Raw genomic sequence first — 115,343 nt, forward strand, 5'->3', positions numbered from 1 at the left:
GGGCGCCACCTTCGATCCGGACACGGTGCGGCGCATGGCCGCCGCCATCGGCCGCGACATGCGTGCCGTCGGCGTCCACCAGGGACTCGCGCCCGTCCTGGATGTGGTGCGCGACGCCCGCTGGGGCCGGGTCGAGGAGACCATCGGCGAGGACCCGTACCTCGTCGGCACCATCGGGACTGCATACGTGCAGGGCCTTGAGTCCGCCGGGATCGTCGCCACCCTCAAGCACTTCGCCGGCTACTCGGCCTCTCGCGCCGGCCGTAACCTCGCTCCCTCCTCCGTGGGCCCGCGTGAACGCGCCGACGTTCTGCTGCCTCCCTTCGAGATGGCGATCCGTGAAGGCGGCGCCCGGTCGGTGATGAACGCCTACACCGACACCGACGGCATGCCCTCCGCGGCCGACGAGAATCTGCTCACCGGGCTGCTGCGCGACACGTGGGGCTTCGACGGCACTGTCGTCGCCGACTACTTCGCCATCGCCTTCCTGAAGACGCTGCACGGCATCGCGGCCGACTGGGCCGGCGCCGCCGGCACGGCGCTGCGCGCGGGCATCGACGTCGAACTGCCCAATGTCAAGACATACGGCGCGCCCTTGGCCGAGGCCGTCGCCGACGGCCGCATACCGGAGGCGTTGGTCGATCGCGCCCTGCGCCGGACACTCACCCAGAAGGCGATGCTCGGCCTGCTCGACCCGGATTGGAGCCCCGTGCCGGCCGCGCTCGACGGGGTGGACCTGGACGACCCGGGCGCCCTGCGCGGCCGAATCGACCTGGACGGTCCGGAGAATCGCGCGCTGGCCCGCACTATCGCCGAGGAAGCGGTCGTGCTGCTGAGCAACGACGGCACCCTGCCGCTCGAGAGGCCGCGCCGCATCGCCCTGCTCGGTCCCAACGCCGACGAGCCCATCGCCGTACTGGGCTGCTACTCCTTCCCCCAGCACATCGGCGTCCGCCACCCCGGTACCCCACTCGGCATCGAGCTGCCCACGCTGCGCGACACTCTCGCCGCCGAGTTCCCCGACGCCGAGATCACGGTTGCCCGCGGCACCGGAATCGACGACGGAGATCTCTCCGGCATCCGCGAGGCCGCCCGGGTGGCACGCGAGGCCGACATCGCCCTGGTCGTGCTCGGCGACCGCGCCGGGCTCTTCGGGCGGGGCACCACCGGCGAGGGATGTGACGTCGACTCGCTGGTGCTGCCCGGCGCGCAGCAGCAACTGCTCGACGCCCTGCTCGACCTGGAGACACCCGTGGTCACCGTCCTGCTCGCGGGACGACCGTACGCCCTCGGCCGCGCCGTGGAGGAGTCCGCTGCGATCGTGCAGTCCTTTTTCCCGGGTGAGGAGGGCACTCACGCGATCGCCGGGGTGCTCAGTGGCCGTACCAATCCCTCCGGACGTCTCCCGGTCAGCGTGCCGCGCGGGCCGGGCTCCCAGCCGGCCACGTACCTCGGGGCGCGGCTCGCTCACGTCAGCGAGGTGTCCACCATCGACCCGACCCCCGCGTTCGCCTTCGGTCACGGTCTGTCCTACACGCGGTTCGACTGGACAGACCTGACCGTGGACGTCCAGGAGGCTCCGACGGACAGCGAGTTCACCCTCACCTTCACCGTCCGCAACACAGGCGAGCGGTCCGGAACCGAGGTCGTCCAGCTCTATCTGCACGACCCGGTCGCCTCCGTCGTCCAGCCGGTGCAGCGCCTCGTCGGCTACACCCGGGTCGAACTGAAGCCGGGCGAGGCCCGGCGCCTCCGTGTCACGGTCCCGGCCGACCTCGCCTCCTTCACCGGACGCGACGGTCGGCGCGTCGTCGAACCGGGCGAGCTGGAAGTGCGGTTGGCCGCCTCCAGCGCGGATCCGCGCCTGACGGCCAGGGTCACGTTGACCGGAACCGAGCGCCATGTGGATCACACGCGGCGCCTGCACGCCACGGTCGGGCAGGAGCCGGTTGCCCGGGCATGAACCAGGCGTGCGCAGCGCACGTCGCGGCAGCGGCAGCGCTGCGCACACGGGACCGCAGGGCCAGGCATGTGGTGGTCCGGGCCCGGTGCTTCCGGGGTGCCCTGTGACCACGCGGCCTGGTGCACATGCACAGGGAGGAAGGTGCAGAGCAGGCACCCGCGCCTGGAGGAGGAAGTTCCCTCCGCCGTCGCCGTGCTCAGCACCGGCATGACGACTGCGGCGCCGGCCCGGTTCGAAGGCCGCCCCGGCGGTCGGCTGTGGCTGTGCGGCGCCGGGGGGCGTGCGGGTGAACTGCCGGGTCATGGGCCCCTGCACGCCGCCCGCCATGGAGAACAGGCAGGTGTTCTTCGCAGCGAACCACATCGGTATCGCCCGAGCGAACGAGCACATGACCAACACCACGCGCTGCCACCGCTCGGGCCCACTGACCAGGTCAGCACTCCATGACAACGTGCCGCCCCCGACGTCGGCGCCCCACCCCGAACCCAGTGGTGGCCGTATGAGTCTTCGTCGTCTCACAGCACGCCGCGCTGGGCGAGGTTGCGCATCAGCGCTCGTACGCCGAACGTCCACGGCGCGGCCTGCTCGCTGGGGACGACGGTGTTGACCAGAGCGCCGAGTCGCGGGCTGGAGATCCGCACGATGTCGCCGTACTCGTGGGTGAAGCCCGCACCGGGTGCCTGTCGGTCCTCGGTGGGGGCGAACAGCGTTCCGGTGAACAACACGAAGCCGTCCGGGTATTGATGGTGCGGACCGTGCGTGGCGGCCACCAAGTCCAGTACGTCGCGGCTGATCTCGCGCATGGAACTGCTGCCACGCAGTACGTAGCCGTCCGTGCCGTCGATCCGGAGGTCGATGTCGATCCCGCGTACGGTGTCGAGGTCGAAGTCCTCGTCGAGCAGGCGGACGAACGGGCCGATCGCGCATGAGGCGTTGTTGTCCTTCGCACGGGACAGCAGCAGGGCGCTGCGTCCCTCGATGTCGCGGAGGTTGACGTCGTTACCGAGCGTCGCGCCGCGTACCCGGCCGCGCGAGTCCACGACGAGGACGGCCTCAGGCTCAGGGTTGTTCCACACCGAGGCGCCGAGCACGCCGATGTCGGCGCCGGTGCCGACCGCGGACAGTACCGGGGCCTTGGTGAACACTTCCGGGTCCGGCCCGATCCCGACCTCCAGGTACTGCGACCACAGTCCTTCGGAGACGAGCAGTTCCTTGGCCTTGTCCGCTTCCGGCGATCCGGGACGGATGCCGTCGAGCGTGCCACCCACCACCTGCCCGACGCGGGCCCGTACCCGCGCGGCCTGCGCCGGATCGCCGCCCGTGCGCTCTTCGATGACGCGTTCCAGCAGACTCCGGGCGAAGGTGACGCCCGCTGCCTTGATCACGTGCAGGTCGACGGGGGCGAGCAGATGCGGAACGTCACGGCGGCCGGCCGGTGCGTCAAGCAGTTCGTCCAGGCGCCAGACGTGTCCGCCGTCGGCCTCGCGGACGACTGCCGCCGCGTCGTCGCGTTCCATGAGGTCGGAGACGGTGGGTGCGATGGCCGTCAGGTCGACGACCTGCTCGCCGCGGACCGCGGCCACACACGGTCCGTCGCATTCCGGGTTGTGGACGCGCGCGACGAGGGCGGCTCGGTCGGCGTCCGCCGGCAGGATGGAGCCGGCTGTGAGGACCGGACGAGGGCGCGCTGCTGCCGATTCCACGATCGATGCTCTCCTGGTTTCGAGGGGGTGCGGTCACCTGGGACTCAGTGGGAGTCGCGGGGGACCTCGTGTCCGCGGCCTCCGCGCAGGAAACCGAAGTCGGCACCCTGGTCGGCCTGTTCCACGTGCTGGGTGTAAAGCCAGGCGTAACCGCTGGTGTGCCGCTCAGCGGGTGCCTTCCATGCCTGCCGGCGTCGTGTGAGCTCGGCGTCGTCCACGTCCAGGCGCAGGGAGCGGTTCGGGACGTCGAGGACGACCGGGTCGCCGTCGTGCACCAGGGCGAGAGGTCCGCCGACGGCGGCCTCGGGCGCTACGTGCAGGACCACTGTCCCGTACCCGGTGCCGCTCATCCGGCCGTCGCAGACGCGCACCATGTCCTTGACGCCGGCCTTCAGCAGCTTGGCGGGCAGCGGGACGTTGGCGACCTCGGGCATGCCGGGGTAGCCCTTGGGGCCGGCGTTGCGGATGACGATGACGGTGTTCTCGTCGATGTCGAGTTCCGGGTCGTCGGCCACCTCGTGATAGGCCTCGGGGGAATCGAAGACACGCGCGGGGCCGCGGTGGGTGAGCAGGTGCGGTGACGCGGCGGACTGCTTGATCACAGCGCCGTCGGGACACAGGTTGCCGCGGAGGACGGCGATACCGGTGCCGGCCGGCTGGAAGGGGACGTCGAGGCCGGTGATGACGTCGGAGTCGACGCGTTCGGCATTCTCGGTGTTCTCGGCGATGGTGCGTCCGGTGACCGTGATCTGTTCGCCGTGCAGCATCTCGCCGCCGAGCAGCTCGGCCAGGACGGCGGGCAGGCCGCCCGCGTAGCAGAAGTCCTCCATGAGGTATTTGCCGCTCGGCATCAGGTTGACCAGGGTCGGCACCGCGCGGACCAGGTCGTCGAAGTCCTTCAGGCTCAGCTCGACGCCGACGCGTCCGGCGATGGCGGTGAGATGGATGAGGGCGTTCGTGGAGCCGCCGATGGCCACGTTGACCCGGATGGCGTTCTCGAACGCCTCTCGGGTCAGGATCTGCGAGGGGCGCAGCTCCTCCTCCACCATCCGTACGATGCGCTGCCCCGCCGACTGCGCGATCTCCATCCGCCGGGAGTCGACCGCGGGCCAGGCCGCCGAGCCCGGCAGCTGCATGCCGAGCGCCTCGGCCATGCAGGCCATCGTCGAGGCGGTTCCCATGGTCATGCAGTGCCCGTTGGAACGGGCCATGCACCCCTCGGCGAAGAAGCACTCCTCCTCGGTCATCCGGCCGGTCTTGAGGTCTTCCTCGAACTTCCACACGTGGGTGCCGGAACCCACGTCCTGGCCCCGGTACTTGCCGTTGAGCATCGGCCCGCCGGTGACCATGACGGCGGGCAGGTCGACGCTGGCGGCGCCCATGAGCATGGCGGGGGTCGTCTTGTCGCAGCCGGACAGCAGCACGACACCGTCGAGCGGATTGGCCCGGATCAGCTCCTCGACCTCCATGGCCATGAGGTTGCGGTACAGCATGGCGGTGGGGCGCATCAGGGTCTCGCCGGTGGCCATGGTGGGGAACTGGAGTGGCAGGCCGCCCGCCTGCCACACGCCGCGCTTGACGGCCTCGGCGACGCGTGTCAGATGGGCGTTGCACGGGGCGAGTTCGGAGGCACTGGTCGCGATGCCGATGACGGGACGCCCGTCGAACACCTCGTGCCCGAATCCCTGGTTGCGCATCCAAGAGCGGTACACCATCCCGCTGCGGCCCCGTGCGCCGAACCATGCCTGGCTGCGGCGGCTCGTCTTCTGACCGTCGGTCATGTAGGCACTCCCGTGGCTCTGGCGTCGTCCGCTTCGCGATGGGGCGTTGTCGGGTGAGGACCCGCAGGCCGTACCCTGTAACACAATCATTAAATGATTCGATGAATGACGTCCAGGGGGTGAGCAGAGATCGTGGTGCACTTCCTGACCACGCATCAGCGCGTGGTCGACGGGCTCGGGCGGCGCATCGTGGGTGGCGCGTGGGAGCCGGGGGATCCGTTGCCGGTCGAGGACGCGCTCGCGGCCGAGATCGGCGTCAGCCGAGGGGTGGTGCGGGAAGCGGTCAAGGCACTGGTGGCCAAGGGGATGCTGCACGTACGCCCGCGCACCGGCACGCGCGTGCTGCCCCCGGAGCACTGGAACCACCTGGACCGTGACGTGCTGCGCTGGAAACAGGCCGGGGACGCCACGACTCTGCTGCGCGACACGGGTGAACTGCGCCGGATCGTCGAACCCGAGGCGGCCCGGCTCGCTGCCGACCGGGCCGGCCCCGACGAAGTACGAGTCCTGTACGACTCCCTGGCGGCCATGGAGGCCGCAGCGGCGGAACCCGGCCGCAGCGGCTACGTCGAGGCCGACATCGCCTTCCACCGGGCCCTGCTCGACGCCAGCGGCAACCGTCTCCTCGGCTCACTGGGCCGCGCTGTCGACATCGCGCTGGAACACAGCTTCCTCGTCAGCACCCAGACCCCCGGCGCGGTGGAAGCCTCGCTGCCGGGTCACCGCGCCATCGTGCAAGCCGTCGAGGCCCGCGATCCCGCGGCCGCGGCGGCCGCCGTACTGGCCATCATCGAAGCCGCCGAACATGAGATCGCCCAGTCACCCGGAATGCCCAGCGATGCCGTATGACCTGTCACGACTGCGACAAGGCAGTGCCACGGGCAAGGGCACGGAAGCGGTCGACGCCGACGAGGTCTTCGTCCGGCCCACCGGGCAAGCCGACCGCAGTCCGCGCCGCGGGGCTGCCGGCCGAGCAGGAGCCGGCCGAGCGGGGCGCGGCCGACGATCTTCGGCCGGCGTACCGCTCGTCGAGCATCGCCGCCGCCCTCGGCATCGACACGGAAATCACCGCCCCCACTCCTGGGGCCAGGTCATTCCTCCCGATCCCGAAGCCGTACTGGGGCGGGATCCTCCCGCACAGCGGACGACCGGGCCGCGCCTACCGCGAACTCGCCCGACTGGGCGCCGAGTTCGAGCGGGCCGGGGACCTGGTTGCCGGGATCGCACCGGACGCGGACATCGCGATGGTGTACTCGGCGCCGAGCAAGTGGCTGATGCGCAAGCACCCGCCGCTCGCCGGCCCCGACGGCGGCCCGGACGCGTATGCGTACGAGGGCATCTTCGAACCGTTCTACCGGGGCGCGTTCGAGGCGGGGCGCCAGGTACGGATCCTGCACGCCCGCCAGCTGCACGACCCGAACGGTGAACGCCCAGGTATCGCACCGGAGTTGGCCGCCGAACGGCACCCCGCCCTCATCGCTCCGGGGCTGTACGTGGCGGACGACGGGATGCTCGACTGGCTCGGCGCCTACGCGGATGCGGGCGGCCATCTCGTGCTCGGGCCGCGTACCGGCTACGGCGACCATGAGGCGCGGGCACGCCACGAGGTGACGCCGGCGCGACTGGTCCGGGCCGCGGGCGTCCGGTACGACGAGTTCAGCAACCTGCACGCCGACCTGCCGCTGCGCACCGCACCGGACAGCCCGCTCCAACTGCCCGCCGACGCGGTGGCCACCCGTTGGGTGGAGGGCCTGACCGTCGAGGACGCCGACGTCCTGGCCGAGTACGACCACCCGTACTTCGGGCGCTGGCCCGCCGTCACCGCAAGCCCCCGAGAAGCCGCCGCCAGAAGATCGTGGAGCTGGTCTTCCGCGAGCTGGAGAGCATGTGGGGCGTGGAGATCCTGCGCGGCGTGGAAGAGGTGGCCAGCAGGAACCGGATCGGCGTGATGGTCTCCAAGTTCGGCCTGCACGACTCGAAGGCCGCGATGGACGAGACCGCGGGGCGGCACCCACAGTGCGTCCTGTCGGTGTCCTGGCTCTCCGAGGCGGAGCGCGACCGCCTCGCGGCGGACAGCATCCCGTACGTCGTCTTCGACCCGATCGACGACGTCGCCGACGGTGTCCCGTACGTCTCCGCCACTCACTTCAGGGGCGGCCAGTCCGCGGCACGCCACCTGATCGGCCTCGGCCACCGGCGCATCGCCATGATCAGCGGCCCCGATCACGCGTTCTGCCTGGCGCGGATGGCCGGCTACCGCTCGGCGCTGGAGGCGGCCGGGCTTCCTGTGGACCCGAAGCTGATCGTCCGCATGCAGCTCACCCGGGAGGACGGGCACGCCGCGGCGGCCGAACTGCTCACCCGTCCCGACCGGCCGACCGCGATCTTCACCGCCAACGACCTCCAGGCGCTCGGCGTCTACCAGGCGGCACGCGAGGCCGGCCTGCGTATCCCGGAGGACCTGAGCGTGGTCGGCTACGACGACGTGCCGGTCACGGCCTGGGTGGACCCGCCGCTGACGACCGTGCACCAGCCACTGACCGAAATGGCTGCGGCCGCAACGGAGTTGGCCCTGACCCTCGGCCGCGGCGAGAAGATCCCGCAGCTCGGCCTCGAGATCGCCACCCACCTCGTGGTCCGCGAGAGCACGGCCCCGCCACCGCAGGACTGAGCGTCCAGGTAGGCGGCTCGTCGCTGTCGTTGGCCGGCCCCGTGCCACAGCCCGTGGTGCAGAAACACACGGTGCCCGCCGGGCAGACGAGGCGGTCCTGGCCGCGCAGGTTCTGGTAGTGGCCGGTGTCGGACTCGTTGATCCGCCGCAGATGGCTGCCGGGAACGCTGAACGTGCCGCCCATCTCCAGGGTCACCTCCTGCGGGTAGTACCTCGGCGACAGGCCCGCCCGTCACTTCCGCGCTGTCGTCCCTAAGGGGAGGGGTTCGCCGGAGCGCAGGTGTTCCCTCAACCACTGCTCGGTGTTGCTCACGTGGAGCAGTGCGGCGGCCTGGCTGAGGGCGGCGTCACGGGTGGACAGGGCGTTGAAGATCGCCTCGTGCTCGGCGAGGGTGCGGCCCGCGGCTTTGTCGTCGACCAGACCGCGCCAGATACGGGCGCGCAGGGTGCGGCCGGAGATGCCCTCCAGGAGGGTGAGGAGGGTCTCGTTGCCCGTGGCCGAGATGACGGCGCGGTGGAACGCGGCGTCGTGGGCGTTGAGCTGTTCGACGTCGTCGCGGGCCTCGCGCATGGCATCCAAGTGCCGCTTCACTTCGGCCAGTTGGGCGTCGGAGATTCGGGTGGCGGCAAGGGCCGTGGCGAGCGGTTCGAGGAGCCGCCGTACCTCCATGAGGTCCTGCAGGGCGACCGAGTCGCCCTGCATCAGCTCCACCGCACCGCCGAGCCCCTCCAGCAGCAGGCTCGGCTGCAGGCTGGTCACATACGTACCGTCGCCCCGCCGGACCTCCAGGACCCGCGCGACGGCCAGCGCCTTGACCGCTTCCCGGGCGAGGTTGCGGGACAGGCCCAGCTGTGCGGCCAGGTCCGGCTCCGGTGGCAGTTTCGAACCCGGCGGCAGGGCACCGGTCCGGATCAGCTCACGGATCTGCTCGATGGCCTTGTCCGTCAAAGACACCACGCATCACTCCCCCCACCGTGCCCCGCCAGCACGGCCGACCTGATCAGCTGCTGAGTGCCGAGATCGTCCCAGAGGCCGTCCGGGACTTGCTGATCATGGAGTTCCACGTTTCGTCCGACCTGTTCCGCAGTCCGCTTGCCGAGGGGGAGGTTGATGATACTGGGATGCGTGTGCGGGAAGGCGATCGCGGCGGCGGGCAGGACGTCGTCCAGCACCGACTGGTCCAGCAGCGTGTAGCGCCCGGCCGGCATCACCAGGTAGGCGGCACCGGGGCGAAGCCCATGGATCTGCGCTGAGGCTCCGACGGGCTCGCCCGTCGGAGCCTCAGCGCCGTCAGGCCAGGCCGAACCGCTCGGCGTGCACCTGCAGGTGGGGAACCTTCAGACTGCGCAGGGCGCTGAGCACGGTCGAGGTCATCGCGGGCGGGCCACAGACGTACACGTCGCGTTCGGTGATGTCGGGTACCAGGGCACGGAGACTCTCCGGTTCGAACGGCGGGCTCGTCTCCCCCGTGCGGCCGGTGAGCAGGTGCAGCCGCCCGCCGCGGTCCGCGACCAGAGTTCGTATCTCGTCGACCAGCACGGCGTCGTCCTCGCTGCGCACCCGGTAGAGCACGACGACGTCACCGGCCGGTTCCTCCTCCAACAGGGCTCGAACCGGCGTGATCCCCACTCCTCCGGCAATCAGCAGCGCGCCGGGCCGCGTTCGATGCAACGAGGTGAACGCCCCGTACGGCCCCTCGACGAACGCGCGGCTCCCGACCGGGACATGGCGCAGGCCGGCGCTGGCGCTGCCGACCGCCTTGGCTGTCAGACGCAAGGTGCGGCCGTCGGGTGCCGCCGACAGCGAGAACGGATTGGCCAGCCACCAGTGGTTGTGTCCGGGGAACCGCCAGATGCAGAACTGGCCCGCCCTGGCCGGCAGCCTGTCGAGGTGGCGGCCGGTGACGTGCACCGACACCACGTCGTCCGACTCCGGCACCACCGCCGTGACCTCGAACCGGTGATAGGCGTTGCGCCACAGAGGCATCACGATCCGCCCCGTGACCAGGGCACCGAACGCGAACAGCCACAGGGCCCACCAGTAGATCATCGCGGGCGCGGAGGAGCTGAAGGTCGTGGTCTCCTGCAACTGGTGGACGAATGCCAGCCCCAACGCCAGGTACAGCAGCAGGTGCACGCCGTGCCAGGTCTCGTACCGCAGCCGCCGCCTCACCTGTCGGGCGGAGACCGCGGCGACCACGACGACGATCGCCGCGGCCCCCATCCCGAGCAGGGAAGCCGGCACTCCGGCCAGCGCGAAGAACGTCTTCGTCATCGACGCGTCATCGAGCGTCGCGTAGCCCAACACCACCAGCACGGCGTGGGTGAGGAGGGTCCACAGCAGGGTGAAGCCGACCCACCGGTGCCACACCGTCAACCGGTCCATGCCGATACGGCGGTCGAGCCACGGCAGCCGGGCCACCAGCAGCAGCTGGAACAGCATCAGCACGGCGGCGTGCAGGCCGAAGAACTTGGCGACCGTGAGCACCCCGTTCTTGCCGGTCCCGGCGGTGAGGAACAAGACCTCGACGATCACCAAGTTGACGATGACAAACGTCCACAGCGCCCACCGCGCCGCGACGACCGGAGGTATGGTCCCCTGTCGCACCTGTGTACTTGTCGCCTCCACCGTTTCCCCTCTTGTCCATGTGACGCACTGGCGCCCGGTACCCGCGAGGTCGCGGGGACCTGAGCATCCCGATCTGATACGGCCCCTGGGCCGGGCAAGACTACGGAACATGGCGAGAAGTTGGCCCTGTTTGGCCTCAACTGTTCTTGTTCCGCGATCGGCACGCTGGTCGAAGACGGCCGTCCAGGCCGCCGTCGCCGGGTACGTTGAGTGATTAAGGCGTTAACCACAAGCCATCGTGGGGCTGTTGGGGTGCATGGGGTATACACATGACGAGTTCGCGTGTCTGGCGGCGTCCCACGCTCGGCGCCGTTGCTGCACGGGCGGGGGTGTCCACGGCCACGGTGTCGAACGCGCTCAACGGCACCGGACGGCTGTCCGAGGCGACCAGGCAGCGTGTGCTCGCCGCGGCACGCGAACTCGGTCATGCCCCGGCCAGCACGGCCCGGGCCCTGGCCCGCGGGAGCACCGGAGTGCTCGGCCTGACCATGACGACGTACGGCGACCTTCCCGTCTCGTACATGGAGATCCCCTATTACGCACAGCTGACGCTGGGCGCGATGGCGGCGGCGCACGAGCGCGGCTACATGCTCATGGTCATGCCGAGTTCCCTGTCACCGTGGATGTGGCTCAACACGCCGATGGACGGCGTCATCCACGTCGAGCCGCGCGCCGATGACCCGGTGCGTTCCATCCTGCGGGAGCGGGGCATCCCGATGGTCACCGCCGGCCGGCCGCCCCAGCCGCACTGGCTCGACGCGTGGGTGGACACCGACTACGAAGCGGGCCTGCGCATCCTGCTCGACCACCTCACGGAGGCCGGCGCCCGGCGGATCGCACTCTCCCAGCCGCTGCACGACGACGAGTACCCGCACCTGATCGGACGCGCCTACGCCGCCTGGTGCGCCGAGCACGACATGCCCGCCCTCGTCGAGGAGTACGCCTCGCTGCCCGACTACTTCACGGCTGAACGGGATGCGGTCGGCCGGCTGCTCGACCGCGATCCACGACCGGACGCCGTCATCGGCATCTACTCCGACTCCGGTCACAACATCCTCGCCGCCGCCCGGCACCGCGGGCTTCGAGTGCCGCAGGATCTGCTGGTGGCGTGCATCAGTGAGGATCCGGATTACGCGACGACGACCCCGCCCGTCACCACGCTCAGCCTCCGTCCGGAGCGGGTGAGCGACGAAGCGGTCGATCTGCTGATCGCTCTCATCAACGCCCGCAGCGGTGTGGACCGGCATCGGCTCGTACAGCCGGTCCTGACCCCTCGCCGGTCCGCACGAGGCCCGGTACGGCGAGGGAACGTCACACCCTGAGCGCGGGCCCGGACCGCATCGGCGGGGCATTGCCTCGCCGATGCGGTTTCGTTGTCGGCGTCGGGTCAGCTCGTCACGCGGAAGGTGGCGTCGCCGCGCCCCGTCGCGTTGGTGATCGGGTCGAGGCGGAGTTGGTACGCGTAGTGGCGGATGTACCGGTCGGGGTGGTTGTACGACTGGAACGACGACCAGCTTGCGTCGGCGAGCCCGGCGACCTGGCGGAAGGTGGCGTCCGCGGCGAACTGGGTGGTGCCGTCGTTGTAGGCCAGCTGGAAGTCGTATCCGGCGTGCCGCAGGAAGTAGCCGGGGAAGTTCACCGACTCGAAGGAGACGGTGCCGGAGCCCGCCAGACCGGTCCTCAGCCGGAACTGGGAGTCGCCGGCGGGGCTGACGTTGGGGTCGATGCGCACGTCCATGTTGGCGTGCCGCACGTACCGGTCCTGGAAGTTGAACGACTGGAGCCGCTTGATCGCGGTGTTGGGCCAGCGGGCCTGTACGCGGCTCTCCTCGGCGGCCGTCAGGTTCAGGATCGAACCGTGGCGCTTCTTGGTGCCGCCCAGGTTGTAGCTGCCCGACGCCGGGAGCTTGTAGGTGCCGGAGGCGGACGGGTTGGTCGTCGTGACCGGCATGTAGCCGCGGCTCGTGGCGTACTGGTCGAGGTAGAGGGTCCACTCGTTGCGGTCTCTGAACTTCATCCACATCGGACCCTCGACCTGGGAGCCGGTCAGGCCGATGCCGGAGAGGTTGCCGAGGTTGGTCCAGGTGCCGAGGATCGAGTTGCTGCCTTCGAGGGTGATCTGGCCGTCACCGGAGGCCCGTACGTAGCGGTAGTTGCCGACGCCGCTCGGCATCTCGACGATCTGGGTGTCGATGATTTCCTGGGTGCCGGGGCGCTCGATGTAGACCTGCGGGGTGGTGATGGAGCGGAAGTCGCTGGTGCGGGCGTAGTAAATGCGGTGCTTCGTTGCGCCGTTGAGGGGCTTGTTCGTCGCCCAGTACAGGACGTAGGCGTTGCTGGCCGGGTCCCAGATCGCCTCCGGCGCCCACGCGTTGCGCCCGTCGGGAATCGCTCCGGCGACGTTGAGCAACCACGGCTGCGACCAGGTGACCAGGTCCGTCGACTCCCACACCACAAGATTGCGGCTGCCGTCGTTGATGGACTGACTCCACGTCTGCCCGCAGTCGATGCACAGGTCGGTCGCGATGATCCAGTACTTGTCGCCGTTGGGGGAACGCACCAGTGCGGGGTCACGCACCCCACGCGTACCGACCGTGGAACGCAGGGCCATCCCTCCGCCGTTGAGGTCACTCCAGTTCAGGCCGTCCGTACTGTGCGAGAAGTAGATCTGCTGACCGGTCGACCCCTCCCCGATGAAGTGCGTCATGAGATAGCCCGGATCGGCGGCGGCAGCCCGCTGCGGTGTGGTCAGGGCTTGGCCTGTGAAGAGCAGGCACACGGCGAGCAATATCGCCGACAGCCGGGCGCGAAGCGCGGACATGTCCATCTCCTGTCGTTCTGCGAATGTTCACCATCGGGCGAAAAGGAGCGAAGCAGGGTCAACCAGGGGGCTCAGTCTCGGTGTTGGCGGGACAGGGCCGACTACCGCACAACGTGGAAGGGGTGGTCGGCTCCGGCAACGGCATGTCCCCTGCGTGCGCTGCATTTCGCCGTGGTGACGGCGGGGCTGGGCAAACGATGCCCGTGCGTCGGTGGTGTGACGGCTTGCGGGTGAAGTACCGGTTGTCGCCCGAGTGGGGCGGTTCTCTCTTGACCAGGCCAAGCGGCCTTCGGCGTAGGGCGATATCAAAACGGCGGCCGACCGATTCTCCTGGCCGGCTTCCCGTCCGGCCGACATGAGTTGTGCGGGATATCGAACAGCGTTCGCGATGTCGGGCAGACGTTAAGTGTGAGCAGCGGGATGCGTCAATACCTTCGGCATCCGTAGTCCGTGGGACCTGAAAAGACTGGTCACGGTCGGCGAATGTGCCGGTTGCGTCCAGAGAAGAGGTGGAAACACACCACCGGGGTGAACTCCCCTGTCACACACGGACGTTGGACCCGGGAGCGACACAAGGGGAACGACCCTGGCAAGCCGTCCGGATACGCCCGCCGCGGAACTCTCGTACGCGCCAGTGAGAAATCGAAGGCAACCTTTCCGCTCTCTGCGGCCACTGAGCAGTGCACCATCGGCTCGATCTTCCGAACGGACAGGTATGAAGACAGCGAGGCAGGCCGCGCGTCAGCGCAGGCAAAGACGCAGGCTTGTGCTGGGCACCACCTTGGCGGTGACCGCCGCGGGGGTTCTCGCCTACCTGGTCATGGGGTCGCCCTCCGACCGCGAGGCGGCGGCAGGGCAGGCCACGGCCACACCCGCCACCACCCAGGTGAGAGCCACCAGCACGACGGAGACGGGCACCCCGAGCGCGTCGGCGACGCCGACCGCGACCGGTACCCCGACGCCGACGGCTGCTGCGACGTCCGGTGCAGCACGCCCTTCGGCCAAAGCCACCCCGCGGCCCCCGCGAACGGCGTCCACCACGCCATCGTCGGCAGGGCGGATTCGGCCCAACACCTCCTACACCGGGGTCGCCACCGCCTACGAGGCCGCCGACGGAAACGGCGCCTGCCTGTTCGGCCCGAGTCCCGACCTCATGATCGCGGCCATGAACACCACGGACTACGAGACGTCCAGGGCGTGCGGCGCGTACGTGCTCGTCCGCGCGGCCAACGGCAAGTCGATCACTGTACGGATCACCAACGAATGCCCCCTGCCTTGCGCACCCGGGCAAATCGACCTCAGCCAACAGGCCTTCGCCAAACTCGCCGATCTCAAGGTCGGCCGGATACCGATCACCTGGCAGCTGCTGAGTCCCAGCACGTCCGACACGATCTCCATCAGGTACAAGACCGGGTCCAGCCCCTATTGGTGCGGCATCCAGGCGATCGGCCACCGCAACCCGGTCGCGCGCCTGGAGGTCCAGGCCGGCGGCGGCTGGCGGCAGTTGCCCCGCACCGAATACAACTACTTCATCTCCGACAGCGGCAGCGGGTGCGGCAGCTCGATCAGAGTCACGGACATCTACGGAGAACGACTGACCATCACCGGGATCGCGGTGCGGCCGAACGTCGTGCAACCGACCGGGGTTCAGTTCGCCCGGCACTGACGTCATCGGAACTGGGTACCTGGGCGTTGCCGAACTGGCCCGTGAGGCCGCGCAGCGAGTGCGCCGGGCGGTGGCCCCCGTGACGGCGAGGACCACACCCCCAAACGGCGCCCCGTACAGCCGTACCGTACGGGGCGCCGGCTCCGGATCCGGGCGCGGATTCCCCTCGCCGGATGCGCCGGGCGACCTGGGTCGCCCTGCCCATCAGCCATTCCAGCGGCCCCCGCTGGAAGAAGCGGGACCAGATGGTGGCGAGGACGGTGATGGACACGATGAAGCCGAGCAGGATGTACAAGGCCTGGCCGGTCAGGGTGAGTTCCTCGGTGTCCAGGAGCCAGATGGCGAGGATGTGGAAGACGTACGCCGTCAGCGACATCGAGCCGACCGCGATGACGGGCCCCGCCAGGCGGCGCAGCCGTGGGAAGGCGTCCATGGCGGCCAGGCAGACGGTGATCACCAGGATCGCCACACCGGTGTTGCCCACGATGGACAGGGTCGCCTCGCTGTGCGGGGAGGCGACCAGCATCCCGGCGGGGGTGTCGCCGAAGATGCCATCGCTGCCGGGTGATCCGGACGACATGGACGATGCGGACGACATGGACGGCATGGATGACATGCCCGATCCCCCCTCGGCTTCCCGGACGGCCTCGGCGGCACCGGGCACGAAGCGCAGCGCCAGCCAGGAGCCGCCGTAGCCGGTGACGGCGAGGGCGACGCCGGTGAGGGCGAGGCGTGTTCGGACAGCCGTGGCGGTCAGGTCGAGGCGGGCGACGGCCATGCCGGCGATGACGAACGGGACCCAGGTCAGGGCCGGATAGCCGCCGGTGAAGAGCAGCGAGACGAGGCCGTCGGCCTGGCCGACGGTGGGGAATGTGCGGTCGCCGACCATCGGCTTCAGCACGTACAGCAGCTGCGGGCCCACCAGGGCCCAGCCCGCCGCGATCAGCGCCAGCGGCTTGGCGCCCAGCCGATACAGCGGCAGCACGAGCAGGAAGAACAGTCCGTAGAAGGCGAGGATCGGCACGACCGGGGTGCCGGTCATGGTCAGGGCGGTGCCGAGGGCCAGCAGGATCACGGCCCGGATGACGACTTTGGCGACGGCCTGGCGGCCAGCCAGGCCGGTCTTCGGTGTGCGGCGCCCGGTGATGAGAGCGACCGCGAAGCCGGCCAGGACGGCGAACAGGGCGGAGGAGCGGCCTTGTGCCAGCTCCATCAGGAAGCCGATGACACCGTCCTGGCCCGGGGCGGGGCCCACATGGACCGCGTACATACCGAAGACGGCCAGGCCCCGGGCCAGGTCCAGCCCGACCAGCCGGGCTGTGGAGGGCTGCTCGACCTCCCGTGCTCCGGCCGTCGAAGGGGCGTCGGTGACTGCATCGCGTTTCATGCCCTCCAGACTGGAAACGCCACGGGTCGGCGGTGAATCCGCCAGAGGGCCCCACCACCCCCGCCGATCGGCGGCATTGGCCCCGCCCACCGGCTGGAACCGGGCCGGCGGCGCCGAGTTGGGCGATGGCGGCTCCGGCAGCAGGCTCGGAGCGCTGCGTCGGCGAGCCGCGGAGCGCTCCGAGCGAGCCGGTCACAACGGGCAGGTGTCCATCCAGCGCGTGACCAGGGATGTGTTGTTCTTGTCGGCGTCACGTACGGGACCGCACAGGAACGGGCTGAAACGGGTGTCGGCATGCAGCCAGAGGCTGAGGAACGACACGATCCACTTGCCCTGCTTGGCCTTGTTGCCGGAGCCCGTCATCGGGCACAGATGGTCGCCCGGAACCTCGATGTAGAGCTTCTCGGCCTGGGACATGGAGTTGTACCAGGGCACCGCGTAGTCGTTGCCGTGGGCGAGAGGGTCGCTTTGACAGGTCAGGAAGAACGTGGGCTCGGTGACTCCGGAGAAGTTCATGTTCGGGTAGTACGGGGCCGTGGGTACGCCCGCCCGGAAGCGCGAGTCGTCCCGGAGGGCCGCCATGACACCCCCGCCGCCCATCGAGTGGCCGACCGCGCCCAGCGTGCCGTTGACCTTCCCCGATATCGGGTTGCCGGTGGCGTTGCCGAGCGCGAGCAACTGGGTGCCGGCGGCGGTGATCTGGCGGCCTCGTGATGCGGGATCGTCGGTGAGTGTGTTGGTGCCGACGTTGATGACGACGAATCCCCAGGAAGCGAGGCGGGGTGCGAGCCACTGCAGGTTCTGTTGTGTGCCCTGATAGCCGGGCATCAGTACGACGCCCGGGTACGAGCCGCTGTTCGTGGGGTACGTGACCGTGCCGGAGCCGTACCCGCTCGGGCTGGAAACGGTGTAGGTGGCGGTGGTCAGCGGCCCGCTGCCGGCCTCCAGGGAGGCAGTCGTCGGGTCCGGGACGGCTGCGGCCGCCGGCGGGGCGGCGGCTGTCAGCAGAGTCAGCGCCAAGCCGAGGGTGGTCACCAGGGAGATCAGTGCCGTCATGGCACGGGGTCGGGTCCGTAACTGCACGGTCGTGTGAGTGGAACGACGGGATGGACGCATTGCTTTACCTCCGGATAGCGGTGAGAGCGCGGTAACCGGACAGCGGAGTGCGCGAAGGGGCGCCGTGTGCGGCGGCTACCGGGACTGTTCGAAGAGCCAGTCGATGACCACGTCGTTCTCATACGTCTGGGCCCATGAGAGGTGTGGGTTCACCGGTGTCGTTCCGGGCGTGTAGCTCGTGAACAGTACGTGGCTGCGCGTGGCCCGGGCCTGCCGTAGGAGTGCCCGGGACCGGGCCTCGAACTGTGTCTTCGGCAGATCGTTGGCCCACTCCCCGCGGGTGACCCGTGCACCGGCGGTCTCCAGCGCGTTCATCAGTGTCCAGGTGCCGGGCTTGCCGAACCGGCCCTCCCGGTAGGGGACGACCGGGTCGTCGACGGAGTGGTCGGCCCAGATCGGGATGTGCGTGATCTGGTCCATGGTGGCCGAGTCGCCCCAGCCGGCCGTGGGCAGGGCGGCCGCGAACACGTCGGGGCGCTTCGCCAGCAGGCTGTAGATACCGCGCCCACCCGAGGACAGGCCGACGAGATAGAGCCGGGCTGTGTCCACGTTGCGGGAGTGCTCGCTCACGAAGGTGTCGATGAGTTCGACCAGAGCGGCCTGGACCTTGGCGTCGGTCCAGTCCGTGCCGTCGGGTCCGTCCATGGGACGGGGCAGGGGGATCTGCGGAGAGAGGACGAACGCGGGGTCGCGGCGCTGTCGTTCCGGTTTGGCGAACGTGACCGCGATCCGGTTGGAGGTGAGCTGGGTCATGTTGTTGTCCGCGACTTCGCCACCGCCGTGCAGGGTGACGACGAGTGGGTACCGCTTGCGCGTCTGCGGGTTCCGTACGAATCCCTCGGGCTGGTACAGCCGGAAGTCCAGTTCGAAACCTGCGGAGTCGGTGAAGGAACCGGCGGCGAAGTCGTCGACCACGGGATTGATGACGTCGTCGTTCCGGCTCGCGAACGGACCAGCCCTGAGCACTGGTTCGCCTTCCGGGGTGTGCACGTCCGCCACTTGTCTGACGGAGTAGGCACGGTCGAGCGGAAGGGGGTCGGTGCCCGCGGCCCGCGCGTTGGAGTCGTTCGGGTCGAGTTCGATGATCAGGCGGTCCCCCGGCCGTCCGGGGTGAGATCGGTCGTCCACCTCGGCGGTGGTGCTGGAGTAGACCCGGGTCACCGTGCGAGCCGCTGTTTGCCCGCCCACAGTGGCCTTCACCTGGAAGGCCGAGGACGGGATCACCCCGCCGCGTAAGTCAATGGGATACGAGTACTGGATGGCGACGGCAGCCACCAGCCAGTTGTTCCTCGGCGTCACCCGCGTGACGAGGTCCGTTCGCAGGACCGGATTGCGCCCGGAGGTCGCTTGTCGTCCTTGAGATGTGGCTGTCGTTGTGCCGGCGGCCGAGGCGGTTGCCGTGCTCACGGCCGGCGCCGCGACCGCACCTGCTGTGACCGCGAGCGCCGTACGTCTGGTGATCCGTCTCATGCGTCCCCTCGTCTCGGTCTTGTGGGGGCACCCGGATCGGGTGCCTGGTGGGTGGAGGTGTTCACCTGCTCCGAACTCCCGGAAGCAGGCCGCACGTTGGAGGTCGGAACTGTCCAGCATCAGTGCAGCCATGGCGCGTATGGTCGGGCCACCCCAACGGACCATGCGGACGGCCCTCGGTGGCGGCGGGGCGGGATCTGGGCGGGGCAGGCCGAGGTGTTACGCGAGAGTTTCGGAGCACTACCGGATCCGCGTCCAGCATCAAACCGAGATCTGTCCATGCAATAAGCGCATCAATTCAAGCGGCCCGTCCTCGAAAAGCCGCTGTTCCCGACGTGCTGCGGCTTGCCCACCCACCCTTCACCGCATGGAAGGCACCGCTGCTACGCCGACTGCTGTGCCACCCCCGGGCCGGGTCGGCCGACGGCGGGCGGACCTGTGTATGTCCTGTGAAGGTCGGCAACCGCCCGCCTGCCGACGGCAACTGAGGGGAGATACCGGCTCGATCTTCCAGGACGGATGAGCAATGACAGCAGGCTGCCCGGCACCGCCGACGCAGGGTCGGATTGGTGGTGGGGATGCCGCTGGCGCTGGCAGCCGCGGGCGTTCTCGCCTACGGCGCGGTCTTCGGGACGTTCGGTGACGACGCCCGGCCCGAGGCGGCCGCGGCTCCGGTTCCCGGCGACGCGATGACCGCTGTGGCCGCGATGCAGCCGGGCTGGAACCTGGGCAACAGTCTGGACGCCATCCCGGACGAGACCGCGTGGGGCCAGCCCCGCACCACCAAGACCCTGCTGGACAAGGTCCGCTCCCAAGGCTTCAACAGCATCCGCGTCCCCGTGACCTGGACCGACCACCAGGGAGGAGCGCCGAACTACACCATCGATCCGGCGTACTTGAAGCGGGTCAGGCAAGTGGTCGACCAAGCGCTCGACAGCGGCTTCTACGTGATCATCGACATCCACCACGACTCCTGGCAGTGGGCCGACTCGATGTCCACCGACCACGACAAGGTGCTCGCGCGCTTCAACGCCACCTGGACCCAGATCGCCGCGACGTTCAGGAACGAGTCCGCCAAGCTGGTCTTCGAGAGCGTCAACGAGCCGCAGTTCGAGAGCGCCGACGACGCCCGTAAGGCCGAGCTCCTCAACGAGCTGAACAAGTCGTTCCACAGCATCGTGCGCAAGTCGGGCGGCAACCACGGCAAGCGGCTGCTCATGCTGCCCACCCAGGTCTGCACACCGGACCAGCGGCTGATGAACAACCTCGCCAGCACGATCAAGTCGCTGCGCGACCCGCGACTGATCGCCACCGTGCACTACTACGGCTACTTCCCGTTCAGCGTGAACGTCGCCGGCACGACCCGCTTCGACGCCACGGTTCAGAAAGACCTGAGCCAGACCTTCAAGCGGATCCATGACACCTTCGTCGCCAAGAACATCCCCGTCGTCATCGGCGAGTACGGTCTGCTCGGCTACGACCACGGCCCCGGCGCCGTGGAACGCGGCGAGATGCAGAAGTACTTCGAGGCGTTCGGCCACACCGCTCGCACCAACAAGGTCACCACCGTCCTGTGGGACAACGGCGCCTTCTTCGACCGCGACAAGCTGCGGTGGAAGGACGCCGGGATGTACCGCCAGATCAAGTCGAGCTGGACCACGCGCTCGGCAACCGCTTCCACGGACAACGTCTTCGTGCCGAAGTCCGGCCGCGTCAAGGACCGTACGCTCACCCTGAACCTGAACGGAGCCACCTTCAAGGCTCTCAAGCACGGCACGACCAAGCTGGTCAACGGCAAGGACTACACCCTTGCCGGCAACCGGCTGACCCTGAGGGCGGCCGCGCTCACCCGGCTCGTCGGGGACCGTACCCACGGGGTCAACGCGACGCTGCAGGCCGAGTTCTCCCGAGGCGTCCCCTGGCGGCTCCAGGTGAGCACCCATGAAACCCCGGTGCAGTCGAACACGACCGGGACGACGAACTCGTTCCGGATCCCCACGCAGCTCCGGGGCGATGAGCTGGCGACGATGGAGGCCACGTACGCGGACGGCGGCAACGCCGGCCCGACCAGCTGGACGCCCTACCAGCAGTTCAACACCGCTTTCGCACCGGACAAGGCCAAGAAGGCCATCCGCCTCACCCCCGCCTTCCTCGACGCGGTGAAGGGTGACACGCGTGTGAAGCTCACCTTCCACTTCTGGAGCGGCGCCACCACGACGTACTACGTGACCAAGTCGGGAAGCACGGTGACCGGCACGACGTCCTGAGCGAAGGGCCGGTGCCCGTCCGGGAGGCTCCCGGGCGGGCACCGCGCTCAGCCGGCCGGGGGGGCGTGCCGGGCGAGGGCTCGGCTCTCTCCCGTATCGAGGACTTCTCGTGCGGAGCATGCGGCGAAAGGCTGCGGCGTCCCTGCCGACCGGAGGGTGATACCCCGCCGGGTGGCTGGAGCTGTGACTCGCCGGGCCCCGGGGACTCTCCGGGGCTTTAGGGTCGTGGCGGTAAGAACCGGGCGGTAGGGACGAAGGTGAGGCGGAGCGCACGTGAACGGGGTGGTGCGGGTAGTGGTGGTGGACGACCAGGCTCTGGTGCGGTCGGGCTTCGGGCTCATCCTGGGCGCGTCCGACGACATCGAGGTCGTCGCGACCGCGAGCGGCGGCGACGCCGTGGAGACCGTCCGCCGGGAGCGGCCCGACGTGGTCCTGCTGGACATCCGGATGCCGGACGTCGACGGGCTCACCGTGCTGCGCGAGCTGCGGACGATGCCGGACGCTCCGGTCGTGGCGATGCTGACCACGTTCGACGCCGACGAGTACATCCTGACCGCGCTGCACTCCGGCGCCGCCGGTTTCCTGCTCAAGGACACCGAGCCGGAACAGCTGGCCCATCTGGTGCGCACCCTTGCCGCGGGCGGCGTGGTGCTGTCCCCCAAGGCGTCGCGGACCCTGCTGCACAGCCACCCCCGCGCCGAGGCGGCCGTCGACGAGGAGGCGGCCAGAGTGCGGTTGCTCACCGCGCGTGAGCGCGACGTCCTCGTCCTGGTGGCGGAGGGCTTGTCGAACGCCGACATCGGGGCGCGCATCCACCTGGGTGCCGGCACGGTGAAGGACCACGTCAGCGCGATCCTCACGAAGCTGCGGGTGACCAGCCGGGTGCAGGCCGCGCTGCTGGCGCAGCGGGCCGGACTGCTCGACGAGCGCCCACAGCCGGAGGCCAGACGATGAACCGCGCACGCGCCCTGTGGGAGCGTGTGCCCGCACCGGTCGTCGACATCCTCCTGGTGGCGGTGGCAGTCGTGGACCTGTGGCTGCCCCTGTGGGACGACACGCGCCCCGGCGTCGCGCTGGCCACACTCAGCTGCGGCGCGTTGGCCTTCCGGCGCAGGTTCCCGCTCGGCGTCTTCACGCTCACCCTGCCCATCGCGCTGACGCAGCCGGTCGCCGTCGCCCCGCTCGTGGCGCTGTTCACCCTGGCCCAACGCTCCCGCAACCGCCCTCTCCTCGCGGGGTGCGTCGCCCTGGCCGCCGTGGCGAGCAGCGTTCCGTGGCCCCTGGACAGTTTCTCCGAGGTCGGCCGGACCATGACGCTGATCGACTTCGTGTACAGCCTGGCCACCGCTGTCGCCCCGGTCCTCGTCGGGCAACTCCTCCAGGCGCACCGGGACTTGGCGCGGCGGCTGGCGGAGATCGAGGAGGCCAGGGAACACGAGCGGGCCCTGCACGCCCAGGCCGTACTCGCCCGCGAACGCGCCCAGCTGGCCCGCGAGATGCACGACGTGGTCTCCCACCAGGTCAGCCTGATCGCCGTCCAGGCCGGAGCCATGCAGGTCGCCGCCCAGGACCCGAACGCCAAAGAGGCCGCCCGCACGATCCGTTCCCTGAGCGTCACCACACTCGACGAACTGCGCACCATGGTCACGCTGCTGCGCGCCTCCGGCGGCCAAGCCACCGAGCTGACTCCTCAGCCCACCCTGGCCGACCTGCACAAACTCGTGGAGTCAAGCGGCACTCACGCACAGCTGAAGGGTGAACTCCCGCCCACCGTGGGCACACCGGCGCAACGGGCCCTCTACCGCACGGTCCAGGAGGCGCTGACCAATGTCCGCAAGCACGCCCCCGGCGCCACGGCCCGCGTCGAGCTGTGGCAGGACGGCGACCACGTCGGCGTGACCGTCGCCAACACCCCGCCCACGCGTCCCTCCCTGTCCCTCCCCGGATCGCAGCAGGACCTGGTCGGCCTGCGGGAACGGGCCGACATCCTGCACGGCACCCTGGAGGCGGGCCCGACCACGGAGGGCGGCTACCGGGTGCGGCTGCGGATTCCCCTCAGCGCGGACTGAGATCGCTCAGGAGATCGTGCTGCCTCGCACTCGGCCGGTCGGGCTGCTCTGCCCGTCCGGCGCGGTGACGCGGAACGAACGGTGCGCACCGCGCGGTGTGTCCCGACCACGCCCGGTGCGGGTCAGGTGCCCTTCCCGAGGCGGGACGCCATGAGGCACCGTTATGCCGCGCAGGCCCGGACGAACGCGTCGGCCAGTTCGGCGGGGCGGGTGAAGAGGGCCTCGTGGCTGCCGGGGGTATTGATCATCAGCGGGTTCTTCAGGCGCTGGGGGAAGCGCTCGGCCCAGTGCCACTCGCCGGGGAGGGAGAGGTCCTCCTCGGACAGGACGTACGCGGTCGGGATGTCCAGCGCGTAGAACGCGCTCGTGTCCGGCTTCTCCGTGAAAGTGCCGAGTGGCTGCGGCACGAGCACGGAGTGAACGATCCGCTGTGTCGCCTCGTCGGCGTCCTGCATGAACGCCTGCTGGAACACCTCGAAGGGGAATGTCACTCCGTTGTTGCCGGAAGCAGCCGCCACGGCGCGGAACATCTCGCCGTAGTGCGGCGGGCACGCGTCGATCAGCGACTCGCCGTCGTTCGGCACGAACGCGCTCCAGAAAACCAGCCGACGCAGCCGGGAGGCCAGCCGGGGCGCCGCGCCCACCAGCACGTAGCCGCCCCAGCTGTGGCCGACCAGAGTGATGTCCGTCAGACCGGCGCGTTCGACGTACTCCACGAGGCTGTTCACACAGTCGGTCAGGGTCACGTCGCGCGGGTCGTCGCCCTCGCCCAGTCCGGCCAGCGTGGGGGTGTACACCTCGTGCCCGGCCGCTCTCAGCTCGTTCGCGACCGGGCGCCAGGCCCAACCGCCGTGACAGGCGCCGGTCACCAGGACGAAGGTCTCACTCATGCCGATCTCCTTTGATCGTTGACAATCACTCGGTCATATCCAGCGAGGGAGCTTCGGCAGCTCGCCGCGCAGTTCTTCGGTGCCGCCCCGGCCGGTGAGCCAGGCGGCGAGGGCGTACGGCGGTCCGGAGACCGTGCCGCCGCTCGGGGAGGGCGTTCCGAGTACGACGGTGCCGTGGCCGTCCGCGGTCAACTCGGCCCCGGTGTCCGGCGCCAGGCGGGCCGACATCCATCCGGCGACGTCCCGTACGAGGGCCCAGGCGAGGTCGGGCGGCAGTACGTCCATGCCGATGCCCACCCGCAGGTCGACCAGGTGGATCCACACCTCGCGGGCCCGTAGCCACGGCACTTCGGACGCCGGGATCTCGCGGCCCTGTCCGCTGGTGACCGTGGCCGACCAGGCGTCGTCCGCCAGCGCCTCGGCCGCCTGGGCGAACCGGGCGGCGGATTCCCGTACGTCAGACCGCTGTTCGACGAGCGGACGCCCGGCGCCCGCTTCGATGTCCGTGGCGCGCTGGTCCGGCGAGGCGTACATGGGGGTCGGGATGCCCGTCCGGGCCCAGGTCAGCAGGTTGCCCAGGGCGTCGGCGTTGCGGGCGAGGTGGGTGAGGAGGTGGCCGCGGGTCCAGCCAGGCAGGGCGGACGGCTCGGCCACCGCGTCGGCTGGCAGCGCGTCGACGGCCTGCCGCAGCGCGAGCTGTCCCTCCTCCACCCAGGCCAGCGACCGAACGACGGGCACGGTCACGGCTTGTCCTCGACGATCGTGTTCACGCACTCCCCGATCCCCTCGACCACGGTCCGTACAACCTGGCCCGGCTTCAGGAACACCTTCGGGTCACGTGCCGCGCCGACCCCGCCGGGCGTACCGGTGAGGACGAGGTCGCCCGGCTCCAGCGTCGTGAACGTGCTGAGATACGCGGCGATGTGCGCCGGGGTGAAAAGCAGGTCGGAGGTGCGGGAGCGCTGCATGACCTCGCCGTCCACCTCGAGGCGGATCTCCAGGTCGGCCGCGTCGTCGATCTCGTCGCCGGTCACCAGCCAGGGCCCGGCCGGGGTGCTGGCCTCCCACGCCTTGCCCTGCAGCCACTGCGGGGTACGCCACTGCCAGTCCCGCATGGAGATGTCGTTGACGACGGTGTAGCCGGCGATCGCGGCCGCCGCCTCCTCCTCGGTGGCCCGGCGGCGCAGCCGGGAGCCGATGACGAAGCCGAGTTCGGCCTCCCAGTCCAGCTGCTCCGTCTCGCCCGGGTGGACGATGTCGTCGCGGGCGCCGAGCAGGACGTTGGCGAACTTGCCGAAGAGAGCGGGGTACGACGGCATCTCCCGGCCCATCTCGGCGATGTGGGTGCGGTAGTTGTGGCCCACGCAGAAGATCTTGGCCGGGGTCGTGACGACCGGGGCGAGGTCGAGTGCGGCCACCTCGTGCGCCGGGCCGTCGGCGGCGGCCGCGTACGCACGCCAGTCGGGGCCGCGCAGCAGGGCGGCGACGTCGGGAGCGCCGGTCTCCACGGCCCGGTCGCCGTCGAGGCGGACGGCCGCCGTGCCGTCGGCCGTGCGGATGGTGGCGAGCTTCATGAGGTGGTGCTCCCGGTGTTCTCGGCCGTTTCGGGCTCGGTCGTTTCGGTGCGGGCGAGGTTCAACGCCTCGTAGAGGGGCGCGTCGCTGAAGGTGAACAGGTCGAGCTGCGTGTGCGCGGCGATGGTCAGTGCGCACCAGGAGGGGACCGCGATCAGGTCGCCGGCGGTCACCTCGATCACTCGGTCGTCGAGGGTGACGGTGCCGCTGCCTCGGAACACCTGCCAGACCGAGGAACCCACCGTGCGGCGGGTGGCCGTGGCCGTGCGCGGGCGCAGCCGGTGCATCTCGGTGCGCAGGCTGGCGAGGGCGTCACGGCCGGTGGCGGGGTTGGTGAAGCGGATGCCGGCGTGGCCGGGCTCGATGACACCCGGGTGTCCCTCGTCCGCCAGCTCCAGCTGGGCGGTGAGAGCGTCGTCGGTGTCGGCCCATCGGTAGGCCATCAACGGGGAGTTGGGGCTGTCCGGGGCCCCGATCGGCCGTAGGCCCGGGTGACCCCACAGCCGCTCGTTCCGCGACCGGGACGGGGTCGACCGGTCCGACACGCCGTCCTCGCCGAACTCGAAGAACCCGGCGTCGAGGCGGTGCACGAGCGGGATGTCGAGGCCGTCAAGCCAGACCATCGGCTCGTCGCCGACGTGGTGGTGGCCGTGCCAGTGCATCGACGGGGTGAGCAGCAGGTCGCCGGGGCGCATCTCCACCGCGTCGCCGTTGACGACGGTCCACACGCCCTCGCCCTCCAGGATGAACCGGAACGCACCCTGCGAGTGGCGGTGCGCGGGCGCCACCTCGCGCGGGCCCAGGTACTGAACTGCCGCCCACAGATTGGGAGTTGCGTATGGGCGGCCGGGCAGACCGGGGTTGGCGAGTGCGATCGCGCGGCGCTCACCGCCGCGCCCCACCGGCACCAGGTCGCCGGCCCGGCGGGCGAGCGGGAGCAGGGTGTCCCACGGCCAGACGTGCGGCACGGCCTCGGGTTGCGGGGTCATCGGCATGAGGTTGCCGATCTCGGTCCACAAAGGGATGAGTCCGGCCGCCGCGAAGCCGTCGTACAGCTTCCGGAGTTCGGGGTCCGTCTCCTCCGGGGCTATGACGGACGCCATGCCATCGGTGTCACTGGTCATCGGGGGTTCCTTCGGCATCGAGACGCTGCGCGATGTCGGCGCGCAGGGCTTTCTTGTCGATCTTTCCGACCTTGGTGGCGGCGAGTTCGGGGACGGTCACCAGCCGGTCCGGGAACTTGAAGCGGGCGACACCGGCGTGCTCCATGACGTGGCAGACGTCGTCGAGGGCCACCGTGTGCCCCGGTTCCGGTACGACGTAGAGGCAGACCCGCTCGCCGAGCCGGGCGTCGGGCATCGCCACGGCGGCGGCACGGGCGACGCCCGGGGTCTGGTAGGCGAAGTTCTCGATCTCCTCCGCGGAGATGTTCTCCCCGCCCCGGATGATCATGTCCTTGTCGCGGCCCTCGACGACGAGGTTGCCGTCGGGCCGCAGCCGCACGATGTCCCCGGTGCGGTACCAGCCGTCCTCGGTGAACGCGCGGGCGTTCTGTTCCTCGGCGCGGTAGTAGCCGCGCGGGGTGTACGGGCCGCGGGTGAGCAGCACACCCGGGGTCCCAGCCGGGACCGGGTCGCCCAGCTCGTCCACGACGAGGAGTTCGTCGTCCTCGCACATGGGGCGCCCCTGCGTCGTACAGATGACGTCCTCGGGGTCGTCCAGACGCGTGTAGTTGAGCAGTCCCTCGGCCATGCCGAACACCTGCTGGAGTGTGCAGCCCAGTTCGGGGCGTACGCGGCGGGCGACGTGGTCGGCGAGCCGGGAGCCGCCGACCTGGAGGAGGCGCAGTGAGCTCAGGTCGGCTCCGGGGTGTTCGCGGTGGTGGTCGAGCCAGCGCTGGGCGATGGCCGGGACCAGGGCGCTCGCGGTGACGCCCTCCCGCTCGACGATCGGGAACGCCTTCTCCGGGTTGGGCGAGCCCAGCACCACCCGGCCGCCGCCCAGCAGCACGCCCAGCATGCCCGGACAGGCGAGCGGGAAGTTGTGGCCGAGGGGCAGGGCGGCGAAGTAGACCGTGTCGGGGCCGAATCCGCAGACCTCGGCACTGCGGCGGGCGTTGTAGGCGTAGTCGTCGTGCGTGCGGGCGATGAGCTTGGGCAGCCCGGTGGTGCCGCCGGAGAGCAGGAAGACGGCGATCGAGCAGCTGTCCGGCCGGTACGCGTCCACGGCGGCCCGGTCCTCGGGTGCGCCGGGCGCGGCACACAACTCCCGCAGGTCCACGGCGTCGTGGCCGACCTTGTCGCCAAGTACGAGGATGTGCTGAAGGGTTGGAGAGTCGTCGGCGACCTCGAAGGCCATCGACTGGTGGTCGTGGTCCTTGAGGAAATCCGGCACCGCGATGGCCACGGCCTCGCTGTGCTCGACCAGGTGACCGATCTCGTGTCTGCGGTGCCCGGGCAGTGCCATCACCGGGATGACGCCGAGGCGCAGACAGGCGTAGGTGAGGATCACGAACTCGGCGGTGTTGGGGAGTTGCACCACGAGCCGGTCGTCCGGGCGGAGCCCGAGCGCGGCCAGGCGCAGGGCCACGGCGTCCGCGCGCTCAGCGAGTTGACGGTACGTCAGTCGCCGGTCGCCGTCGATGAGCGCGACCGCGTCGGGAGTGGCGTCGGCGGCGGCGTGGAGCCCGTCGCCGATGGCATGGCCTTCCCAGTAACCCCTCGCGGTGTAGCGCTCGGCGTACTCCGCGGGCCAGGGGACAGCGCCGTTGCTGCTCGGCCTTGGCATGGTCGTTCTCCTCAGGTGCGGTCGGCCGTGTGCACGATCACGGCGTCCAGGGCGATCAGCCCGTCGGCGGTGAGCCGCAGGGGGTTGATCTCGATCTCTGCAGTGTCCGGGCTCGCGGCCAGGGCGGCCGCGAGCGCGGCGGTGACCCGCCCGAACTCGGCCCGGTCGAGCACCGGTCCGCCGCGCCAGCCGGCGAGCAGGGCGCGGGCGGCCAGGTCGTCGGGCATCCCGGCGGCCTCGGCCGCGGACAGCGGGGCGAGCCGGATCGCCACGTCCGCAAGGGCCTCGGCGGCCGTTCCGCCAAGACCGGCGAGGACGACCGGCCCGAAGACGGGGTCCCGTCGTACGCCGAGCACGAGGTCGACGCCGGCCGGGGCCATCGCCTCGACCAGGTAGCGGTGGCCGGGGCCGATGGCGTCCAGCGCCGTGTCGAGTTCGCCGGGGGTGCGGACACCCAGGTGGACTCCGCCGATCTCCGTCTTGTGGAGGATCGCGGCGTCGAGCACCTTGACCGCGATGGGCCCGCCCAGCAGGCGCAGGGCGTAGTGGGCGTCGGCGCGGGTGTCGCAGGCGACGCGGTCGGGGGTGCGGATCCCGATGGAAGCGAGGAACGATTTGGCGGCGTCCTCGTCCAGCGGGCCGGACGGCACGGAGACGGCGCGGCCTGGGCCGCGCCGGACGCCTCCCGCTTCTACTGGACCGAGGCCGTCCGGGACACGACCCGTCTCCTGCGGAGACCAGTCGGCACGCACGGTCCGCTGCCGGGCATGCGTCACCAGCGCCCGTACGGCATTGGCGGCCGATGCCGGTCCGGTCAGCGCCGGAATCCCCGCCTTGTGCAGCCGCGCCCGCTGTTCGGCGACGTCCTCGGGGAGGCCGCCGACGACCACCACGGCCGGGGAGTCCGCACCGAGGCCGGCGTCCTGCGCGGCCGAGGCGAGGTCGACGCTGTCGGGCTCGGTCAGGGCGTAGACGGCGAGCAGGTCCACCGCCGGATCGGCGGCCGTGGCGGCGAGGACGCGGGCGAAGGTCTCGGCGGGCCGGCCGGTGTCGACCGGGTTGCGCTGGTAGGTGAGCGGGGGCAGCAGTTCGCTCAGCGTGGCCTGCGTGGTCCCGGCCAGCTCCGGCATCCGTACGCCGTCGCTGCCGGCCCGGTCCGCCAGCAGCAGCCCCGGCCCCGCCTGGGCCGTCACTATCGCGAGCCCCGGGTCCGCATGCGGCCGCAGCCGGACGCGGGAGAGGGCGGTGAGTGCGTCCACCATCTCCCGTTCGTCGTCCACGACCACCGCCCCGGCCTGGCGCAGCGCGGCGCGCGTCGTACGCCAGGAGGTGGCGAGCGCTCCGGTGTGCGACCGGGCGAAGTCACCGACGTCGCTGCGGCCGACGACGAGCGCCACAACCGGCTTGACGGCGGCCACCAGGCGTACGGCCTCCACCAGCCGTGGCCCGTCCGGAACCGTCTCCAAGTGCAGTGCGACGGCTGTCGTACGGCCGTCTGCCGCGAGGTGTTCCAGGACGTCCGCGGCGGTGACGTCGAGACCTGCTCCGATGCCGACGCCGAGGCTGATGCCGTTCCCGGCGGCGACCAGGTCGAAGGAGAGCGCGTGGTTGACGCCGCCGCTGGCCGCGACGACCGCGATGTCCCCGGCCGGCAGCTGCCCGGCCGCGGGCACGAAGCTGGCCGTCAGTCCGAGATGAGGGGCGAAGAAGCCGGAGGTGTTGGGACCGAGCAGGCGGATCCCCGTCTCGCGGGCAACGCCGCGCAGTGCCTCCGCGTACTGCTCGCCCGCCGGGCCCGCCTCGCCGAAACCGCCCGCGCAGACCAGCGCCGCACGGCAGCCCGCGGCTGCCGCCTCGGCCAGTGCCTGGGCGCAGCCGGCCGCCGGTACGCAGAGCACGGCCAGGTCGAGCCGTCCGTGGGTGTGCGCGGCGGCTTCGGCGACCGAGGCGTACACGCCCTTGTCGGGTTCCGGGCGCCGCGCGTTGACCAGGGCGCGGGCGCCGGGGAAGGGGGCCAGCGAGCGGGCCATGGCGGCGCCCAGCTTGCCGCTCTGCCGTGAGGCGCCGATCACGACCACGCCCTCGGGCGCGAGCATCGGCGTCAGGTCGGTGCTCATGCCCGCTCCCCCGCCACCAGGTCGGCGCGCCCGGACAGCAGCAGCGTCTCGGCCCGGTCGTCGTCCATCGTGTCCTCCACGATCAGCACGGGCACGCCGTGCTCCAGCCGGGCCTGCTCGGCGAGAAGCGACCGGGTGAGCGGTGTTCCGCCGTGTACGGCGACCAGATCCGGGGGCGTTTCGTCGCCCAGGGACTCGGCCAACTCGCCGAAGGTCTCCGGTAGTTGAGCCTCGGTCTCGGGTGCGGTGAGCCACAGGCACCCCTCGGAGCGCAACGCCGCGAGCTCCGCCGCGGTCAGCCGCCTTCCGCCGAACTCCCTGAACGGCGTGTCCAGGGGGTCGAGCCCCTCGTGCGCCGCCCGCCAGTCCTGTACGACCCGCTCGACGAACTCCGGGTCGCGGCGCGCGATCCGTTCCTTTCCGATGCTGCGGGAGATGAAGTGGAAGGCGAACCGCGTCGGTTCGAACGCGTCGTGGTAGCGCCCGAAGTGCTCCCACCACGACAGGCTCGGCCGGGCGGCGCCCTGGATCTTCGCCACCGAGGGCTGCCGTGCCGCCTCGTACGCGTCCAGGGCGCTCGCGAGGTCGTCGCGGTGGGCGAGGAGGCTGTCGGCGAGGGCGACGGCGTCCTCCATGGCCATCTTGGTGCCGGAGCCGACGGAGAAGTGCGCGGTGTGCGCGGCGTCGCCGAGCAGGACGGCGTTGCCGCTGTGCCAGCGCCGGGTGCGCAGGGTGCGGAAGTTGCCCCAGCGCGAGTTGTTGACCAGCAGTTCATGGCCGTCGATCTGCTCGGCGAAGAGCTTCTCCAGGTACTGCTTGGTCTTCTCGTCGCTCGGGCCCGGCGGCTGGGCGGTGTCGAACGCGTCGAGCCCCGCCCGCCGCCAGGACGCCTCGTCGGTCTCGACGATGAAGGTGCTGACGCTGTCGCTGATCGGGTAGCCGTGCACGGCGAAGGTGCCGTGCGGGCCGTGCTCGTGCACGAAGGTCAGACCGTCGAAGAGATAGTCCGTGCCGAACCAGATGAACTTCGCGGTCGCGACCTCCACCTCCGGCACGAGCACGTCGGCGAGACGGTCACGGAACCGGGAGTTGGCCCCGTCGGCGGCCACGATCAGGTCGTAGTCGGCCAGCTGGGCCGGATCGGCGGGCACGTCGTGGCTGAACCTCAGGTCGACGCCGACCTCTTCGGCCCGCCGGTGCAGCAGCTGGAGCAGGGTCTTGCGGGTGATGGCCGCCATGCCGTTGCCGCCGCACCGGATCCGCTGCCCCTTCAGCCGCACCTCGATGTCGTCCCAGTGCCGGCCGTGCTCCGCGAGCCCGGTGCGCAGCACCGGATCCGCCGCGTGGATGGCGGCCAGCGTCGCGTCCGAGAACACCACGCCGAAGCCGAAGGTGTCCTGCGGACCGTTCCGCTCGAAGACCGTCACTTCGACCGACGGATCGGCCTGCTTGATGAGCGCCGCGAAGAACAGCCCACCGGGGCCGCCTCCCACGCAAGCGATCCGAGTCACCATGGCTCCTGCCTCCACGTCGAGTACAAGCCCAAGACTCAGGCTCGCGGGCATCTGTGTCAATGGATACACGGGCGTCAAAAATTTGTATCTCTATTTCGAGCGGGTCACCGGCGTGGAATCCCAGCAGTACGGGGGTTTCCTCGACCGGATCGCTCATCTTCACGACGGCCGTCCGTGTGACATAGTCGGTTTCGTGAAGCCTCGATCTATCGTCTTCGACCTGTTCGGCGACTACGTCCGCTACCGCGGAGGTGCGGCCCGGATGCGCACTCTCAGCGCGCTGATGGGCTGCTTCGGTGTCGGTGAGAGCACGGTGCGGGTAGTCCTCGCGCGGCTGCGCAAGGAGGGCTGGTTCGATGTCCGGCGCGAGGGCCGGGAGACGCTCTACGCGCTCAACAAGCGCAGCCTCCAGCTCCTCGACGAGGGCCGCTCACGCATCTTCGACCGGGCACCGTCCGACTGGGACCGCCACTGGTACATGGTCATCTACTCGGTCCCGGAGACCGAGCGGGGTGTACGCGACCGCATCCGCAAGGACCTGGCGTGGCTGGGCTTCGGCCCGCTGGCGCCGTCCACGTACGTCTCCCCGCACGACCGGCTCCAGCAGGTCCGGGAGAAGTTCGCCGACGAGCCCGCCGTACGACTCGACACACTGCGCTGCCAGTCCGGCGGGCTGCCCGTCGACCGCGAGATGGCGGCGCGCAGCTGGGACCTCGCCACCCTCAACGACGACTACCGCGAGCTGCTGCGCACCTACCGCAGCCGGATGCCGTCGTACCGGGCCGGGCATCTCAGCCCCGAGGAGGCGCTGGTCGAGCGCATGCGACTGACCTACGACTACCGCAAGTTCCCCTTCCGCGACCCGGACCTGCCGACCGAACTCCTCCCGGCGGGCTGGGTGGGCCACGAGGCGCACGAGATGTTCCTGGAGGCCCACGAGATTCTCGGCCCCGCGGCCGAGTCCTACTACGACGAGGTGGCCGGCCCGCGCCGCGCGCCGCAGCAGTAGCGGGCTAGGCGAGATGCCCCAGCTCGTGCGAGGCCGCGGACACCGTGCTGTGCAGCTCGTCGGTCACTTCGGCGAGATGGTCCGGCGTGCCGGCGCTTTCCGGGAGTACCACGGAGATGGCGAGCGGCAGCGGGTCGCCCGCCGCGAAGACGGGTGCAGCGACGGAGATGATGCCCGGGATGACACCACTGTGCGTCTCGGCGTGCCCCTGTTCGCGGACCTGCGCCCGGGTGGCCGCGAGGCGCTCGTCCGTCCAGTCGGTCTCCTTGCCGCGGAGCTCGCCGGCCAGTACCTCGCCGGTGAGACTCTCGGGCAGATGGGCCAGGAAGACCTGGCCCACGGAGGACGTGAGCAGGGGAAGAGTGGCGCCGACGCGCACCGTCAGGGGCAGCGGGCGCGTGCCGTAGGCCCAGCTCACCACGATCGGCCCGCGGTCACCCCAGACCGCGAGGTTCACGGAGTGGCCCGTGCGGTCGCGCAGCTGCGTCGCGTGGCCGCTCGCCACCGCCACCTCGTTGGTGCGGCGCAGCGACTCGGCGCCCAGGCGGCGCATCGCGGCCCCGAAGTCGTACAGGCCCGACGCGGGGTCCTGCGAGGTCAGCCCTATCCGGCCGAGGCTGACGAGGTAGCGGTGCACCTTGCTGGGCTGCATTCCGCTCGCCTGCGCGATCGCCGACAGGCTCAGCGCACCGCCGCCGCTCTCCAGCGCCAGCAGGACCCGCATCGCTGTCTCCACGGACTGGATGCCCTGACGCTCCCCGTTCTCCCTGGGGTCGGTCGTGGTCACAGTGCGGCTCTCTCCCCTGCAGGTGGTTGAAGGCGTTCAGCCTATCGGCGCGACGAGCGCCGACCTCGGATCGCAAACAGATCTTACATTCACTATTGCGGAACGCGTTACGTTCTGGTGAACTGCGACAGCGGTGGCACTCACCTCCCCCGACTGCCCCGTCACACCGGCGGCCCGTTTCGCAGCCGCCCGGAGCCGCTCGTCCTTCGGCGCACACACCCGCGCATCTCATCCGCCCCGGCCACTCACACCGAGCCGGGCGCCGCCGTACCCCGACCGCATATGGGACCTCGACCGCAGCACGAGGCCCGCGTACGACCCCGCGTACGAGATCCCCCGAGGAGAACTCCGCAATGAAGCTGATCGCCCTCGAAGAGCACTTCGTGACCCCGGACCTGGTGGGCCATGGCGCGTCGACCGCGTCCATCGCCCAACCCAGCGCCTGGGCCGAGGCCTCCCGGCGTCTCCTCGACCTCACCGAGGAACGCCTCGACGACATGGACGCCGCAGGGCTGGACATGCAGGTCCTGTCGCTCAACTCCCCCGGTATCCAGGCGGAGAGGGATCCGGAGGCCGCCGTACGCCAGGCCGCCACGGTCAACGACTTCCTCGCCGGCGTCATCGCCGAGCACCCCGACCGCTTCTCGGGTTTCGGCGCCCTGCCCCTGCAGGACCCCAAGGCCGCGGCCGACGAGCTGGAACGCGCGGTCACTCAGCTCGGCCTGCGCGGCGCCCTGGTCAACGCGCACACCCACGGCATGTACCTGGACGACCCCGCCCTGCGCGTCGTCTGGGAGCGCGCCGAGCACCTCGACGTACCGCTCTACCTGCACCCCGCCAACGGCGTGGACACCGCGCACGTGCTGTCGGGGCACCCCGAACTCGTCGGGCCGATGTGGAGCTGGGGAATCGACACCGCCACCCACGTCCTGCGGCTGGTCTTCGGCGGCGTCTTCGACGACTTCCCGAACGCCAAGCTGCTGCTCGGCCACATGGGAGAAGGCCTGCCCTTCGTGATGTGGCGCATGGACTCCCGCTGGGACTTCCACGCGCACCACGGCATCGAGCTCAAGCGCGGCCGCCCCTCGGAGTACCTCCGGCACAACCTCTACATCACGACCAGTGGCGTCTGCTCCCCCGCCCCGCTGCTGACCGCCCTGCTCTCCATGGGCGCCGATCACATCCTCTTCGGCACCGACTACCCCTTCGAGGACATCGAGACAGCCACGAAGTTCCTGCGGGACGCCCCGATCAGCGACGCCGACCGGCTCAAGATCGGCCACCAGAACGCCGAGAAGCTGCTCGGCCTCGCCCCCACCCCCGCACCCGCGTACGCCGGTGTCTGAGCGGAAGGGCACGCACATGTACGACGTCGCCGTCATCGGGTACGGGCCCGTGGGCATGGTCACCGCGGCGCTGCTCGGGCAGGCAGGCCACGACGTGGTCGTCCTCGAGCGCTATCCGACCCTCTACAACCTTCCGCGCGCCGCCATCTTCGACGACGAGACGATGCGGACCTTCGACCGCCTCGGCATCTCCCAGGACCTGTTGCCGACGCTGCACGTCCAGCGGAACTACGAGTGGCGCAACGGCGCGGGCGAGCTGCTCATCGAGCACGACTTCGCCGCTGTCGGCAACCAGGGCTGGGCGGAGTGGTACATGATGTACCAGCCCTACCTGGAGGACGCCCTGGACGGAGTGGTCCGCGGCCTCGGGAACGTCGAGATCCGGATGGACTCCCCGGTCACCGGGCTGCGGAGCAAGCAGCACGGTGTGGACATCCAGGTCGAGGGAGACGGCGGGAGTGCCCCCGCGCGAGCGAAGCCGAGCGTGGGGGAGGTCGTCTCCGCCCGGTACGTCGTGGCCTGCGACGGCGGCAACAGCTTCACCCGGGGAGCGCTCGGCGTCGAGCAGGACGACTACGGGTTCTCCGAGCCGTGGATGGTCTGCGACTTCCGGCTGACCGGTGCCAGTGCCACGGACATACCCAAGGCCCGCCAGGTCTGCGACCCCGGGCAGCCGGTATCGATCATCTCGCTGGGCCCCCGGCACCACCGGTTCAGCTTCATGCTCGGCTCCGAGGCGGATTTCCCCGTCGAGCGGGAGCCCGACCGGGTGTGGGCACGGGTCGCCGCCTACCTCGACCGCTCGCGGGCCGAGCTCGTCCGCGTCGCCACGTACACCTTCCGCTCGCTCGTCGCGGAGCGCTGGCGCAGCGGCCGGATCCTGCTCGCCGGGGACGCGGCCCACCAGATGCCGCCCTTCCTCGGGCAGGGCATGTGCTCAGGCATCCGCGACGCGCAGAACCTCGCGTTCAAGCTCGACGCCGTGCTGCGGGGTGCCGACGACGCGCTCCTCGACACGTACCAGAGCGAACGCGAGCCGCATGTGCGGGCCATCATCGCCAAGGGCATCGAACTCGGCCGCGTCCAGACCATGCGCGACCCGGTGGCCGCCGCCGAGCGCGACGCCCGCCTGATCGCCCAGCGCGAGGCGAACGGGCGCCCCGAGAAGATGCGCTTCCCGGGTCTCGGCCCGGGCCTGCGCGACGAGTCCCCGCAGGCGGGCCGTCTGATGCCGCACGGCCGGGTGGAGTCGGCCGGCAGCGAGGGGCTCTTCGACGAGGTCCTCGGCCGCGGATTCGTCCTCCTCGTCGACGGACGTGAGGGCTCCTCGCTCGACGCCCCGACCACCGAACTGGCCGGCGCGCTCGGCGTGGCCGTCCACCACCTGACCGACCGCCGTCTCACCACCGACGGCATCACCGATGTCGGCGGCGTCTACGGGCGCTGGTTCGACGAGACCGGCCGCACCGCCGTTCTGTGGCGGCCCGACTTCTACATCCTCGGCACCGCGGGCGTCCTCTCCGACGTCCCGGCGCTCCTGAAGACACTTGCCACGGCAGTCGAGCCGGTCCAGGCTCCTGCCACCGTCGGAGAAGGGATCCGGCCATGACCGCACCGTCCGCGATACGCCCGCAGGCCAGCAGAGTGTCCGCGAGCACGTTCATGCTGCTCGCCGCCTGGGTCGTCGCGTCCCTCGAGGGCTACGACCTCGCCGTGTACGGCGTCACCGTGCCCGCGATCCTGGGCGACTCCTCGCTCGGCATCGACAAGGCCGAAGCCGGCACCATCGGCTCGCTCGTCGGCATCGGGATGCTGATCGGCGCGGCCCTCGCTGGAGCCCTCGTCCATCGCACCGGCCCGCGTCGGCTCCTGCTCGTCGGCACAACCGTGTTCTCGCTCGGCATGGCGGTCTGCACGGTCGCCGGCGGCGTCCCGTCCTTCGGCGCCGGGCGCCTGATCGTCGGCCTCGGTCTCGGCGTCGTACTGCCGACGATCAACGCCTACGTCGCCGACCTCAGCGACCCGGGCCGGCGCAGCCGCAACATCGCCCTGATCATGAGCGGTTACGCGGCCGGCGCCCTGTGCTCCCCGCTGCTCGGCACGGCCCTGCTGCCCGACGTCTCGTACCGCTGGCTGTACGTGATCGGCGTGGTCCCGGTGTTCCTGGCCATACCGCTGGTGCTCCGGCTGCCGGAGAGCCCGTTCCACCTCAGCCGTACGGGCCGGGCGGCCGAGGCGAGGGCGGTGGAGGAGCAGCTCGGTCTCGCCCCGTCGGACGCCTCCCCGACGTCGGACCCGGGCCGCTGGCTGGGTATCGGCCCGCTGCTGACCGGCGGACTCGCGGTCTCGACCGTGCTGTTCTGGGCAATGTCCTTCTGCGGACTGCTGCTCGTCTTCGGCATCAGCACCTGGCTGCCCAGCATCATGCAGGCGGCCGGATTCTCCCTGGGGTCGGCGCTGCTGCAGACGGCGGCCATGTGGCTGGGTGTCGGCGTCGGGGCCATCGTGGGCGGCCGGGTCGCGGACGCGCTGGGCGCCAAGCGCGTGGTGGTCGTCGCGTTCCTGGTCGGCACGCTGAGCCTGGTCGCGATGAGCACCCGCCCGCCGACGCCGGTCATGTTCGTGCTCATGTTCATCAGCGGGTTCGGGTTCATCGGTTCGCAGATCCTCGGCAACGCGTTCATCGTGACGCGCTACCCGGACGCCCTGCGCGGCAACGGCCTCGCGTGGGCCCTGTCGATCGGCCGCTTCGGCGCGATCGTCGGCCCGTCCCTGGGCGCGTTCGTCCTCAGCTCGGGCGCCGACGTCGAATGGGCCTTCTACGCCTTCGCCGTACCCGCCCTGATCGGGGCGTTCGCGGCGGGCGCGGTACCCCGGGTGCGAGCGGTCACCGCATGACGCGGGTCGTCTACGAGTCCTGGGGCCAGCGGGTCGTCTTCGGCTCGGGCACCGCACGCCAGGACGTGGCGGCCGAGGTCACCGGACTCGGCGCGAGCCGGGTCCTGGTGATCGCGGCCGAGGGGGAGCGGGCCCTGGCCGAGGACATCTGCAAGGACGTTCCCGTCATGGCGACGTTCGGCGCCGTCAGGCCGCATGTGCCCACCGAGGTGGCGCAGGCCGTGCGGGCGGCAGCCCACGAACACGCGGCCGACCTGCTGTTGAGCGTCGGCGGCGGATCCACGACGGGCACCGCCAAAGCGGCGGCGCTCACCACCGGGCTGCCGATCCTCGCCGTCCCCACGACGTACGCCGGCTCCGAGGCGACCCCCGTCTGGGGCCTCACCGAGGACGGCCACAAGCGCACCGGCGTCGACCCGAAGGTGCTCCCGCGGGTCGTCGTCTACGACGCGACGCTCATGCTGTCGCTGCCGACCCGCCTGTCGGTGACCTCCGGGCTCAACGCGCTCGCGCACTGCGTCGACGCGTGGTGGGCCCCCCGGCACAACCCGATCAGCTCCGCCCTGGCCGTCGAGGGCGTCCGCTCGCTGGCGTCCGCGCTGCCGCGCATCGTCACCGACGGCCAGGACGTCGCGGCCCGCCGGGAGATCCTCTTCGGCACCTACCTCGGGGCGGTCGCCTTCGCGGGGGCCGGCTCCGGACTGCACCACAAGGTGTGCCATGTCCTCGGGGGCGCGTACGACCTCGAACACGCCGCCCTGCACTCGGTGATCCTGCCGCACGTGGTCGGCCTCAACCTGCCCGCGGCACCGGACGCGGCCCGGCTCCTCGGATCGGCGCTCGACGCCGGCGCCGATCCGTTCGGCGCGCTGATCGCCCTCTACACGCGGCTCGAACCTCCGCGCTCGCTAAGCGAGTTGGGACTCGCCGAGGGGGATCTCGACCGGGCCTGCGACCTGGTCATGGCACAGGTGCCGGACACCAACCCGCGGCGCGTGACCCGCGACGAGATGCGCGAGCTGCTCGGGCGCGCGTGCCGCGGGGACACCCCGGTGCCGGTCCCTCTCACCGCCCTTCGCACGGAAGAGCAACCCCGATGACTGCAACCCCGATGACTGAGACGGCCGAGACGGCTGAGACGACCGAACAAGAACTGACCGACAAGGTCGTCGCGAGCTTCGACACCGCGAAGGACGAACGGTTCCGCGAGGTCATGCAGGCCCTTGTACGGCACGCCCACGCGTTCGTGCGGGAAACCCGGCTCACCGAGGAAGAGTGGGGCGCGGCGATCGAGTTCCTCACCGCGGCCGGTCACATCACCACCGACACCCGCCAGGAGTTCGTCCTCCTCTCGGACGTCCTCGGCATCTCCATGCTCACCGTCGCGGTGAACGAACCGGGCCTCGACGAGTCGACGGAGTCCACGGTCCTCGGCCCGTTCTTCGTCCAGGACTCGCCCGAGATCGAGCTCGGCGGGGACATCGCGGGCGGCGCGACCGGTGAGCCGGCGTGGGTCGCCGGCCGGATCACGGACACCGACGGCAATCCCGTCCCCGGGGCCCGCGTCGAGGTGTGGGAGGCCGACGACGACGGCATGTACGACGTCCAGTACGACGACGGAACCCTGGCGGGGCGCGCGCACCTGTTCACCGACGCGGAGGGCCGCTACCGCTTCTGGGGGCTCACCCCCACGCCGTACCCCATCCCGGACGACGGCCCCGTCGGCCGGCTCCTCGACCACGCCGGCCGCTCTCCGATGCGTGCACCTCACCTGCACTTCATGGTCACGGCACCGGGCTTCCGGCGTCTCATCACCCACATCTTCGTCGCGGGCGACCCCTGCCTGGACGCCGACTCCGTCTTCGGCGTGAAGGAGTCCCTCATCCGCCCCTTCGGCCGTCACGAGGCCGGAACACCGACGCCGGACGGGCGGCAGCCGGCGGGCTCGTGGACCTCGACGACCTTCGACATCGTCCTCAGGGAGGAATAGGAGCCGCGCCACCTCCGCGGGCGGCAGACCCCACGCCCGTCGTTCACGTACACAAACTCCCCGTACGCGGAGACGTACGGATGTTGGCTTGTTGCTGCACACCTCTTGACGCGTTCGGCGCTGTCGACTCAATAATGAGCGTCCACATATCTAAACGACGTTTTCGCTTATGGACGTGAGTTGAACAGCGCGGAGGAACAGTGACCGATCCAGGCCCAGTGCGCACTCGTTCGATCGCTGGTCTCCGCCGGGGGCGAACGGCGGGTGCGATCACGTCCGTCGTCGTTGTGCTCGCCGCCTCCGGATGCTCGGTGGCCGGTGCCGACCCCATCGGTGAGGGCCCCGGCACCCTGCGCGTCGTCCTGCCCGAGGAGCCACCGACCCTCGAGCCGTGCGACGCCTCGCTCACCGCGACGGGCCGGGTGACGCGCGCCAACATCACGGAGGCGCTCACCGAGCGCGATCCGTCCACCGGGCGACTGGAACAGGCCCTGGCCACCAAGTGGACGCGCAACTCGCCCACTTCATGGACCTTCATCCTCCGCAAGGGGGTCAAGTTCCATGACGGTTCCGCGCTCACGGCCGCGGCCGCCGCGTTCTCCATCAAGCGCGCCACGGACTCAGACATCGACTGCAACGTCGACGGATACATCTTCACGGACAGCGAAGTCACCGCAAAACCGGTCGACGACACGACACTTGAGGTCACCACGGCCGAGCCGGACCCCATCCTCCCGCTGCGCCTGTCCTTCGTCGAGATCGTGCCGACGAGTACGGACCCCAAGAAGAGGGTGCGCGAGCCGATCGGTACCGGTCCGTACCGGATCGACGAGTGGAGCCAGGGCCGCTTTCTGCGCCTGAAGCGCTTCCCCGGGTACTGGGGCAAGACCCCCGACTTCGCCGCCGCCAAGTACGTCTGGCGGGCGGAGGGCAGCGTGCGCGCGGCCATGGTCACCAACAACGAGGCGGATGTCGCGATCGGACTCGCTCCCGAGGACGGGGCGGGCGACCGGGCGGTCGAGTTCACCACCAACGAGGTCTCCTACCTGCGGATGGACGCCACGAAGGCACCCCTCGACGACGTCCGGATCCGACGGGCCATCAACTACGCCATCGACAGGGAGGGGTTGGTCACGGCGGTCTTCTCGGGGCGGCCGAGCGGCCAGCTCGTGTCGAAGGGCGTCACCGGATACAACCCGCGTGTCCGGCCGTGGTCGTACGACCCGGAACGCGCGAAGGAACTCGTCGCCGAGGCCCGCGCCGACGGAGTACCGACCGACACCACCATCACCATCATCGGCCGCAACGGCATCTACCCGAAGGCCGCCGAGGCGATGGAGGTGGTGCAGGACGGCCTGCTCAAGGCAGGCCTGAAGGTCAAGATCAAGATGCTGGACGTCAACGCCTGGCTGGAGTACCTGCTGCGGCCCTTCCCCAAGGGCATGGGCCCCACCCTCCTCCAGGCGCAGCACGGCAACCAGGCGGGAGACGCCGCGTTCACGATGGGACAGATCTACGGCAGCAAGGGCGCCCAGAGCAGCTACGGCACCGCCGAACTCGACGCGCTGACGACGAAGGCGCAACTCGCCTCGGGCGACGCGCGGCAGAAGGCGTTCGCGGACGCGTTCGCCCACCAGAACGACGAGGTCGTACGGGACGCCGTGATGGCCAACATGACCGGCATCCTGGCCCTCTCCTCGCACGTCCGTTACCGACCGGACTCGGCCACCAACGACGAGATGCGGCTCTCCGACATGCGCCGCGCGGACTGAGGGAGGAGCGAAACCGATGTTCACCATGCTGCGCCGCCGCGCGGTCTCCAGCGTCATCCCCCTGCTGGTCGTGGTGCTGGGAGTCTTCTTCCTGGCCCGCCTCACCGGGGACCCCGCCAATCTGTACCTCCCGCTCAGCGCGACACCCGAGATGAGGGAGGAGTTCGCCGCCCGCAACGGTCTCGACCAGCCGCTGATCACCCAGTTCGGCGACTATCTGGTCCAAGTCGCGCACCTCGACTTCGGCGAATCGCTGCGCACCGCCCAGTCCGCGAGCGACGCGGTGCTGCGGGCCTTCCCCGCCACCCTCCAGCTGGCCGGGTGGACGATGCTGCTCGCCATCGTGGGTGCCGTGGTGATCGGCAGCCTGGCGGCGTACCGGCCCAACTCGGCGACCGACCGGGTCGCGAGCTTCCTGTCCTCGACGGCCGCCAGCGTCCCCGACTTCTGGTTCGCCATCATGGGGGTGCTGATCTTCGCGGTGACGCTGAGCTGGCTCCCCACCTCCGGTACGAACGGGGCGGCCGCGTGGGTCCTGCCCGTGGCCACGCTGCTCATCCGGCCGTTCGGCGTACTGGTCCAAGTGGTGCGCGGCGCCATGGTCTCCGCCCTCTCCGCCCCCTATGTGAAGGTGGCGCGCAGCAAGGGCGCCCGCGAATCGCGGGTGGTCTTCGGGCACGCCCTGCGCAACGCGGCCGCCCCCGCGCTCACCGTCGCGGGCGACCTCGCCGTCGGGCTGGTCAACGGAGCCGTCGTCGTCGAGACCATCTTCGGCTGGCCCGGCATCGGCAAGCTCATGATCGACTCTGTTCTTCAGCGTGATTTCGCGGTACTGCAGGCCGCCGTGCTGCTGACCGCTCTGGTGATCTTCGCGCTCAACATCCTCGTGGACATCTGCCACGCGATCCTCGACCCGCGTGTCCGGCAGCGGGCGGCGGCGTGAGTCAGGAAAGTGACATGCTCCAGAAAAACGTCCAGAAGAACGACGCCCAGCAGAGCGGCGTCCCGAAGAACACGGACAACGCCAAGGACAGCGACCCGAGTTCCGGGACCGACCCGGTACCGGTGTCGGCGCGGCGGAAGTGGCTCGCTCTGCTCCTCCAGGACCGATTCGCCTGCGCGGCGGCCCTGATCCTGTTGGCCGTCGCCTTGTGCGCCGTGCTGGGTCCGCTGCTCATCGGGGACCTGGCGACGCGTCAGAACCTGCGTGATCCCAACCGGGAGCCCTTCAGTCTCGACCACGGCTGGGCCTTCGTCCTCGGCAGCGACTCCCTGGGGCGGCCCGTCGCCGCCCGGCTGATCACCGCGGCCGGGACCACTCTGTCCGTGGCCGTGCCCGCCGTGCTGTGCTCACTGGTCGTCGGCTCGGTCTGGGGCATGTGGGCGGGCTATCACGGCGGTTGGCGCGAGAACGTGTCCCTGCGGATCGCCGACGTGATCCTCAGCTTCCCCTCTCTTCTGCTGGCCGTGGTCGTGCTGTACGTGTTCTCGCCGAGCGCCGCGAACATCGTGCTGGTCCTGGCCGTCGCCCGGATCCCCGTCTATCTGCGCACGGCGCGGGCCGAGTCCGCGGAACTGCGCAGCCGGCTGTTCATGGACGCCGCCCGCACCTTCGGCACCAGCAGTTGGGCGACCATCCGACGGCATGTCGCCCCCACCGTGTTGCCCACGCTGCTCACCGTCGCCGCGCTCGACTTCTGCTTCGTGATGCTGACCGAGTCGTCGCTGAGCTTCCTGGGGATCGGCATCCAGCCGCCGGACGTGAGCTGGGGCCTGATGGTGGCCCAGGGGCGGCAGGAGTTGCAGAGCGCGTGGTGGATCGCGGTCTTCCCCGGTCTCGCCATCGTCATCACGACCGTCTCGGCGACCGTCCTCGCCGCCTGGGCCCGGCTCTCGACCGACCCGGGCCAGCGCTGGAGGCACGGCCTGCGCCGCGGCGGCCGACGTCTGGGTCGCCGTCGTCCGGCAGCCGGGGGCACCGGCGCCGGTCGCCGTCCTGCGGTCGAACCGCACCTGGCCGTGGCAGGGACGGAGGTCGCATCGGACCCGACCGTGAGTGGGACGGAGGTCGCACCCGACCCGACCGTAAGTGGGACGGAGATCGAACCAGCCACGGTCGCGGCGGAGACAGGATCCGAAACGACTACAGCCGTGGCCGGGACAGACACCGAAACCACTACGGCCGTCGCCGGGACAAGCGCCGAAACGACAACGGCCCCAGCGGGGACGGAGACCGAGCCCACGCCCCTGGCCGGGACGGGGAGCGAGCTGCCCCCGCCCCTGGCCGGAACAGACATCGATCCGGCCCAGGCCCCAGCGGGGGCAGGGGCCGAGCCGGCCACTGCCCTGGCCGGGACTATCGCCGAACCCACCCCATCCCTGGCCGGGACGGGGATCGAACCGGCCCCGGCCGACTCGCCGACGCGGGCCGACACCCTGGCCGTGGACGGTCTGTCGGTCGACATCCGAACCGCCGCCGGCCCCGTCCCCGTCGTACGCGGCGTGAGTTTCGCCGTGCGGTCGGGTGAGACGTTGGCCCTGCTGGGCGAGTCCGGATGCGGCAAGAGCATGACCGCCCATGCCGTCGCGGGCCTGCTCGATCCGGCCGCCGAAGTCGTGGGCGGGCAGGCCCGGTTGGACGGCGACGACCTGCTCGCGCTCGGAGCCCGGGCCAGGCGCCGGCTCGCGGGCCCGGGCCTGTCCATCGTCTTCCAGGACGCGCTCAGCGCCCTCAATCCCGTGCACACGGTCGGGGCACAGCTCGCGGAGCCGTTCCGCATCCACGAGAGGATGTCCCGGCGCGCCGCGCGGGCCCGAGCGGTGGAGTTGATGGAACGCGTCGGCATCCCGGAGGCACGCTCGCGCGCCAACGCCTACCCGCACCAGTTCTCCGGAGGCATGCGCCAGCGGCTGCTGATCGCGATGGCGGTCGCGTTGCAGCCGAAGGTGCTGCTCGCCGACGAGCCCACGACGGCCCTGGATGTGACCGTGCAGGCCCAGATCATGGACCTCCTCCGGGAACTGCGGAGCGAGCAGCAGATGGCTCTGGTCCTCATCACCCACGACCTCGGCCTGGTCGCCGAGCACGCGGACCGGGTCGCCGTCATGTACGCGGGCACGGTCGTGGAGACCGGACCGGTGGCCGAGGTGTTCGGCAAGCCCAACCACCCCTACACCCGCGGCCTGTTGGAGTCGGTACCGGCCGAGCAGCGCAAGGGATCCCGGCTGAACTCCATCCCCGGCAGCCCGCCCGACCCGCGCTCCATGCCGTCCGGTTGCGCTTTCCGTATGCGCTGTCCGATGGCCCGCGAGCTGTGCGCCACGCACCGGCCGACGCTGGCCGGTACCGGCACGGACCGCGCCGCCGCCTGCCACTTCGGGAAGGAACTGGCCGATGCCTGAGCCCGGATCGAACGGAACGAACGGAACGAAGGGAACGAACGGATCGAAGGGAACGAAGCTGCTGGAGGCCACTGGCCTGGCCAAGAGCTTCACGGTGCCGCGCACCGCGAAGGGCAGCACCAGGCTGCGCGCCCTCGCAGGCGTGGATCTGAGCCTGGGACGCGGCGAAACGCTCGGCCTGGTCGGCGAGTCCGGCTGCGGCAAGACCACGCTGGCCAGGGTCCTGCTGATGCTGGAGCGTCCCGACGAAGGCACCGTACGGTTCGACGGAGTGGACCCGTTCGCGTTGTCGGGGCCGAAGCTGCTCGCCTGGCGCCGCAAGGTGCAGATGGTCTTCCAGGACCCGTTCGGCTCGCTCAACCCCCGGCTGTGCGCGGCGGATCTGATCAGCGAGCCGTGGCTCACCCACCGCGACCTCGTACCCGCCGCGAAGCGTGCGGCGCGCGTGGCCGAGCTGCTGGAGATGGTCGGGCTGCGCGCCTCCGACGCGCGCCGGCATCCGCAGGAGTTCTCGGGAGGGCAGCGGCAGCGGATCGGCATCGCACGGGCCCTCGCGCTGGAGCCCGATGTCATCGTCTGCGACGAACCGGTCTCCGCGCTGGATCTGTCCGTGCAGGCGCAGGTGCTCAACCTGCTGTGCGATCTGCGGGACGAGCTGGGTCTGTCGTACGTGTTCATCTCGCACGACCTGTCCGTCGTGCGGCACGTCGCCGACCGCGTCGCCGTGATGTACCTCGGCAAGATCGTGGAGACGGGCCCCGCCGAGGATCTCTTCGAACGGCCGCAGCACCCCTACACGGCGGCGCTCCTGTCGGCGGCCCCGTCGCTGGCGGCCGGGGGCAGGGCGAAGAGGGAGCGCATCCTGCTCACCGGCGAGATCCCCTCACCGGCGGACCCGCCCTCCGGGTGCCGGTTCAGGACCCGGTGCTGGCGCGCGGAAGACCTCTGCGCCGAAGCCGTCCCCACGCCACCGCTCGGAGCCCCGCTCCACACGGCGGCATGCCACTTCCCACTGGAGGACGCACTCACGCCCACCTCTTGACTGGCCGTACGCCGGACGCGCCCCGCTTGACTGGCCGTACGCCGGATGCGCCCCGCTCAACTGGCCGTGCGGCGAATGCGCCCCGCGTACCGCTTCTCCAGCTCGAGGTTGCCCTCGTACCCGCCGGGCACGTTGGCGGAGACGTACACCGGCGGCCGCGTCCCGGCGGCGAGCAGCAGTGAGGCGGTGTCGGCGACGGTCATCTGGACGAGCATCACCCCGGTCAGGGTGGACAGGGCGCAGACGGCGCCACCGCCGGGGAGTTCGAGGAGCGCGTCGCCCCGGGGCGCGGCGTTGTCCAGGACGACGTCGGCGATGCCGGCGAGCTTCCTGCCGCTGGGGTGGGAGGCGGGGACGGCCCGGGTATGGCTCAGCGAGGTGATGGCCAGCACCCGGTGGCCGCGCTCCTTGGCGCGCAGTGCCATCTCCACGATCACGCTGTTCACACCGGAGTTGGAGATGATGACGAACAGATCCTCCGGCTGGGGCGCGGCGAGGTCGTAGATCCGTTCGGCGACGCCGGGTTTGCGCTCCAGGAGCGGGTCGTCGAGGACGCTCGGGTCGTCGCCGCCGTACAGGACGAGGTCGGCGATGCTCAGCCGGTTGGTGGGCACCAGTCCCCCGGCGCGTCCGGCGAGTTCGAGGACGAGGGCCTGGGAGTGCCCGGTGCCGAACGCCTGGATGACGCCGTCCGTACGCACGCAGTGAGCCATCAGCTCGGCGGCACGCCTCACCTCGTCCCGGGACGATGCGGCGATCCTGTCCAGGACGTCCAGGCCCTCGCGCGCAAACCCGTTGGCGTTCACTGAGTCGACGGACACTCGACACTCCCCACCGGTGGATGAAACCACCATCTCTTGCGAGCTTACTTGAATGAATAAATCATAGGTCGCGATCGACAGGCAACGCCCAGCCCACCGGCGCCCCCGCCCGGCCCCGGCCCGGCCTGTCCCACGAGCACCTTCGGTCCTGAGATTCAATCTGCGAGATGGTCGGTGGCTGATACATTCTCAGCTGCACCGCAGGCACCACCGAGGAGATCGGGTACCCATGGAACGGACCGGCGTCGGCAACGGAATGCCCCGGACGGATGTCACCACGTTGATCCGCACCGAGCTGCCCCGGCTGGCCGGCTCACTCCGGAAGGTGGGCGAGCTGATCCTCGAGGACCCCTCGGCCGTCACCCACTCCTCCGCCGCCGAGCTGGGGCGCCGCACCGGCACGTCGCAGGCCACGGTGACCCGGTTCTGCCGTGCCATCGGCCTCGACTCGTACCAGCATCTGCTGATCGAGCTGGCCCAGGAGCGGGGTCGCGGCGAGGTGTCCGACTGGGGCAGCGCGGAGATCGGTCCCGACATCTCCCCGGACGACGACCTCGAACGCGTCGTCGCCATCGTCGGCAGCGCGGACCTGCGGGCGGTCCAGCAGACGATCGACCGCATCGACCTCGACGCGCTGGAGCGCACGGCCCAGGCCGTCGCCCGCGCCCGCCGCATCGACGTCTACGGAGTCGGCGGCAGCGGCGCGGTGGCCCAGGAGACCGAGACCCGGCTGTTCCGCATCGGCTGCGCGGTCCGCGGCTGGAACGAGGTGCACGGGGCAGCCACCTCCGCCGCGCTGCTCACCCCGGCGGACGTCGCCATCGGCATCTCGCACTCCGGGGCGACCCGGGAGACGATCGAGCCCCTTGAACTCGCCAAGGAGCGCGGCGCCACCACCGTGGCACTCACCTCCGACCCGCGCTCGCCGCTCGCCCGGGCCGCCGACATCCGGCTCATCTCCTCGTCCTCCTCGGAGACCAACTTCCCTGGCCGCACCGGCAGCATCGGCGGCCGACACTCCGTGCTCGTCCTCATCGACTGCCTCTACGTCCGGGTCGCCCAGCTCACCTACCAGCGCGCGAGCGCCTCACTGGCACTGACCGACCACATCACCCCGCAGCATTCGGTGAAGAGCCGCCGAACACGGTGAACCGACCCGATCATGCATGAATGAACCACCGAGCAGTCGCGATGATGGTTGTTTGAATCATCCCCTCGATGCCAGGATGGGGCTCCGCCGAGCACTCTCGTAGGAGCCCCATGCGCGTGACCTCTGTCGAGTCGACCGAACTCTTCGTCGGAAGCACCGAGCAGCCGCGCCAGGTAGTGGCCGTCGAGTTGAGCCACACCCCCGGCCGGACCGTCCGTCTCACCGTCGAGGGCCCCGGTGTCGCCGGAGAGGCCGTCGCGACGGCGGCCGAAGACGGCACCGTGCGCGCCGAGATACCCGTGCTGACCGGCCTCGCCCCCGGCGACCGCCGCGACATCTCGGTGACGGCCACTGATGGGGACCAAGTGGCCGTGCACAGCGCCGAGTTCACTGCGGCCGAGCCCGGTTGGACCATGTTCATGGTCAGCCACTTCCACTACGACCCCGTCTGGTGGAACACCCAGGGCGCGTACACCGAGACCTGGGACGTCGCCGACGATCCGGCCTCGACCGGTCTGCCCGCGCGCACCTTCGACTCGCGCGGCCAGTCCGGCATGAGTCTCGTGCGGGCGCACTGCGACCTTGCGCGCCGCGATCCGGCGTACACCTTCGTGCTCGCGGAGGTCGACTACCTCAAGCCGTACTGGGACTCCTTCCCGGAGGAGCGTGCCTTCCTGCGGGAGCTGCTGCGCACCGGCCGTGTCGAGATCATGGGCGGCACCTACAACGAGCCCAACACCAACCTCACCGGCGCCGAGGCCACCATCCGCAACGCCGTCTACGGGGACGGGTTCCAGCGTGCCGTCATGGGCGCGTCGCCGGAGACTGCCTGGCAGCTGGACGCCTTCGGCCATGATCCGCAGTTCCCCGGTCTGATGGCGGACGCGGGGCTGTCCTCCAGCTCGTGGGCGCGCGGCCCCTTCCACCAGTGGGGCCCCACCCTCTCCGTCTTCGGTGAGGAGCCCCGGGATCCACAGCGGATGCAGTTCCCGGCGGAGTTCTCCTGGATCGCCCCTTCGGGCCGCGGGCTGCTGACCGCGTACATGGTCAACCACTACGGCGCGGGCTGGGCGATCGACAACGCGCCGACGCTGCCCGAGGCGGAGGCGGCCGCCCTCAAGCTCTTCAAGGGGCTCAAGAAGGTCGCGCTCACGCGCAACGTGCTGCTGCCGGTCGGCGGGGACTACGCGCCGCCGTGCCGCTGGGTCATGGACATCCACCGCGACTGGAACGCCCGTTACGTCTGGCCACGCTTCATCAGCGCCGTACCACGCGACTTCTTCGCTGCCGTGCGGGCCCAACTCGACGCCGAGGGACGCAGGGCCTCGCCGCAGACCCGGGACATGAACCCGGTCTACACCGGCAAGGACGTCTCCTACATCGACACCAAGCAGGCCCAGCGATACGGCGAGACGCTGCTCGCCGACGCCGAGGCGTGGGCGACACTCGCCTCGCTCGTCACGGGACGCGCCTACCCGGACGCGGCGCTCGACAAGGCCTGGCGGCAGCTGATCTACGGCGCCCACCACGACGCCATCACGGGCTCCGAGTCCGACCAGGTCTACATCGACCTGCTGACCGGCTGGCGCGAGCTGGCCGACCTCGCCGAGACCGTGCACGCCGACGCGACCGACGCCTTGGCCCGGAAAGTCGCCCCGCTGCCCGGCGGCGGCCCGGACCTGGTCGTCTTCAACTCCGCGACCTGGCAGCGGCGGGACGTCCTGACGGTCGCCGACCCCGGGCTCGTCCCGCTCGACGACACGGGCCTCCCACTGCCCGCCGTACGGGAGGACGGCCAACTGCGTGTGATCGTGCCGGACGTGCCCGGCATGGGACTCAAGGCGCTCCCGCTCGGGCGAGGCGCCGTCTCCGAGTGGGTGCCGGGCGAAGGCGCCACGATCCGCAACGAGTTCTACGAGCTGACCGTGGACCAGGAGCGCGGCGGCGGGGTCAGCCGACTGCGCGCCCTCACGGAGGGCGGGCGTGACCTGCTGCGCGCCGGTGACATCGGCAACGAGCTGGTCGTGCAGGAGGAGTATCCGCGGCATCCCCGCTTCGGTGAGGGCCCTTGGCATCTCACCCCGACCGGCACCACGGCCGCCCGCAGCCGCGACGTGACCGCCGACGTGCGGGTCGAGCACTCCCCCGCCGGCTCCCGGGTCACCGTCACCGCGGACCTCGGCCTCTTCCGCTACACGCAGCGGCTGTGCCTGTGGAAGGGGGTCGAGCGGCTGGACGTGTCCACCACCATCGACGGGTTCGACGGCGCCGACCGGCTGATCAGGGTCCGCTGGCCCTCCGACGTGCGGGGCGGGCTGCCGGTGCACGAGGTGGCCGACGCCGTCATCGGGCGCGGGTTCGGGTTCGTGGAGGTGGACAGCGAGCGATTCCCCTGGACGTTGGACAACCCGGCCAACACCTGGTTCGGTCTCGGCTCCACGGCCCGTGCCGAGATCCGGGACGACACGGGCACGCTCCTCGGTCACCGTTCGATCGGCGTCGCCGAACTCGTCTACGCCTCCTGGGACGACGCCGGCGAGCTCGGCACTCCGCTCGCCGCCGCGCTCGTCCGCGCGGGCGTCACGGCGACCTCGACGATCGCCGACGGGCCGCGGTACGGGGACCTGGAGATCGACTCCAACCTGCCCGACATCCGCATCGCCGTCGGCGGCCCCGAACGCAACACCGTCGTCGCGGAAGCCCTCGGCTGGGACCCCGCCGCCGGACGCGAGCTGCGCCGACAGCTGACCGAGCGGGGCGTGGCGGCCGTCTGGGTCGCGCCGCGCGCGAGCCTGCGCGAGGAGTGGGTGCCCGGAGCCGACCTCCGGGACCTCGAACGGCTGCCGCTGCTCGTGGTGGCGGGCGCCCGTCCGGAGGACGACGGCAAGGCGGTCGACGCGCTGGTGGCCGACCTGGACGACGCCGTCCTGCTGGCCACGGCCGCGGGCGGCGGCGAGGCCCTGCCACCGGGCGACGCCTGGGACGGCCGCAGTTTCGCCGTCCTCAACCGCGGTACGCCCGGCTGCGTGGTCACCTCCTCGGGTGACCTCTATATGTCCTTGATGCGCTCGTGCACCGGTTGGCCCTCGGGCATCTGGATCGACCCGCCCCGCCGTACGGCCCCCGACGGCTCGGCATTCCAACTCCAGCGCTGGTCCCACACCTTCGAGTACGCCGTGGTGGGCGGCGAGGGCGACTGGCGCGAGCTGGGACTGCCGCGGACCGGCCACGCGTACAACCATCCGCTCACGGCGCGGCTGCGCGAGGGCTCCGCGGAGGAGGCCCCTGTGCTGCCGAGGCGGGCGACTCTGCTGGGACTTGAACCGGAGGGCGAGGTGCTGCTCGACGCCCTCAAGCCGGCCGGCTCGCCGCTGGCCCGCGGCAGCGTGGCTTCGGCGGACCCGGGGCACGGCGTCGTCGTACGGATGCACGAGGTGTCCGGCCGTCCGGTCCGGGCCCGCGTGCGCGGACCGCGCGCATGGACGGCCGGAGCCCGCGCCGACGTCCTGGAGAACCCCGGGGCGCCGCTGGCCCCCGACGAGGCCGGTGTCCTGGACGTCGCCCTGACCGGGTTCGAGGTCGCGACGGTGCTGGCGACTCCCGAGAACGCCCACCAGACACCCGATGACTCTCACCAGGAGACAGCGGCCCGCCCCGGCATCGCCGCGCACGAGCCCGCGCAACCCGTCCACACCCGCTACTGGCTGCACAACTCCGGCCCCGCCCCGCGCGGCAACATGCCCGTCGCGGTGTACGTATCGCCGAGCGCGCTCACCGCCTCCGGCCCCGTGACCGCGACGGTCCGCGTCAGCTCGGAGCTCACCGACGCCCCGGTGTCGGGCAGGGTCTCCCTCGGGGTACCGGCCGGCTGGTCCGCCGAGCCCGCCGAACTGCCGTACGCGCTGGGCCCCGGCGGCTTCACCCTCGCCGAGGTCACCGTCACGCCCGCCGCCGACGCCGCGCCCGGCCGCCACTGGCTGGCCGCGCGTCTCTCGTACGGCGGCCAGACGTACGAGGATGCCGTGGCCCTCGACGTGCCGGGCACTGTCCCGGAGGGCGAGCCCGACGGACGTACGGGCCCAACTCTCCTAGCCGAGCTCGGAGTTGAGCGCGTGAGCGTGCGTGCGGGCGAGCTCGGCCGGGTTCCGGTGACCCTGCGCAACCCCACCCGCGGTCCGGTCGGCGGCACGCTGTGGGCGGTGTCGTCATGGGGCACCTGGCCGGGGGTGAGTCCGGGGTGCCAGGGGTTCACCGTGGCCGCCGGGGAGCGGTTGGAGTGCGCGATCGAGGTGGACGGCCGTGCGGTGCCTCCGGGCTCGTACTGGCTGATGGCGAAGATCGCCTGGCACGGCAACGTCGCCTACACCGGGGCCGTCCCACTGGAGGTGTTGCCGTGAACGGACACGGACACGCGCACGCCCACCCACCCGAGGGCGCGGCCGCGCTCGTGCACGGCGACGCCCTCGCCGCCGCGCACGTGGACGCGCTCCTGAAGGCCGTACCGCCCCGCGATCCGGGGACCCGCCCCGACGCGTCGGCGCGTGCCGAACGGCAGCGGCGGCGCTGGGCGACCCAGGTGGTCGTCGCGGACGAACTGGCCCGCCGGGCCTGCGTCGAGCGCGGGCTGAGGCCTCCCGAAGAGGTCCGGCCGTCCCAGGTCCTCGCCGTGGCCGAGGAGGATGTCGCCGACCTCGGCAGCATCGTCGCGGCGGTACTCGCCCACTCCCCGGCCGCGCGCGTCCTGCTCACCGAGTTGGAGAGCGAACAGAACGTGCCCGAGTCAGCCGTACGGGACTACTACGACCGCAATCCGGACCGCTTCCTCACCCGGGACGCCCTGCGGCGCGGCGTCGACCCCTTCGGCGGACCCTTCGATGGGGCCGGACCTGCGGATTTCCTGCCGTACGACGACGTACGCGAGGGCATCGCCCACGAGTTGCGCCGGACGGCGGGCCGGCGTGCCTTCTTCGCCTGGCTCGACCGGGCGCGCGCCGGGGTGGTGTTCGCCGCCGGGCACGAGCACCCCGGCGACCCGTCCCATCCGGACCACGAGCACCGGCACTGATCGCTTCCGGAACCTAAAAGCAACACGGCACCCCATTGACCTCCGATGAATTCTGGTCCACCTTTTCATCAATCGGAGTCGAAGTTGGTGAATTGAACCAGCCGACCGGGTCTCAGGAGGGCAGCAATGCGCGCAAGAAGACTGACCGGATCCCTGGCCTGTCTCGTCGTACTGACGTTGACGGCCGCAGGCTGCGGCCTCTCCGGCGGCTCCGACGACGGTGACGCCACCGCGGGCGGTTGCACGGTCGACAAGGGCAATGTCGGATCCGGCAAGCTCACCGGCGACGTCAAGGGAAAGATCACTTTCCAGACGACCAACCTGAAGAAGGACTTCGGGGACTTCTTCAACGGAGTGATCAAGGACTTCGAGAAGGCCCACCCCGGCGCCTCGGTCAAGTGGATCGACGACCCCGGCGACGCGACGTTCACCCAGCGCAACGTCGCCGACGCCCAGGGCTGCACCCTGCCGGACGTGATCAACCTCAACGCCGAGACCGCGACGGCCCTCACCAAGAACGGCTACCTGCTCAACCTGGGCGTCAAGGACCCCTCCTCCGGCAAGCCCTTCGTCCCGGCGTTCTGGAAGTCCAGCACCATGAAGGACCCCAAGGGCGCGTCCGTACACACCGTCTTCCCCTGGTACACCGGCGGCGTCCTGCTGACGTACAACACCGACCTGCTGAAGAAGGCGGGGATCGACCCGGACAAGCCGCCGACGACCATGTTCGGGCTGTTCGCCGACTACGAGAAGATCGCCAAGTCGGCCAAGGGCAAGTACTACGCGACGATGGCCAACCCGATCTGGCGGATACCGGCCGACTGGGACCAGATGGACATCAGGACGCTGTCCGCCGACGGCAAGACCGCCACCTTCGCCGAAGATCCGCGGACCACCGAGTGGGTCGCCTGGATGGCGAAGCTGTACAAGGAAGGCGCCATGCCGAAGGACTCGCTGTCCTCCAGCAACGACCCCTCCACGCCGTACAGCCAGGGCCAGGTCGCCTACGGGTCGACGAACCCGAGCTTCGTGCGCTTCGTGAAGCAGAACAGCCCGTCCGTCTACGCCAAGACCGGCGTCGGCCAGCAGCCCTTCGACAAGCTCGGCCACACCACCGGTGCCCCGCAGTACATCGGGGTCAGCGCGACCAGCAAGAACGCCCCCACGGCGCTCTCCTTCGCCAAGTTCCTCACCAACGCCGAGAACCAGACGGCCTGGTGCAAGGACCCGAGCGTCGTGATCTTCCCGACGACCACGACCTCGCTGGACGACCCGTTCTTCCAGAACGCCACCGGCGACGACGCGTTCGCGCAGTCCCGCAAGCTCGTCGCCGAGCAGCTCAAGACCGCCACGGCCTACCAGACCGTCATCTCCCCGGCGGTGCAGAAGGCCATCGTGTCCCAGGTGCAGCTGGCCATGCAGGGCAAGAAGAGCCCCGAGCAGGCGGTGAAGGACGCCCAGGAGAAGGCGAACGAGCTGCTGAAGCAGGGCGGCTGACCGTGGTGACCGACACCGCGAAGCCGGTGTCCGTGCCCGGTACGGAGCAACCCGTACCGGGCACGGCCCCGTCCCGCATCGGCCGGTTCGGCCGCGCCCTCCTGCCCGGCCCCGCTCCCGGCGCCAACGGCGCAGCGCTCTACCGTCGCTGGTGGCTGCCCTGGCTGTGGACCGCCCCCGCCATCGTCTGTGCGGCGGTCTTCGGCGTCTTCCCGTTCCTCAACACGCTGTTGCTGTCGTTCACCGACGCCAAGCCGCTCGGCGGCGCCGCAAGCTTCGTCGGGTGGTCCAACTACACCCGGATGCTGGAGGACTCCGACTTCTGGCTGGCGACCCGCAACAGCCTGCTGTACGCGCTGATCGTGGTGCCGCTGATGGTGCTGCTGCCACTGCTGCTCGCCATCCTGGTGGAGAAGAACCTGCCCGGCATCGGTTTCTTCCGGTCGGCCTTCTACACCCCGGTCCTCGCCTCCAGCGTGGTAGTGGGTCTGAGCTGGCAGTGGCTGCTCGCCGACGAAGGGCTGATCAACACCTCGCTGGAGAAGGCCCATCTGATCAAGGACGCCATCCCGTTCCTGTCGGACTCGTGGCTGATCCTGTTCTCCGCGATGGGCCTGACCCTGTGGAAGGGGCTCGGCTGGTACATGATCTTCTACCTGGCCGCGCTGGGGAACGTGCCGAAGGAACTGCACGAGGCGGCGGCCATGGACGGCGCGGGCGCGGTCCGGCGCTTCTGGCACATCACCGTGCCGGGCGTGCGCCAGGCCATGATGCTGGTCGGCACGCTCACCGGCATCGGATCACTGCGGGTGTTCACCGAGATCTACATGCTCGGCAGCGCCACCGGCGGCCCCGGCGGCGCCGACCGCACCCTGCCCTTCTACATCCGTGACGTCGGCCTCGACCCCCTCACCGGCAACGCCGGCTACGGCTCGGCGGTCAGCGTGGCCCTGTTCCTGCTGACGCTGGGACTGACCCTGCTGGCGCAGCGCCTGACGAAGGAGGACGAGTCATGACGACGGCCGTGCGGAAGCCCGCCGCGCAGCAGCCTGCCGCGCGCAAGCCCCGGCGCCTGTTGCCGCGCTGGCGGGACTACGGCCGCCCCCGGGAGCTGGTCGTCCGCTACCTGCTGCTGTTCTTCGTGCTCGGCATCACCGTCGGGCCACTGCTCTGGCAGCTCCTCGCCTCGCTGAAGAGCACCGGCGAGGACGTCTTCGGCGCGAACGCCTCACTGCTGCCGCACGAGCCGACCCTGCGGGCCTACCGGGCGGTCTTCGAGCAGGTGCCGGTGGCCACGTACATCAGGAACAGCACGATCGTGGTCCTCCTGTCGGTCGGCAGCCAACTGCTGTTCTCCACCACGGCCGGCTACATGCTCTCCAAGCCCAACTGGAAAGGCCGCAAGGCGGTCTGGGTCGTGCTGATCGCCTCGATGATGTTCCCCTTCGAGTCGATCATGGTGTCGCTGTTCCTGAGCATCCGTGACCTGGGTCTTGTCGACAACCTGGTGGGCGTATGGCTGCCCGGGTTCGTCGGTGCCATCAACGTGCTGTTGATGCGCGCCGCGTTCCTGGCCGTGCCGCGCGAGATCGAGGACTCGGCGATGCTCGACGGCGCGGGCGAGTGGCAGCGCTTCCGGTATCTGTACCTGCCGTCCGCGTGGGGCGCGATCCTGGTGGTCACCATCAACACCTTCATCAGCGCCTGGGACGACTTCCTCTGGCCGCTGATCGTGCTGCGCTCGGAGGAACAGATGACGCTGACACTGGGTCTCTCGCGGCTGCAGAGCTCGTCGTTCGGCTACGACCAGCGGGTGGTGATGGCCGGTTCGGTGATATCCGTCATCCCTGTGCTGGTGCTGTTCGTGATCACGCAGCGGTGGTTCTACAAGGGGGTTTCGTCGGGGGCAGTGAAGCTCTGACAGCCCGTCAACCCGCAATCCGCAGCACGGCCGGTACGGCGCTCAGCGCGGCCCGAGCCGATTCCGCGACACGGATCTCCAGGGTGCCGGGCAGCACGGCCGTCTCCAAGTCGGCGCCGACCTGCGCGAGTTGGTCGGCTCCGAGCGGAATGGCGATCGTGCGACTCTCTCCGGGAGCGAGTTCCACACTCCGGAAGGCGCGCAGTTCGAGGGTGCGCGGCCAGACGGGCGTGCGCAGCCGCCGGATGTAGAGCTGGACGACGGTACGCCCGCTCCGCTCCCCCGTGTTGGTGACGTCGACCTCACAAGTCACCGCTTCTGTACGGGTGTTGAGGGTGTCCTGGGAGAGCCTGGGGCCGCCGTACGCGAAGCGCGTGTACGACAGCCCGTGCCCGAAGGAGTAGAGCGGCTCGGCGCTTTCGTCGACGTAAGCCCCGTACTCGGTGTCCTTGTGGTTGTAGTAGACGGGCAGTTGCGCCGCCGACCGAGGGACGGAGACGGGAAGCCGGCCGACGGGCTCGGCGAGTCCGAGGAGGACCTCGGCGATCGCGTCGCCGCCCCACGGGCCCGGGTACCAGGCCGTGAGCAGCGCCGCGGCGCGGTCCGCCGCCTCCGGGACGGCGTGCGGGCGCCCCTGCACCAGGACCACCACAGTGGGGGTGCCGGTCGCCATGACGGCGTCCAGCAGGGCGTGTTGGGCCTTGCCGAGCCGCAGTCCGGCGAGGTCGACGCCCTCTCCGCAGGTCATCTCGGAAACGGCGGTCACTGCGGCACCGTTGGCGGCGAAGTCGGTCTCGGGCGTACGGGCGCTGCTGCCGCCGAGTGCCAGAACGGCGAGGTCGGAGGAGGCGGCCAGGGCAATGGCCTCGGGGACGCCCGAGAGGTCGTCGCCGGTGAGGGCGCAGCCGCGCGCATGACGGACTTCCGTTCCGGGCGGGGCGAGCCGTCGCAGCCCGTCGAGGACGCTCGCACCGGTGCCGGGGCGCTGCGGGGCGGTGTAGTCGCCGAGTTGGTGGGCGGTGGTGGCGGCGTGCGGGCCAAGGACGGCGATGCGGGCGACCGCGGGCCGGACGGGCAGGACGCCGCCGTTGTCGTGGAGGAGGGTGACCGCGCCTCGGGCGAGGGCGGTGCTCAGCTCCCGGCCACGATCCGCGGACGGTGCGGACGGTGCGGACGATGTGGCAGCCAACCGGTCTTCGGCACAAGGCCGTTCGAACAGACCGAGGCGGAACTTCAGGCGCAGCACCCGCGCGACGGCCGCGTCGAGGACGTCCTCGCGCACGAGACCACGTTCGACGGCCTCCTCCAGATGCGTGAAGCCGTCGTCCCACAGGCTGAGGTCGACGCCCGAGTTGAGGGCGAGGGCGCCCGCCGAGACCGTGTCGCCGGTGATACGGGCCAGCCGGTCCACGGCCAGGCCGTCCGCCATGACCAGCCCCTGGAAGCCCCAGCGGCGGCGCAGCAGCCCGTCGAGGAGAGCGCGGTTCCCGGCGCAGGGGGCGCCGTCGACCTCGTTGTACGCGGCCATGACGGCGGCGGCTCCCGCTCGGACTCCGGCCCGGGCGGCGGGAAGGTGGATCTCGTGGAGTTCCCGTGGGCCGAGTTCGGACTCCGCGGAGTTGCGGCCGCCGACGGTCGCGCCCTGTCCGGCGAAGTGCTTGAGCACCACGGCGGCCTTGTCGTCGGCGAACTGCCCGTCCGCACAACCGAGTTCACCCTGCATGCCCCGTACGAGGGCCTCGGTGAGGCGGGCGGCCAGGTACGGGTCCTCGCCGAAGCACTCCTCGGTACGGCCCCAGCGGGGGTCGCGCGCGAGGTCGAGGGCGGAGACGAGGGCGACATGGCCGCCGCGGGCCCGGAGTTCGGCCGCGGCGTGGGCGGCAGCGCACTCGTACAGCTCGGGATTCCAGGTGGCTCCGACGGCGAGGTTGACCGGCAGGACCGTGCCGTCCAGGGCCATGAGGCCGTGCGGGACCTCCTCGACGAGGAGCGCCGGGATGCCGAGGCGGCTGCGGTCCATGACATGGCGCTGCACCAGGTCGGCGAGCGCGGCGCCGTCGGCAGCGCCGGCTCCGGTGGAGTGGTCGACCCCGGACCAGGCGTCGGCGCGCAGCAGTCCGTACAGGGCGCCGAGACCGGCGAAGCGCTCGGTCTCGGCATACAGCGCCTCGGTGAGCTCGAAGCCGTCCGGTGTGCGGCGGTAGGCGTCCCAGCCGTACATCCGCTGGTTGAGCTGGCCCACCTTTTCCCGCGGCGTCATACGGGCGAGCAGATCGGCGACACGGGCGTCGACGGCGGCGTCCGGGTCCAGGTAGAGGGGGCTCTGCGCGGTGTGGCTCGTGGAAGCGTCGGGTGTCTGCTCGGCCCTGGCGGCCGCGTGTTCCGGGGTCGGCATGCGGCCGGTTCCTTCCGTGGTGTTCTCGCGGGCGGTTGCGGGGGCGTGACCGTCAGGTGGACGGGGCTGAGGGTGCCGAGCGGCCGTACCCGAGCCGGGCGAGGGCCACGGCGCCGCGGCAGCCGTCGGCCACCCAGTCGAGCGTCAGGCCCAGGGTCTGGAGGCGACCGCTGAGGGGAACCGTCAGGGGACCTTCGGGGCCGAGCAGCCCACCGGTGGCGACGATCCGCTCGCCCGGGCGGGGATCGAGGGCGCGGATGGTGTCCAGCAGGTGATCCGCCGCCTCTTCGAGGATCGCCTCCGCGACGGCGTCCTTGTCCCGGGCGGCCTCGGCCACCAGCGGCGCGAGGCGGGCGAGGCGGATCGGCGGATCGGCCATGACGGCGGGCAGCAGATGCATGCGGTAGGCCTCGCGGTGCTCACGCGACCACTCCGCGTCGGCACGCGGCCGCTCGCAGGTGGCTTCGGTGCTGTCGGCGCTGCTGTTGGTGCTGCTGGTGCCGCTGGTGCCGTTCAAGCCTGCCGCGCCGCCGTTCGGCAGTACCTCGGTCGGCACTCCCACCGCCCGCCCGACAGCATCGGCCAGCGCGGTCGGCCCGCCGCGCCCGTCCGCCATGCGCAGCGCCGCCCGTACCGCGCTGCGGCCGATCCAGAAGCCACTGCCGTCGTCTCCGAGCAGCCAGCCGTCGCCGTCGACGGTCACCACGCAGCGGCGGTCGCTGATGCGCATCGCGACCGCGCCGGTGCCGGCCACCAGGGCCAGGCCGTCGGCCGGGGTACCGGGTGCGGAGGCGAACGTCGCTTCGATGTCGCTGCTGACGCCGATCGAGTGTGCCGCGATGCCCAGGCGCCGCAGCGCGGCGGTGAGCGCGGCCAGGGCGTTGAGGCGTCCGGGTTCTTCCGGGGAGGTCTCCGCGGCGCCCGCGAAACCGCCGGCCACGGCGACGACCCTCGCGCGGGCCCGTTCCGGCACCGCCCGGGCGATGGCCTCGGCGAGGTGGTCGGTGAGCTGCGGAACCGGGACGGTCAGGGCATTGCCCGGTCCGGCGGCACCCTCGCCGAGCACGCGTCCGTCCTCGGCGGTCGCCAGGACGGCACGGGTGCGGGTTCCTCCGGCGTCGAGGCCCACTACGAGATCCCGACCTGGATCCTGGTTCAAATCATTGTTCATTGGCGACCATGGTGGTTGATACATTCGCGCAGGACAAGCCCCGACCGCGCGTCGGAACAGGATTTCCCATCCCCGAATACCCCGATTCCACCGCCCGGGTCGGAACTCCGAGGAGGACCCCATCAGCACTCCCCCCGCATCTGCCGCGTCCACCGCGCCCGCGCCCCACTTCGGCGTGAACTACACGCCCCGCCGCGGCTGGTTCCACTCCTGGCACGACTTCGATCCGGCCCACGCCCGCGAGGACCTCGCCCAGATAGCCGGACTCGGCCTCGACCACGTCCGCGTCTTCCACCTCTGGCCGCTCCTGCAGCCCAACCGCACGCTCATCCGCACCGCCGCCGTCGATCAGCTGGTGCGGCTGGTCGATCTGGCGGCAGAGGCCGGTCTCGACGTCCTCGTGGACGGAGTGCAGGGTCACCTGTCGAGCTTCGACTTCTACCCGGAGTGGACGCGCACCTGGCACCACCGCAACGTGTTCACCGACGCCGAAGCCATCGAGGCACAGGCGGAACTGCTGCGCACCCTGGGCCGCGCCCTGGCCGACCGCCCCAACCTCATCGGGCTCCAGCTCGGCAACGAGCTCAACAACCTGGTCGAACACAACCCGGTGACGGTCGAGGAGGTGGACCACTACCTCGACACGCTGCTCGCCGCCGCCCGGGACGGCCTGTCCGCCGCCGCGCCCGGCCGCCTGGTCACGCACTCCGCGTACGACGCGGCCTGGTACGGCGACGATCACCCGTTCACCCCCGAGGCGTCCGCGCGCAAGGGCGACCTGACCACCGTCCACCCGTGGGTCTTCTCGGGCGACTGCGCGCGCCGCTACGGCCCCCGCTCCCCGCAGGTCCTGCACCTCGCCGAGTACGGAGTGGAGCTCGCCAAGGCATACGCCGAGGACGCGACCCGGCCGGTCTGGGTCCAGGAGACCGGCGCGCCCGAGCCGCACATCCCGGCCGCCGACGCACCGGAGTTCGCCCGCGCGACCGTGCTGAACTCGGCCGAGTGCACGGGGATGTGGGGCGTGACCTGGTGGTGCTCCCACGACCTGGACCGCTCCCTGGCCGACTACCCGGAACTGGAGTACACCCTGGGCCTCTTCGACTCCGCCGGCCGCACCAAGCCGATCGCCACGGCGTTCGCCGACGCCATCGCCGAAGTGCGCGCCAAGCCCCGGCCCGGACAGCCGCGCGAGACGGCCCTGGTCCTGGACTGCACGCCCGCCACCCGATCGGTGTCGGGTCCCGGAGGCTCGTACTTCGAGGCATGGATGCGGCTGCGCGACCAGGGCGTCCGCCCGGCGGTGGTCCTGGCCTCGCGGGCTGACGACACCGCGTACCTCGCGGCCCGGGGGATCACGGAGCTCGTACGGAATCCGTGAACACGCCGGGCACGGAAGACGTGACTTCGACGGACCGCGGAAGGCGTGAACGCGCCGGAGAGTGCCGGAGCGCGACAGGGAGCGTGCCGGTGAGCGACTACGAGCCCGCCAGCGCCTCCGCCGCCGCCCGCAGGTTGACGCGGCCGCGCCCGTACGAGCAGACGTGGTCCCCGTCCTCCGGCAACCCGGTGGAGACCCGGACGGCATCCGGCCGCCGTGCCAGGAGCGCCTCGCGGAGGCGGGCCTGCCAGGGGTGCAGCCCGGCGTCGTACGTGGCGACGATCAGCGGGCGGCCCTCGGCCCAGCGCAGGATCCCGGCGACGAGGGCCTCCGGGTCCGCCGGCTCCCCGGTGACCGCTGTCCCCGACGCCGTGGGGTCGACGGCGCGCACCTCGGTGAGCAGGTCCTCGCCGCCCCAGTTGAGCGCGGGGTGCGGCGGCGGGAACAGGTCGACAACGTGGGCACCGGACACGGGGCGCCGCGCGGGCCGGGCGCGCACGGCCCGGCGGGCCGCCTCCGGCCCGGCCTCGGCGTCCCACCCGGCGATCGTGCCGGGACCGGCCGGAGTCGCGTACCGCTCGGCGAGCCGGCGGACGCGCCCCGCGGCTTCCCGTACGCGCTCCTCCGGCAGGGCGCCGGTGCGCAGCGCGCCCAGTACCGCATCCCGGCAGGCGAGCGTGGTCTCCAGGTCCGGTACGGCGACGATGACCTGGTCGGCTCCCGCGGCGAGGGCGATCCGGGCCCCGGCCGCCTCGCCGTAGCGGTCGGCGATCGCCTTCATCTCCAGCGCGTCGCTGACCAGGACCCCTTCGAAGCCGAGCTCGTCGCGGAGCAGATCGCGCAGGATGCGGCGGCTCAGCGTGGCCGGACGGTTGGCGTCGAGCGCCGGGAAGACGACGTGGGCGCTCATGAGCATCGGCACACCCGCGGCGATGGCGGCGCGGAACGCGTCGAGGTCGGGCAGGAGTGCCTCGTACGGGCGCGGGTCGACGGCCGTGTCGTGGTGGCTGTCGGTCACGGTCCCGCCGTGCCCGGGGAAGTGCTTGGCGCAGGAGGCGATGCCGCGCGCCTCGGTGGCGGTGATCCAGGCGCGCAGGTGGCGGGCGACGAGCTCGGGATCGGCGCCGAAGGAGCGGGTGCGCACGATCGGGTTGTCCGGGTGGTGCTGGAGGTCGGCGACCGGGGCGTACGAGGCGGTGATGCCGAGGGTGGCGAGGTGTCCGGCCAGCGCGTCGGCGCAGCGGCCGGTCAGCTCGGTGTCGTCGACGACACCCAACGCGAAGTTGCCTGGGACGTCGGGGGCGCCCGCGCTCACCAGGTGGCCGATGCCGCCGCCCTCGTTGTCGATGGCCACGAGCAGGTCGGGGCGTATCGCCCGCAGCTCGTCGGTGAGCCGGCGTACCTGCTCGGCGTCGCGCACGTTGCGCGTGAAGAGGATGACTCCGCCGAGGCCTCGGTCGATGAGCCGCTTCAGGGTGTGGGGGACGCTCGCGGTGCCGTCGAAGCCCGCGACGAGGCAGCGGTGGGCCGCCTCGTCCAGGTCGACGGGCAGCCCGGGACCCTCGTACGCGGCGGGCACGGTGTGGATCACGTCGACTGTCCTCCGGTCGGATGATGCGAACCACCAAAACATAACCCCAAGGTGAATCAATCAACCAGCCCCCTGTGGGCTGCGCCGATCACAACGATCTTCGTCCGGCGGGCCTGACGCGCATCCGTCGGCTCGGTATGGTCCGCGGCAGCGGTCAGGACCTGATCCGGTACGCCCCGAAGCGATGAGGAGTGATGCACGGTGCCCCCAGACGCCCCGCGCGTGGAGCTGACCCCAGCTGCCGCCGATCTGCTGCGCCGACTGCGGGCCGCCCACGGTCCGCTGATGTTCCATCAGTCCGGCGGCTGCTGCGACGGCAGCGCGCCCATGTGCTACCCGGAGGGCGAGTTCCGGACCGGCGACTCCGATGTGCTGCTCGCCTCGCTGACCGTCGAGGGCGTCGACGAGCCGGTGACGTTCTGGATGTCGCGGAGCCAGTACGAGGTGTGGAGCCACACCCGGCTGATCGTCGATGTGGTGCCGGGAAGGGGCAGCGGTTTCTCGCTGGAGGCACCCGAAGGGGTACGTTTCCTGACCCGTTCGCGTCTCGTCGGCACGTAGTCGTCGTCACGCCACCTGCTCTGTGGTGAACTCCCCTGTGTCCTGGGCCATTTGAGAAGACAGCGGACAGAGAGCAGGGGCAGCGTGAGACGACGCACCGGACGACTCAGAACCGCACTGACGGTCTTTGCGGCTTGGAGCACGCTGGCCGGTGCCGCCCTGGTGGGGGCGGCACCGGCCAGCGGCGCACCGAGCGGCGGCACGCCGGGCTTCAGCCGGCTCGCGCCCGGCGTGAAGTACACCGAGTTCGACATTTCGGCCGCCAAGGGTGTGGCGCACGCACATGTGCTCAGCGTCGATCTCCGTGACCCCCGGGTGAGTGTCGATCTGCTCCAGCCCGGTGCGGTGGCGGCCCGGGCCACCGTCTCGCGGCTGGCCGACGCGCAGGGCGCCGTCGCGGGTGTCAACGGGGACTTCTTCAACATCACCGAGACCCAGCATCCGGGCGTCGAGGCCACCGGCGCGCCCGTCGGGCCGGCGATCGCGAACGGGCGCACGCTCAAGGCGGCGGTCCCGGACGGCCAGCGCTTCGGTCCCGCCCTGCCGCCCGGCACGAGCACCAAGGACGTGCTCGGTGTGGGCACGGACCGCCGGGCCCGCCTCGACAGTCTGGCCCTCGACGGTTCGGTCGCCACCGACGAGACAAGCCTTCCGCTCGGCGGGCTCAACCAGTACGCGCTGCCCGTCGGCTCCGTCGGCGCGTTCACCTCGGACTGGGGCAGCGTCTCCCGGGTGCGCGCCACATGTGGCACGGACACCGATCGGGCCGCGCCCTGTAGTGCGGACACCTATGAGGTGACGGTCCAGGACGGCCAGGTCGTGTCATCGGCCGACACTCCTGGCAGCGGACCCATTGCTTCGGACACCACGGTTCTGGTCGGCCGGGAGGCGGGCGCCCAGCAGTTGCGGAAGCTGTCCCTGGGTGAGCGGGTCGTGGTGCGGCACCGGCTGGTGGCGGCCGCTTCGAAGATCCCGTACCAGTTCGTGGTCGGCGGTTACCCGGTCCTGAGGGGCGGTCAGCCGCTCGCGGGTCTCGACAACGCCACCTCGGCGGTACGCACCGCGGCGGGTATCTCGGACGGCGGCGAACGGCTGTTGCTGCTCGCGCTGGACGGGGCGGCCGAGTTCCGCAGCGGCCTCACCATCGCCGAAGTGGCCGACACCATGCGGCAGTTGGGTTCCGTGGACGCCTTCAGCCTCGACGGCGGCGGCTCCAGCACGCTGACCGCCCGGGAGCCGGGGTCGACGACGGCGACCGTGCGCAACCATCCCAGCGGCGGAGCCGAACGGGCCGTCCCCAACGGGATCGGCGTGTTCTCGCGTCCGTGACCCGCCCACGGGGTTGACCCGCCCGCTTCACCAACGCGGGCTCACGGCCCACCGCGGGCTCACGGCCTGAGGCTGCTGACGATGTCGGCGGTCGCCGTGAGCCCGTTGTGGATGGTCGGCGCCATGCTCGTACTCGCGAGATAGAAGCCGAGCAGGACACAGACCACGGCGTGCGAGAGCTTCAGTGCGCCGTTGCGCAAGAAGACCACCGCCAGGATCACCAGCAGCAGGACCACAGAGATGGAAATGGCCATCGTCAACCTCCTCCGCCACGCCCACACCGCGGCTTTCGGCCGCAAGTGTGGCGTAGCGGGGGGTTCGTCCGGGCGGCTGACGTGTCCGCCGAACGTGTGTTGACTGCGTGTGAAAGCGCTGGGCTACGCCCGCTCGTGGGCGTCGAGGAACGCTTCGAGTCCCGCGAGGTCGTCGGTGTTGAGGTAGTCGACGTCGGCGGCGAGGAGTTCGCCCCAGAGCGCGTCGCGGGCGGGGCCTGCCAGGTCCGGAGTGGCCCAGAAGCGGACCTTGTGCCCACGGGAGTGCGCCGCCGAGATGATCCCGCGCAGCTTCTGGCGCTCGGCCTCGGGGAACGTGCCGACGCCCTGCCAGGTGAAGTTGAGCGTCCAGTTGTCGCTGACCAGCGGGATGAAGGAGGCCGGGGCCGGGACGGGAGCCAGGAGGTCGAGGAGCCGGCCGTCGTAGAAGGCGCGCCGCACGGTCTGCGCCTCCATCGGCACCCGGGCCGCACGGTCGCCGGAGATCACCGCGGTGACCGCGCCGGGGAAGACCCGGCCGTGGGCGTACGTCGTGAACAGGTGCCGGTAGCGGCGCAGATGGCGGTCGAGTTCGAGGTACGTCGACGAGCCCTCGGTCTTGATGTCGATGAGCAGCTGGATCGGCCTGCGGTGACCCCGGTACACCGAGCCGTGGTTGGCCTTCACACGGGCGGCGAGGGGGTCGAGGTAGAGGGATTCGAGCGTGCGGGCCGGATCGAGGTCGATGGGGTCGTGGGCGACGAGGAGCTGGTTCCCGACGAGGAAGATGTCGGCCTCGATGCTGCCGAAGCGGTGGTCGAGGGCGTCGAACAGGGGCCGGGGATGGAGGTAGTCGTTGTGCGCGTGGGCGCGCCACAGCGGGCGCGGCCGGTGCTTGCCCTCGCTCGCCTGCGCCTGCGCGGGCACGGCGATCGAACCCGCGAGGGCGCCGCCGAGGATGGTGAGGGCTCTGCGGCGGGTGGTGAGGGCCATGCTCTGCCTCCCTGAGAGTGCCGATTGGGACCTCAGCGAGTATGCGGTCCCAGCGGTCTCAAGGAGCAGACCCGTGCGGTGAGTTGGCCGGACTGCCGCTGTGCGTTCATTTCGTCCGGGCGGTGCACACAGTAAAGCCCGCCCCAGGTGGGGCGGGCTTCACACAGGTGTACGTCAGGGTGCCCGGAGGTCGACCAGTTCGGCCAGTGCCTCGCGGTGGCCGCCCGCCGTGCCGTACGCGATCGAGTCGGCCTTGGCCCGCTTGAGGTAGAGGTGGGCCGGGTGCTCCCAGGTCATGCCGATGCCGCCGTGCAACTGGACGGCTTCCTCGGCGGCGTGGACCGCCACCGGGGCCGCGTACGCCTGGGCGACGGCGACCGCCACGTCCGCGTCCGTGCTCGCGGTGGCCAGTGCGTCGGCAGCGTTGCGGGCCGCGGCGCGCGTGTTGACGACCTCCAGCCACAGCTGGGCGAGCCGGTGCTTGATCGCCTGGAAGCCGCCGACGGGGCGGTTGAACTGCTTGCGTTCCTTCAGATGGCGGACCGTCTCCGTCAAGCACCACTCGGCGAGGCCGAACTGTTCGGAGGCGAGCAGTCCGGCTCCGGCGCGCAGGGCACGCCGTACGGCGGGTGCGGCGTCCGGGGTGAGGCGGCGCGCGGGGGCTCCGACGAGGGTGACCGTGGCGACCGGCCGGGTCAGGTCGAGGGAGACCTGCGGGGTGACCGTGACACCATCGGCGTCGGCATCCACGGCGTACAGACCGCCGTCCTCCGCCGGAACGAGCAGCACGTCGGCGGCGGCCGCGTCCGCGATGCCGGTCAGCTCCCCGTGCAGGGCGCCCTCTTCATGCCGTACGGACGTGAAGGGCGCCCCGGGCCCGGCGGCCAGCGTCACCGCGAGCGCGCCGATCGTGCGGCCGGACGCCAGCGCGGAGAGCAGCTCGGCGGCCTCGTCGGTCTCGCACGCGAGCAGCGCCTCGGTCGCGACGACGGCACTCGTCAGATACGGGACAGGGGCCACGGCGCGGCCCAATTCCTCCAGTACGACGGCGGCTTCGCGATGCGTGGCGCCCTGGCCGCCCAGCGACTCCGGGACGAGGAGGCCCGCGAGACCCATGCCGTCGCCGAGGACCTTCCACAGCTCGGGATCGTGCAGCTGATCCGACTCCGTGCGGGCTATGACGCCCGGCGCGTCGCAGTGGTCGGTGAGGAGGTCGCGGACAGCGGCGCGCAGCGCCTCTTCCTCTTCCGAGTACAGGAGATCGGGCTGGGTGCGCGTCGTCATCGGGCCAGGTCCTTCCAGGCGACGTCCTTGTCGGTGCGCGGCTCGGAGGGCAGGCCCAGCACGCGTTCGGCGACGATGTTCAGCAGGACCTCGCTGGTCCCGCCCTCGATGCTGTTGCCCTTGGAGCGGAGGTAGCGGTAGCCGGCGTCGCGGCCCGTGAAGTCGACGAGTTCGGGGCGACGCATCGTCCAGTCGTCGTACAACAGGCCTTCCTCGCCGAGCAGTTCGACCTCCAGGCCGCTGATCTCCTGGTTGAGGCGGGCGAACGCGAGCTTCATGCCGGAGCCTTCGGGTCCCGGCTGGCCCGCGACGAGCTGCTGGCGCAGGCGTTCGCCGGTGAGCCGGGCGACCTCGGCCTCCACCCACAGCTTCAGGAGCCGCTGGTGCAGGTCATGAGTGCGCAGATCGGGACGCTCACGCCAGGTCTTAGAGACCGGGCCGATCATGCCGCCCTCGCGCGGTATGCGCATGCCGCCGATGGAGACCCGCTCGTTCATCAGCGTGGTCTGCGCGACGCGCCAGCCGTCGCCGATCTCGCCGAGGCGATGCGCGTCGGGGATGCGGACGTCGGTGAGGAACACCTCGTTGAACTCGGCCTCGCCGGTGATCTGCCGCAGCGGCCGCACCTCGACGCCCGGGTCGGTCATGTCGCAGATGAAGTACGTGATGCCGCGGTGCTTGGGCAGGTCCGGGTCGGTGCGTGCGATGAGGATGGCCCAGCGGGCGAGGTGGGCGCTGGACGTCCACACCTTCTGGCCGTTGACCACCCAGGCGTCGCCTTCACGCACCGCCCGGGTGCCGAGGGCCGCGAGGTCGGAGCCCGCGCCCGGCTCGCTGAACAGCTGGCACCAGACCTCGTCACCCGCCCAAAGGGGCCTGAGGAAGCGGCTCTTCTGCTCCTCGGTACCGAAGCGGAGGATCGTCGGGGCGGCCATGCCGAGGCCGATACCGATGCGCCGCGGGTCGTTGTCGGGCGCGCCCGCGGCCTCCAGCTCCGCGTCCACAACACCCTGGAGAGAGCGCGGCGCACCGAGCCCGCCGAGGCCCTCGGGGTAGTGCACCCAGGCGAGGCCGGCGTCGAACCGGGCCTTGAGGAAGTCGAGGCGGTCGGTCTCGGCAGGCGGGCGTGCCTCCAGCAACTCACGGGTGCGGCGGCGCAGTTCGGCGGCGTCGAGTACCCCGCTCGTGCTCGCGGCGGCGGTCATGCGGCTGCTCCGTTCTCAAGGGAGGGCACCACGGCGACACGCCCCGTGGTGACACCGTCGCCGACCCGCTGGACGGCGTCGGCGGCCCCGCTCAGCGGTACGCGCTCGCTGACGAGCGGCTTGATTGCACCCCGGGCGGCCAACTCGGTCAGCTGCTCGTGGCAGTGCAGGACCAGCTTCGGGTCCTTGGTGTTGTAGAGGCCCCAATGCAGGCCCAGGATCGAGTAGTTCTTCACCAGCGCGTGGTTGAGACCCGGGCTGGGGATGGTGCCGCTGGCGAAGCCCACGACCACGATGCGGCCCTCGAAGGCGACGACCTTGGCGGACTGCGTGTAGGCCTCGCCGCCGACCGGGTCGTACACGACGTCGGCGCCCCGGCCGCCGGTGGCCTCCTTCACGGCGGCGACGACGTCCGCGGCGCGCCGGTCGACGACCACGTCGCAGCCCAGCTCGCGGGCGACGGCCGCCTTGTCGGCGCCGCCGACGACGCCGATGACCGTGGCGCCCGCGGCCTTGCCGAGCTGCACCGCCGCGCTGCCGACCCCTCCTGCGGCAGCGTGGACGAGCAGCGTCTCGCCGGCCTCCAGACGAGCCCGGCGGTGCAGGCCGAACCAGCCTGTCTGGTAGCCGATGTGCAGCGCGGCCGCCTCGGCGTCGTCCAGCGACTCGGGCGCGGGCAGCAGGGCAGCGGCGTCCGCGACGGCGTACTCGGCGAAACCGCCGTACGGCAGCGCGGGGTTGGCGATCACCCGGCGCCCGTCCTCGGTCTCCGCGCAGATCTCCACGCCCGGCGTGAACGGCAGCGGCGGCCTGACCTGGTAGTGGCCCCGGCACATCAGTACATCCGGGAAGTTGATGTTGGCGGCGCGCACCTTCAGCAGGACCTGGCCGTCACCGGGCGTGGGCGGCTCCACGTCCTGGAGCCGCATCACCTCGCGCGGCTCGCCGTTCTCGTGTACTTGCCATGCCTGCATGCGGGGCCTCCACAAGACCGTGTTCGCTTGGTTCGCCTCAGGGGTCGTCTGACCGGGGTCCATCGCATACTAAGCGGTCGCTTGCCCGTCTGGGAACAGCCTGTACCGGTCGGTCTCAGTCGTCTTCGCCACTCCTCCGCTTCGGCCGCGCCCGTACGTGCATCCGCTCCCCCTGCCGTCCGAAGAGGCTCAGGAACTCGACCGGCCCCTCCCCCGTCGACCCGAACCAGTGGGGCACGCGCGTGTCGAACTCGGCGGCCTCCCCGGCGCCGAGTACGACGTCGTGCTCGCCGAGCACCAGGCGCAGCCGCCCGGAGAGCACGTACAGCCACTCGTAGCCCTCGTGCGTCCGCGGCTCCGGCTCCATCGTCCGCTGCGGTTCGAGCACCTTGTAGGCCTGGAGGCCGCCGGGCTGGCGGGTGAGGGGCCAGTGCGTGCGGCCGTAGCGGACGATGGGCTTGGCCGCACGGATGCGCGGGTCGCCCACCGGCGGGGCTCCGACGAGTTCGTCGAGGGGGACCTGGTGGGCGCGGGCGATGGGCAGCAGCAGTTCCAGGCTGGGTTTGCGCAGGCCGGACTCCAAGCGGGAGAGGGTGCTCACGGAGATTCCGGTCGCGGTGGAGAGCCCCGCGAGGGTGGCGCCGCGCTCCTTGCGGATGCGGCGCAGCCGCGGGCCGACCTCCGCGAGGACGTCGTCCGTGTCGGTGCCGGTGCCGGTTTCCTCATGCTCCTGGTGCTGCTCGTGCTCGCTCATATCCGTATTGCAGTTTCGGCAAAGAGGTTTGTCAATACGGCAGCGGTCGCGCGACCTTTTCGGTGGAGGTGGTCACCGTGACCGAGAGGTACGAATACGAAGTGGTCGTCGTCGGAGGCGGCGCGGCCGGGCTGTCCGCCGCGCTCGTGCTGGGACGGGCGCGACGGAGTGTGCTCGTGATCGACGCGGGCCGGCCGCGCAACGCGCCGGCCGCGCACATGCAGGGCTATCTGTCGCGGGACGGGATGTCACCGGCCGAGTTCCTCGCCGTGGGGCGCGAGGAGATCGCGCGGTACGGCGTCGAGCTCGTCCGGGACCGGGCGGTGGACGTGGCCCGGGACGCGGACGGGGAGTTCGACGTGACGCTCGAAGCCGGGCGCACGGTGCACGCGCGCCGGCTGTTCGTCGCCACCGGCCTCGCGGACGAACTGCCGACGGTGCCGGGTGTCGCCGAGCGCTTCGGGCGGGATGTGCTGCACTGCCCGTACTGCCACGGCTGGGAGGTGCGGGACCAGGCCTTCGGCGTGCTCGCCACGACCCCGATGGGCGTGCACCAGGCGCTGATGGTCTCCCAGTGGTCCAAGGACGTGACCCTGTTCCTGCACACGGTCGCCGAGGACGAACTCTCGGACGATGATCTGCGCAGGCTGGCGGCGGCCGGGGTCTCCGTGGTGCCGGGCGAGGTCGCGGGGCTGGTCGTCGACGACGACCGGCTCACCGGGATCCGTCTCGCGGACGGCACGACGCACGAGCGCTCGGTGCTGTTCGTCGCGCCCCGGGCCGTCCCGCGCACCGGCCTCCTTGAGCAGCTCGGCGCCGAGCTGCAGGAGACACCTTTCGGCACGTATCCGGTGGTCGACGCGACGGGTCTGACGAGCGTGCCCGGTGTCTGGGCGGCGGGCAACGCGATCGGTTTCGGCGAGCAGGTCGTGAACGCGGCGAGCGGCGGCTACCGGGCGGCGGCCACGATCAACGGAGAGCTGCTCTTCGCGGACCTCGACGCGGCCGTCCGGGTGTAGACCGGACTCCTCCGTTGCACCATGGCTGCATGCTGCTGACCCGGCTCGCCCGTGTGTCCCAGGAGGTCGCCGCCACCTCGGCGCGGTCCCGGAAGATCGCTCTGCTCGCGGAGCTCTTCCGGGACGCCGAGGCGGACGACGTGCCGATCGTCATCCCGTATCTGGCGGGCCGCCTTCCCCAGGGGCGGCTCGGTGTCGGCTGGAAGATCCTCAGCGCACCCGTCCCGCCCGCCGCGGAGCCCACGCTGACCGTGCGCGACGTGGACGCGCGCCTCACGGAGCTCGGCCAGGTCTCCGGCACCGGCTCCCAGGCGCAGCGGGCGCGGCTGGTCGGGGAGTTGATGGGCGCGGCCACCGAGCCCGAGCAGCGGTTCCTGCTCGGGCTGCTCAGCGGTGAGGTGCGGCAGGGCGCCCTCGACGCCGTCGCCGTCGAGGGCCTCGCCCAGGCGACCGGAGCGCCCTCCGCCGACGTACGGCGGGCGGTGATGCTGGCCGGTTCGCTCCAGACCGTGGCGCGGCGACTGCTCGCCGACGGACCGGCGGCCCTCGACGAGTTCCGGCTCACCGTCGGCCTCCCCGTCCTGCCGATGCTCGCGCACAGCGCCTCGTCCGTCGCCGAGGCGATCGACAAGCTGGGCGCCTGCGCGGTCGAGGAGAAGCTGGACGGCATCCGAGTCCAGATCCACCGCGACGGCGACGACGTACGCCTCTACACCCGCACCCTGGACGACATCACCGATCGGCTGCCCGAACTCACCTCAGCCGCAGGGGAGTTGAAGGGCGAGCGCTTCATCCTCGACGGCGAGGTCATCGCGTTCGACGAGGACGGGCGGCCGAGGTCGTTCCAGGACATCGCCGGTCGTGTGGGCTCGCGCGTGGACGTCGCCACGGTCGCCGAGGCCGTCCCCGTCTCCCCCGTCTTCTTCGACGCGCTGTCCGTGGACGGCCACGACCTGCTCGACCTGCCGTTCGCCGCCCGCCACGCGGAGCTGGCCCGCCTGGTGCCCGAGCCGATGCGCGTACGACGCACGCTCGTGGCCGACCCGGCGGACGCGGAAGCACGGGCCGCCGCCGAACAGTTCCTCATCGACACGTTGAAGCGCGGCCACGAGGGCGTCGTACTGAAAGGCCTCGACGCCCCCTACAGCGCGGGCCGCCGCGGAGCCTCCTGGCTGAAGGTCAAACCCGTACACACCCTGGACCTGGTCGTACTGGCCGCCGAGTGGGGCCACGGGCGACGCACCGGCAAGCTCTCCAACCTGCATCTGGGCGCGCGCAATCCGGACGGCTCCTTCGCCATGCTGGGCAAGACCTTCAAGGGCATGACGGACGCGATGCTGACCTGGCAGACCGAGCGGCTCCAGGAACTCGCCGTCGAGGACAACGGCTGGGTCGTGACCGTACGCCCCGAGCTCGTCGTCGAGATCGCCTACGACGGTTTGCAGCGCTCCACGCGCTACCCGGCGGGCGTCACCCTCCGCTTCGCCCGGGTCGTGCGCTACCGCGAGGACAAGACCCCGGCGCAGGCCGACACCGTCGAGACCCTGCTCGCCGCACACCCGGAGGCAGCCCCGTGACCGCCGCGAAACGCAGCGCGGGCCTGCTCCTGTTCCGCCGCGCCGACGACGGCATCGAGGTGTTGCTGGGCCACATGGGCGGCCCGTTCTTCGCCCGGCGCGACGCCGGCGCCTGGACCGTGCCGAAGGGCGAGTACGAGCCCGACGAGCCGGCCTGGGACGCGGCACGCCGCGAGTTCCAGGAAGAGCTGGGCCTGCCCCCGCCGGACGGCGAGGCCGTCCCCCTGGGCGAGGTCAGACAGACGAACGGCAAGATCGTCACGGTCTGGGCCGTCGAGGCAGACCTCGACGTGGCGACCGTGGTCCCGGGCACGTTCACGATGGAGTGGCCACGGGGGTCGGGCCAGGCCCAGGAGTTCCCCGAGCTCGACCGGGTGGAATGGCTGAGCCTGGACCGGGCACGGCCCCTGCTGGTCAAGGCCCAGACAACGTTCCTGGACCGCCTCGCAGAGCAGAGGGGCTGAGGGGGACGCGCCCCGTAAGGGGCGCGGGGAACTGCGCGCCCCAGCCACATACGGTCCGCACTTTAAGTACCAGACGTTGCGGCGCTTCCCACCAAGCGAGAGGGTCGAAGACACATCCCGCACCGGAGGTCAGCTATGCCCATCGCAACGGTGAACCCGGCGAACGGCGAGACGCTCAAGACCTACGACGCCCTGGGCGCCGAGGAGATCGAGCACCGGCTCGCAACAGCCGAGGCCGCATTCCGCACCCACCGCACCACCTCGTTCGCCGAGCGCTCCCGGCTCCTGCACAACGCCGCCGACCTGCTCGACAAGGACCAGCAGGACATCGCCCGCGTGATGACCACCGAGATGGGCAAGCCGATCAAGCAGGCCCGCGCGGAGGCCGCGAAATGTGCGAAGGCGATGCGCTGGTACGCCGACCACGCCGAGGAACTCCTCACTGACGAGGAGGCGGCGCAGGCCCAGGCGCAGGACTCCGGCGCCTCCCGGGTCCTCGTGCGCTACCGCCCGCTCGGCCCGGTCCTGGCCGTCATGCCGTGGAACTTCCCGCTCTGGCAGGTGATCCGCTTCGCCGCGCCCGCGCTGATGGCGGGCAACGTGGGCCTGCTCAAGCACGCCTCGAACGTGCCGCAGACCGCCCTCTATCTGGAGGACCTGTTCCGCCGGGCCGGCTATCCGGAGGGCTGCTTCCAGACGCTGCTCATCGGCTCGGGTGCGGTCGAGGGCATCCTGCGCGACCCGCGGGTCAAGGCGGCCACGCTGACCGGCAGCGAACCGGCCGGGCGTGCGGTCGCCTCGGCCGCCGGGGACGAGGTCAAGAAGACGGTCCTGGAACTGGGCGGCAGCGACCCGTACGTGGTGATGCCGTCGGCGGACGTCGACCGGGCGGCGAAGACCGCGGTGACGGCCCGGGTGCAGAACAACGGACAGTCGTGCATCGCCGCCAAGCGGTTCATCGTGCACACCGACGTGTTCGACGCCTTCGCCGAGCGTTTCAAGGCGGGCATGGAGGCCCTGAGGGTGGGCGACCCGCTGGACGAGGACACGGACGTCGGCCCGCTCTCCAGCGAGCAGGGCCGCAGCGACCTGGAGGACCTCGTCGACGACGCCGTCGAGAGCGGTGCGACCGTCCTGTGCGGCGGCGAACGCCCCGACGGGCCCGGCTGGTACTACCCGCCCACCGTCCTCGCCGACATCACCTCCGAGATGCGCATCCACCACGAGGAGGCCTTCGGGCCCGTCGCCACGCTCTACCGCGCCGCCGACCTCGACGAGGCGGTGGCCATCGCCAACGACACACCGTTCGGGCTGAGTTCCAACGTCTGGACCCGCGACGAGACCGAGGTCGACCGCTTCGTACGCGATCTGGAGGCCGGCGGGGTCTACGTCAACGGGATGACGGCGTCCCACCCGGCGTTCCCGTTCGGCGGGGTCAAGCGGTCCGGCTACGGACGCGAGCTCTCAGGACACGGAATCCGCGAGTTCTGCAACATCACCACGGTATGGCACGGAGCGTGAGCGTTCCGCAGTTACGATCCCCTCTGTGAACCGCGAAGTGACTCTGCCTCTGATCGTCGACGACCGCGGTACGTTGCAGGTGGCTGCCGCCGATGTGAGCAAGTTGTTGCGTACGGTCGGTGGGCGATGGCTGCATTTGGTTGAAGCCGGACAGGACGGGCTGGACGAGGACACGGTGGCGACGTTGACCATCGAACTCGCCAAGCTTGCCGACCGTATCGACGTGGCGTGCATCGCGCACAGTAGTGGGACCTCGTCCGGCTGACGCGCACGGCTACTGGACCCTCTGGTCCAGTTCCCACAGCGCGTGCCAGAAATTCGCCTCGTAGCTCGCCAGCAGGCGGCCGTACCGGTGGACCTCGTCCTCGTTGATCTGCCCGGCGTCGAGCCCTGCCTGCACGGCGGCCAGGGCTTTCTGGTCGAGGTCCGGCGAGGGCTCGGCGAAGAAGTCGAAGAAACCGCAGGCCCCGTCGTCGAAGCCGTAGTGGCCGCGCAGGGCCTCGGCGATCGCGGCGCAATAGCCGCCCCACGCCGCGAAGTTGGCACTCAGCGCGAGCACCACCACGGCCGGTGAGCCGTTCAGGGCGAGCCAGGCGACATAGGCCGGGTATGCCTGGCAGTCGGCGAGCGGCTCGTACGCCGCCTCCCTCGACGCGTCCACGCCGCAGGCGGCCGCGTACGCGTCGAGCCGGTCCTGGGCCAGGGCCTCACCCTCCGCAAGCAGGCCGAAGAAGACGGCGCACTCGGGCCCGGCGGGCTCCGACTCGGTGTCCGGTCCTTTGCCGGCCGACCGTTCGGCCAGATGGAGGAACGCCCGGCGGTCCGCGGCGATCACCTGGCGCTGCTCGAGGGCGAGGGCCGCGAGCGTGTCGCGCCGTGCGGCGCCCCGGGCGATCAGCGGCAGCAGGCGGTTGGCGTGCGGGTCCGGGGCGAGCTTTCCGACGGTGGTCTCCAGCAGTTCCCTGGCCGTCCGCGTCATCGCGTACTCCTTCGGTTCGGCTGACTCGAGGCCCCTTCGACCAGGGTCGCACGCGATCCGGCCGTTCCCCGGTTTGGAGTAGTCCGACGAGATATCCCCGCCGCTCGGGGTGATCGTGGTGGAACCACCCTTCCGCCGAGGAGAGGGAGTTCCCCGGCGGGCGAGAGAAGGCGCAGGCACATGGCGACTTTGTGCAGACCCGCGGTGTCCGTTCCCGAGTACGTGATCACGATGGAAGAGACGCTCGAACTGGCGCGCTCCCGCCATCCGGGCCACCCCCAACTGCCGCTCGCGCTACGGCTGATCGAGAACACCGGTGTATGCACCCGGCACATCGTGCGGCCCATCGAGGAAACCCTGAAGCACCCTGGTTTCGAGGCACGCAACAAGATCTACAAGGCCGAGGCGAAGGCCCGTGTCCCGGCGGTCGTGCAGCGCGCCCTCGACGAGGCGGAGCTCCTCGCCTCCGACATCGATGTGATCATCTACGTCTCGTGCACGGGCTTCATGATGCCCTCGCTGACGGCCTGGCTGATCAACTCGATGGAGTTCACCAGCGACACCCGCCAGATACCCATAGCCCAGCTCGGTTGTGCGGCCGGCGGGGCGGCCATCAACCGGGCGCACGACTTCTGCACCGCGTACCCCGAGGCCAACGCCCTCATCGTGGCCTGCGAGTTCTGCTCGCTGTGCTACCAGCCGACCGACCTCGACGTCGGCTCGCTGCTGTCCAACGGCCTCTTCGGAGACGGGATCGCGGCGGCCGTGGTCCGCGGCCGCGGCGGCGAGGGCATTCACCTGGAGCGCAACGGCTCGTACCTGATCCCCAAGACCGAGGAGTGGATCATGTACGACGTCCGGGCCACCGGCTTCCACTTCATGCTGGACAAGCGGGTGCCGACCACGATGGAGCCGCTCGCCCCGGCCCTCCAGGACCTGGCAGGACAGCATGGCTGGGACGCCTCCGACCTGGACTTCTACATCATCCACGCCGGGGGTCCGCGGATCCTCGACGACCTCAGCAGGTTCCTCCAAGTGGCACCGGAGGCCTTCCGGTTCAGCCGGGCGACGCTCACCGAGTACGGGAACATCGCCAGCGGCGTCGTCCTGGACGCGCTGCGCCGGCTGTTCGAGGAGGGCGGTCCCCACCACCGGGCGCGCGGACTGATCGCCGGCTTCGGGCCGGGGATCACGGCAGAGATGGCACTGGGCCGCTGGCACCGTACGAGCAAAGAGACGGCATGACATGACCATGAACGAAGAGACGACACCGGCACCGCCGGTACGGCACTGGCCGGCCCTGGACCTGACGGGGGTCGACTTCGACCCCGTCCTGTCCGAGCTGATGCGCGAGGGACCGATCAACCGGATCCAGCTGCCCAACGGCGAGGGCTGGGCCTGGCTGGTCACGCGCTACGACGACGTACGGCTGGTGACGAACGACCCGCGGTTCAGCCGCGCGGAGGTGATCGGCCGTCAAGTCACCCGGCTGGCCCCGCACTTCATCCCTCAGCCGAGCGCGATGAACTTCGTCGACAAACCCGACCACGCCCGGCTGCGCAGGGCGGTGAACGCCGCCTTCACGGCGCGCGGCGTCGAGCGGCTGCGCGCGAACGCCCAGAAGACGCTCGAGGGGATGGTCGACGCCATGCTGCGGGACGGCCCGCCCGCCGACCTGATCGACCGGGTCCTGGCCCCCTTCCCGATCACCGTCATCTGCGAGCTGATGGGCGTCCCGGACGCCGACCGGCACACCCTGCACACCTGGACGCAGGCGATCCTCTCCTCCACGCAGGGCGCCGCGGTCAGCGAGCAGGCCAAGCGGGACATGGAGGCGTACTTCGCCAAGCTGATCGCCGAGCGCCGCGGCGCCACCGGCGAGGACGTGACCTCGCTGCTGGGCGCGGCGGTGGGCCGGGGCGACATCACCGAGGAGGAGGCGATGGCGCTCGCGGGTCCGATCCAGATCGGCGGCGAGGCCGTCACCAACAACACCGGCCAGATGTTCTACATCCTGCTCACCCGGCCCGCGCTCTTCGACCGCCTGCGCGCCGAACCGCAGCTCCGCCCGCAGGCCCTCGACGAGCTGCTGCGCTACATCCCGCACCGCAACGCCGTCGGCCTGTCCCGCATCGCCACGGAGGACGTGGTGATCAGAGGCGTACGGATCCGGAAGGGCGAGCCGGTCTACGTCTCCTACCTGGCCGCCAACCGCGACCCGGACGTCTTCCCCGACCCCGACCGGATCGACTTCGAGCGCAGCCCCAACCCGCATGTGTCGTTCGGCCACGGCCCGCACTACTGCGTGGGCAACATGCTGGCCCGGCTGGAGTCGGAGCTGATGGTGAACACGCTCCTCGACCGGATCCCGACGCTGCGCCTGTCGGTCTCGGAGGACGAGGTGCCGTGGCGGCGCGGCGCGCTGATCCGCGGGCCCGAGGCCTTGCCCGTCACCTGGTGACCGCGCTCACGCCGCCGCCGGAGGGTCTGCTGGTCCCACCCGGCCACGGCCGTACGGTCCGCACGCCGGCCCAGCACGTGACGTTCAAGGTGACGGGCACGCACTCGAGGACGGCGTCCAGCTTCGAGGTGGTGGTCCCGCCCGGCTTCGACGTCGGCGCACACGTCCACACCCGCAGCGAGGAGCTCTTCTACGTGCTCGAAGGCGAGCTGGACGTGCTCGCCTTCGAGCCCCGGGTGCGGACGCCGGACAACTGGCAGCGGTGGGAGTCCAGTTCGGGCAACCGGGTGGTACGGGCCACCCCGGGCACGGTCATCGTCGTACCGCCGGGGTGCCCACATGCTTTCGCCAACCCGACGGGCGAAGAGGCGAAGATGTTCTTCCAGGCGTCCCCGCCCCCGGACCACGAGCGCTATTTCGAGGAACTACTGGAGATCCTCGACGCAGGCGGCCGACCGGACCACGAGGCGATCGAGGAGTTGCGGGCGAGGTACGACATCAAGCAACTCACACCACTCAAACACCACTGAGAGCAGCCGGCCCAAAGGGGCGCGGGGCTGTATCGATATGCGGCTCCGCCGCGTGGGCGCGACCAGCCACGACGGGCCCGCAGCCCGATTCGGACAGCAGCTCAATGGCGCTACCGAATCGGCATGCCCGACAAGGTCCGAGCAATTACCAGCCGCTGGATCTCACTCGTACCCTCGAAGATCGTGTAAATGGCCGCGTCCCGATGCATCCGCTCCACCGGATACTCCCGCGTGTACCCATTCCCACCGAGGATCTGAATGGCCTGCCCGGTCACCTTCTTGGCGGTCTCGCTGGCGAACAGCTTCGACATGGACCCCTCCGCCGAAGTGAACTGCTTCCCGCTCACGGCCATCCAAGAGGCACGCCACACCAGCAACCGCGCCGCGTCGATCGACGTACGCATGTCGGCGAGCTGGAAGGCCACACCCTGGTTGTCGATGATCGGCCGCCCGAACTGCTCCCGCGTCTTGGCGTAGTCGAGCGCGACCTCGTACGCGGCCCGGGCCGTGCCCACAGCCATGGCCCCGACGGCAGGTCGCGACGCCTCGAACGTGGCCATCGCGGCGTTCTTCAGCCGCTCGCCGTTGCCCGCCTTGGCCCGCTCACGCGCCCGGGCGAGCCGCTCGTCGAGCTTCTCCTTGCCGCCGAGCAGGCAGGAGCCGGGAACGCGCACGTTCTCGAGCACGACCTCGGCGGTGTGCGAGGCACGAATGCCGTGCTTCTTGAACTTCTGCCCCTGGGAAAGCCCGGGGGTGTTCGGCGGAACGATGAAGGAAGCGTGGCCCTTCGAGCCGAGCTCGGAGTCCACGACCGCGACCACGACATGGACGTTGGCGATGCCTCCGTTGGTCGCCCAGGTCTTCGTACCGTTGAGCACCCACTCGTCCTTGGCCTCGTCGTACACGGCACGTGTCCGCATCGAGGCGACGTCGGAGCCGGCGTCGGGCTCGGAGGAGCAGAAGGCAGCGACCTTGACATCGTTGGCATCGCCGTACATCTGGGGGATCCAGGTGCCGATCTGCTCCTCGGTGCCGTTGGCGAGGACGCCCACCGCGGCGAGGCCGGTGCCGACGATCGACAGGGCGATGCCCGCGTCGCCCCAGAACAGCTCCTCCATGGCCATCGGTATGCCGAGGCCGGTGGGGTCGAAGTACTGCTGGGCGTAGAAGTCCAGGGAGTAGATGCCGACCTTCGCGGCCTCCTGGATGACCGGCCAGGGAGTCTCTTCGCGCTCGTCCCATTCGGCGGCCGCGGGGCGGATCACATCGGCGGCGAACCCGTGGATCCAGTCCCGGACCTCCTTCTGTTCGTCGTTGAGTTCCATGGTGAACTCGGCCATGTCCCCTCCAGCACTGCAATCAAGTGTTACTTGCGGTAACGGTAGCCTGTTACCAGCGGGTAGGAAAAGTCAACTCCCCGTTCTCACCCGGCAGCCCGTTCGAGGCAGAATCGCGTGCGGGTGTTACGTTGCGCAGGCGTCACCGAATCAGCACGGGTGGGGAGAGCACATGGACACCACGCAGCGGACCGATCAGCAGAGGTCCGCCGACCGCCGACGGCGCGAACTGCTGGAGGCCGCCGACCGGGTGGTGCTCCGCGACGGCCCGGGCGCCTCGATGAACGCGATCGCCGCGGAGGCGGGCATCACCAAGCCGATCCTGTACCGCCACTTCGGCGACAAGGGTGGACTGTACGCCGCCCTCGCCAAGCGTCACACGGACGCCCTCCTCGAGGCACTGCGCGCCGCCCTGGACGCACCGGCCGAGCGCCGGGAGCGGGTGGAAGCCACACTGGACACCTACCTCGCGGCGATCGAGGCACGCCCTCAGGTGTACCGCTTCCTGATGCATCCGTCGGACGGCGCCTCGCCCGGCGACCCGGGCTTCGACGTCGGAAAGCACTCCGCTCCTCTGCTGCGCCGCATGGGCGAGGAACTCGCCGAGGTCATCGAGGAACGCGTCGACCTGGGCCCCGACAGCCAGCAACTGGCCCGCGTCTGGGGCCACGGCATCGTCGGCATGATGCACGCGGCCGGCGACTGGTGGCTGGGCGAACGCCCCTGCTCACGCGCGGAGTTGGTACGCGCCCTGGCCGACCTGCTGTGGGGCAGACTGGCAGCGGCGGGCGACAAACTCGGTGGCCCGAGCTTCTGACTCGGGGCCCGGCTTCTGGTTCCGACGCACTTTCCGACTCCGGCACACCAGGGCGCGCCCTCAGGGGCGCGGGGCTGTGTCAATATGCGGCTCCGCCGCGATGGGGGTCCCCCCGCTCGAGCGAAGGTGATTTGCCTTCTGTGGGGGGACCGTTATCTGATCACGCGTCCGGCGGCCGGTTGTACCGGTCGAGCGTGGCTTTGCCGGTGTCGGCGTCCAGGAACCGCAGCTCCCACGGCCCGGTGTTCACGTCGTGGTCCTTGCCGAATCCGGCCCACTTCCCGGCCATGCGGCGGCCGGTCGGCTCCACGATCATCTGGATCGCCCCGAAGTACCGCGCTCCCCGGTAGTAGCCCTCGGTCGCGGTCTGCTCGGTCCACGTGCCGGTGACCACGTTGCCCTCAATCTGGAGATCAAGGGTCAGCGGCGAGTCCGGGTTCACCGACGCGTTCGGCAGACTGCGGCCGGTCAGCCGGTTGCCGTGCTGGAGCAGCACCACGTGATGCAGCCCCACGAACACCTCGTTGTCCCGGCCGGACGAGACGAACTCGTACCGGGACAACCAGACCCCCGAGTAGTTACCGCGCGGGGCCGTCTGGGGCGTCGGGGTGCCGTTGGCCACGGGCACGCCGGTCGGGCTGTCCACGAGATCGTGACCGCCGTGCCCGTCGTCAGACACGCGCGCCATGGGCACGGGGGCGAAGCCGAGGGACTCGATCGGGAGGCCGGTCACGGCTTCCAGGGCGCGGGCGTACACCGGCCGGGGCGCGGCCGTGGTTCCGGCCTCCCACCGCTGAACGAGCCGCTTGTTGGCGTCGTTGGGCTGTCCGGCGCGGGTCCCGGCTTCCCGGATCGCGCGGGCGAAGTCGTCCTGTGACATGAGCAGCCCCATGCGGACCGCTCGCAGTGCGCTGTTCGGTGTGCTCATACAGATCACCGTACGCGCTATGACGCCGAAATGTCGTCTCGAATAACGCCCAAATGACGCCCCCTTTGCCGCCGCGCAGGGTGACATTCCGGCGACATTGTGTAACCCATGAGTGGGGCGAGGGGCGAGGGACCATGGCGATGACCATCGAGGTGTACAAGATCGACCGGGACGGGCGGCGGACGGATCTTGTCCCCCGATACGAGGTGGACGCCGGAGACCCCGAACGGCTCCAGCCGGACACCGTCGGATTCCCGCGCTGCTCGTGTCCCCGGTGCCGGACGCCGCAGGCCGTGCGATGACCCTGCCCGCCGTGAACACCACGGGGATGTCCGCTGAGTGCGCGCTCGCGCGGCGGCCGGGGTACGAGGACCTGCACGACGAGTGCACCCAGACCGAGGATGTCCCGCTTCCGCACTCGTTCGGGATCTTGCTCGTCCGGCGCTGCACCTGTGGCTGCCACCGCTGATCATGGAACGGCGCCCCGGGGGAGCGAAGCCGGGCTCAACCCCTCGGGCGCCGTCGGGAGTTGGCGGACCGCCGTAACCCGCCTCCTCGACCACGGCCAGCCTAGCTTGATCGATTTGCTGCAATTTGCGGCCGTTACGAGCGTTACGGCTCCTTGATCACGTTTGCACCCAGTTTGCTCCCCAACACAAATCAGCAAAAAAATCATGCCTCTGACCTCGGGGTTTCGGCCTCTTTACGATCTTGTGGCTGGTGAGTTACAGGGTCGGTTGGGGCCGCTAGGGCGTCTGGGGTGGGCGGGGCTCGTGTTACGTGATCGGCCCCGCCCCCTACCCGGTCCTCTGACCTGCGGTTATGTCCCTGATCTCGCCCGCGATCATGATCAGACCTGTCTTTGCAGATGCAACACACATGATCACGCAGCAGCAAACCGCTGATCGATTTGCAGTGCAAACACAAGCCGACGATCATCGCGTCCCCAGAAGGCATCCTCAGCGCGATGATCGTCGGTGTCTCTTGATCATGTACCCACTGGCCTACCGATCATGCTGTGGTGGGCACGTCCAGGAGCCTGAACGCGCTCGCGTTGGTCACGTCGCTGCCAGTGCGGAAGTACAGGAACACTCCACGCTCAGCCGTGGGACGGCGGTTGGCACCAAGCATGTTCTGAATCAGCTCGACCGAAGATCCGATGCGGTCCACGATCACGAACTGGCTGAAGTCACCGTAGACCAGCACGTAGTTGTTGGCTGTGGCCGTGGTGACAATGGTTCCGTCCATGTTTGAGTTTTCGTTCATGGCGCGGCCGAGCAACTGCGGGGGCACGGACCGGAGTTCAGGGAACTTGAGTGCACCCGAGCCGGTCTCGAACTGACGGAACGTGTTGATGATCGGAAGCGCGGCCATCCACTGTGCTCGGCCTTGGAACCTCGGGCCTAGCGCGTTCTGAAGCGCGTACGGGTCGGTGGCCACGAGAGCTTCCGTGCCGGTCGTGTTGATCTCCGACGCGGTACCCGCAAGGGCCGTGACGAGGCCCTTGGGCTGACCCGTACCGGTGCCGGTCGTGTACGCGGTGTTCTGGAGCTGCGCCGCTGCGTCGGCCAGGACCACCCGGAGCTGACCGAGAAGATCCACGGCGTCCATGCCGACCTCGAACGAGTACTTCGAGAAGACGTCCCCGAAGTGCACCGGGATGTCCGGCTGGCCCACCGTGAGCGCGGGCTCGGCCACCTCGACAGCTTCCGCCTTCCACTCGGCCGTAGTGCCTGCCGACGTGACGCCCTTCCAGGAGCCCGTGGTTGTCTGCACGACCCTGGAGATCGCCCGGAGCGGGTTGGTGCTGCCGTCGTTCGTGAGGATGATCGCCGGGTCCAGCGTGAGGGGGATCATGTAGCCCCCCGCTGAGTCGGCCGTGCTGAGGGCGCGCAGCTCGTCGTGCACCCCTGACGCCCGCCTGAACGCGGCGTGCTCCTCCGGGGTCCACAGCATGTGCCCGCGCTGACTGTCGGCCAGGAGCCGCGCGAACGCGCTGCTGTAGGCCGGGTCACCGGCGGCCACGGCCCACCGGGCGGCGAGCGCGCGGTCACGCGGCAGACCGTCGTTCAGGAGCTTCTCGACGCGCTGGGCACCGTAGGCCGGAAGCTCTCCGGAGCGGACGAGGGAGTCCACCGTGCGCAGGGCGCGGTCGTGGGTCTGGCTACGGGCCTGCCAGGGCTCAGAGGTACCCCCCCGGGTAAAAGGGGTGCCGTCCTCCGTGCTGCCCGCGCGGGCGAGGGCGTTCAAGTCGTCCATCACCCTGGCGTGCGCGCGGTGGTAGAACACGGAAGCGGATCCTGCGAGATCGCCGCCACCGGCGCGGGCGTCGATCTCGCGCATGTCGTCCATCAGCTCGGGCGTGGACGCGGCGGCGATGTGGCTGTCGATCTCGTCGACAGAGGCCGTGAAGGGGTCGAACGTGGACATGGGTGTCTCCGGTGAGTTGGCGTGATCGTGAATCGCCGTCTCCCGGTGGATCACCGATGCCTCGTCCAAGGCTTCATCGTGGTTCCGGCCGGAGCCACGGTGCCGACGCCCCCCAGGGGCGGTCGCGCGGCCGTGACTGGCTGCTACAAAGCAGAGTACGTGGATGTCCGCAAAGGGGTCCAGGGCGTCCTGGGGCGACCGGCCGGATACGGCCACCCCAGGACGGGTCCGATTGTTCCGTACGCGGCATAGCGGCAGATCAGAGGAAGAAGCCGAAGAGCCGCCCGAGCCACCCGCTCAGCTCGGGCCCAAACGCCGCGCCGACCACGGAGCCCCATACGGCGCCGATGATCATCCTGAAGCGGTCGTGGCCGTGGGCGGTGAAGAACACGACCAGGGCCACCACGGACACGAGGAGCGCCACCGTCGCGGCGTTCATGATCCGTCACCGTTCTGGGCAGCGCGGACCGAGACCAGATCGCGCTTCGCCGTGGCCAGAGAAACACCCAACAGGTCGGCGGCCTCCGGGCCGGTGAGGTTCGGGGCCTCCGCGAGCCGCTCACGAAGCTCACTGAGCCGCTCAGCGCGGCTCTTGAGCGGCTCGGGAGCGCTCGCGAGCGGCTCGGGCACGGCTTCGATCCGGTTGACCGTGTCGGCTATCTGCTGAGGCGACCCGTCCAGGGTCAGCCGACCTGTGCCGACCGGTATCGCGACCCGCCCCCACACGTCGTACCGGAGCCGGGACATGGTCTCCTTCCGGAACAGGATCCAGACCAGCGCGGTGAGGGTGCGGTGACGCAGCTCGAACATGACCTCGAAGCTCAGCGGAGCGGCGGCGAGGATCGCGGCCGTGGTCCAGCCACCCAGGGCGTAGCCGTGGGCACCGTTCACGGCCGCTGAGGCGACCAGGGCACCGGTCATGACCAGCCGCGCCCCCAGGGCCGACCACGGGTCGTGGCGCCGCTGGTAGACCAGCACACAGGCGCCCATCGCGACCAGATCGAACACCGCGACCGCGAAGCCCGCGACCGGCCACGGGGCACCGGCGGTGTCGTGCAGGAGGGTGCCGAGGGACCAGCCGCTGATCACCAGACCGGCGACCGCGAGGACCGCGAGGATCACGTCCGGCACGGACTCACTGAAGGGCTTGCGGATCTTCTTTTCCTTGACGGGCATCGGGGGGTACGTCATGACAACTCCTTGTGAGCGGGGGCGAGTTGGAACAGCGCGGGGTACCGGTCGGGCAGCTTGGACACGATGCCCTTGCCGACCAGGGCCGCGAGGGCTTCATGGGTGCGGTTCGCGGGCAGGTCGCAGCCCTCGGCGATGGCCTTCGCGGTGAGCGCGCGGCCTTCGATTTCGAGCGCCATGGCGACCAGCTCTTGATTCGCGGTCAGCTCGACCGGCGGCGCACACAGCTCACGTGAGCTGTCTACGAAGGCGCCCGGGGGCGCATTCGTTTCCACCGGGTCCGGATTCCGGCCGGATTCCGGGTCCAAGTGCGGGGTCAAGCACTCAGCGGAGAGCTTGAACCGCTCCGGCGAGAGCCACAGCGCCCGGAGCTTGTCCGGCCCGCGCTTGCCCTCCTGGACCAAGACGTCTCCGGGCGTCCTGAGTTGGTCGGGGCGCCACTCGGGATCATGAAAGATCACGTCGCTCTCGATCTTCGACCTGACCTTGTGGCAGATGACCGCCTGGATGTTGGCCTGGATCTTGCTCGGGACGGTCTCGCGGGACGGGTGCTGCACCGCACACCAGATCGAGATGCCGTAGATCCTCGCGACGTCCATCAGTGAGGCGAACTCGTCGAGCTGCTTCTCGCTCAACTGCCGTACCAGCGTGGCCATTTCGTCCACGATGATCACGGTGGCAATCCGCCCGCCGGGCGGGTTGGCAAGCAACTCCCGAACGCGGGTCACGAGTCCGGCCGCGCTGGTGATGACCTCCGCGCGGCCTTCGTAGAGGGCGCCTTCGGGCGCTCCGGGCTTGAGGTCCACGAGGATCACGCGCGCACCGGCGCGGAGTGCCCAGTCGGCCAGGACGCGGCAGGTGCTCGATTTGCCGGATCCGGTGAGACCGGCCACCAGAAGGTGTTGATCAATCCGGATCTTGACGGTCCGCCAGAGTCCGCGACGGGCCACCGGACAGGGGTCGATCATGGCTGTACGGCCCGTGGGAGGGTGCCACAGGAACCGCCGGGAGAATGTGCGCCGGAGTACCCACGTCGCCGCTCGTCGTCCGTACCGGGGCGGGTTGAGGGCACGCAGCCTGAGTCGCTCGGTACGGCGGATGCGATACGCCCGCCGGGCGCTTCGCACCCACAGCAGCGCGACCGCGAGCGCGATGATCACTATGATTTCGAGCATGGTTCGGAGGTCCGTTCTCCGGGGCAAGCGGCCGTCGGGGGTGATGTCCCGGCGGTCGCGCTTACAGGTAGCCGGGGGTGTCGTCGTCCGGCTCGTCGGGCTCGGTCTTCAGCGGGATGATCCGGAACCGCGAGCGCGGGTACTCGTCCGGAACGGGCGTGATTTCGATCTTCAGGACCGCCTCCGCCAGACCCGCGAAGTACGCGGGTGCCATGGGGTCCTTGGTCAGCTCGACCACGCACCTCTCGAACTCGTTGATCAGATTCATGGCCGCGACCGAGACGAACTCGGCTCGCTGCTCGGCGGTCGGCATGGGCTCGATGGGCGTGGTCATGTTGTCTCCTGTTGCGGTTGACGCCGGCTGAGGTTGATCATGCTGTGACCTGGGGCGTTGGTCATGCCGCGTCGATGGCGCGGAAGAGATCGGGAAGGTCGGGCAGGACGCCCCGGCGGACCGGGCACGAGTCGTCGTGCTGGATCTCCAGGCGGTAGATGCCGGGGACCGCTTCGACCAGCGGCCCCGTCTCGCTGTGGCAGTGGCTGCACCGGTACGCGTCCGCGAGGGCGTTGACGATCTCGCCGGGGGTGCGCGGCCGTCGGGGCTTCTTGGGCTTGTCGCGTCCCATGATCGGATTCCTCATTTTCTTGATCGAATACCTGACCGGACTGGCCGGTCAGGTGGCTGACCGGCCAGTCCGGTCAGGTTCCGGTCAGGTCAGGGACTACAGGGGCTCTGACCAGCGAATACACCTGACCGGCCAGTCCGGTCAGCCACCGGTCAGGACCTGACTGACCGGATCCCCCCCTAAAGGGGGTCCGGTCGGTCAGCCGGTCAGTCAGGGGCCAATGGAGGATCGTTTTCCTCCCTGGTTTTTCGGATCTTCACGGCCTTCCCGATGTCGTCGGTACCGGCCTTGATGCCCTGGTCCTTCAGCAGTCGCTTGGCACCCTCGCGGCCCGTCTCGTCCGGAAGACCGGCCTCGTCCATCACGCGGACGATCTGCTCGACCTTGGTTTCCGCCATGAGGAGTCCGGCCGCGTCGTCCGCGAGGGTCACGTATGCGGGGCTCTCGCCGTCCTTGTCGAACGGGTCGAGGTTCTTCAGCACGAGCGCATAGCGCTGCCCGTCCTTGCCCTCCTTGGACTTCGTACGGATCAGGGTGCGGGGCCCCAGGCCGTTGTCCGCCCGCTTGATCACGTACGCGTCGTCGGAGTCGTCCTCCTGGGAGCTGGAACCCCGTGCGTGCTCGCCCCCGTAGCCGGTGTGCGCGAGGACCGCCACCGTGCAGCCGGTGTCGTCCTTCAGCTTCTGGAAGGCCCCGAACGCGACGCCCTGTTCGGTGGACGAGTCCTCCTTCATGCCGGGCGTGCACCGGTGCAGGGTGTCGAACACGACCAGGACCGCGCCGGTCTTCTTGATCTTCCGCGTGAGCTTGGCCATGTGCTTGGGGTTGCGGGGGTCCAGGCCCCTCTTGGTGGGGATGATCCGGTCCACCTTGCGCCCGCCGTTGAACGTCAGCTCCCAGGCCCGTAGTCGGTCCTTGAGACCGGCCTGACCCTCAGCGGCCACGTACACCACCGGACCCTGAAGCCGGACCGCGCGGCCCTCCCACGGCTGGCCGGTCGCGATGCAGCACGCCCACGCCAGAGCCAGGAACGTCTTGTACGTGCCATACCGGCCGGAGATCCACACGATGGACCGCCGGTTGATCAGGCCTTCGATCAGCGGTTCCACGGCGGGCAGGTTGTCGAGATCGTCGCGGGACAGGAACACGTCGTCGTCGTCCCTGGCCTTCTCAATCAGGTCCGTGAGCGCGGCCGTTCGGCCGTCCGGCTCCACGGTGGCGAGGAAGTCGTCCATGCCCGTGTGCGCCCCTGCCGCGTCCGGCAGATCCGTCACCCGCACCGACTCCGCGCCCGCGTCCCTCAGCAGCGCGGACACCCTCCCGACGGCCCCGGCAACCTTGCCGTTGGTGTGCCGGTCGGCGTCGACACTGAGCCACACGTCCTTCCCTGCGGCCCAGGAGAGATCCGTCTTGGCGTGGATGCCGTCGCACCCCCACATGCCGAACACGTCCCAGCCGGGGGGCGCGTACGAGGCGGCGGCGAGGTGCTGCCCGACGCCCTCAACGATCAAGACCTTGTCGGCGCCGGTGTCGCGGATCTTGTCCAGGTAGGTCGTCTGGCCACCGGGCCAGATGTACTTGGGGCCGTCCGGCTTCCGCATGTGCTTGGGGATGCGCAGGATCGTGGCGGCCGTGACTCCGTCGCTCCATCGCAGCCACAGGCCACGGCCGTTCGGGTCCGTGAAGGCGCCGGACGCTTCGATGATCTCGGGCGTGATGGCTGAGTCGAGCAGCAACTGACGATCTGCCGGACTGAGTTGCTTGTGCCCGTTGGAGGCGGCCGGTGTCTCGCCCATGATGGAGGCCGCGCCCATGGCGGCGTCGGCGGTCATCGCGGCCCCCTCGGCAGGAGTGCGGCGATCTGCGCCACGACCGCGCCATCAAGCGGCGGGTCCTCGGCCTCCCACTCGGCCAGCTTCCGCGCCTCCGCGCTATCCTGGTCGTAGTGGGCATATCCGTTTTCCCGGGCCCCGGAGATTGGTCCCTCCGGGGTCTTTTCCTTGGCCATTTCCAGGCCTTTCAGTGGAGGCCGTCCGTTGAGGGGACAGGGAGGGCAACCACCCACTGATCAGGCCGCTATGGCCAGCAATTCATCCGCCTCGCGGTCGAGCCGGTCGGCCTCGCGCCGCGCGTGCGCCGCGACGCCCCGCAGGTAGGCGGCCCGTGTCTCCGGGCAGTCCTTCGTGGCGATGGCCGCGCGGAGCCGCGCCAATTCGAGACTCTTCAGATTGAGTGGCCTCTTCGGCATCGCTCGCTCCTTTGCTGATTTGTAAAAGTGGTCCGAAAGCACGGAACCCGGAGCCGCAATTGCGGTCCGGGTACCGTTTCCAACTCCATCGTATACGTGAGATGGAGATGTAAATGATCAGGGGGGAATCTTTTTCGATCAGACGCGACGGAGCGTCAGACGCTCGGATGCGGGCACCTTTTCGCCGGGCCTGGGGCTCCGCTGAACACGCACCTCGCCGAGCCGCTCGGGCACGAGCAGCAACCGCGCGACCTGCCTCTTGGTGGCCACGTCGGCGGCCTCCCAGCGGGCAGCGACGTCCGGCCCCGGAGGGAACACCGACGCGAGCGGGTTGGGTGCCGTGCACCTGGACTCCTCGGCCTCCAGCTCGGCGATCTCGGCCTCCAGCTCGTCCATGGCACCGATCATGGCCAGCTTGGCGCGGGCGCCCGCCGGGGTCGGTGCGGCCTCCAGCTCCCCCAACTCGGCCCGCTTCGCCCTCAGGGCGTCGCGTACGGACTCCAGAGCGGCGTCCTCGGCGTCGGCGGGGTTCAGCTTGGCGTACACGTCCTCGCGGCTGAGCGCGCGGATGATCCGCTGCGTCAGGAGGCGGTCCACCTCGGCCTTGTCGATCCGGGTGCACCCCCGGTCGCGGCACACGTACTGCGGCTCCGCATGCCGGGTGGTCACCTTCTCGGGACCCGAGCACTCGTCGCACTTGAGGGTCATGGAGAACACGTGCTTCCCGGCGCCCGGCTTCGCGGTCACCCTGGCCGGGTCGGCGAGGATGACCTGCACCTCGCGGAACAGGGTCACGAACGCGTCCGGCGTCAGGGGCGAGCCCGGGTAGTCCGCGATGACCGGCCACGCCGCCGGGAGTTCCTCGCCCTTGTGGACGCGGATGCCGATGTACGCCTTCCGCGCGGCCACCGCGCGGAGATTCTGCGCCGACAGGTGGTTACCGCGACGGCTGCGGATGTCGCGTGCCTTCCAGTCCCGCTCGATCGACAGGAACGAGTGCCCCCGCCGGAGCCGCTGGAACAGCTCGATGATCAACGGTGCCGTCTCGGGGTCCGGCTTCTGGCCGACCGGCCGCATCGCGGTCTTGCCGTTGACCTTCGTCATCGCGTACTCGCGCTCGAATCCGAGCGGGGTCTGTCCCTGTGGCTTCGCGCCGTCCGCGTGGTTGAGGTTCGAGTTCAATGCCCGTAGCACCCTCTCTGATGTCAGGGCCGACGCCCTCATCGCCTTGACCGCCTCGTCCACCAGGTCCGCGTAATCGCTGCCGTTGCGGGGGTCGTACATCGGGTTGCGCCGCTGTGTGGTGATGAAGATCAGGATGCCCCGGTCACGGCACGCGTCGGCCACGGCGATCCACTCTCGGGGTTGCCGGGACGCCCTGCTGTTCTCCCACATGGCGAGGCAGTCCGCACCGAACTTGCCGGACCGGAGATCGGCGAGAAGCTGGCCGAACCCGTCACGGCTCTTCCTCGCGTAGTCGCTCGCGCTGCCCACGTCGCTGTACGGCGTGCCGGTCAGCGTGATGCCGTGCACGGTCAGCGCGGAGGCGGTCTCGGCATGTTGCTCGTCGATGCTGCGCTCGGTACCGCTCTTGTCCTGCGAGACGCGCAAGATCTGCCGGGCGGTGAGTGTGGCGGTGATCATGGTCCCTCCCCTGGTGGTCCCTCACCACCAGGGTGCACCCACGGAGGAAAATTCGGCAAGCCGAGAGTGGGGGAGCGACCAGCCACAACGAACCCGCAGCGAACCCACAACCCTCAACGCCCCCAAGAGGCCCGCGCGGCCTGCCGCATCACCCTTCGGCGGCGCCACCCACGGACCCGGTCCACATACAGCCCACCGTCAAGGTGATCGCACTCGTGCTGAAGGCACCGGGCGAACCACCCGGTGCCATGAATCCGCACGGGTTCACCGTCCACGGTGAACCCCTCCACCACGGCATGGTCGAACCGCTCGGTGCCCGCCTCCAGCCCAGGCAACGACAAACACCCCTCGGGCCCGCGCAACACCAGCCCGTCCGCCTCAACGAGCCGCGGATTCACCACATGCCCCACATGCCGCCGCTCCTCGTCATCGGGGCAGTCGTATACGAAGACCCGCAACGACTCCCCCACCTGATTCGCGGCAAGCCCAACTCCCTCTGCCGCATACATCGTCGAGAACATGTTCTCGACCAACCGCGCCAGTTCAGGCCCGAACTCCGTGACTTCTTCACACCGTGTGTGCAACACGGGGTCACCGAGCAAAGACAGAGGAAGGACGCGCCCTCGGGCGCCCGGGATCGAGCCGTGTCGCATGGCGGCAAGGGTACGGTCCTCAATGTCGCGCGGGTGCCGCGGAGGTGCCGCGATTCGGGCCCGTGAGTGGATCTCGATAGGCTGAGGGCCACACGTTGCCGGGAGCAGGGCGCGGCGCCGTACGCAAGGAGGATCGGGAACTGATGGCAGGCAACTCGGACCCGCTGTCGCCGCGGGCCAAGCTGGCCGTGACGGCGGGCAAGGCGGTCGCGGCGGCGTCGCGTGCCGCCGGCCGCGGCAGCGGATCGGTGATCGGCGGCCGGGTGGCGCTCAAACTCGACCCCGACCTGCTGGCCCGGCTCGCCCAGCACCTGGACGTCATCCTGGTGTCGGCCACGAACGGCAAGACCACCACCACGCGGCTGATCGCCGAGGCGCTGCGCGCCGCGGGCCCCGTCGTCTCGAACGCGCTGGGCGCGAACATGCCCGCAGGCATCACCTCCGCGCTGGCCGGCGGCTCGGACTCGCGGTTCGCCGTCATCGAGGTCGACGAGAAGTACCTCTCCGGTGTGGCACGTGACACCGACCCGAAGTGCATCGCGCTGCTCAACCTCTCCCGCGACCAGCTCGACCGCGCCGCCGAGACCCGCATGATGGCCGAGCACTGGCGCGAGGGCCTTGCGGGTTCGAAGGCCGTCGTGGTGGCCAACGCCGACGACCCGCTGGTCGTGTGGGCCGCGTCCTCCTCGCCGAACGTGGTGTGGGTGGCCGCCGGGCAGATGTGGAAGGACGACGCCTGGTCCTGCCCGTCCTGCGGCGGTGTGATGCAGCGCCCCGGCGACGACTGGTTCTGCGGCGAGTGCGGCTTCCGCCGTCCCACGCCGAGCTGGGCGCTCTCCGGCGACCACGTCCTGGACCCGCACGGTTCGGCCTGGCCGATCCACCTTCAGCTGCCGGGCCGCGCCAACAAGGCGAACGCCGCGTCGTCGGCCGCCGTCGCCGCCGTCTTCGGCGTGCCGCCGCAGGTCGCCCTGGAACGCATGTACCAGGTGCAGGCCGTGGCGGGACGCTACGACGTCGTGCAGTTCATGCAGCGCGACCTGCGTCTGCTGCTCGCCAAGAACCCGGCGGGCTGGCTGGAGACGTTCTCCCTGATCGACCCGCCGCCGACCCCGGTGATCCTCTCCGTGAACGCGCGCGGCGCCGACGGCACCGACACCTCCTGGCTGTGGGACGTCGACTACACCCGGCTCACCGGGCACCCGATCTTCGTGCTCGGCGACCGGAAGCTGGACCTGGCCGTACGTCTGGAGGTCGCGAACCAGCACTTCCAGGTCTGCGAGAGCCTCGACCAAGCCGTGCAGATGGCGCCGCCGGGACGCATCGAGGTCATCGCGAACTACACCGCTTTCCAGGACCTGCGGCGTCGTGTCGGCAACTGATCCCCGGAGGACGAAGAGAATGAGTGACAACAGCCTGCGGCTGGTGTGGATCTACCCGGACCTGCTGAGCACGTACGGCGACCAGGGCAACGCGCTCGTCGTCGAGCGCCGGGCCCGCCAGCGCGGTCTGGACGTGGCCCGTCTCGACGTACGCAGCGACCAGGCCATCCCCACCTCCGGCGACATCTATCTGATCGGCGGCGGCGAGGACCGGCCGCAGCGGCTCGCGGCCGAGCGTCTGCGCCGCGACGGCGGTCTGCACCGCGCGGTCGGCAACGGCGCGATCGTCTTCTCCGTCTGCGCCGGCTACCAGATCCTCGGCCACGAGTTCATCAACGACCTCGGACAGCGCGAGCCGGGCCTCGGCCTGCTCGACGTGGTCTCCACTCGCGGCGAGGGCGAGCGGTGCGTCGGCGACGTCCTCGGGGACATCGACCCGGGCCTGGGCCTGCCGCCGCTGACCGGCTTCGAGAACCACCAGGGCATCACCCGCCTCGGCCCCACCGCCCGCCCGCTCGCGAACGTGCAGCTCGGCAAGGGCAACGGCACGGGCGACGGCACGGAGGGCGCGTACAACGACACGGTCTTCGGTACGTACATGCACGGGCCCGTGCTCGCCCGGAACCCGCTGATCGCGGACCACCTGCTGAAGCTGGCGCTCGACGTCAACGCGCTGCCGCCGATCGACGACCGGTGGTACGAGGCGCTGCGCTCCGAGCGCATCACGGCTGCTCAGCAGCCTGCCTGACCCCACGGGCACAGCCCGTCTGGCAGTGCGTCCGCTCACCTGTGCGGGGGCGTCCAGCAGGCGGACGCACGATGCGGACCCGCCCCCTGCCGCCGGTAGGGTGGCGGCGTCCAGCCGGACAGCGTGGTCCGGTCTCCGGCCCACGTTGAGAAGGTATTCCGGGCTATGCGCATTGGTGTCCTCACGTCCGGCGGCGACTGCCCCGGCCTGAACGCCGTCATCCGGTCCGTCGTGCACCGCGCCGTCGTCGACCACGGCGACGAGGTCATCGGCTTCCGGGACGGCTGGAAAGGCCTTCTGGAGTGCGACTACCTCAAGCTCGACCTCGACGCGGTGAGCGGCATCCTGGCTCGCGGCGGCACCATGCTCGGCTCCTCCCGGGTCCAGCCGGCGCATCTGCGTGACGGTGTGGAGCGGGCCAGGGGGCACGTCGAGGAACTCGGGCTCGACGCGATCATCCCGATCGGCGGCGAAGGCACGCTCAAGGCGGCCCGCCTCCTGTCGGACGGCGGCCTGCCGATCGTCGGCGTGCCGAAGACCATCGACAACGACATCGCGGTGACGGACGTCACCTTCGGCTTCGACACGGCCGTCGGTGTCGCGACCGAGGCCCTGGACCGGCTGAAGACCACCGCCGAGTCCCACCAGCGCGTCCTCATCGTCGAGGTCATGGGGCGCCACACCGGGTGGATCGCCCTGCACTCCGGCATGGCCGCGGGCGCGCACGCGATCGTCGTGCCGGAACGGCCCTTCGACATCGAGGAGTTGGCCACGAAGGTCGGCGAACGCTTCTCCGCGGGCAAGAGGTTCGCCATCGTCGTGGCCGCGGAGGGTGCGAAGCCTCGCGAGGGCACGATGAGCTATGACGAGGGCAGCAAGGACATCTACGGGCACGAGCGGTTCGCGGGTATCGCCCGACAGCTGTCGATCGAGCTGGAGGAGCGCCTTGGCAAGGAGGCTCGTCCGGTGATCCTCGGGCACGTTCAGCGCGGGGGTACGCCGACGGCGTACGACCGTGTGCTCGCCACCCGGTTCGGATGGCATGCCGTGGAGGCTGTGCACCGGGGGGAGTTCGGGAAGATGACCGCGCTTCGGGGGACGGACATCGTGATGGTTTCGCTTGCCGAGGCTGTGGCGACGTTGAAGACGGTTCCTGAGGATCGGTACGAGGAAGCAGAGTGCGTTCTCTGACTTGCGGGTGAGAGCTCGGTCCGTGAGGTTGTCTGCCGGCTGCGGGTCTCGTGTGGCTGATCGCTCCCCCACTCTCGGCTTCGCTCGAGCGGGGGGACCCCCATCGCGGCGGAGCCGCATATTGACACAGCCCCGCGCCCCTGAGGGGCGCTGCACTGACCCCGGTCATAACAGTGACCGGGGTCAGTTCTACTCTGGTGCGGACAGACAGCGCTCAACCCGTACGAAACAGGAGCCGGCGGATGGATCACAGCGGGCACGGCATGACCATGGATCTGCCGCCGTTCACGCTGGGACGAGGGCTCGAGTGGTCCGCGGACCCGTTCTTTCTCGTCGCCTGTCTTGTGGGGCTCGCGCTGTACGGATGGGGTGTGGTGCGGCTGGTCCGGCGCGGTGACGCGTGGCCGGTCGGGCGGACCGTGGCGTTCGTCGTCGGTGTCCTGAGCGTCATGCTCGTGCTGTGCACCAAGCTCAACGACTACGGCATGGTCATGTTCAGCGTGCACATGGTGCAGCACATGGTGATCAGCATGCTGTCGCCGATCCTGATCCTGCTCGGTGCGCCGATCACGCTGGCGCTGCGGGCGCTGCCGACGGCGGGCCGCGACCGCAAGGGGCCGCGCGAGCTGCTGCTGATGCTGCTGCACAGCCGGTTGACGCGGATCCTCACGCATCCGGCGTTCACGATCCCGCTGTTCATCGCGAGCCTGTACGCGCTGTACTTCACCCCGGTCTTCGACTTCCTGATGGAGTCCAAGACGGGCCACATCGTGATGATGTGCCACTTCCTCGCCGTCGGCCTGGCGTTCTTCTGGCCGATCATGGGCATCGATCCCGGTCCGCACCGGCCCGGCTATCTGATGCGGATGCTGGAACTGTTCGCGGGTATGCCGTTCCACGCGTTCTTCGGCATCGCGCTGATGATGGCGTCCGAGCCGATGGTCGAGACGTACAAGAACCCGCCCGCATCGCTCGGCATCGACGCGCTCGCCGACCAGAACGCGGCGGGCGGCATCGCCTGGGCGTTCAGCGAGATCCCCTCCGTGCTCGTGCTGCTCGCGCTGCTCTTCCAGTGGTACCGCTCCGAACAGCGGCAGGCTCGGCGTACGGACCGGGCCGCCGACCGTGACGGCGACAAGGAACTCGAGGCGTACAACGCCTATCTGGCCTCACTCAACGCACGCAGTCGCTGAGTCTCTTCCTTTCCTTTCGGTCACTTTCCTTCCTTTCGGTCACTCCGTGCACTTTGATAATTCTCCTTGACTGAAAGGCTTTTCCATTCAGTAGCATGATGCGTGACGCCCTGCTTCCGCTCTGCAGGGTTACGGGGGAACCGCCGGGGGGAGCGGTCATGACAATTCACGCATGCTTGCTGAGGACCGGGAAAACCGTGGTCCGAAGGCTTGCCGTTCTACTGGCCGCTGTACTGATCCTCAGCGGATGCACCGAACAACGCCTGTTCGCGGTGAAGGCCGTCGCCGCTGGAGTGCCGTCACTCGCACCTTTTTTCGAAGAGAACGGATCGCTGGGCAGGGACGACCGGAAAGTCAAGTCGCAGCGACCGCACAGCGGCCTGCAGCAGGGCAACACCCCAGGTCTGTACGGGGGTACGCAGAAGCCGAAGGTCTGTGACGTCGATCGACTCAAGGATTTCCTCACCGATCCCAAGAACCGCCAAAAGGCCCGGGAATGGGCACGGATCGTGGGCATTACGCCTGATCGGATCGACGAGTACGTCGACGATCTCACACCCGTCCTGCTCCGTCACGACACTCTCGTGAAGAACCACGACTACAAGAAGGGCAAGGCTGTCGCCTTCGACGCATTGCTCGAGGCGGGGATCGCGGTATTGGTGAATGACCAAGGACTTCCCGCCGTGAAGTGCTCGTGCGGAAATCCGTTGCAGTCCTTCGACAAGGATCCCGAGAAGGTCTCGGTCAAGTTCGAGGACGGTAACAAAAAGTGGGACGGTTACGAGAAGTCCGCCGTGGTGACCGTCAAACCCTCGCCGGGGCCCCTGGAGCAGATCGCGCTCGTCGACGTGGAAAACCCGGACCGGGGCATCAACCGCCCGGTCGGCAGCACCGGCGAGAGCGACACGACGTTCGACGCGACGGAGCAGCACGCGGTGCCGCCCCTGACGGGGATGACCTTCGACGAGGCCAGTCAGCAGCTGGCGGCTCTCGGCCTTGCCGTGACGTACTCCGGCGACGAGCTCCCTCCGGGTGACGCACCGGTGACGGGCTCCGCTCCGGGGCCGGGGACGCAGTTGCGGTTCGGTCAGGCCGTTGCCCTGAGTGTGGAGGGGGACGACGGGGAGCCGAGTCCGCCTCCGGGGACGGACACGTCGGGCGGTGGTGGCAGCGGTCCGACCACGGACGGGCCGACCACGGACGACCCGACATCGGGCGGCCCCACCACGGACGACCCGACCACCAGCGACCCCACCACGGGCGGACCGACCACGGACGAGCCGACGTCGAGCACGCCCACCACGGACGAACCCACGACTGCCGACCCGCCCACCCCGACCGCGTCGAGTACGCCACCCCCGGTGGAGCCCACCTCCGCCGATCCTCCGCCCGTCGAACCCACGCGGAGCGAACCGGCATCCAGTGAACCCGTCTCGAGCGAACCCGTCTCGTCCAGTGAGCCGGCAACCGGCGAACCCGCCGTGAGTCCGGCGTGAGCCCCCGCAGCGCAGAGTCCTGGGAGTGACCGGATGGCATCAGGATCACCGCAGTCGGGAGTCGGCCGGGTTATCGGCGGCCGGTATCTCCTGCTTAACCAGCTGGGCAGCGGCGGCATGGGCCATGTCTGGCTCGCCCACGACCAGCGGCTGGCCTGCGAGGTCACGCTCAAGGAGATCGTGTTCCGCGACCCGGGCGAGGCCGGACAGGACCGCTCGGCCAGGGTCGCCCGGGCCCGCGCCGAGGCCCGGCACGCGGCCGGGCTGCGCGGCCACCCGCACGTGGTGACCGTGCACGACGTGCTGGAGCACGAAGGCCTGCCCTGGATCGTGATGGAGTACGTGGCGGGCGCGCTCGACCTGCACGCCCTGGTCACCCAGCGCGGGCCGCTGGCCCCCGCCGAATGCGCCCGTATCGGGCTCGCCGTTCTCGACGCGCTGACCGCCGGGCACGAGCGGGGCATCATGCACCGGGACGTGAAGCCGGCCAACATCCTGCTGGCACCGGACCGCACCGGGTCGCCGTACGCCCGTGTGCTGCTCACCGACTACGGCATCTCCGTGCAGCCCGACGGCGACGAGACCCGGTGGACGCTGACCTCCGCCCTCATCGGCACGGCGGGGTATCTGGCACCCGAGCGGGCCCAGGGCGGGCCGCCCACCGCCGCGGCCGACCTGTTCTCGCTGGGCTGCACGCTCTACTACGCCGTCGAGGGCCACGGCCCCTTCGACCGTGAGTCGGGGCTCGCGGCGCTCACGGCCGTCGTACTGGAGGACCCGCGTCCGGCGCTGCGCGCGGGCGCGCTGGAGCCGCTCCTGGCGGCCATGCTCACCAAGGACCCCGTCCGCCGGATCACCGCCGAGGAGACCGAGGCCGCGCTGTCCGCGATCCTGACGCCCCAGTCGCATCCCCGGACCCAGCTCGACCCGGGCTCGGAGCCGCCCTGGGCGGGCGCGGACACCCATACGGCCGCTCCTCGGACTCCCCAGGCCCCCAGCGCCTCGCAGAACCACGGAACCGGCTCGCAGTGGTACGCGCCGTCGGCCGCGCAGGAGTCCTCGGCGGCGCCTCCCGGCCAGGAGAGCCCCGGCGCCTGGCCTCCCGGACCCGAGACCCCCCTCACTTGGCCGCCCGGGCAGGATCACAACCCATGGGCCACCGGACCGGGATTCGGCCCTCCCCCGGCCGCCACCGGACGGCGCCGCCGTAAGCACAACCATGTTCTCCGGGCCGTACTGGCGACCGCGCTCGGACTGGCTCTCGCGGGCGGCGGGGCCTGGTACGCCATGGCGAACCTGCCGGGCGACGGCGACGGAAAACCGTACGGAGAGGCCGTCGGGCTGACCAAGCCGCTCAAAAACAGCGACTGTGTCGCGGCCCGTTGGAAGGGCACCCCGTTCACCGGCGATCCGGGGCTCAGGGTCGTGGACTGCCAGAGCGAGGACACGTACGGACAGGTGATGGCGGTGTTCGAGGCGGCGTCTGCCGAGCAGGCGCGCTCCAGCGGTGCCACCCAGTGCCGGCAGCGCACCGACGAGACCGGCAAGAAACTCGCGGACGTGCGCTCCTACGCCGTCGTACCGACCGCCGAGGGCTTCGACGCGGCCGGGCACCGCGTCGCCTGTCTGCTGCTGGACGCACGCGGCACGCCGCTGTTCGGCCCGCTCGGGGACCACCGGGGGCTCGGCACGGTGTTCACCGACACGGCCACCATGCAGAAGCGGGACTGTCTCGACAGGCTCTCCGACAACAGCGCCAAGCTGGTCTCCTGCGCCGGCCCGCACGAGGAGCAGGTGCTCGACTTCGTGCGTATGAGCCCGGACACCACCCTGGCCGAGGCGCGGAAGCAGGCGACCGCGGCCTGTCTGAAGGGCGCGCCGCCGAACGACTACGGCTACCCCGCGAACGTCTACACGAGCTCCTCCTGGGTGGGCCGGAGTGCCTGGAACTCCGGCACACATTTCGTGGTGTGCACCGCAATTCGCCAAGACGGGGGCACCATGGAGAGGGACGAACCATGAGGAGGGTGTTGCGATGCCCGGTTCTACGAAGACGATGGGGGTGCTCACCGTCGGAGGCCTGGTGGTGGTCACGGCCTACACGGTGGCGCTCGGCAGCAGCGGCTGGCTGTGGTTCGGCTGGGTGGTGCTCGGTCTGATCACGCTGGCGATGGTGGTGTCGCGCCCCACCTGACGCCCTTCGCGCTTCGTCCCCCGGGCAGCCGACAGCGCTTGTCTGGGGGCTCATTCGCGGGACAGCCGCCCCGCGGAGTGGACGCCCGGCTGGTATTTCGGCAGGCGGGCGGTGATCTTCATGCCCGCTCCGAGGGCGGTTTCGATGACGAGGCCGTAGTCGTCCCCGTACACCTGCCGCAGGCGGTCGTCGACGTTCGAGAGGCCGATACCGCCCGAGGGGCTGACCTCGCCGGCCAGGATGCGGCGCAGCCGGTCCGGGTCCATGCCGGGGCCGTCGTCCTCGATGACGACGAGCGCCTCGGCTCCCGCGTCCTGCGCGGTGATGCTGATGTGGCTCTTGTCGACCTTGCCCGTGCCGCCTTCCAGGCCGTGTTTCACGGCGTTCTCGACGAGGGGCTGCAGGCAGAGGAAGGGCAGGGTGACCGGGAGTACTTCGGGGGCGATCTGCAGGGTGACCGAGAGGCGGTCGCCGAAGCGGGCCCTGACCAGCGCCAAGTAGTGGTCGATGGCGTGCAGTTCGTCGGCGAGCGTGGTGAAGTCGCCGTGCCTGCGGAACGAGTAGCGGGTGAAGTCGGCGAATTCCAGGAGCAGTTCGCGGGCCCGCTCGGGGTCGGTGCGGACGAACGAGGCGATCACCGCGAGCGAGTTGAAGATGAAGTGCGGGGATATCTGCGCCCGCAGTGCCTTGATCTCGGCCTCGATCAGGCGCGTACGGGACTGGTCGAGGTCGGCGAGTTCCAGTTGGACGGAGACCCAGCGGGCGACCTCGCCGGTGGCCCGGACGAGCACGGCGGACTCGCGGGGCGCACAGGCGACGAGCGTTCCGTACACCCGGTCGTCGACGGTGAGCGGGGCGACGACGGCCCACCGCAGCGGGCAGTACGGCTCGTCGCAGTCGAGGCGGAAGGCCTCGCCGCGGCCGGTCTCCAGCGGGCCGCCCAGCCGTTCCATGATCTGGTCCCGGTGGTGTTCGCCGGCGCCCTCCCAGGCGAGCACGGAGTCCTGGTCGGTGAGGCACAGCGCGTCGGTGCCGAGCAGGGTGCGCAATCGCCGCGCCGACTTGCGGGCGGTCTCCCCGGTCAGGCCCGCGCGCAGCGGCGGGGCGGCGAGCGACGCGGTGTGCAGGGTCTCGAAGGTGGCGTGCTCGACAGGCGTGCCGAGGCCGCCGAGGCTGGGCGGGCGCGCGGTGCGCCGGCCGAGCCAGAATCCGCCCGCCAGCAGCGGGAGTACGGCCACGAGGAGCCCGGCCAGGAAACCACTCATGCCTTGACCTCCGCGCGTACCTGTCCCCCGGACAGCTCCTCCGGCAGATGGAACCGGGCGAGGATCGCCGCGGTCCCCACCGGCACCCGGCCGGGCGTCGCCAGCGATACCAGCACCATCGTGAGGAAGCCCAGCGGCACCGACCAGAGCGCGGGCCAGGCGAGCAGCGCGTGCAGTGAGCCCGTGCCCGGAAAGCCCGCCATGGTGGCCGCGACCGCGAGCAGCGCGGAGCCGCCGCCGACGAGCATGCCGGCCGCCGCGCCGGGCGGAGTGAGCCGCCGCCACCAGATGCCGAGGACGAGCAGCGGGCAGAAGGACGAGGCGGACACCGCGAAGGCGAGCCCCACGGCGTCCGCGACGGGCAGTCCGCCCACGACCACGCTGGCCACCAGCGGCACGATCATCGCGAGGACCGTGCCGAGCCGGAAGTGCCGTACGCCGCGCGAGGGCAGCACGTCCTGGGTGAGCACGCCCGCCACCGCCATGGTGAGTCCCGAGGCGGTGGACAGGAACGCGGCGAAGGCCCCGCCCGCCACCAGTGCGCCCAGCAGGTCACCGCCGAGCCCGCCGATCACCCGGTCGGGCAGCAGCAGCACGGCGGCGTCCGCGTCTCCGGTGAGGGTGAGCTCGGGGGCGTACAGGCGGCCCAGCGCGCCATAGACCGGCGGCAGCAGATAGAACGCGCCGATCAGGCCGAGCACGGCGACGGTGGTGCGGCGGGCGGCGACGCCGTGCGGACTGGTGTAGAAGCGGACGACGACGTGCGGCAGGCCCATGGTGCCGAGGAAGGTGGCGAGGATCAGGCCGTACGTGGCGTACAGCGGGCGTTCCTCGCGGCCCGCGGCGAGCGAGGTGGACATGCCGCCGTTGCTCCCGCGGTCGGCGACCGGGACGGAGTCGCCCTTGGTGAAGGCCAGCCGGGTGCCCTCCTCTATGCGGTGGGTGCCCACGGGAAGCTGGACCTGCTCGCCCTCGTACCGCTCGCCGTCGACCGTGCCGTCCGCGGTGACGCTCAGCGGCCGGGTGAGCTTCAGGTCGAGTCCGGCGTCCACGCGGACGACCCGGTGTTCGCGGAACGTGGCGGGTTCCTCGAAGGCGCGGCTCGGGGCTCCGTCGCCCTGCCAGGCGAGGACCAGGAAGAGCGCGGGGACGAGCAGGGCGGTGAGTTTGAGCCAGTACTGGAAGGCCTGCACGAAGGTGATGCTGCGCATGCCGCCCGCGGCGACGGTCGCGACCACGACGACGGCGACGATGATGCCGCCGAGCGACTTGGGCGCTCCGGTCAGCACGTTCAACGTCAGGCCCGCACCCTGGAGCTGGGGCAGCAGGTACAGCCAGCCGACGCCGACGACGAAGGCTCCGGCCAGCCGCCGTACGGCCTGCGAGGTGAGCCGCGCCTCGGCGAAGTCGGGCAGGGTGTACGCACCGGAGCGGCGCAGCGGGGCCGCGACGAAGATCAGCAGGACGAGATAGCCGGCGGTGTACCCGACCGGGTACCAGAGCATGTCGGGGCCCTGGACGAGGACGAGGCCGGCGATGCCCAGGAACGAGGCGGCGGAGAGGTACTCGCCGCTGATGGCGGCCGCGTTCAGCCGGGGTCCCACGGTGCGCGAGGCCACGTAGAAGTCCGAGGTGGTGCGGGAGATGCGCAGACCGAAGGCGCCGACGAAGACGGTCGCGACGACGACGAGCGCGACGGCGGGGACGGCGTAGTTCTCATTCACGGGCTGCTCTGGTTCACGGGCTGTTCTCGCTCACGGGCTTTCTTCGCTCACGGGCTCATCGGTCCTCGGCTCGTTCATGGGCTCAGCGGTCTTCGGTCGCGGTCGGCGGTTCAGCGGTCATCGGTTCAGCGGTCCTCGACGAGGCGGACGAAGTCCTTCTCGTTGCGGTCGGCGCGGCGCACGTACCAGCGGGCGAGCAGCACGAGCGGCGGGTAGATGCAGAAGCCGAGGACGATCCACTCGAGGCCCGCGCTGTCGCCCATCGAGGCGAACACCAGCGGGAGTGGGCCCACGAGGAGGACGAGTACGGCGAACACGGTGAGCGCGGCGCGCAGCTGGGAGCGCATCAGCGAGCGGACGTAGGTGTGGCCGAGCGTGGTCTGCTCGTCGATCTCGGTGCGCGGCCGGTAGCGGTTCAGCGGGCGCGTGCGGCGCGGCGGGCCGGTGACGACGACACGGCGGTCGGTGGGGTCCTGGGCCACTTCCGGCCTCCTCAGCTCGCGGTCCGGCGCATCAGCAGATCGCGCAGTTCTCGTGCGTGACGGCGGCTGACCTGCAGTTCGACCGAGTCGACGAGGACGCTTACGGTACCCGCGTCCAGGCGGAGCTCGCTGATGTGGCCGAGGGCGACGAGATGGCGGCGGTGGATGCGGACGAAGCCGCGGGAGCGCCAGCGTTCCTCGAGGGTGGAGAGCGGGATGCGGACCAGGTGGCTGCCCTGGGCGGTGTGCAGCCGGGCGTAGTCGCCCTGGGCCTCGACGTGGGTGATGTCCTCGACGGCGACGAAGCGGGTGACTCCCCCGAGCTCGACGGATATGTGGTCCGGGTCGGGTTCGTGCACGGGTATCGGCGGGACCGCGTCCAGCTGCTCGGCGACCCGCCGGACGGCCTCGGCCAGCCGCTCCCGGCGTACGGGCTTCAGAACGTAGTCGACGGCCTTGAGATCGAAGGCCTGCACGGCGAAACCCTCGTGCGCGGTGACGAAGACGACGAGCGGCGGTCTGGCGAACCCGGCGAGCAGCCGCGCCATGTCGAGCCCGTCGAGCCCGGGCATGTGGATGTCGAGGAAGACGACGTCGATGCCCTCGTCGCCGTCGGGGCCGCTCTCCAGGGCGCGGTTGATCCGGCGCAGCGCCGCCGTGGCATCGCTCGCGCCCTCGACGCTGCTCACCCGTGGATCGGCGTCCAACAGATAGAGCAGCTCTTCGAGGGACGGCGGTTCGTCGTCGACGGCGAGGGCGCGCAGCATGAACCCGGAGTGTAGGAGTAATTCTCACGCCTGCACATGCGGCGGTCCGGGCCGGCGCCGCTGGATACAGTGCCCGCATGAGACCCACGTCCGCGCCGTTCGACGATCTCGACCGCAAGATCGTCACGGCACTGATGGCGAACGCCCGCACGAGCTTCGCCGAGATCGGCGCGGCGATCGGTCTGTCGGCCACCGCGGTCAAGCGCCGGGTCGACCGGCTGCGCGAGACGGGTGTGATCACCGGGTTCTCGGCGACGGTGGAGCCGGCCGCGCTCGGCTGGCGTACGGAGGCGTACGTGGAGGTGTACTGCGAGGGTGCGGCTCCGCCGCGGCGGCTCGCGGAGGTGGTGCGCAACCATCCGGAGATCACCGCCGCGATGACGGTGACCGGTGGCGCGGACGCGCTGCTGCACGTACGGGCCCGGGACGTGGAGCACTTCGAGGAGGTGCTCGAACGGATCCGTGTGGAGCCGTTCATCCGGAAGACGATCAGCTTCATGGTGCTCTCGCATCTGCTGCCGGAGAGCCCGGAGGCGGGGGCGAACCAGCCGGCTCCGGAACCGGAGGCGTGAGCGCACCCCGGCTCGGTCGCGGGCTCGGACACCGGAATCCACCCTCGCGGGCTAACCACGCATCGATCGTGCGCCGACCCGCCCCTATACGCAGCAACCCTGCGGCAGCGCGCAATTGCTGATCCTTGTCGGACGCCCCTCCGCTTCCTACCGTTGAGGCATCCCACTCAACACCGCAGGAAAGCGGAGGAACCCCTCTGTGCCCATGAGCCGTGTGCCGCGATCGAGGCGCTTTCTTGTCTGCGAACCCAGACACTTCGCCGTGCAGTACGCCATCAATCCCTGGATGCATGAGGACACACAGGTCGACGTCGATCTGGCCCGCGGCCAGTGGGCGGAGCTGATCCGCGCCTACCGCGCCCACGGCCACACCGTCGACAGCGTGGAACCGGTCGCCGGTCTGCCGGACATGGTCTTCGCCGCGAACTCGGCGCTGGTCATGGCGGGCCGGGTCTTCGGCTCGTACTTCCACGCGCCGCAGCGCCGCCCGGAGTCGACCGCGTACGAGACGTGGTTCAAGAACGCGGGCTTCGACGTCTACCGCTCCGAGTCGGTGTGCGAGGGCGAGGGCGACCTGATCCCGGTCGGCCGGTACGTCCTGGCCGGCACCGGATTCCGTACGGCACGGGCGGCCCACCACGAGGTGCAGGAGTTCTTCGGCGTCCCGACGGTCAGCCTGCAGCTGATGGATCCGCGCTTCTACCATCTCGACACCGCGCTGTTCGTGCTCGACGACGGGTCGGAGGCGAACATCGCGTACTACCCGGAGGCCTTCTCCCCCGGCAGCCGTGAGGTGCTGCGCCGGCTGTTCCCGGACGCGGTGATCGCCACGCACGAGGACGCGATGGCGTTCGGGCTGAACTCCGTCTCGGACGGCCGCCATGTCTTCATCTCGCCGAGGGCCGAGGCGCTCGCCGGCGAACTCGCCCGCCACGGCTACGTTCCCGTCCCTGTCGACCTGTCGGAGTTCCAGAAGGCCGGCGGGGGCATCAAGTGCTGCACCCAGGAGATCCGCTCATGACCGTCGCTCCCGTCCGCGCCGCCCGATCGTCCGCCGAGCTGATCCGCGCCGAGGAGCCCGTCCTCGCGCACAACTACCACCCGCTGCCCGTGGTCGTCGCGCGCGCCGAGGGCACCTGGGTCGAGGACGTCGAGGGCCGCCGCTACCTCGACATGCTGGCCGGCTACTCGGCCCTCAACTTCGGGCACCGCCACCCGGCCCTGATCGAGGCCGCACACCGCCAGCTCGACCAGCTGACGCTCACCTCGCGTGCCTTCCACAACGACAGGCTCGCCCAATTCGCCGAGTCCCTGGCCGAGTTGACGGGCCTGGACATGGTGCTGCCGATGAACACGGGCGCCGAGGCCGTGGAGAGCGGCATCAAGGTGGCCCGCAAATGGGCGTACGACGTGAAGGGCGTCGCACCGGACCAGGCGACCATCGTCGTGGCCGCCGACAACTTCCACGGCCGTACGACGACCATCGTCAGCTTCTCCACGGACGAGACGGCCCGCGCGGGGTTCGGTCCCTTCACGCCGGGCTTCCGCGTGGTCCCGTACAACGATCTCGCCGCGCTCGAAGCGGCGATCGACGAGACGACCGCGGCCGTGCTGATCGAGCCGATCCAGGGCGAGGCGGGCGTCGTCATCCCGGACGACGGCTATCTGCGGGGCGTTCGCGAGCTGACCCGACGGGCCGGGTGCCTGTTCATCGCCGACGAGATCCAGTCGGGCCTCGGGCGCACGGGCCGCACACTGGCCGTCGAGCACGAGGCGGTCGTCCCGGACGTGCTGCTGCTCGGCAAGGCGCTCGGCGGCGGCATCGTGCCGGTCTCCGCGGTGGTCGCGCGGCGCGAGGTGCTCCAGGTGCTGCGGCCGGGCGAGCACGGGTCGACGTTCGGCGGCAATCCACTGGCCGCGGCGGTCGGCTCGGCCGTCGTGGAACTGCTGGAGACCGGCGAATTCCAGCGCAGGGCCGAGGAGTTGGGCATGGAGCTGCGGGTCGGTCTGACGGCTCTGGTCGGCAAGGGCGTGCAGGGCTTCCGGGCCCGCGGGCTGTGGGCGGGCGTCGACATCGACCCCGCCATCGGTACGGGCCGCGAGATCAGCGAACGCCTCATGCGCGAGGGAGTCCTCGTGAAGGACACCCACGGTTCGACGATCCGCCTAGCTCCCCCACTCACCATCACGACCGATGAACTCGGCCAGGCACTCGGGACACTGGAGAAGGTCCTGACGGAGGGGGCCTGACGACTCGGGATCCAGAGGCTCCAGGGCTCGGGCGCACGGGGGCGCCCCTTTAGGGGCGCGGGGAACTGCGCGACAAGCCCAAGACAACCCGCAGCCGACGGACGGGCTGGGGGCCTGGACCCAGGCCCCCAGGGCCAAGCCATCGGCACCGAACCCCACCCCAAACCCGCCGCCTCCACCATCACCCGCTCCGACGTACGACGGCTCAGGAAAGAAGCCGGTCGAACCGAAACGGCACAAGCGCTTCGGGCCGCCGCCCCGTACGGATGTACTCGGCGAGCCGATACCCCGTCACCGGCCCCAACGTGACGCCGAGCATCCCGTGACCGGTAGCCGCGAAGGCGTTGTCGTGGCCCGGCACCCGGTCGATCACCGGCAAGCCGTCCGGGAGGAACGGCCGCCCGCCGACCCACGGGTCGCGAATCAGGCTGACGAGATCGTCCGGATCGTCGAACCAGCGCCCCAGATAGTGCCGGCTCGCGAGAGCGACGGCGACGATACGGCGCCAGTCGAGGCGGTTGTTGTTGCCGCTCAGTTCCATCGTGCCGCCGATCCGCGTGGTGCCGCCGATAGGTGAGGCGACGGCCCTGCGCTCGCCGAAGTACAGCGTGTGCCGGGGTGCCGGATCCAGGTCCACCGAGAAGCTGTAGCCCTTGCCCGCCTGGAGAGGCAACGGACTCCCCAGCGAGCGCAGCAGGCCCGGCGAACGCATGCCGGCCGCGACGACGACGGCCGAACAGGGGATGTCGCCCTGGGCGGTCCTCAGTGCGGTGACCCGCCCGCCCGCGGACCGGAACCCGGTGGCCTCCGCGTTCTCATGGACCTTCACCCCCTGGGCGGCGAGTGCCTCCCCGAGGGCGCGGGCGAACGCCTCCGGGTCGACCACGCCCTCTCCCTCGACGAGATAGGCCGCGCGCACCCGGGACGACAACGCGTCGTCCAGCAGCCGCGCTTCGGGACCCGTGGTGATGTCGTCGGGCATCGGATAGCGGCCGTCCGCCATCTCCCGCTGGACCGCGAGATGGTGCCGGGCCTCGGCCGACGACAGGAAGGCGTGCACCATGCCGGGCCGGGTCAGCGTCGTGTCGACCCCGGCCTCGCGCAGACCGTCGAAGAGATCGAAGGTGTGCTGGTTCAGCTCGGCGATCGCCGCGTAACCGCGCCGGAACGCGGCCGGTGTGCTGCTGCGCCAGAACCGCCACAGCCACCGTACGAACGCCGGGTCCGGCAGCGGTCGCAGATAGAGAGGCGAGTCCGGCCTGCCGAGGGAGCGCAGGGCGTACCTCACCACCCCGGGGGCGGGGACGGGCGTCGAATGGCTGAGGCAGACCCATCCGGCGTTGCCCCGGGACACCCCGGAGCCCAGGCCACGCCGCTCCACGACCTCCACCGGGACGCCGGCCGCGGCCAGGTAGTACGCCGTGCACAGCCCCACGACACCCCCGCCGACGACCACGACGGGGTGGCCGCCGACCGGACCGACCGCACCGCCCGCACCCGCCGGACCGGACACACCGGTCATGACGCGGTTCCGTACGAGGCGAGGAACTCCCGGGTCCGGTCCTGGGCCGGGTTGTCGAGGACGTCCTCGGGCCTGCCCGCCTCCACGATCCGGCCGCCGTCGACGAAGACGACATGGTCGGCCACCTCGCGGGCGAAGGGCAGTTCGTGGGTGACCAGCAGCATCGTCATCCCGTCCGCGGCGAGTTCCCGCATCACGCTCAGCACCTCCCGGGTGGCCTCCGGGTCCAGGGAGGACGTGGGCTCGTCGAAGAGGAGCACCTCGGGCTTGAGGGCGAGGGCCCGGGCGATGGCGACGCGCTGCTGCTCGCCGCCGGAGAGCTGCTCGGGCTGGGCGAGGGCGCGGTGGGCGACGTTGACCCGGCGCAGGAGGGCCACGGCCCGTTCCAGCGCCTCCTGTTCGGGGATGCCCGCCTTGCGTTGCGCCAGGACGACGTTCTCCACGGCCGTGAGATGCGGGAACAGATGGAACCGCTGGAAGACCATGCCGACGGTGCGGCGCAGCCGCGCCAGGTCCCGGCAGACCGTGCGACCGCCTTGGTGCACGACCTCTCCTGCGACCTCAACCATGCCCTTGTCCGGCCGTTCCAGGAGGTTGACGCAGCGCATCAGGGTCGTCTTGCCGCCACCGCTCTGGCCGATGACGCTGACGATGCGGCCCCGGCCGACCTCCAGGTGGACGTCGTCGAGCACCAGGCGGCCGTCGAAGGACTTGCTCAGGCCGTCGATCCGTACGACCGCGTCGGTGGCCGGAGAAGTGGTGATCTCGGTTGTGGTGACGGGCTCGGTCATACCGTCGCCTCCTTACGGTCGACGGGTACGCCGAGGTCGTTCGCGAGCAGTTCGCGGGCGGCCCGCATGCGGCGGCGTCGCCACGGGGACAGGGGGACGCCCGCCCGTACCTTCCGTTCCAGCAGCAGGAGGAGCTGGGAGAGCGGGTAGCAGAGGGCGAAGTAGACCGCCGAGATGACCAGGTACACCTCGAGCGCGCGGAAGGTGGCCGAGGTGATGAGCCGCCCCTCGGACATCAGCTCGGCGGCGGAGACCGTGACGAGCAGCGAGGTGGACTTCAGCAGGTCGACCAGCATGGTGTTGGTGCCGGGCAGGGCCTGCCGGACGGCCTGCGGCAGGATGACGTGGCTGAAGATGCCCACCTTGCCGAGACCGAGCGCCTCGCCCGCCTCGGTCTGCCCGGCGTGCACCCCGCTGATCGCGGAGCGGAAGATCTCGGACAGGTAGGCGGCGTAGAAGACGACCAGGCTGAGGCAGCCGGCCGTGAACACGTCCAGCCGGAGCCCGGCCGAGGCGAGGCCGAAGTAGCTCAGGAAGATGATGGCCAGCAGCGGGATGTTCTTGAACACCTCGGTGTAGACGGCGGCGACGGCACGCGCGGGCCATGCCTTGCTCAGCCGCAGCAGCGCCACGGCCAGGCCGAGCAGCACGGCGCCGACGAAGCTCACCACCGTGTACGAGAGGGTGCGCCAGAGTGCGTCGATCAGGTCGGACCGGTAGTCGGACCAGGGGACTTGGAAGAGACCGGACGCCATGTCGTTCATGAACACTCATCCCCTCACTGCGCGATGGACGGCGGCGTCCAGTCCTGGGGCCGGTCCACGCCCCGGCGCGCGGTGGCGACGTCGGCGGAGGGCTCGAGGAACTGCGCGGGGTCGCCGCCGTACTTCTTGACGAGCTTCTCCATCTCGCCGTTCTCGTACATGGCGTCGATCTCCGCGGAGATGGCCTTCTCCAGCTTGGTGGCCTTCTTCGGCAGGTAGAAGCCGGTCTGGTACGGCTGGAAGTACGCGTAGGCGGGCTTCGCCTTGACCTCGGCGGCGGTCGGCGGCGTCATGTACTGGGTGTCGATCTTCAGGTCCGGCCGTTCCTTCTGCGCCGCGATGATGATCAGCGGATCGAGGAACCCGACGTCGACGCGGTCCGCGCCGAGGTCGTCGAACACCCCGTTGGCATCGGGATAGGCGTGCAGCTCGGCATCGGGCACCGCCTGGATCGACTTGACCCAGACATAGCCCTCGACCGTCCCGAGATCGAGACCCTTGAGGTCGTCGACCGTCTTGTACGTCTTGCCGGACCGGACGGCCATCGCCGGGGGCGAGTAGTAGGGCGGATCGGTGAACAGGCCCTGCTTCTGCCGGTCGGCGGACCAGGCGACGCCGCCGATGGTGATGTCCACGCGGCGGGACTGCACCCCGGCGAGCATGCCGGCGAAGTCCGTCACCTGGGGCTTGATCTCAAGGCCGAGCTTGTCGGCCACGTAGGCGAGGATGTCGCCGTCCAGGCCGACGATCTTGTCGCCCTGGACGCTGGTGTAGGGGGCGTACGGCTGGACGGCCACCTTGATCACGCCGGGCGTGAGCGTGCCGAGGGTGGCGGTCTTCGCGGACACGTTCGTGGGTTCGTCGTCGCCTTCCGAACCACAGGCGGCGACTGCCGGAATCAGGAGCATCGCTGACAAAGCAGCCATGAGTGAGCGCACACGGATCATCGGCTTGGGCCTTCCGTAACGGCACGGGTATCGGCACTGAAGGGGCCCGCCGTTCACCGCGCTGTGCCCCCGGCGGGGATGTGATGGGCTCATACGCTATGGACAGGCCGACCGCCCGTCACCGTTCACTTCGTACGAACTTGCGGCTGAAATCGCTCGCTCTGCTGTACGGTGCGTCCACTCCGATACCTCTGGTCCATCGCCGGTCCATCCCCGGTCCGTCCCCTCGACGGGAGGAACGTCCGTGCTGAGCCCGTCACTCGCCCAGGAGATCGCCGGGGACACCACCGCGGTCATCGGCTTCAACGTGCTGATCACCGACGCGGAGGGCATGGTCATCGGCAGCGGTGACACCAACCGGGTCGGCACGTTCCACGAGGCGTCCGTCGAGGTGATCCGCACACAGGAACCGGCCACGCACAACGCCTCGCAGGCCCATCGGCTCCGAGGCGTGCGTCCGGGTGTCACCCTGCCGCTGGTCACCGACGGGCAGGCGGTGGGAACGGTCGGGATCACCGGTACGCCCGCCCAGGTGCGCCGCTTCGGCCTGCTGGTGAAGCGGCAGACGGAGATCCTGCTCCGCGAGTCGGTGATGCTGCGCTCCCGGCTGCTCGCCGAGCGGGCGGCGGAGAAGCTGCTGGCCGACATCGCCTCCTACGACCCGCAGGTGGTGGAGGGCGACTTCCTCGTCTTCCGGGCCGCCGAGCTGGGCTTCGACCTGCGGCTGCGGCGGGTCGCGGTGGCGTTCGAGGTGACCGTCCCCGACACGGGCGGCCGGCGCCAGGGCACGCCCACCCGGGACATGGCGCTGGTCCGCTCGGAGCTGCTCCGCACGGTCCGCGAGGTCTTCGCCGACCCGCAGGACATCGTCGCCACCACGGCTCCCGGCTGGATCGGCGTACTGCACCGGTGCCAGGCCGACCAGGCGGTGGCCTCGCCGGCCGGCGACTGCCGACGGGTCACCGACCTGATCGCCGCCCAGGGCGGTCTCACCGCCCGCGCGGGCATCGGCGAACCCGCCGCCTCGGTCGGCGCCCTGCACGACTCCTATCAGGACGCGTGCGACGCGCTGCGCCTCGGCGCCCGGCTGGCGGGCCGCTCCCCCGTCCACCTGATCACCGATCTGCGGGTCCACCAGGTCCTGGCGGCGGTCGGCCAGCCCGCCCGCAACCGTCTGCTCGACCTGACCGCCACGGACCTGCGCGCCCAGCCCGACTGGCCGGTACTCCGCGACACGATCACCGCCTGGTGCGAGAACGGCTTCAACCTCGTACGGGCGTCCGCGGCCCTCCACGTCCACCGCAACACCGTGGTCTACCGTATGAACAAGATCGAGCAGATAACCGGCCGCTCCCTGCGCGACCACCGGGCCACCATGGCTTTGTATCTCGCTTGTCTGGCCGACCAGTTGGGCGGTGGCGGTGCCTCGGCGGAGACCTGATCCCGGTCACTGCGGAGGCCTGATCCCGATCACTCAAGAGGCCGATCGGCAACGGTTACGCGGGAGCGCGCCTGTGCCTAGACTGGCGTCTCGCGGCACGCCTGTTGACCTGCTAGAACGCGGCGGTTGAGCCGATCCTGTCGAGTGAGGAGCGACCCCTTGTTCTATTACGTTCTCAAGTACGTGATTCTGGGACCGCTGTTGCGGCTGGTCTTCAGGCCTCGGATCGAGGGGCTCGAGCACGTGCCGGCGTCCGGCGCGGCCATCGTCGCGGGAAATCACCTGTCGTTCTCGGACCACTTCCTGATGCCCGCGATCATCAAGCGGCGCATCACGTTCCTCGCGAAGGCCGAGTACTTCACCGGCCCGGGCATCAGAGGCCGGCTGACGGCCGCCTTCTTCCGCAGCGCCGGGCAGATCCCGGTGGACCGCTCCGGCAAGGAGGCGGGCCAGGCGGCGATCCGCGAGGGCCTCGGCGTGCTGCGCAAGGACGAACTGCTCGGCATCTACCCGGAGGGCACCCGCTCGCACGACGGCCGCCTCTACAAGGGCAAGGTGGGTGTCGCGGTGATGGCGCTCAGAGCCCAGGTCCCCGTCATCCCCTGCGCGATGATCGGCACCTTCGAGGCCCAGCCGCCCGGCAAGGTCATCCCGAACATCCACCCCGTGGTGATCCGCTTCGGCAAGCCCCTCGACTTCTCCCGCTACGCCGGCATGGAGAACGAGAAGGCGATCCTGCGCGCCATCACCGACGAGATCATGTACGCGATCCTCACCCTCTCCGATCAGGAGTACGTCGACCAGTACGCGGCCGTCGTCAAGGCGGAGGAGGCCGCCGAGAAGGCGGCGAAGGCGAAGGAACGCAAGTTCCCGCGCATGCCGCTCAGTTGACGATCTGCCCGCAGCTAATCGGCTGGGATCCCGACGGCCCGCGCCGTACGGTCGCCCCATGAGACGAGCTGTGGTGATCGGAGCGACGGGACAGATCGGGCGCGTGGCCGTGGCGGCGCTCGCCGGGGACGGCTGGGAGGTGACGGCCGTCTCGCGGAGCGGCGGCCGCGACGACACCTGGCCCGACGGGGTACGAACGGCGCCGGCTGACCGCGAGGACGACTCCGCCCTGGCCGCCGCGGTCGGCGACGACTGCGACGTACTGGTGGACATGGTGGCCTACGGGCCCGAGCACGGGCGCCAGTTGACGAGTCTGGCCGGGCGCGTCGGCTCGGCCGTGGTGATCTCCAGCCTGTCGGTGTACGAGGACGACAAGGACCGCAACTTCGATACGCAGTCGCAGCCGGACGGGTTTCCGGAGTACCCGGTGCCGATGTCGGAGGACCAGCGCACGATCGCGCCCGGAGAGTCCTCGTACAGCACCCGCAAGGCGGGCCTGGAGCGCGAACTCCTCGCAGCCGCCGACGCGTTGCCGACCACGCTGGTGCGCGCGGGCGCCATCCACGGGCCGCACTGCCGTACCCCTCGCGAGCTCTACTTCGTCAAGCGCAACCTGGACGGCCGTCCCCGGCGCGTCATCGCCTTCGGCGGCGAGAGCCGCTTCCATCCGGCGAGCGTCCACAACATCGCCGAACTGATCCGGCTCGCCGCCGCGCGGCCGGGCACCCGCGCCCTCAATGCCGTCGATCCCGACGCGCCCACGGTGGCGGAGATCGCCGCTGCCATCGACGCCGTGATGGGCGTCGAGACCGAAAGCGTCCTGGTGGACGGGCCCGCGCCTGCGGAGACCGTGGGCGACACCCCGTGGTCGGTCCCGCACCCGGTGGTCTGCGACATGACCGCGGCCGAGCGGGAGTTGGGCTACCGGGCCGTGGCGCGGTACGCCGAGACGCTGCCGGACACGGTCGCGTGGATCGAGCGTCAACTGGCCGGCCGGGACTGGCGGGAGGCGTACCCCAAGATGTCCGAGGCGTACGGCGACCTCTTCGACTACGCGGCGGAGGACGCCTGGCTGGCGACGCGCGACGCATGAAGGAGGGGGCGGCCGA

Annotated in this window: 97 protein-coding genes and 5 pseudogenes (1 of these 102 running past the window's edge); 53 read left to right on the forward strand and 49 right to left on the reverse strand. The window is 70.4% G+C overall.

What is annotated here, in order from left to right:
* A protein-coding gene (locus GAS53_RS00555) for a beta-xylosidase/alpha-l-arabinosidase (RefSeq protein WP_151475359.1) crosses the window boundary here: on the forward strand, positions 1–1,963 show its 3' portion. It extends 419 nt beyond the left edge of the window; the window shows 1,963 of its 2,382 coding nt (coding positions 420–2,382); its start codon lies beyond the left edge, outside the window; it ends in the stop codon at positions 1,961–1,963.
* Positions 1,964–2,478: 515 nt separating this feature from the next.
* Here GAS53_RS00555 and GAS53_RS00560 read toward each other — a convergent pair.
* The gene (locus GAS53_RS00560; protein WP_151475360.1) at positions 2,479–3,666 is read right to left on the reverse strand and encodes a fumarylacetoacetate hydrolase family protein; all 1,188 of its coding nucleotides are present in this window, start codon (positions 3,664–3,666) and stop codon (positions 2,479–2,481) included.
* A gap of 44 nt (positions 3,667–3,710) precedes the next feature.
* Complete coding sequence (locus GAS53_RS00565) at positions 3,711–5,447, reverse strand: IlvD/Edd family dehydratase (protein WP_151475361.1); 1,737 nt, start codon at positions 5,445–5,447, stop codon at positions 3,711–3,713.
* Between the two features lie 129 nt (positions 5,448–5,576).
* On the opposite strand from GAS53_RS00565, the gene GAS53_RS00570 reads away from it, so the two are divergent.
* The 3 genes and pseudogenes from GAS53_RS00570 (at position 5,577) to GAS53_RS00580 (ending at position 8,118) form a co-directional block, all read left to right on the forward strand.
* Entirely contained in the window at positions 5,577–6,296 is a 720-nt protein-coding gene (locus GAS53_RS00570; RefSeq protein ID WP_225858654.1) for a FadR/GntR family transcriptional regulator, read from the forward strand.
* A 266-nt stretch (positions 6,297–6,562) separates the two neighbouring features.
* A pseudogene (locus GAS53_RS55920) lies at positions 6,563–7,270 on the forward strand (beta-galactosidase); the annotation flags it as partial.
* A gap of 71 nt (positions 7,271–7,341) precedes the next feature.
* A complete protein-coding gene (locus GAS53_RS00580) occupies positions 7,342–8,118 on the forward strand; it encodes a substrate-binding domain-containing protein (RefSeq protein ID WP_263974088.1) in 777 nt (258 codons plus the stop codon).
* Between the two features lie 38 nt (positions 8,119–8,156).
* Here the strand turns inward: GAS53_RS00580 and GAS53_RS55925 are convergent.
* The 4 genes and pseudogenes from GAS53_RS55925 to GAS53_RS00600 all read right to left on the reverse strand — a co-directional run.
* Positions 8,157–8,329 (reverse strand): annotated as a pseudogene (locus tag GAS53_RS55925) (phytanoyl-CoA dioxygenase family protein); the annotation flags it as partial.
* Between the two features lie 21 nt (positions 8,330–8,350).
* Positions 8,351–9,073: a FadR/GntR family transcriptional regulator gene (locus GAS53_RS00590; protein ID WP_151475529.1), complete on the reverse strand. Its 723-nt coding sequence runs from the start codon at positions 9,071–9,073 to the stop codon at positions 8,351–8,353.
* Positions 9,064–9,354, reverse strand: a pseudogene (locus tag GAS53_RS00595) (hypothetical protein); the annotation flags it as partial. The pseudogene GAS53_RS00595 and the gene GAS53_RS00590, both read right to left, overlap by 10 nt.
* 55 nt (positions 9,355–9,409) lie before the next feature.
* Positions 9,410–10,726: a ferredoxin reductase family protein gene (locus GAS53_RS00600; RefSeq protein WP_151475363.1), complete on the reverse strand. Its 1,317-nt coding sequence runs from the start codon at positions 10,724–10,726 to the stop codon at positions 9,410–9,412.
* A 290-nt stretch (positions 10,727–11,016) separates the two neighbouring features.
* Here GAS53_RS00600 and GAS53_RS00605 point away from each other — a divergent pair, with 290 nt between their 5' ends.
* A complete protein-coding gene (locus GAS53_RS00605; RefSeq protein ID WP_151475364.1) occupies positions 11,017–12,069 on the forward strand; it encodes a LacI family DNA-binding transcriptional regulator in 1,053 nt (350 codons plus the stop codon).
* A 65-nt stretch (positions 12,070–12,134) separates the two neighbouring features.
* Here GAS53_RS00605 and GAS53_RS00610 read toward each other — a convergent pair whose 3' ends face one another.
* Complete coding sequence (locus GAS53_RS00610; RefSeq protein ID WP_151475365.1) at positions 12,135–13,568, reverse strand: glycoside hydrolase family 43 protein; 1,434 nt, start codon at positions 13,566–13,568, stop codon at positions 12,135–12,137.
* A gap of 715 nt (positions 13,569–14,283) precedes the next feature.
* Here GAS53_RS00610 and GAS53_RS00615 point away from each other — a divergent pair.
* Complete coding sequence (locus GAS53_RS00615; protein WP_151475366.1) at positions 14,284–15,234, forward strand: expansin EXLX1 family cellulose-binding protein; 951 nt, start codon at positions 14,284–14,286, stop codon at positions 15,232–15,234.
* A gap of 169 nt (positions 15,235–15,403) precedes the next feature.
* Here GAS53_RS00615 and GAS53_RS00620 read toward each other — a convergent pair.
* The 3 genes and pseudogenes from GAS53_RS00620 to GAS53_RS00630 form a co-directional block, all read right to left on the reverse strand.
* Positions 15,404–16,621: pseudogene (locus tag GAS53_RS00620) on the reverse strand (DUF418 domain-containing protein); the annotation flags it as partial.
* Positions 16,622–16,813: 192 nt separating this feature from the next.
* Positions 16,814–17,677, reverse strand: a complete 864-nt coding sequence (locus GAS53_RS00625; protein WP_225858634.1) for a poly(ethylene terephthalate) hydrolase family protein — start codon at positions 17,675–17,677, stop codon at positions 16,814–16,816.
* A 135-nt stretch (positions 17,678–17,812) separates the two neighbouring features.
* Positions 17,813–19,012 carry a prolyl oligopeptidase family serine peptidase gene (locus GAS53_RS00630; protein WP_263974089.1) on the reverse strand — a complete coding sequence of 400 codons (1,200 nt, stop codon included), beginning with the start codon at positions 19,010–19,012 and terminating at the stop codon, positions 17,813–17,815.
* Between the two features lie 773 nt (positions 19,013–19,785).
* Here GAS53_RS00630 and GAS53_RS00635 point away from each other — a divergent pair.
* The 3 genes from GAS53_RS00635 (at position 19,786) to GAS53_RS00645 (ending at position 23,543) form a co-directional block, all read left to right on the forward strand.
* Positions 19,786–21,474, forward strand: coding sequence for a cellulase family glycosylhydrolase (locus GAS53_RS00635; protein WP_151475530.1), 1,689 nt, complete (start codon positions 19,786–19,788; stop codon positions 21,472–21,474).
* Between the two features lie 282 nt (positions 21,475–21,756).
* The gene (locus tag GAS53_RS00640) at positions 21,757–22,428 is read left to right on the forward strand and encodes a response regulator (RefSeq protein WP_225858655.1); all 672 of its coding nucleotides are present in this window, start codon (positions 21,757–21,759) and stop codon (positions 22,426–22,428) included.
* Complete coding sequence (locus tag GAS53_RS00645) at positions 22,425–23,543, forward strand: sensor histidine kinase (RefSeq protein WP_151475369.1); 1,119 nt, start codon at positions 22,425–22,427, stop codon at positions 23,541–23,543. The genes GAS53_RS00640 and GAS53_RS00645 overlap by 4 nt, the downstream gene beginning before the upstream one ends.
* Before the next feature lie 161 nt (positions 23,544–23,704).
* Here GAS53_RS00645 and GAS53_RS00650 read toward each other — a convergent pair whose 3' ends face one another.
* From GAS53_RS00650 to GAS53_RS00680, 7 genes are read right to left on the reverse strand one after another with little or no spacing between them, the layout of a single operon-like run.
* Positions 23,705–24,433, reverse strand: coding sequence for an alpha/beta fold hydrolase (locus GAS53_RS00650; RefSeq protein ID WP_151475370.1), 729 nt, complete (start codon positions 24,431–24,433; stop codon positions 23,705–23,707).
* Positions 24,434–24,466: 33 nt separating this feature from the next.
* Positions 24,467–25,177, reverse strand: coding sequence for a maleylpyruvate isomerase family mycothiol-dependent enzyme (locus tag GAS53_RS00655; protein ID WP_151475371.1), 711 nt, complete (start codon positions 25,175–25,177; stop codon positions 24,467–24,469).
* Positions 25,174–26,007 (reverse strand): fumarylacetoacetate hydrolase family protein, encoded by an 834-nt coding sequence (locus GAS53_RS00660; RefSeq protein WP_151475372.1) that lies wholly within the window; start codon positions 26,005–26,007, stop codon positions 25,174–25,176. Before GAS53_RS00660 ends, GAS53_RS00655 begins: the two co-directional genes overlap by 4 nt.
* A complete protein-coding gene (locus tag GAS53_RS00665) occupies positions 26,004–27,131 on the reverse strand; it encodes a cupin domain-containing protein (protein WP_225858635.1) in 1,128 nt (375 codons plus the stop codon). Before GAS53_RS00665 ends, GAS53_RS00660 begins: the two co-directional genes overlap by 4 nt.
* Positions 27,121–28,794: a (2,3-dihydroxybenzoyl)adenylate synthase gene (locus GAS53_RS00670; protein WP_151475373.1), complete on the reverse strand. Its 1,674-nt coding sequence runs from the start codon at positions 28,792–28,794 to the stop codon at positions 27,121–27,123. The genes GAS53_RS00665 and GAS53_RS00670 overlap by 11 nt, the downstream gene beginning before the upstream one ends.
* An 11-nt stretch (positions 28,795–28,805) precedes the next feature.
* Positions 28,806–30,911 carry an acetate--CoA ligase family protein gene (locus GAS53_RS00675; RefSeq protein WP_151475374.1) on the reverse strand — a complete coding sequence of 702 codons (2,106 nt, stop codon included), beginning with the start codon at positions 30,909–30,911 and terminating at the stop codon, positions 28,806–28,808.
* Complete coding sequence (locus tag GAS53_RS00680) at positions 30,908–32,425, reverse strand: FAD-dependent monooxygenase (RefSeq protein ID WP_151475375.1); 1,518 nt, start codon at positions 32,423–32,425, stop codon at positions 30,908–30,910. Before GAS53_RS00680 ends, GAS53_RS00675 begins: the two co-directional genes overlap by 4 nt.
* Positions 32,426–32,618: 193 nt before the next feature.
* Between GAS53_RS00680 and GAS53_RS00685 the strand changes: the two genes are divergently transcribed.
* Positions 32,619–33,434, forward strand: a complete 816-nt coding sequence (locus GAS53_RS00685; RefSeq protein WP_151475376.1) for a PaaX family transcriptional regulator — start codon at positions 32,619–32,621, stop codon at positions 33,432–33,434.
* Between the two features lie 4 nt (positions 33,435–33,438).
* On the opposite strand, the gene GAS53_RS00690 is transcribed toward GAS53_RS00685, so the two are convergent.
* On the reverse strand, positions 33,439–34,221 hold the full coding sequence (locus GAS53_RS00690; protein ID WP_151475377.1) for an IclR family transcriptional regulator: 783 nt from the start codon (positions 34,219–34,221) through the stop codon (positions 33,439–33,441).
* Positions 34,222–34,574: 353 nt separating this feature from the next.
* Here GAS53_RS00690 and GAS53_RS00695 point away from each other — a divergent pair, with 353 nt between their 5' ends.
* The 10 genes and pseudogenes from GAS53_RS00695 (at position 34,575) to GAS53_RS00740 (ending at position 46,671) form a co-directional block, all read left to right on the forward strand.
* Positions 34,575–35,567, forward strand: coding sequence for an amidohydrolase family protein (locus GAS53_RS00695; protein WP_151475378.1), 993 nt, complete (start codon positions 34,575–34,577; stop codon positions 35,565–35,567).
* Complete coding sequence (locus tag GAS53_RS00700) at positions 35,560–37,176, forward strand: bifunctional 3-(3-hydroxy-phenyl)propionate/3-hydroxycinnamic acid hydroxylase (RefSeq protein WP_225858636.1); 1,617 nt, start codon at positions 35,560–35,562, stop codon at positions 37,174–37,176. Before GAS53_RS00695 ends, GAS53_RS00700 begins: the two co-directional genes overlap by 8 nt.
* Positions 37,173–38,465, forward strand: a complete 1,293-nt coding sequence (locus tag GAS53_RS00705) for an MFS transporter (RefSeq protein ID WP_151475379.1) — start codon at positions 37,173–37,175, stop codon at positions 38,463–38,465. The genes GAS53_RS00700 and GAS53_RS00705 overlap by 4 nt, the downstream gene beginning before the upstream one ends.
* Positions 38,462–39,565: a maleylacetate reductase gene (locus GAS53_RS00710; protein ID WP_151475380.1), complete on the forward strand. Its 1,104-nt coding sequence runs from the start codon at positions 38,462–38,464 to the stop codon at positions 39,563–39,565. The genes GAS53_RS00705 and GAS53_RS00710 overlap by 4 nt, the downstream gene beginning before the upstream one ends.
* Positions 39,566–39,576: 11 nt before the next feature.
* Positions 39,577–40,455: a dioxygenase family protein gene (locus GAS53_RS00715; protein WP_192582883.1), complete on the forward strand. Its 879-nt coding sequence runs from the start codon at positions 39,577–39,579 to the stop codon at positions 40,453–40,455.
* A 218-nt stretch (positions 40,456–40,673) separates the two neighbouring features.
* Complete coding sequence (locus tag GAS53_RS00720) at positions 40,674–42,227, forward strand: ABC transporter substrate-binding protein (RefSeq protein WP_225858637.1); 1,554 nt, start codon at positions 40,674–40,676, stop codon at positions 42,225–42,227.
* 16 nt (positions 42,228–42,243) lie between these two features.
* Complete coding sequence (locus GAS53_RS00725; protein ID WP_151475382.1) at positions 42,244–43,170, forward strand: ABC transporter permease; 927 nt, start codon at positions 42,244–42,246, stop codon at positions 43,168–43,170.
* Positions 43,171–43,184: 14 nt separating this feature from the next.
* Positions 43,185–44,099 (forward strand): annotated as a pseudogene (locus GAS53_RS57540) (ABC transporter permease); the annotation flags it as partial.
* Positions 44,100–44,621: 522 nt separating this feature from the next.
* Entirely contained in the window at positions 44,622–45,629 is a 1,008-nt protein-coding gene (locus GAS53_RS00735; protein WP_151475535.1) for an ABC transporter ATP-binding protein, read from the forward strand.
* Entirely contained in the window at positions 45,622–46,671 is a 1,050-nt protein-coding gene (locus GAS53_RS00740) for an ABC transporter ATP-binding protein (protein ID WP_151475383.1), read from the forward strand. Before GAS53_RS00735 ends, GAS53_RS00740 begins: the two co-directional genes overlap by 8 nt.
* Before the next feature lie 56 nt (positions 46,672–46,727).
* Here GAS53_RS00740 and GAS53_RS00745 read toward each other — a convergent pair whose 3' ends face one another.
* Positions 46,728–47,492, reverse strand: coding sequence for a sugar isomerase domain-containing protein (locus GAS53_RS00745; RefSeq protein WP_151475384.1), 765 nt, complete (start codon positions 47,490–47,492; stop codon positions 46,728–46,730).
* A 256-nt stretch (positions 47,493–47,748) separates the two neighbouring features.
* Between GAS53_RS00745 and GAS53_RS00750 the strand changes: the two genes are divergently transcribed.
* The 6 genes from GAS53_RS00750 (at position 47,749) to GAS53_RS00775 (ending at position 57,125) form a co-directional block, all read left to right on the forward strand.
* Positions 47,749–48,642 carry a MurR/RpiR family transcriptional regulator gene (locus GAS53_RS00750; RefSeq protein ID WP_151475536.1) on the forward strand — a complete coding sequence of 298 codons (894 nt, stop codon included), beginning with the start codon at positions 47,749–47,751 and terminating at the stop codon, positions 48,640–48,642.
* A gap of 110 nt (positions 48,643–48,752) precedes the next feature.
* Positions 48,753–53,039 (forward strand): glycoside hydrolase family 38 N-terminal domain-containing protein, encoded by a 4,287-nt coding sequence (locus GAS53_RS00755; protein WP_151475385.1) that lies wholly within the window; start codon positions 48,753–48,755, stop codon positions 53,037–53,039.
* Positions 53,036–53,707, forward strand: a complete 672-nt coding sequence (locus GAS53_RS00760; RefSeq protein WP_225858638.1) for a peptidyl-prolyl cis-trans isomerase — start codon at positions 53,036–53,038, stop codon at positions 53,705–53,707. The genes GAS53_RS00755 and GAS53_RS00760 overlap by 4 nt, the downstream gene beginning before the upstream one ends.
* Before the next feature lie 126 nt (positions 53,708–53,833).
* Positions 53,834–55,204, forward strand: a complete 1,371-nt coding sequence (locus GAS53_RS00765; RefSeq protein WP_151475386.1) for an extracellular solute-binding protein — start codon at positions 53,834–53,836, stop codon at positions 55,202–55,204.
* Between the two features lie 2 nt (positions 55,205–55,206).
* The gene (locus tag GAS53_RS00770) at positions 55,207–56,220 is read left to right on the forward strand and encodes a carbohydrate ABC transporter permease (RefSeq protein ID WP_151475387.1); all 1,014 of its coding nucleotides are present in this window, start codon (positions 55,207–55,209) and stop codon (positions 56,218–56,220) included.
* Positions 56,217–57,125, forward strand: coding sequence for a carbohydrate ABC transporter permease (locus tag GAS53_RS00775; protein WP_151475388.1), 909 nt, complete (start codon positions 56,217–56,219; stop codon positions 57,123–57,125). Before GAS53_RS00770 ends, GAS53_RS00775 begins: the two co-directional genes overlap by 4 nt.
* 7 nt (positions 57,126–57,132) lie before the next feature.
* On the opposite strand, the gene GAS53_RS00780 is transcribed toward GAS53_RS00775, so the two are convergent.
* Both GAS53_RS00780 and GAS53_RS00785 read right to left on the reverse strand, forming a co-directional pair.
* On the reverse strand, positions 57,133–59,385 hold the full coding sequence (locus GAS53_RS00780; RefSeq protein ID WP_225858657.1) for a glycoside hydrolase family 3 N-terminal domain-containing protein: 2,253 nt from the start codon (positions 59,383–59,385) through the stop codon (positions 57,133–57,135).
* Positions 59,386–59,572: 187 nt separating this feature from the next.
* Positions 59,573–60,691, reverse strand: coding sequence for an N-acetylglucosamine kinase (locus GAS53_RS00785; protein ID WP_151475390.1), 1,119 nt, complete (start codon positions 60,689–60,691; stop codon positions 59,573–59,575).
* Between the two features lie 121 nt (positions 60,692–60,812).
* On the opposite strand from GAS53_RS00785, the gene GAS53_RS00790 reads away from it, so the two are divergent.
* Entirely contained in the window at positions 60,813–62,072 is a 1,260-nt protein-coding gene (locus tag GAS53_RS00790) for a glycoside hydrolase 5 family protein (protein ID WP_151475391.1), read from the forward strand.
* A 97-nt stretch (positions 62,073–62,169) separates the two neighbouring features.
* Here GAS53_RS00790 and GAS53_RS00795 read toward each other — a convergent pair whose 3' ends face one another.
* Positions 62,170–63,663: a glycoside hydrolase family 3 N-terminal domain-containing protein gene (locus GAS53_RS00795; protein WP_225858639.1), complete on the reverse strand. Its 1,494-nt coding sequence runs from the start codon at positions 63,661–63,663 to the stop codon at positions 62,170–62,172.
* A gap of 201 nt (positions 63,664–63,864) precedes the next feature.
* On the opposite strand from GAS53_RS00795, the gene GAS53_RS00800 reads away from it, so the two are divergent.
* Together GAS53_RS00800 and GAS53_RS00805 are read left to right on the forward strand one after the other, a co-directional pair.
* The gene (locus tag GAS53_RS00800; protein ID WP_151475393.1) at positions 63,865–64,224 is read left to right on the forward strand and encodes a DUF779 domain-containing protein; all 360 of its coding nucleotides are present in this window, start codon (positions 63,865–63,867) and stop codon (positions 64,222–64,224) included.
* Positions 64,225–64,308: 84 nt separating this feature from the next.
* Complete coding sequence (locus GAS53_RS00805) at positions 64,309–65,553, forward strand: phosphodiester glycosidase family protein (protein ID WP_192582884.1); 1,245 nt, start codon at positions 64,309–64,311, stop codon at positions 65,551–65,553.
* 59 nt (positions 65,554–65,612) lie between these two features.
* On the opposite strand, the gene GAS53_RS00810 is transcribed toward GAS53_RS00805, so the two are convergent.
* The 6 genes from GAS53_RS00810 to GAS53_RS00835 form a co-directional block, all read right to left on the reverse strand.
* Positions 65,613–65,807 carry a hypothetical protein gene (locus GAS53_RS00810; RefSeq protein ID WP_151475394.1) on the reverse strand — a complete coding sequence of 65 codons (195 nt, stop codon included), beginning with the start codon at positions 65,805–65,807 and terminating at the stop codon, positions 65,613–65,615.
* A 123-nt stretch (positions 65,808–65,930) separates the two neighbouring features.
* Positions 65,931–66,797 carry a phosphatidylinositol-specific phospholipase C/glycerophosphodiester phosphodiesterase family protein gene (locus tag GAS53_RS00815; RefSeq protein ID WP_151475395.1) on the reverse strand — a complete coding sequence of 289 codons (867 nt, stop codon included), beginning with the start codon at positions 66,795–66,797 and terminating at the stop codon, positions 65,931–65,933.
* A gap of 174 nt (positions 66,798–66,971) precedes the next feature.
* The gene (locus tag GAS53_RS00820; RefSeq protein WP_151475396.1) at positions 66,972–68,081 is read right to left on the reverse strand and encodes an acyl-CoA dehydrogenase family protein; all 1,110 of its coding nucleotides are present in this window, start codon (positions 68,079–68,081) and stop codon (positions 66,972–66,974) included.
* On the reverse strand, positions 68,078–69,286 hold the full coding sequence (locus GAS53_RS00825) for an acyl-CoA dehydrogenase family protein (protein WP_151475397.1): 1,209 nt from the start codon (positions 69,284–69,286) through the stop codon (positions 68,078–68,080). The genes GAS53_RS00820 and GAS53_RS00825 overlap by 4 nt, the downstream gene beginning before the upstream one ends.
* Entirely contained in the window at positions 69,283–70,260 is a 978-nt protein-coding gene (locus GAS53_RS00830) for an NADPH:quinone oxidoreductase family protein (protein WP_151475398.1), read from the reverse strand. The genes GAS53_RS00825 and GAS53_RS00830 overlap by 4 nt, the downstream gene beginning before the upstream one ends.
* Before the next feature lie 115 nt (positions 70,261–70,375).
* Entirely contained in the window at positions 70,376–71,014 is a 639-nt protein-coding gene (locus tag GAS53_RS00835; protein WP_151475399.1) for a helix-turn-helix domain-containing protein, read from the reverse strand.
* A gap of 62 nt (positions 71,015–71,076) precedes the next feature.
* Between GAS53_RS00835 and GAS53_RS00840 the strand changes: the two genes are divergently transcribed.
* The 5 genes from GAS53_RS00840 (at position 71,077) to GAS53_RS00860 (ending at position 75,860) form a co-directional block, all read left to right on the forward strand.
* Entirely contained in the window at positions 71,077–72,033 is a 957-nt protein-coding gene (locus GAS53_RS00840; RefSeq protein ID WP_151475400.1) for an NAD(P)/FAD-dependent oxidoreductase, read from the forward strand.
* Between the two features lie 29 nt (positions 72,034–72,062).
* The gene (locus GAS53_RS00845; RefSeq protein ID WP_151475401.1) at positions 72,063–73,610 is read left to right on the forward strand and encodes an ATP-dependent DNA ligase; all 1,548 of its coding nucleotides are present in this window, start codon (positions 72,063–72,065) and stop codon (positions 73,608–73,610) included.
* A complete protein-coding gene (locus GAS53_RS00850) occupies positions 73,607–74,074 on the forward strand; it encodes an NUDIX domain-containing protein (protein WP_151475402.1) in 468 nt (155 codons plus the stop codon). The genes GAS53_RS00845 and GAS53_RS00850 overlap by 4 nt, the downstream gene beginning before the upstream one ends.
* Before the next feature lie 135 nt (positions 74,075–74,209).
* Positions 74,210–75,595 carry an NADP-dependent succinic semialdehyde dehydrogenase gene (locus tag GAS53_RS00855; RefSeq protein WP_151475403.1) on the forward strand — a complete coding sequence of 462 codons (1,386 nt, stop codon included), beginning with the start codon at positions 74,210–74,212 and terminating at the stop codon, positions 75,593–75,595.
* Positions 75,596–75,620: 25 nt separating this feature from the next.
* Positions 75,621–75,860, forward strand: coding sequence for a DUF6213 family protein (locus GAS53_RS00860; protein ID WP_151475404.1), 240 nt, complete (start codon positions 75,621–75,623; stop codon positions 75,858–75,860).
* A 9-nt stretch (positions 75,861–75,869) separates the two neighbouring features.
* Here the strand turns inward: GAS53_RS00860 and GAS53_RS00865 are convergent, their stop codons facing one another.
* Positions 75,870–76,574, reverse strand: coding sequence for a transcriptional regulator (locus GAS53_RS00865; RefSeq protein WP_151475405.1), 705 nt, complete (start codon positions 76,572–76,574; stop codon positions 75,870–75,872).
* A 180-nt stretch (positions 76,575–76,754) separates the two neighbouring features.
* Between GAS53_RS00865 and GAS53_RS00870 the strand changes: the two genes are divergently transcribed.
* Genes GAS53_RS00870 through GAS53_RS00880 form a run of 3 tightly spaced genes read left to right on the forward strand, consistent with a single transcriptional unit; the run spans position 76,755 to position 79,565 of the window.
* Complete coding sequence (locus tag GAS53_RS00870) at positions 76,755–77,819, forward strand: type III polyketide synthase (RefSeq protein ID WP_151475406.1); 1,065 nt, start codon at positions 76,755–76,757, stop codon at positions 77,817–77,819.
* A 7-nt stretch (positions 77,820–77,826) separates the two neighbouring features.
* Positions 77,827–79,035 carry a cytochrome P450 gene (locus tag GAS53_RS00875; RefSeq protein WP_151475539.1) on the forward strand — a complete coding sequence of 403 codons (1,209 nt, stop codon included), beginning with the start codon at positions 77,827–77,829 and terminating at the stop codon, positions 79,033–79,035.
* Positions 79,032–79,565: a cupin domain-containing protein gene (locus GAS53_RS00880; RefSeq protein WP_151475407.1), complete on the forward strand. Its 534-nt coding sequence runs from the start codon at positions 79,032–79,034 to the stop codon at positions 79,563–79,565. The genes GAS53_RS00875 and GAS53_RS00880 overlap by 4 nt, the downstream gene beginning before the upstream one ends.
* Positions 79,566–79,675: 110 nt before the next feature.
* Here GAS53_RS00880 and GAS53_RS00885 read toward each other — a convergent pair whose 3' ends face one another.
* Positions 79,676–80,905, reverse strand: a complete 1,230-nt coding sequence (locus tag GAS53_RS00885) for an acyl-CoA dehydrogenase family protein (RefSeq protein ID WP_151475408.1) — start codon at positions 80,903–80,905, stop codon at positions 79,676–79,678.
* Between the two features lie 169 nt (positions 80,906–81,074).
* On the opposite strand from GAS53_RS00885, the gene GAS53_RS00890 reads away from it, so the two are divergent.
* On the forward strand, positions 81,075–81,719 hold the full coding sequence (locus tag GAS53_RS00890) for a TetR family transcriptional regulator (protein WP_151475409.1): 645 nt from the start codon (positions 81,075–81,077) through the stop codon (positions 81,717–81,719).
* Positions 81,720–81,879: 160 nt separating this feature from the next.
* Here the strand turns inward: GAS53_RS00890 and GAS53_RS00895 are convergent, their stop codons facing one another.
* Positions 81,880–82,647 carry a helix-turn-helix domain-containing protein gene (locus tag GAS53_RS00895; protein WP_151475410.1) on the reverse strand — a complete coding sequence of 256 codons (768 nt, stop codon included), beginning with the start codon at positions 82,645–82,647 and terminating at the stop codon, positions 81,880–81,882.
* A 140-nt stretch (positions 82,648–82,787) separates the two neighbouring features.
* Between GAS53_RS00895 and GAS53_RS54905 the strand changes: the two genes are divergently transcribed.
* Both GAS53_RS54905 and GAS53_RS54910 read left to right on the forward strand, forming a co-directional pair.
* Positions 82,788–82,949 (forward strand): hypothetical protein, encoded by a 162-nt coding sequence (locus GAS53_RS54905; protein ID WP_192582885.1) that lies wholly within the window; start codon positions 82,788–82,790, stop codon positions 82,947–82,949.
* Between the two features lie 11 nt (positions 82,950–82,960).
* Positions 82,961–83,116 carry a hypothetical protein gene (locus GAS53_RS54910; protein WP_192582901.1) on the forward strand — a complete coding sequence of 52 codons (156 nt, stop codon included), beginning with the start codon at positions 82,961–82,963 and terminating at the stop codon, positions 83,114–83,116.
* A gap of 542 nt (positions 83,117–83,658) precedes the next feature.
* On the opposite strand, the gene GAS53_RS00900 is transcribed toward GAS53_RS54910, so the two are convergent.
* From GAS53_RS00900 to def, 10 genes are all read right to left on the reverse strand, one after another.
* Positions 83,659–85,077, reverse strand: a complete 1,419-nt coding sequence (locus tag GAS53_RS00900; protein WP_151475411.1) for a phage major capsid protein — start codon at positions 85,075–85,077, stop codon at positions 83,659–83,661.
* A gap of 259 nt (positions 85,078–85,336) precedes the next feature.
* A complete protein-coding gene (locus tag GAS53_RS00905; RefSeq protein ID WP_151475412.1) occupies positions 85,337–85,516 on the reverse strand; it encodes a hypothetical protein in 180 nt (59 codons plus the stop codon).
* Positions 85,513–86,268 (reverse strand): hypothetical protein, encoded by a 756-nt coding sequence (locus GAS53_RS00910; protein WP_151475413.1) that lies wholly within the window; start codon positions 86,266–86,268, stop codon positions 85,513–85,515. Before GAS53_RS00910 ends, GAS53_RS00905 begins: the two co-directional genes overlap by 4 nt.
* Positions 86,265–87,443, reverse strand: a complete 1,179-nt coding sequence (locus GAS53_RS00915) for a type IV secretory system conjugative DNA transfer family protein (RefSeq protein WP_151475414.1) — start codon at positions 87,441–87,443, stop codon at positions 86,265–86,267. The genes GAS53_RS00910 and GAS53_RS00915 overlap by 4 nt, the downstream gene beginning before the upstream one ends.
* 61 nt (positions 87,444–87,504) lie before the next feature.
* On the reverse strand, positions 87,505–87,777 hold the full coding sequence (locus GAS53_RS00920; protein WP_151475415.1) for a hypothetical protein: 273 nt from the start codon (positions 87,775–87,777) through the stop codon (positions 87,505–87,507).
* A gap of 61 nt (positions 87,778–87,838) precedes the next feature.
* Positions 87,839–88,069: a hypothetical protein gene (locus GAS53_RS00925; RefSeq protein ID WP_151475416.1), complete on the reverse strand. Its 231-nt coding sequence runs from the start codon at positions 88,067–88,069 to the stop codon at positions 87,839–87,841.
* Between the two features lie 206 nt (positions 88,070–88,275).
* Positions 88,276–89,901 carry an AAA family ATPase gene (locus GAS53_RS00930; RefSeq protein WP_151475417.1) on the reverse strand — a complete coding sequence of 542 codons (1,626 nt, stop codon included), beginning with the start codon at positions 89,899–89,901 and terminating at the stop codon, positions 88,276–88,278.
* A gap of 236 nt (positions 89,902–90,137) precedes the next feature.
* Positions 90,138–90,317: a hypothetical protein gene (locus GAS53_RS00935; RefSeq protein ID WP_151475418.1), complete on the reverse strand. Its 180-nt coding sequence runs from the start codon at positions 90,315–90,317 to the stop codon at positions 90,138–90,140.
* Positions 90,318–90,455: 138 nt separating this feature from the next.
* On the reverse strand, positions 90,456–91,961 hold the full coding sequence (locus GAS53_RS00940; RefSeq protein WP_151475419.1) for a recombinase family protein: 1,506 nt from the start codon (positions 91,959–91,961) through the stop codon (positions 90,456–90,458).
* Between the two features lie 113 nt (positions 91,962–92,074).
* Positions 92,075–92,614: a peptide deformylase gene (def, locus tag GAS53_RS00945; protein WP_151475420.1), complete on the reverse strand. Its 540-nt coding sequence runs from the start codon at positions 92,612–92,614 to the stop codon at positions 92,075–92,077.
* Positions 92,615–92,757: 143 nt separating this feature from the next.
* Here def and GAS53_RS00950 point away from each other — a divergent pair, with 143 nt between their 5' ends.
* The 7 genes from GAS53_RS00950 (at position 92,758) to GAS53_RS00980 (ending at position 100,818) form a co-directional block, all read left to right on the forward strand.
* The gene (locus GAS53_RS00950) at positions 92,758–93,996 is read left to right on the forward strand and encodes a MurT ligase domain-containing protein (RefSeq protein ID WP_151475421.1); all 1,239 of its coding nucleotides are present in this window, start codon (positions 92,758–92,760) and stop codon (positions 93,994–93,996) included.
* A 19-nt stretch (positions 93,997–94,015) separates the two neighbouring features.
* Positions 94,016–94,744: a type 1 glutamine amidotransferase gene (locus GAS53_RS00955; protein WP_151475422.1), complete on the forward strand. Its 729-nt coding sequence runs from the start codon at positions 94,016–94,018 to the stop codon at positions 94,742–94,744.
* 165 nt (positions 94,745–94,909) lie between these two features.
* Positions 94,910–95,935: a 6-phosphofructokinase gene (locus GAS53_RS00960; RefSeq protein WP_151475423.1), complete on the forward strand. Its 1,026-nt coding sequence runs from the start codon at positions 94,910–94,912 to the stop codon at positions 95,933–95,935.
* Between the two features lie 242 nt (positions 95,936–96,177).
* Positions 96,178–97,128 (forward strand): cytochrome c oxidase assembly protein, encoded by a 951-nt coding sequence (locus tag GAS53_RS00965; RefSeq protein ID WP_151475424.1) that lies wholly within the window; start codon positions 96,178–96,180, stop codon positions 97,126–97,128.
* Positions 97,129–97,325: 197 nt separating this feature from the next.
* A complete protein-coding gene (locus tag GAS53_RS00970) occupies positions 97,326–98,624 on the forward strand; it encodes a DUF6777 domain-containing protein (protein WP_225858640.1) in 1,299 nt (432 codons plus the stop codon).
* Positions 98,625–98,657: 33 nt separating this feature from the next.
* Positions 98,658–100,646, forward strand: coding sequence for a serine/threonine-protein kinase (locus tag GAS53_RS00975; RefSeq protein WP_151475425.1), 1,989 nt, complete (start codon positions 98,658–98,660; stop codon positions 100,644–100,646).
* Between the two features lie 13 nt (positions 100,647–100,659).
* Positions 100,660–100,818 (forward strand): hypothetical protein, encoded by a 159-nt coding sequence (locus tag GAS53_RS00980; RefSeq protein WP_107102596.1) that lies wholly within the window; start codon positions 100,660–100,662, stop codon positions 100,816–100,818.
* Positions 100,819–100,868: 50 nt separating this feature from the next.
* On the opposite strand, the gene GAS53_RS00985 is transcribed toward GAS53_RS00980, so the two are convergent.
* The 4 genes from GAS53_RS00985 to GAS53_RS01000 all read right to left on the reverse strand — a co-directional run bounded on the left by GAS53_RS00985 (position 100,869) and on the right by GAS53_RS01000 (position 105,056).
* A complete protein-coding gene (locus GAS53_RS00985; RefSeq protein ID WP_151475426.1) occupies positions 100,869–102,083 on the reverse strand; it encodes a sensor histidine kinase in 1,215 nt (404 codons plus the stop codon).
* Positions 102,080–103,807, reverse strand: coding sequence for a sodium/solute symporter (locus GAS53_RS00990; protein WP_151475427.1), 1,728 nt, complete (start codon positions 103,805–103,807; stop codon positions 102,080–102,082). The genes GAS53_RS00985 and GAS53_RS00990 overlap by 4 nt, the downstream gene beginning before the upstream one ends.
* 125 nt (positions 103,808–103,932) lie before the next feature.
* Positions 103,933–104,289, reverse strand: coding sequence for a hypothetical protein (locus tag GAS53_RS00995; protein WP_151475428.1), 357 nt, complete (start codon positions 104,287–104,289; stop codon positions 103,933–103,935).
* Positions 104,290–104,300: 11 nt separating this feature from the next.
* The gene (locus tag GAS53_RS01000; protein WP_151475429.1) at positions 104,301–105,056 is read right to left on the reverse strand and encodes a LytR/AlgR family response regulator transcription factor; all 756 of its coding nucleotides are present in this window, start codon (positions 105,054–105,056) and stop codon (positions 104,301–104,303) included.
* Positions 105,057–105,133: 77 nt separating this feature from the next.
* On the opposite strand from GAS53_RS01000, the gene GAS53_RS01005 reads away from it, so the two are divergent.
* The 3 genes from GAS53_RS01005 to rocD all read left to right on the forward strand — a co-directional run bounded on the left by GAS53_RS01005 (position 105,134) and on the right by rocD (position 107,878).
* Positions 105,134–105,628 carry an Lrp/AsnC family transcriptional regulator gene (locus GAS53_RS01005; protein WP_151475430.1) on the forward strand — a complete coding sequence of 165 codons (495 nt, stop codon included), beginning with the start codon at positions 105,134–105,136 and terminating at the stop codon, positions 105,626–105,628.
* A 199-nt stretch (positions 105,629–105,827) separates the two neighbouring features.
* Complete coding sequence (gene ddaH, locus GAS53_RS01010) at positions 105,828–106,649, forward strand: dimethylargininase (RefSeq protein ID WP_151475431.1); 822 nt, start codon at positions 105,828–105,830, stop codon at positions 106,647–106,649.
* Positions 106,646–107,878, forward strand: a complete 1,233-nt coding sequence (gene rocD, locus GAS53_RS01015; protein WP_151475432.1) for an ornithine--oxo-acid transaminase — start codon at positions 106,646–106,648, stop codon at positions 107,876–107,878. Before ddaH ends, rocD begins: the two co-directional genes overlap by 4 nt.
* A gap of 205 nt (positions 107,879–108,083) precedes the next feature.
* On the opposite strand, the gene GAS53_RS01020 is transcribed toward rocD, so the two are convergent.
* From GAS53_RS01020 to GAS53_RS01035, 4 genes are read right to left on the reverse strand one after another with little or no spacing between them, the layout of a single operon-like run.
* A complete protein-coding gene (locus GAS53_RS01020; RefSeq protein WP_225858641.1) occupies positions 108,084–109,400 on the reverse strand; it encodes an NAD(P)/FAD-dependent oxidoreductase in 1,317 nt (438 codons plus the stop codon).
* On the reverse strand, positions 109,397–110,191 hold the full coding sequence (locus GAS53_RS01025) for an amino acid ABC transporter ATP-binding protein (RefSeq protein ID WP_151475433.1): 795 nt from the start codon (positions 110,189–110,191) through the stop codon (positions 109,397–109,399). The genes GAS53_RS01020 and GAS53_RS01025 overlap by 4 nt, the downstream gene beginning before the upstream one ends.
* Complete coding sequence (locus GAS53_RS01030; protein ID WP_151475434.1) at positions 110,188–110,955, reverse strand: amino acid ABC transporter permease; 768 nt, start codon at positions 110,953–110,955, stop codon at positions 110,188–110,190. The genes GAS53_RS01025 and GAS53_RS01030 overlap by 4 nt, the downstream gene beginning before the upstream one ends.
* A 14-nt stretch (positions 110,956–110,969) precedes the next feature.
* The gene (locus GAS53_RS01035; protein WP_225858642.1) at positions 110,970–111,863 is read right to left on the reverse strand and encodes a substrate-binding periplasmic protein; all 894 of its coding nucleotides are present in this window, start codon (positions 111,861–111,863) and stop codon (positions 110,970–110,972) included.
* A gap of 283 nt (positions 111,864–112,146) precedes the next feature.
* Here GAS53_RS01035 and GAS53_RS01040 point away from each other — a divergent pair, with 283 nt between their 5' ends.
* The 3 genes from GAS53_RS01040 (at position 112,147) to GAS53_RS01050 (ending at position 115,327) form a co-directional block, all read left to right on the forward strand.
* Positions 112,147–113,343, forward strand: coding sequence for a CdaR family transcriptional regulator (locus tag GAS53_RS01040; protein WP_151475436.1), 1,197 nt, complete (start codon positions 112,147–112,149; stop codon positions 113,341–113,343).
* A gap of 159 nt (positions 113,344–113,502) precedes the next feature.
* Positions 113,503–114,234: a lysophospholipid acyltransferase family protein gene (locus GAS53_RS01045; RefSeq protein WP_151475437.1), complete on the forward strand. Its 732-nt coding sequence runs from the start codon at positions 113,503–113,505 to the stop codon at positions 114,232–114,234.
* Between the two features lie 58 nt (positions 114,235–114,292).
* A complete protein-coding gene (locus GAS53_RS01050; RefSeq protein WP_151475438.1) occupies positions 114,293–115,327 on the forward strand; it encodes an NAD-dependent epimerase/dehydratase family protein in 1,035 nt (344 codons plus the stop codon).
* Positions 115,328–115,343: the final 16 nt, after the last annotated feature.

Origin of the sequence: Streptomyces albicerus (genome assembly GCF_008905045.1) — a bacterium.
Lineage (GTDB): Bacteria > Actinomycetota > Actinomycetes > Streptomycetales > Streptomycetaceae > Streptomyces > Streptomyces albicerus.

What these genes read in the sequence shown, in the direction of transcription:
- GAS53_RS00565 (WP_151475361.1), bottom strand. Translation starts at nt 5,447, where the DNA reads ATGACCGACGGTCAGAAGACGAGCCGCCGCAGCCAGGCATGGTTCGGC.
- GAS53_RS00605 (WP_151475364.1), top strand. Translation starts at nt 11,017, where the DNA reads ATGACGAGTTCGCGTGTCTGGCGGCGTCCCACGCTCGGCGCCGTTGCT.
- GAS53_RS00610 (WP_151475365.1), bottom strand. Translation starts at nt 13,568, where the DNA reads ATGTCCGCGCTTCGCGCCCGGCTGTCGGCGATATTGCTCGCCGTGTGC.
- GAS53_RS00615 (WP_151475366.1), top strand. Translation starts at nt 14,284, where the DNA reads ATGAAGACAGCGAGGCAGGCCGCGCGTCAGCGCAGGCAAAGACGCAGG.
- GAS53_RS00625 (WP_225858634.1), bottom strand. Translation starts at nt 17,677, where the DNA reads ATGACGGCACTGATCTCCCTGGTGACCACCCTCGGCTTGGCGCTGACT.
- GAS53_RS00635 (WP_151475530.1), top strand. Translation starts at nt 19,786, where the DNA reads ATGCCGCTGGCGCTGGCAGCCGCGGGCGTTCTCGCCTACGGCGCGGTC.
- GAS53_RS00645 (WP_151475369.1), top strand. Translation starts at nt 22,425, where the DNA reads ATGAACCGCGCACGCGCCCTGTGGGAGCGTGTGCCCGCACCGGTCGTC.
- GAS53_RS00650 (WP_151475370.1), bottom strand. Translation starts at nt 24,433, where the DNA reads ATGAGTGAGACCTTCGTCCTGGTGACCGGCGCCTGTCACGGCGGTTGG.
- GAS53_RS00660 (WP_151475372.1), bottom strand. Translation starts at nt 26,007, where the DNA reads ATGAAGCTCGCCACCATCCGCACGGCCGACGGCACGGCGGCCGTCCGC.
- GAS53_RS00665 (WP_225858635.1), bottom strand. Translation starts at nt 27,131, where the DNA reads ATGACCAGTGACACCGATGGCATGGCGTCCGTCATAGCCCCGGAGGAG.
- GAS53_RS00670 (WP_151475373.1), bottom strand. Translation starts at nt 28,794, where the DNA reads ATGCCAAGGCCGAGCAGCAACGGCGCTGTCCCCTGGCCCGCGGAGTAC.
- GAS53_RS00675 (WP_151475374.1), bottom strand. Translation starts at nt 30,911, where the DNA reads ATGAGCACCGACCTGACGCCGATGCTCGCGCCCGAGGGCGTGGTCGTG.
- GAS53_RS00680 (WP_151475375.1), bottom strand. Translation starts at nt 32,425, where the DNA reads ATGGTGACTCGGATCGCTTGCGTGGGAGGCGGCCCCGGTGGGCTGTTC.
- GAS53_RS00695 (WP_151475378.1), top strand. Translation starts at nt 34,575, where the DNA reads ATGAAGCTGATCGCCCTCGAAGAGCACTTCGTGACCCCGGACCTGGTG.
- GAS53_RS00705 (WP_151475379.1), top strand. Translation starts at nt 37,173, where the DNA reads ATGACCGCACCGTCCGCGATACGCCCGCAGGCCAGCAGAGTGTCCGCG.
- GAS53_RS00710 (WP_151475380.1), top strand. Translation starts at nt 38,462, where the DNA reads ATGACGCGGGTCGTCTACGAGTCCTGGGGCCAGCGGGTCGTCTTCGGC.
- GAS53_RS00715 (WP_192582883.1), top strand. Translation starts at nt 39,577, where the DNA reads ATGACTGAGACGGCCGAGACGGCTGAGACGACCGAACAAGAACTGACC.
- GAS53_RS00725 (WP_151475382.1), top strand. Translation starts at nt 42,244, where the DNA reads ATGTTCACCATGCTGCGCCGCCGCGCGGTCTCCAGCGTCATCCCCCTG.
- GAS53_RS00740 (WP_151475383.1), top strand. Translation starts at nt 45,622, where the DNA reads ATGCCTGAGCCCGGATCGAACGGAACGAACGGAACGAAGGGAACGAAC.
- GAS53_RS00750 (WP_151475536.1), top strand. Translation starts at nt 47,749, where the DNA reads ATGCCCCGGACGGATGTCACCACGTTGATCCGCACCGAGCTGCCCCGG.
- GAS53_RS00755 (WP_151475385.1), top strand. Translation starts at nt 48,753, where the DNA reads ATGCGCGTGACCTCTGTCGAGTCGACCGAACTCTTCGTCGGAAGCACC.
- GAS53_RS00765 (WP_151475386.1), top strand. Translation starts at nt 53,834, where the DNA reads ATGCGCGCAAGAAGACTGACCGGATCCCTGGCCTGTCTCGTCGTACTG.
- GAS53_RS00775 (WP_151475388.1), top strand. Translation starts at nt 56,217, where the DNA reads ATGACGACGGCCGTGCGGAAGCCCGCCGCGCAGCAGCCTGCCGCGCGC.
- GAS53_RS00780 (WP_225858657.1), bottom strand. Translation starts at nt 59,385, where the DNA reads ATGACGCCGCGGGAAAAGGTGGGCCAGCTCAACCAGCGGATGTACGGC.
- GAS53_RS00785 (WP_151475390.1), bottom strand. Translation starts at nt 60,691, where the DNA reads ATGAACAATGATTTGAACCAGGATCCAGGTCGGGATCTCGTAGTGGGC.
- GAS53_RS00810 (WP_151475394.1), bottom strand. Translation starts at nt 65,807, where the DNA reads ATGGCCATTTCCATCTCTGTGGTCCTGCTGCTGGTGATCCTGGCGGTG.
- GAS53_RS00815 (WP_151475395.1), bottom strand. Translation starts at nt 66,797, where the DNA reads ATGGCCCTCACCACCCGCCGCAGAGCCCTCACCATCCTCGGCGGCGCC.
- GAS53_RS00820 (WP_151475396.1), bottom strand. Translation starts at nt 68,081, where the DNA reads ATGACGACGCGCACCCAGCCCGATCTCCTGTACTCGGAAGAGGAAGAG.
- GAS53_RS00825 (WP_151475397.1), bottom strand. Translation starts at nt 69,286, where the DNA reads ATGACCGCCGCCGCGAGCACGAGCGGGGTACTCGACGCCGCCGAACTG.
- GAS53_RS00830 (WP_151475398.1), bottom strand. Translation starts at nt 70,260, where the DNA reads ATGCAGGCATGGCAAGTACACGAGAACGGCGAGCCGCGCGAGGTGATG.
- GAS53_RS00835 (WP_151475399.1), bottom strand. Translation starts at nt 71,014, where the DNA reads ATGAGCGAGCACGAGCAGCACCAGGAGCATGAGGAAACCGGCACCGGC.
- GAS53_RS00845 (WP_151475401.1), top strand. Translation starts at nt 72,063, where the DNA reads ATGCTGCTGACCCGGCTCGCCCGTGTGTCCCAGGAGGTCGCCGCCACC.
- GAS53_RS00855 (WP_151475403.1), top strand. Translation starts at nt 74,210, where the DNA reads ATGCCCATCGCAACGGTGAACCCGGCGAACGGCGAGACGCTCAAGACC.
- GAS53_RS00865 (WP_151475405.1), bottom strand. Translation starts at nt 76,574, where the DNA reads ATGACGCGGACGGCCAGGGAACTGCTGGAGACCACCGTCGGAAAGCTC.
- GAS53_RS00870 (WP_151475406.1), top strand. Translation starts at nt 76,755, where the DNA reads ATGGCGACTTTGTGCAGACCCGCGGTGTCCGTTCCCGAGTACGTGATC.
- GAS53_RS00875 (WP_151475539.1), top strand. Translation starts at nt 77,827, where the DNA reads ATGAACGAAGAGACGACACCGGCACCGCCGGTACGGCACTGGCCGGCC.
- GAS53_RS00885 (WP_151475408.1), bottom strand. Translation starts at nt 80,905, where the DNA reads ATGGCCGAGTTCACCATGGAACTCAACGACGAACAGAAGGAGGTCCGG.
- GAS53_RS00890 (WP_151475409.1), top strand. Translation starts at nt 81,075, where the DNA reads ATGGACACCACGCAGCGGACCGATCAGCAGAGGTCCGCCGACCGCCGA.
- GAS53_RS00895 (WP_151475410.1), bottom strand. Translation starts at nt 82,647, where the DNA reads ATGAGCACACCGAACAGCGCACTGCGAGCGGTCCGCATGGGGCTGCTC.
- GAS53_RS54905 (WP_192582885.1), top strand. Translation starts at nt 82,788, where the DNA reads ATGACCATCGAGGTGTACAAGATCGACCGGGACGGGCGGCGGACGGAT.
- GAS53_RS00900 (WP_151475411.1), bottom strand. Translation starts at nt 85,077, where the DNA reads ATGTCCACGTTCGACCCCTTCACGGCCTCTGTCGACGAGATCGACAGC.
- GAS53_RS00905 (WP_151475412.1), bottom strand. Translation starts at nt 85,516, where the DNA reads ATGAACGCCGCGACGGTGGCGCTCCTCGTGTCCGTGGTGGCCCTGGTC.
- GAS53_RS00910 (WP_151475413.1), bottom strand. Translation starts at nt 86,268, where the DNA reads ATGACGTACCCCCCGATGCCCGTCAAGGAAAAGAAGATCCGCAAGCCC.
- GAS53_RS00915 (WP_151475414.1), bottom strand. Translation starts at nt 87,443, where the DNA reads ATGCTCGAAATCATAGTGATCATCGCGCTCGCGGTCGCGCTGCTGTGG.
- GAS53_RS00920 (WP_151475415.1), bottom strand. Translation starts at nt 87,777, where the DNA reads ATGACCACGCCCATCGAGCCCATGCCGACCGCCGAGCAGCGAGCCGAG.
- GAS53_RS00925 (WP_151475416.1), bottom strand. Translation starts at nt 88,069, where the DNA reads ATGGGACGCGACAAGCCCAAGAAGCCCCGACGGCCGCGCACCCCCGGC.
- GAS53_RS00930 (WP_151475417.1), bottom strand. Translation starts at nt 89,901, where the DNA reads ATGACCGCCGACGCCGCCATGGGCGCGGCCTCCATCATGGGCGAGACA.
- GAS53_RS00935 (WP_151475418.1), bottom strand. Translation starts at nt 90,317, where the DNA reads ATGCCGAAGAGGCCACTCAATCTGAAGAGTCTCGAATTGGCGCGGCTC.
- GAS53_RS00940 (WP_151475419.1), bottom strand. Translation starts at nt 91,961, where the DNA reads ATGATCACCGCCACACTCACCGCCCGGCAGATCTTGCGCGTCTCGCAG.
- def (WP_151475420.1), bottom strand. Translation starts at nt 92,614, where the DNA reads ATGCGACACGGCTCGATCCCGGGCGCCCGAGGGCGCGTCCTTCCTCTG.
- GAS53_RS00950 (WP_151475421.1), top strand. Translation starts at nt 92,758, where the DNA reads ATGGCAGGCAACTCGGACCCGCTGTCGCCGCGGGCCAAGCTGGCCGTG.
- GAS53_RS00955 (WP_151475422.1), top strand. Translation starts at nt 94,016, where the DNA reads ATGAGTGACAACAGCCTGCGGCTGGTGTGGATCTACCCGGACCTGCTG.
- GAS53_RS00960 (WP_151475423.1), top strand. Translation starts at nt 94,910, where the DNA reads ATGCGCATTGGTGTCCTCACGTCCGGCGGCGACTGCCCCGGCCTGAAC.
- GAS53_RS00965 (WP_151475424.1), top strand. Translation starts at nt 96,178, where the DNA reads ATGGATCACAGCGGGCACGGCATGACCATGGATCTGCCGCCGTTCACG.
- GAS53_RS00975 (WP_151475425.1), top strand. Translation starts at nt 98,658, where the DNA reads ATGGCATCAGGATCACCGCAGTCGGGAGTCGGCCGGGTTATCGGCGGC.
- GAS53_RS00980 (WP_107102596.1), top strand. Translation starts at nt 100,660, where the DNA reads ATGCCCGGTTCTACGAAGACGATGGGGGTGCTCACCGTCGGAGGCCTG.
- GAS53_RS00985 (WP_151475426.1), bottom strand. Translation starts at nt 102,083, where the DNA reads ATGAGTGGTTTCCTGGCCGGGCTCCTCGTGGCCGTACTCCCGCTGCTG.
- GAS53_RS01000 (WP_151475429.1), bottom strand. Translation starts at nt 105,056, where the DNA reads ATGCTGCGCGCCCTCGCCGTCGACGACGAACCGCCGTCCCTCGAAGAG.
- GAS53_RS01005 (WP_151475430.1), top strand. Translation starts at nt 105,134, where the DNA reads ATGAGACCCACGTCCGCGCCGTTCGACGATCTCGACCGCAAGATCGTC.
- rocD (WP_151475432.1), top strand. Translation starts at nt 106,646, where the DNA reads ATGACCGTCGCTCCCGTCCGCGCCGCCCGATCGTCCGCCGAGCTGATC.
- GAS53_RS01020 (WP_225858641.1), bottom strand. Translation starts at nt 109,400, where the DNA reads ATGACCGGTGTGTCCGGTCCGGCGGGTGCGGGCGGTGCGGTCGGTCCG.
- GAS53_RS01025 (WP_151475433.1), bottom strand. Translation starts at nt 110,191, where the DNA reads ATGACCGAGCCCGTCACCACAACCGAGATCACCACTTCTCCGGCCACC.
- GAS53_RS01030 (WP_151475434.1), bottom strand. Translation starts at nt 110,955, where the DNA reads ATGAACGACATGGCGTCCGGTCTCTTCCAAGTCCCCTGGTCCGACTAC.
- GAS53_RS01035 (WP_225858642.1), bottom strand. Translation starts at nt 111,863, where the DNA reads ATGCTCCTGATTCCGGCAGTCGCCGCCTGTGGTTCGGAAGGCGACGAC.
- GAS53_RS01050 (WP_151475438.1), top strand. Translation starts at nt 114,293, where the DNA reads ATGAGACGAGCTGTGGTGATCGGAGCGACGGGACAGATCGGGCGCGTG.